The following is a 97,539-nucleotide window of genomic DNA, read 5'->3' on the forward strand; positions in this document are numbered from 1 at the left end:
CTGACCATCGTCTCGGACAAGCCCAAGGGCGGCGAGCGGGTCTACCGCATCGCCTGATCAAAAAGATCGAAAAAGAGGCCAAGCGGCGCTTGGCTTCTCAACCGAACAGCGCGTTACTACGGGTGTCGCAACGATCAACCCGAAGGAGAGACCACCATGACCAGCATCCAGATCCCCGCCACCCAAAACGACGCCTGGGGCTTTTGGGGCGCGATGGGCGAGCACGCCGAAGCCGCGTGGTCCCTGGGCGCAGTTGACGGCGAACCGGGGCGTGTAAGTGGTTGATTTTGGCGGTTTGAGGCTGCGCCTACCCGCAAGCTAAACAGAGACAGAGACGACTCTGGGCGGGGAAAACGCCTGAAAAACGCCAATTTTCGAGCCGAGCGGCAGGATGGCATCCGCAAGCCCATCGGCCGCAACCCCGCGTGGCGCGGGGATTTCAGGCAAGAAAAAGGGCCTGGAGACTATCCAGACCCTTGTGATTGGTGGAGGTGGCGGGAATCGAACCCGCGTCCGAAGGCGCTTGACGCCCAGTCCTACATGCTTAGCCCACCGTTCTATCTCGTCTTCCGGCAGTACGGCGTGCGAAACGCACCGGTCGACCAGCCTGCTTGATTTGACCCCGGCCCGACAGGCGGCAGACCGAAGGCGATCCCGTGATAGTGACGGTACATCCACGAGCACGAGCACAAGTGGGTTCCCGGCTTACGCCTTAAGCGGCGAGAGCGTAGTTGTCGTCGTTGGCAACTAAGTGTTTGCAACTGGATTAACGAGGAAAGTCGCCCCCTCGGCATGCACCAGACTGTCTCACAACCCCCGTCGAAACCAGGGCACCCCCGGAAGACGGCGATGCTACCACGCAGCGGCAGCAGCTCGGTGCAGGAGATGGTGCCCGGATGGCGCGTTTCAAGCTGGTGGTGTGTGCGGGTCGACGCCACTGTCCCGCGCGCCCTGCCCGGCCGGTGCGTCTCGGCGGGATCGCCGTCTTCGTGCTCAGGGTGTCAAAGCCGGCCGGCTGAGCAGAGCCGGCTCAGCGCAGCTGGCTGTCCTTGCTGCCACGACGGTTGTAGCCCGCGTGGGCGACCTCATCGCGGTCGCGCTCCTCCTGGCAGGCCACGCACAGGCGCACACCGGGCACGGCCTTGCGCCGTGCCGGCGGGATCGTCGCGTCGCATTCCTCGCAGCGCGCGAGGCCAGGCCCCTGCGCGAGGCGGCTGCGCGCGCGCTTGACCGCGTCGTCGACGGTCGCGTCGATCTGGTCCTGCACGGCGCCATCGCCAGCCCATCCGGTTGCCATCTTCGTATCCTCCGACGTATCGCGACACCCCGGTTACATGAGGTCGCAACGACGACGTGCAAGCGGGATATCAGGCGCGCAGGCGGCGGTCGAACAAGGCAAGCATGCGCTGCCAGGCCTCGCTCGCGGCAGCCTTGTCGTAGCGTGGCGTGGTGTCGTTGTTGAAACCATGCTGCGTTCCGTCGGGCTGGTACAGCGCGTACTTCACCCCAGCCGCATCGAGCGCCTCGCGGTAGGCCGGCCAGCTCGCATTGACGCGCTCGTCGTTCGCCGCAAGCACCACGAGCAGTTCCGCCTTGATCCGCGCAACGTCCTCGCTGGGCGGCGCCGCACCGTAGAACGGCACGGCCGCGCGCAACTGCGGCAGCCGCGTGGCAAGGCGGTTGGTGATCAGCCCGCCGTAGCAGAAGCCGGTCATCCCCAGGCGACCGTTGCCGCCCGGTTCGCGTTCGAGTACGCCGACGGCGGCGATGAAGTCGGCAAACGCCTTCGACTGGTCGAGTTGCTGGAACAGTGCGCGCGCGGCGTCCTCGTCACCCGGATAGCCACCGAGCGGAAACAGCGCATCGGGCGCAAGGGCGATATAGCCCTCCAGGGCCAGTCGGCGCGTCACGTCCTCGATATGCGGATTGAGGCCGCGGTTTTCGTGGATGACCAGCACCAGCGGCAACTTGCCTTCGGCCTTGGCCGGACGCACGAGATAGCCGCCGCCCTTGCCGTGACCGTCCGGCGAATCGAACTCGACCCGGCGTGCGGCGAGGCGTGCATCGTCGGGCCTGACTTGTTGCGCCTCGGCAAAGCGCGGGCTCAGCGCAGCGAGCAGTCCGGCCGCACCGGCGGCACAGCGCGTGGCGCCGGCGAGGAAGCCACGGCGATCGATGAAACCATGCACGTACTGGTCGAAGAGACGCAGCACTTCGGGATCGAATGCATGCGCGCTCGGGCGCGATCGGTCGGACACGGGAACCTCCACGGACGCTCGTTGGGCACCGATCTTCCCATGGCCGGCGTGGTCATGGCGGCCTTGCGAGAAGGAATCCCGGTGCAGCGCACCGGCGTGACCAGATGAACGGCGTGCCTGCGGAGCGCCGAGCGCCGAGGCCGCGTTCCACCCGCATCAGTAGTACCAGCGCGCCGTGACCTCGACTCCCGAATGCCCCTCGTTGCGCCGGTAGAGCACGCCGAGCGCAAGCAGGTGGTTGAGGTGGAACACCGGGCCGGCGACGAACTCGCCGCTGCGGCGACCGAGCACATCGGTGCGGCTCAGGCTGGCGATGCCTTCCATCCACGGCACGAAGCGATGGCGGATTTCGAAGATCATGGCATGGCCGGTGTCCTCGACGCGTTGCCCGGTCGGCCGATCGAAGCGCGCGCGCACCACGGCACCTTCGAGCGCGACCAGGGTGTCGTCACCCAGATTGAAGCGGCCGCCGATGCCGACCCGCAGGGCGCGACTGTTCTTCCAGGCCGGATTGCCGTAAGCCCCCGCATCGCCGTAGGAGCCGAACACGTGCACATGCTTGCCGAGCTCGTAGTAGGCGCCAAGCGTGTCGTTGCGAAAGCTCTCGCCGTCGATGTGCACCTGCTGGTGGCTCAGGTAGGCATAGTTGTAGTCGAGCGGATCGGCCGATGCCGTCGCCACCCAGGCCCACGCCCACACCGCCGCCAGCAACCGCCACCGAGCCTTGCGCATGTTTCGCCTCCCCGTTTCGCCGATGGTGCAATGCCAACCCGATCCGCGCAAGCCAGCGGCTTCGCAACCAGGCAGGCTGGATGAGGCCGTGGCGCTGGACCAGACGATCCACACGGATCATGCCCCCGCGATACACCTGGTGCGATCTCGGCATGCACCGGATCACTTGCGCGTGGACGACTCCAACAAGCGCAGCAGGTCTGGTCGCAGGTCACGGGCGATGAAGGCCGCGGTGATCGCGATGGCCATGGCGAGCGCTCCGGCACGACCGAACTGCACCGCATGCATCGACAGGATCAGGATCAAGGTGGCCGACACGATGTGCACGAAGACCTCGGGCTGGTCACGGCGCATGCGTTCCGCTTCGGACAAGCCGCTGGCAAGGTCGGCCCGATACTGGCGCGCCACGCCGGGTATGGCCCCCAGCACGATGACGGCGAGCGCGATCACCAGCGTCCGGTCCCAGAGCGCGCCGGCCTCGTCGCCAGCCATCAGCACGATGACCCAACCGAACAGGCCCGTGAGCAGCAGGCTGATGAAGGCGGCCACGCCGATCAGGGTCGCCCAGGTGTCGATCGATTCGGCAAGGCTGTCGTCCTCGCGGGCACCGACCATCGACACGGCCACGCCGACCATGCCGATGCAGGCCAGAGAGAAAGTGATATTGAACAGGGTGAGCAGCAGGAACTGCGTGATCGATCCACCCAGCACGAGCACGCTCAACAGTGGCACGAGGTGACGCGCGACCACCGACAACGTGTGCACGACATCCCGGCGCGGTGCCTCTGCCGGTGTCGGCGGCCCTCCAGTCGGTGACGCCATGCTGCGCCGATTCCCGCGTCTGCTCTTGCGCGCCACGCCTGCGCTCCCTCCCTTCCCTGTCCAGCATAATCGTTTCGGCACCGTCGGCGCTCCCGCCGCAACGCGCCCGAGGCGACAATGAATCTGATCCTGTTCGCCCACCCGTTTTCCTCGTACTGCCAGAAGGTCCTCATCGCGCTTTACGAGAACGCGGTGACCTTCGACTACCGATCGCTCACCGACGCCGATACCCACCGCGAGCTCGAGGCACTATGGCCGCTGAAGCGCTTCCCGCTGCTGGTCGATGATGGTCGCGTGATCATCGAAGCCAGCTGCATCATCGAACATGTCGGCCTGCATCATCCGGGACCACGGCGGTTGATTCCGACCGATCCCGCCGCGGCCATCGAAGTGCGCATGCTCGACCGCTTCTTCGACAACTATGTTTCGACGCCGCAACAGAAGATCGTGTTCGATGCGCTGCGCCCGGCCGATGCGCGCGATGCGCAAGGTGTCGCGGAAGCCCGCAGCCTGCTCGACAAAGCCTACGCCTGGCTCGATCGCCACCTCGCCGGGCGCGAATGGGCGGCCGCCGACACGTTCAGCCTGGCCGACTGTGCGGCCGCGCCATTCCTGTTCTATGCCGACTGGACGCACGCGATCGATCACGCGCTCACCAATGTCATCGCCTACCGGCAACGCCTGCTTGCGCGCCCCTCATTCGCGCGCTGCGTCGACGAAGCGCGCCCGTTCCGCAGCGCCTTCCCGCTCGGGGCGCCGGATCGCGACTGAAGTCGCTCCCTCATCAAGCCGAATCCTGCAGGCAGCGACTTCAGCCGCGATGTTCCAAGGGTGCTCTGATCGAATGATCAGAGCACCCCAAGGGCTACGCTCGAACTCCCGCATCGCCTACCAGATCCGCACGCGCTCCTCCGGCGCAATCCAGCGCGCATCCCCCGGCTTGACATCGAAGGCCTCGTACCAGGCATCGATGTTGCGCAGCGGTGCGAAAGCGCGGATCTGGCCCGGCGAATGCGTGCCGTTGACGAGTTGCTGGCGCAGCGCCTCGTCACGCCAGACGGTGCGCCAGACCTGGGCCCAGCTCATGAACAGGCGCTGCAGGCCTGTATGGCCATCGATCACTGGAGCCGGCTGGCCGGCCAGCGAGCGTCGGTACGCCTCGAGCGCCATGGTCAGGCCACCCAGGTCGCCGATGTTCTCGCCCATCGACACCTTGCCGTTGATATGCATGCCTGGCAGCGTCGGGAACGTATACGACTCGTACTGTGCGCCGAGTCTGGCGGCCTGTACCTCGAAGCGCGCCGCATCCTCGGCGGTCCACCAGTCGCGCAGCACGCCCTTGCCGTCGGACTTGCGACCCTGGTCGTCGAAACCGTGGATGATTTCGTGGCCGATCACACCACCGATCCCGCCATAGTTGACCGCGGGATCGGCCGCGGGATCGAAGAATGGCGGTTGCAGGATTGCGGCCGGAAACACGATCTCGTTCTTGACCGGACTGTAGTAGGCATTGACGGTCTGCGGCGTCATCCCCCACTCGGCCTTGTCAACCGGCTTGCCGATGCGCGCGCGGCGATAATCCCACTCGAATGCGCGCGAACGCTGCGCATTGCCGAACAGGTCGCCATTGACGACAACCAGGGCGCTGTAGTCGCGCCAGCTATCGGGATAACCGATCTTGAGTCCGAAACCGGCCAGCTTGGCGCGCGCCTCGGCCTTGGTTTCCGGCCCCATCCATTCCAGTGCATCCAGACGCGCGCCCATCGCAGCCTTCACATTGGCGACCAGCGCGTCCATCTTGGCTTTCGAGTCGGGCGGGAAATACAGCTTCACGTAGTCGCGCCCGACCGCCTCGCCCATCGCGCCTTCGACGAAGGCGACAGCGCGCTTCCAGCGTTCGCGCGGCTCGGGCTGCCCGGACAGGAACCTGTTGCGGAATTCGAACTCCGCACTGACGAAATCGCGCGAGAGCAAGGGTGCGGCACGGTCGATCGTGCTGAAGGCCTGCCACGCCTTGAGCGTGTCGAGATCGGTTTCGGCGAAGATCGCGGCGATCTTGGGGATCGCGCTGTCCTGGCGCACGATGGCGCGTTGGGCATGGTCGACGCCGGCTGCGGCGAAGAATCTCGCCCAGGCGAATCCGGGCGCCTTCGCGGCGAACCCGTCGAGCGCGAGCGGGTTGTAGGTCCTGTCACGATCGCGACTTTCGGCGCGTGTCCAGTGCGCCTCGGCGATGCGCGTCTCGAGGGCGAGGATCGCCTTGGCGTTCGCCGCCGGCTTCGGCCAGCCGCCGAGTTTCAGCATCTGCGCGATGTAGGCCTCGTAGCGCTCACGCTGCGGAGCGAAGTTCTCACGCAGGTACATCTCCCGATCGCCGAGGCCGAGGCCACCCTGGCCCAGGTACAGCGCGTAGCGGTCCGGATCGCGCGCGTCGTCACCGACCATCACGCCGAAGAAACTCGCATGGAAATTCGCCCGCGAACCCATCAACGCGGCCAGGGCATCGCGGTCACGCGCCTTGCGGATCGACTTCAGCAAAGGCCGCAGCGGCTTGGCGGCGCGGGCTTCGACGGTCTTTTCGTCCATGAAGCCGCGATAGAGTGCTGCGATCTTGGCCGCATCGCCATCGCGTGCCGGATTGCCGAGCGGATAACTCTCGAGGAGAGCGTGCACGCGCGCCTCGGAAAGATCGCGCAACTGCATGAAGGAGCCGTAGCTGGAGCGATCCGCCGGTATCACCATGCGCTTCGCCCACGTGCCGTTGACGTAACCGAAAAAATCATCCCCGGGCTTCACACTGGTGTCCATGCCGGCAGTATCGATGCCCCACGTGCCGAAACGCGAAGCCGTCACCAGACCCGCGCCGCCAGATCCGCCCGTGTCGGCAAATACCAGCTCCGACGCACAGGTCTCGTCGGCACAGCCTGCATGTTCGTGCGCGGACAGGGTTTGCGAGAAGCCGAGCGCGAACGCAACAGCGGTGAAGATCGGCAAGGTTTTCAAGGCAATGCTCCCGCAGGGTTGGGATCGGCGCCGACCGGGCGCACAGGAGCTGGCGAGCATAGCCGCTGCGGTGCGCCACCGCGTAGGCCGGAAGTCGCAGGCGCCGGCTTCTCGCTTGTGCGCAATCCGCGCGACAATCCACCGATGCACGAGGAACCCGAATTCGACGGCAAGGCTCTTGTCGCCAACCTGAGTTCGTCGCCGGGCGTCTATCGCATGCTCGGGCGCGGAGGCGAGTTGCTCTACGTCGGCAAGGCCGGCAACCTGAAGAAACGCGTCGGCAGCTATTTCCTCAAACCCGCGATGCAACCGCGCATCGCCGCGATGATCGCGCAGATCGCGGGCATCGAGGTCACACTCACGCGCACCGAGGCCGAAGCGCTGCTGCTCGAGGCACAGCTCATCAAGACGCTGCGGCCGCGCTACAACATCCTGCTGCGCGACGACAAGAGTTACCCGTACATCCACCTCACCCCAGGCGAATACCCCCGTCTCGCCTTTCACCGTGGCGCGCGTGACGGAGGCGGCCGGTATTTCGGCCCCTATCCGAGCGCGCTCGCCGTGCGCGAGACACTCAGCCTGCTGCAGAAGTTGTTCCGCATCCGCAATTGCGAGGACAGCTACTTCCGCAACCGCTCGCGCCCCTGCCTGCAGCATCAGATCGGGCGCTGCAGCGCGCCCTGCGTCGGCCTCATCGACGCCGCCGACTACCGGGCCAGCGTACAGCACGCAACGTTGTTCCTCGAAGGACGGAGCGACACGCTGATCGACGAACTGGTGGTGCAGATGGAGCACGCCAGCGCCGCGCTCGAGTTCGAGCGCGCGGCCGCGATCCGCGACCGCATTGCCCTCGTGCGCAAGATCAACGCGCGTCACTACGTGCACGGCGCCGGGCGTGACATGGACGTGCTGGCCTGCGCGATCGACAATGGCGTGGCCTGCGTCAGCGTGCTGTTCTTCCGCGATGGCAGCAGCCTCGGCTCGCGCGATTTCTTTCCGCGCCTGGCACTGGATGCCGACGAGGGTGCGATCCTCGCCTCATTCCTCGCCCAGTACTACCTCGAACGCCCGGTACCCGAGGACATCGTGCTGAGCCACGCGCCCGAGGAGATCGACCTGCTGGGCGACGCGCTGACCCGTCATGCCGGACATCGCGTCGAACTGAAGGTGAGCGTGCGCGGTGATCGTGCGCGTTTCCTCGACATGGCCATCAAGAACGCCAGCGCCGCACTCGCCGCACGCCTTGCCAGCCGACAAACCCTGCTGGCGCGCTTTGAGGCCCTGCGCGACCTGCTCGACCTGGACGAGCTGCCACAGCGCCTGGAATGCTTCGACATCAGCCACACCATGGGTGAGGCCACGGTCGCCTCATGTGTCGTGTTTGGCCCGGAAGGCCCGGAAAAATCGCAGTACCGCCGCTTCAACATCAGCGGCATCACCGGCGGTGACGACTACGCGGCGATGCGCCAGGCCCTGGAGCGACGCTACCGACGCCTGCAGGCCGGCGAGGCGCGCCTGCCCGACCTGCTTCTGATCGACGGCGGTCCCGGCCAGGTGCGCCAGGCGCTCGATGTGTTGCACGAACTCGGCGTCGAAGGTGTTCGCGTGGTCGGCGTGGCCAAGGGTGATTCACGCCGGGCCGGACACGAGAGCCTGATCCTCGGCGACAGCGGACGCGTGCTCTGGCCGGGCCCGGATTCGCCGGCCTCGCATCTGATCCAGGCCGTGCGCGACGAAGCCCACCGCTTCGCCATCAGCGGCCATCGTGCACGCCGCGAGAAGGCACGCGAAGCAAGTCCGCTGCAGGAGGTCGCCGGCATCGGCGCCAAGCGTCGCGCCGCCTTGCTGCGCCGGTTCGGCGGCCTCGCCGGCGTGACCCGCGCCGGCGTCGAGGAACTCATGCAGGTGAAAGGCATCCATCGGGAACTCGCCGAGCGCATCTATGCGGCCCTGCACGGGTAGACTTCGGACATGCGCCTGACCCTGCCAACCATCCTGACCCTGTTCCGCATCGTGTTGCTGCCGGTGATCGTGGTCGTGTTCTACCTGCCCGAGTACCACCCGGCCAGCGCACGCTGGTCGAACATCGCCGCCGCCGGCATCTTCACCGCCGCGGCGATCACCGACTGGCTCGACGGCTGGATCGCACGTCGTTTCAACATGACCTCGGCCTTCGGTGCCTTCCTCGATCCGGTCGCCGACAAGCTCATGGTCGCCACCGCCCTGCTGCTGCTCGTGCAACAGAACCCCACCCCGCTGATGGCGGTGACCAGTGCCGTCATCATCGGCCGTGAGATCAGCATTTCGGCGCTGCGCGAATGGATGGCCGAGCTCGGCCAGCGGGCCAAGGTTGGCGTCGCCTGGGTCGGCAAATGGAAGACCGCGATGCAGATCGTCGCGATCATCGTCTGCCTGCACCAGCGCGACTTTCCCGAGCTGCGCCTCTACCGCATCGGCGAAGGTCTGCTGGTCGTCGCCGCCGCGCTGACGATCTGGTCGGCCCTGGTCTACGTGCGCGCGGCCTGGCCTGCCCTGCGCGATGGGAACAGCGGCCGCATCTGAGCGCGATCCGCACGATCAGGGTTGACTCCTCCGCGCCGTTCCGTAATATGCGCGTCCCACGCGGGAATAGCTCAGTTGGTAGAGCGCAACCTTGCCAAGGTTGAGGTCGCGAGTTCGAGCCTCGTTTCCCGCTCCAGTTCGTCACGTGGTCCACGCCGTCCCGGCGACCTCGTCAAGCAAACCTCGGCTCGCCGAGGTTTTGTTTTATCTGCCGACGGCTTATCCTCGTCGGCCCACCGGCCTGGTGGCAGAGTGGTCATGCAGCGGCCTGCAAAGCCGTGTACGCCGGTTCGATTCCGACCCAGGCCTCCATCCCCTCCGTCGTTCCGGCACCCCCCGTTCGCCGTGGCGGTGCACTGCATTGACATGGCCTCCCCGCCGTTCTCCCTCTCGCCGATCGCGCATGTGCGCTCGCCGTACGCGAAGCGCATCGACGCGCCGCACCAGTCGACGGTGGTCGAAGGCACCGAGAGTGGTGGCTTGGCCGAAGCCCTCGTTGTGTTCGCCGACGGCTTTCCAGCCACCGCGTTTCGAGATCTCGCCGGTTTCGAGCGTATCTGGCTGCTGTTCGCCTTCGATCGCAGCGAGGGCTGGAAGGCCGAAGTCAAGCCGCCGCGCGGCGGACCGAAGCGCAGCGTGCTGGCGACGCGCTCGCCGCATCGGCCGAATGCGCTCGGCCTGTCTGCGGTCGAACTCGTTGCGATCGAGGACCACGCGCTGCGCGTGCGTGGTGTCGACCTGCTCGACGGCACGCCGATCCTCGACATCAAGCCCTACGTGCCGTATGCGGATGCGTTCCCCGAAGCGCGGGCCGGCTGGATCGACGATATCGACGCCACCCAGGGCCGGCATTCGGCACCAGGGCCGCGCAAGCCGCGTCGATGAGGAAGAATCTCGGCGGGAGCCCGTTCACGGGCGATGCTCTCCGGTAAAAGCATCGCCCGTGAACGGACTCCTGCGAAATACGTGAGCCTGGAGCACATGCATTGCGTGCGCCAGGCGATCCCGGGATCATGGCGTGGCATACATCACAGCGAATCCCCGTGAAGCCGATCCCCGCTGCCTCCCTTGCCCGCCACCTCGCCCTCGCGCTGTTCGCGATGCCGGCCCTGGCGGCACCCGCCTTCGCGCAACTCGTCATGGAATCGGCGCGCCCGCCGGTGCGCATCGGCTACACGGTGGTCAACACGTTCCCGCACGATCGTGATGCTTTCACCCAGGGACTGATCCATCGCGATGGTTTCCTCTACGAGAGCACCGGCCTCAACGGACGCTCCAGCCTGCGCAAGGTCGAACTCGAGACCGGCAAGGTCGTGCAGCGGGTCGAGGTCGACCAGCAGCACTTCGCCGAAGGCCTGACCGATTGGGGCAATCGGCTCGTGCAGATCACCTGGCAGACGCAGACCGGCTTCGTCTACGACTTGAAGACCTTCAAGCTCGAAAGGAGCTTCCAGTTTCCCGGCGAAGGCTGGGGCCTGGCCCGTGACCGGCACCACCTGATCCTGAGCGACGGCACGGCGACCCTGCGCTTCCTCGATCCGCAGACCTTCGCCGAAGTACGCCGCGTCGAGGTGACCTACCAGGGCAAGCCGCTGGCCCAGATCAACGAGCTCGAGATGGTCGAGGGCGAGTTGTTCGCGAATGTCTGGGGCACGGAAGTCATCGTCGTCATCGATCCGACCAGCGGGCGCGTGACCGGACAGATCGACCTGACCGGCCTGCTGCCGATGAGCGACCGCAAGCCACCGATCGACGTGCTCAACGGCATCGCCTGGGATGCGCAGCACAAGCGCCTGTTCGTCACCGGCAAGCTGTGGCCGAAGCTGTTCGAACTGCGCCTCGAACGGCCGAAGCCGTAGCCGACGCAAAAACCCCTCTCAACGTCCGACCGGAACCTCCATGGCCTCCAGCCTGCTCGCCCTGCTCGATGACATCGCCACCGTGCTCGACGACGTGGCGGTGATGACCAAGGTCGCGGCGAAGAAGACCGCCGGCGTGCTCGGTGACGATCTCGCGCTGAACGCGCAGCAGGTTTCCGGCGTCGTGTCCGAGCGCGAGCTGCCGGTGGTCTGGGCGGTGGCCAAGGGTTCGCTGATCAACAAGGCGATCCTGGTGCCGGCGGCGCTGCTGATCAGCAGTTTCCTGCCCTGGGCCGTGACGCCGCTGATGATGATCGGTGGAGCCTTCCTCTGCTACGAAGGCATCGAGAAGCTCGTGCACAAGTTCCTGCACCGGGGCGAGCAGGAGTCCGAGCATGCACGCCGCCTGCAGGCAGTCGCCGATGCCTCGGTCGACATGGTTGCGTTCGAGAAGGAACGCATCAAGGGCGCGATCCGCACCGATTTCATCCTCTCGGCCGAGATCATCGTGATCTCGCTCGGCACCGTCGCCAACGCGGACTTCGCCACGCGCTTTGGCGTGCTCGCGGCGATCGGCCTGATCATGACGGTCGGCGTCTACGGCCTCGTCGCCGGCATCGTGAAGCTCGATGATCTCGGCTTCTACCTCAGCCGCAGCGCGCGCACGGCTGCGCGCGCGATCGGCCGCGGCATCCTCGCCGCGGCGCCCTGGCTGATGAAGGCGCTGGCCGTGGTCGGCACCGCCGCGATGTTCCTCGTCGGCGGCGGCATCCTCACCCACAGCGTCGGCGCGATCCACCACGCCATCGAGGCGATCGCTCCGGCGGGCGTCCTCGGTACGCTCGTCCAGCTGGCCTGCGATGCAGGCATCGGCATGCTGGTCGGCGCTCTCGTGCTCTGCGGGGTGAGCGCCCTGCAAAAACTGCGGGGAGCGTCGTAAGCCCGGTGCGGAGAAGGCTCGTGGATTGGTCGACCCGGCCGAACGAACCGCACTCGATCGGTGCATCGAATCGATGCCGGCGCAGCGAGCGCATGCAACAGGCGCCAAGCCGACGGCAGCACGGGTGTGTCGTCGACGCGTTGCAGCGCCGACCTCGGCGCCACGCGTGCCGGTGTGGCGGCAACGTCGATGCGAACCGCGGGAGCCATTGCCGGACTCCCGCGGTGTTACTTCGCTTCGCTCAGCGCGCCGTGGCGCGGCGCGGTTCGCGCAGTTGCTTCGACAGGGTATCGATGCGCTTCACCAGGGCGTCGACATCGGTCTTCGACGGCACGCCGAGCCAGGCCAGTGCGCGACCGGTGCCCGTATCGATGCGCGCCTCGACCGTGCGACGCACCTCGGCGAAACGCTGGCGTACCGGCTGCAGGCGCGACTTGACGACGAGTTCGACATCCTTGCCGAGCGTGCGCGCGACCTTCTCGCCCTTGGCCTGCACGCGCTGACCTTCGCTGACGAAGGCATCGAATGCCGCCAGCCCCTGCCTGCGCGCAATCGCGAACGCGCCGAGACCGGCCAGCCAAACGTTGCGCACAGCATCCGCCGCGACCGGCTTGACCACGCGCGTCGCCGCCACCTTCTTCGTCTTGACCTGCTTGACCATGATGCTCTCCTCGAAACGGATGAATCGGCATATGCCGACCGCGACATCGTGGGTGATGCAGGTCGAGCTTTCACCCTATTCCCGGCTCTCAGCGCATCCTGATCTGGCCGCTTTCCTGCTTGCGGTCCCAGGCGCGCAACTCGTCGCGGATGTGGGCGATGCCCTGCCGTCCAAGCGCGTTGCGCTTTTCGTCGAGGACGATGGCATCGAGCAGCTCGGCCATGCGTTGCGCGGTCGGCAGCAGGGCGTCCCATGCGTCAAGGGCGGTCAGCGGCCCCGGCAGGACCATGAAGAAGGTCACGCCGGGCGTTTCCAGCTCACTGATGCGGGCCATGTCGAAACTGCCGGGCTTGACCAGGTTGGCCATGCTGAAGATCGGGCCCTGCTCGTGCTTGCCGGCATGCATGCGGTGAAAGATGCCACGATCGCCGAACACGAGACCGGCCTTCTCGGCCGCAACGACCAGATCCGGACCATCGATCAGGTGGCCGGCACGCGCACTGACGAACAGGGTGACGATGCGCTCGACCGGCACGTCGGGACGCACGCCGACCAGGGGCTTTGCCGGCGCCTTGGCGCGAGGCGGCACGTGTTCCTCGCTCGCTGGTTCGCCAAGCAGGTCGAGCTGTTCCCCGGCACGCGGAGAATCCTCCTCGCCGAGGTCGATGCCGCCCTCGCCGTCGAGAGTCGGCTCCACACGCTCGCCATTTCCGCGGCGTGGCGCCTGCGTGCGCCGGCCCTGTCCCGGTTTGCGTGGGCGCCCGAACAGATAGATCAGCGCCAGCACGACGAGTCCGATCACGAGCAGGACGATGCGCATCTCGTTCGTGCCGAGGGCTTGCTGCTCCATGGGATTCCTCCTGCTCAGGCCGCTCCGGCCAGTTTAGCCGCTTCGGCGAGGTCGACCTGTACGAGGCGCGACACACCCGGTTCGCGCATGGTGACGCCACAGAGCTGGCTGGCCGCTTCCATGGTGACCTTGTTGTGGGTGACGAAGATGAACTGCACGTGCTCGCTCATTTCGGTGACCATGGCAGAGAAGCGGCCGACATTGGCCTCGTCGAGCGGCGCATCGACCTCGTCGAGCAGGCAGAACGGTGCCGGATTGAGGCGGAAGATCGCAAACACCAGGGATACCGCGGTCATCGCCTTCTCGCCGCCGGAAAGCAGCGAGATCGAGGTGACGCGCTTGCCGGGGGGACGGGCCATGATCGACACCCCGGTCGAGAGCAGGTCGTCGCCGGTCAGTTCGAGGTAGGCGTGCCCGCCGCCGAACAGGCGCGGGAACAATTCCTGCACCCCGGCGTTGACGCGGTCGAAGGTTTCCTTGAAGCGCTGCCGCGTCTCGCGATCGATCTTGCGGATCGCGTTCTCCAGTGTCTCCAGTGCGGTCGTGAGGTCACCGAGCTGGGCATCGAGGTAGGTCTTGCGCTGCGACTGCTCTTCGTATTCCTGGATCGCGGCAAGGTTGACCGGTTCGAGACGACGGATCTTCTGTTCGAGATCGACCAGTTCGGCCTGCCATTGGGCGACGTCGATGTCGTCAGGCAGTTCCGCCGACAAGGCTTCGATGTCGAAGCCAGCTTCGGCGATGGCCTCGGCGAGCGCCTGCGCGCGCAGGCGGTGTTCCTGTTCGAGCAGGCGCAGGTCACCGATGCGCTGGCGCTGTTCGGTCAGGCCCTCGACGATCGCATTGCGTTCGGCCTCGAGGCGACGCAATTCACCGTCGCAATCCTCGAGCGCGCGACGCGCCTCGACAAGCTGCTTGTCGACCAGCAGGCGCTGGTTGAGGCAGGCCTGGCGCTCGGCCTCGAGTTCGGCGAGCGGGTCGCCCCCCTGTTGCAGCTGAGTCGCGATCTCGTCGCGACGGGTTTCGAGTTGGGCCTGCTGTACATGCAGGCGCTGCATGGCCTGTTCGAGCGAGGCCAGTGCGGAACGCTTCGATTCGACACCGAGCGCGGCCTGATGCTCGGCATCGCGGGCCTCGCGCAGGTTCATGCGCGCCTCCTCGCGTGCTTCGAGGCGACGCCGGCGTTCGGCATCGAGCTGCTGGCGCTGCTGTTCGAGGTCGCCCATGCGGGCGACTGCGGTATCGAGGCGGCCACGCGCCTCGCGTGCCTGTTCACGGTCGCCATCGAGCTTGGCCACCAGGCTTTCGAGTTCAGCACCGACGCGCACCAGGCGCTCCTGCGCGGTATCGAGGCGTCCACGCTGGCTCTGCAACTGGCCGCCGATTTCGGCCAGGCGTCGGTGCGTCGTGTAGACCTCGCGTTGCGCATCATCGCGCAGCTGCTCGGCTTCGAGGCGCCGCTGCCTGGAGTCGTCAAGCTCGCCGGCATGCGCCTCGATCTCCGCTTCGAGCTGGTCGATGCGCTGGCCGAGGGCGACGATCTCCTTCTCGCGCGCGAGCACGCCGACCTGGGCGCCCTGCGCGCGGGCAACCCGTGCGAAACCGCGACCCAGCCATTCGCCGTCGGCGGTGATCACCGAATCGCCATCGCCAAGACGCGCAGCAGTCTCGCGTGCGGCCTGGATCGAATCGGCCGTGCGCACGCGCGCCAGCAGGGCCATCACTGCGACGGGTCCGCGTGCATGCGCGGCCAGCGTGCCGGCAGCGTCATCGCGCGTGGCCGGTGACTTCGCGACCAGGGCGAGATCGACCTCGCGCAGCGCTGCCAGTTCGCCGGCGGCCGACAGCGGATCGTCGACGAGGACCGCGTCGAGCCAGCCTTCAAGCACGGTCTCGACCGCGCGTTCCCAGCCGGCATCGACGTCGAGCACCTCACCAAGACGGCGCGTGCCGGTGAACCCGAGGCGGTCGAGCCATTCGCGTGCAGTACCGCCATCATCCCCCAGCGCGGCATGCTGCAAGGCTTCCAGCGATGCCAGGCGGCCACGCGATTTTTCCAGTTCGCCGCGCTTGGCACTCAGCATGCCTTGCAACTGGCGCTCGCCCTCGACCAGGGCTTCGAGCGCCTGGCGTCGTTCGTCGAGGATCGCACTGGCGCCCTCCACACCTTCGCGCAGGCCGGCATGCTCGCTTTCGAGCGCTTCCAGCGCCGCCGCAAGCGCGCCGAGATCGGCGGCGGCGCGTTCGGCTTCGAGCGCCTCGCGGCGACGGTCGGCCTCGACCAGCTGGCGGTCGAGGTAGTCGAGGCGCGTGCGCTCGATCTCGGCGGCCTGCCCGGCCTGCGAACTGGCGGTGGCGTAGCCGTCCCACTGTTCCTGCCATTCGGCCAGCGCGGCTTCGGCGCCCGCGATCGCCACATTGGCGTTCTCGACGGCTTCGGCGAGTGCTTCGCGCTGCGGCGCCGAGTCGGCGAGTGCGGCGTGCAGCGTTTCGATCTGCGCAGCATCTCCGGCGATGTGCTCGGCGACTTCGGCCAGGGCACGCTCGGTTTCGCCACGCGCGCGCTCGAGCTGCTCGGCAAGCACGCGGTTGTGCTGGATCTGCTGTTCGACGCGGGCGATCTCGCCGCCCACGCGATAGACCTCGGCCTGCACGCCGTTGAGATGCTCGCTCGCGCCAGCATGGCGTTCACGACTGGTCTCGATCAGGGCTTCGCGCTGGCGCTGTTCCGCAAGTTGCTGTTCGATGCCCAGCTCGGCCTGGCGCAAGGCGCCGGACTGCGCCTCGAGTTCCTCGCGCGCGGCACGCAGCGAGACCGCCTTCGACTCGGCCTCCTTGCGCTTGTGCTGGGCCTGCAACTCCTGCCAACGCTCGGCGGCCCTGGCCTGGCGCTTCAGGTGCTCGAGCTGCTTGTCGACCTCGTCGCGCACGTCCTGCACGCGGTCGAGATTCTCGCGCGTGGCCTTGATGCGGCTTTCGGTCTCCTTGCGACGTTCCTTGTACTTGGAAATGCCGGCGGCTTCTTCCAGATGCACGCGCAGCTGCTCGGGATCCGCCTCGACGATCTGGCTGATCATGCCCTGCTCGATGATCGAATAGCTGCGCGGGCCGAGGCCGGTGCCGAGAAACAGGTCGGTGATGTCGCGGCGACGGCAGCGCGTACCGTTGAGGAAGTACTGCGACTGGCCGTCACGGCTGACCACGCGCTTGACCGAGATCTCGTTGTAATGCGCGTACTCGCCGGTGACCGTGCCGTCGGAATTGTCGAACACGAGTTCGACCGTGGCCTGGCCGACCGGTTTGCGTGCACTCGAGCCCGAGAAGATCACGTCGGTGAGCGAATCACCGCGCAGTCGGCTAGCCGCGCTCTCACCCATGACCCAGCGGATCGCGTCGATGATGTTGGACTTGCCGCAGCCGTTCGGGCCGACGACAGCCGACATGTTGGTCGGCAGATGCAGGGTGGTCGGATCGACGAAAGACTTGAATCCGGCCAGTTTGATCGTGGTCAGTCGCATGGTGTCGCAGGCTTCCTGCTCAGGGCTTGGCCGGGGTCGGCGTCTTCGTTTCCACTTTTGCCGCACTCATCAGCTCTTCGAGACGCTGATCGGCATAGCGTGCGAGCACGCTGGCGCGCACGCCCTCCCGGACCTGCTCGAACGGCGGTGGCGTGACCGGACGGATTGTGCTCACGTGCAGCACGGCGAAACCAAAATCGGCCTTGATCGGCAGGCGCGTGGTTTCCCCTGCCTTCAGTTCGGCCAAGGCCTTGCCCAGTGGCTCGGGCAACTGCGCCGGGCGCACGCCGCTGAACGCGCGCGCCTGCTTCGCCTTCGCACGCCAGGCCTCGAACACCGCCTCGAAGGGCTTGGTGGCGACGTCGGCAACGGCATTCAGCGCATCGTTCTCGTCGTCAAACAGCAACTGGGAGAAATCGTACTCGTCTGGACCGGCTGCGGCGACCTGACGGTCGTACTCGGCCTTGAGCGCGGCCTCGTCGACGGTGGCCGCCTCGCGGAACCGCGCCAGGGTGGCCTCGGCGCTGCCCTGCAGGCGATACAGCTCGACCCCTGCGAGAAAACCCGGGTCGCGCACGAAACCCTGCTTGCGCGCGGCCTGATCGAGCACGAAGTACTGGCGCAGTTCGAGCATTGCCCGTTCGCGCTGCTCCGGTACGCTGAGGTCGAGGCGACGGTCACGGGCGAGCAGTTCGAGCATGAGCTGCGGCACCGGCTCGCCGTTGATCGTCTCGACCATGGCCAGGTCGGCCGGCCATTTCGTCGTCGCCCCGCCCTGTCCGCCACAGGCGGCAAGCACGAGCACGGCGGAGGCAGCCGCGGCAACGCCGCGGATGAAGCGTGGAAACTCGGTCATCGGTTCTCCCCGGGGGCGCGCGCGTCGATCGCGAGCGCGTGGATATCGGTTTGCATCAACGCGCCCAGCGCGCCGTAGACGGCACGATGGCGCGCCAGCGGCGCCATGCCGCTGAAGGCTTCGCTGACCAGGCGCACACTGAAATGGCCACGGCCGTCGCGCGCGCCGGCGTGGCCGGCGTGACGATGGCTGTCATCGTCGACTTCGAGCAGGCTCGGCGCGAAGTGTTCGACCAGCCTCCTGCGGATCAGCTCCACGCGTGCAGTCACGGCAACACCTTGCGGAACGGACGCACACTGACCTCGCGATAGACCCCGGCTTCGACGTAGGGATCGGCCTGAGCCCAGACCTCGGCGGCGGCGAGATCGCCGAACTCGGCGACGATCAGGCTGCCGCTGAAGCCGGCCGCACCAGGATCCTCGGCATCGACGGCCGGAAACGGCCCGGCCAGCAGCAAGCGACCGGCATCACGCAGCTGCACGAGCCGGGCGAGATGCGCCGGCCGTGCCGCCAGGCGCAACGCCTGCGTGTCCGGATGGTCGAGACCGGTGATTGCGTACCACATGGCTGGTTTCGTCCACGGCGGGGCGTGCATGGTAGCCGATCGAACACGCTGGCCGCAGGCCGACCGACGCCATTCCTTGTCCCGCAGGTGCGGGACACCGCCCTCCTTCGCCGCGGTTCGCCGTCCCGGAACGACCGGATCGCGCCATCGCTGCGCTGGACTTCCCCATGCAATGCCCTTAGTCTTGCGCCGCAGCCGGCGAATGCGACCTCCGCAACGACTCGCCGCCGCGGCACCGGGGACCCCGCTGCCGCAGCCGCACCGGATCCAGGGGATCCGGGCGGTGCAGGCGAAGGATTGCCCCGGCTGACAGAATCCGACGCGATACGCGACTGCCTGTACCGTTCGACGGTACGCCCTCTCGTGGAGCGTCGGGGCCGCACACCGCGACCACGTTTCCAGATCCATCGAGTCATTGGCCGAAGGCGCACCGAAGACGCCGTGCCAGCGACGAACCGCATGGCGACAGCCCGCGAGTGACGGCCCCCGCCCGCCCGCACTGACCACGCGTATGCCCTGGGAGCCTGCGCGGCAGAAGGAATCGAGGCGAGAAGTTCGCCACACGAGGACAGTTTTTCGACGCTTCGCCGACCGGCAGTGGCTCTCCCGGCCAGGAAGCGGCGGGAAAACGGACTGCGCGAAGGACTTCGCAACCCGATTGGCTTCTTCCGCGCAGGCTCCTAGGCTGCACTTCATCACAAGTGATGTTTCGCCCGACCCACGCCGTGAGGCGTCGACCGGGCAAAGTGAACATGAATACCGCCAACCCCGAACCGCAAGCAGCGTCGCAAGAACCGGCCAGCCCGTTCCCGCCGGTGCCCCAGCAGCAGGAGATGCCGCTGGCGATCGTGCGTGGCGAGCCGGTGCTGCAGATGCCGCAGGACCTCTACATCCCGCCCGACGCGCTCGAGGTGATCCTCGACGCGTTCGAGGGACCGCTCGACCTGCTGCTGTACCTGATCCGCCGGCAGAATCTCGACATCCTCGACATCCCGGTCGCCGAGATCACCCGCCAGTACATCGACTACATCGACCTGATGCGCGACCTGCGCCTGGAACTGGCCGCCGAGTACCTGGTGATGGCCGCGATCCTCGCCGAGATCAAGTCGCGCCTGCTGCTGCCACGCCCACCCGAGAGCGAAGGCATCGAGGAAGATCCGCGCGCCGAACTGGTTCGCCGCCTGCAGGAATACGAGCGCTTCAAGAAGGCTGCCGCCGACCTTGACGCATTGCCGCGCATGGAGCGCGACACCGCACTGGCCAGTGCCTGGGTGCCGGACCGCAACATCATCCGCTTGCCACCGCCGGTCGACCTGCGCGAGCTGCTGCTCGCGCTCAAGGACGTCATGCGCCGTGCCGAACTGTTCGGCCACCACGCCATCCAGCGCGAGGCGCTGTCGGTGCGCAACCGCATGAGCGACGTGCTGCGTGCGCTCGGCGACGGCGGCTTCCACCGCTTCGAGAACCTGTTCGAACCGAGCGAAGGTCGTCGCGGCGTCGTCGTGACCTTTCTCGCCATCCTCGAACTGGCCAAGGAACAACTCATAGAGATCAGCCAGGGCGAAGCCCTCGCGCCGATCTACCTCAAGTCACTGGCCACCGCCAGCGAGCCCGAGAGCCCATGACCGATCCCGAAATGCTCAAGCGCATCGTCGAAGCCGCACTGCTCGCAGCCGGCCATCCGCTGTCCCTGGTGCAACTGCTCGCCCTGTTCGGCGAGGACGAGCAACCCTCCCACGACGACATGGCGCGCGCGCTCGCCGCCCTGCAAGCCGACTGCGAAGGCCGCGGCATCGAACTGGTCGAGGTCGCCTCGGGCTTCCGCTATCAGATCCGCACCGATGTTCACCCTTGGGTCGCGCGCCTGTGGACCGAGCGTCCAAGCCGCTATTCGCGCGCCCTGCTCGAAACCCTGGCCCTGATCGCCTACCGCCAGCCGATCACGCGCGCCGAGATCGAGCAGATTCGCGGCGTGGCCGTATCGACCCACATCGTCAAGACACTCGAGGAGCGCGACTGGATCCGCGTCGTCGGCCATCGCGATGTGCCCGGCAAGCCGGCCCTGCTCGGCACCACACGCGGCTTCCTCGACTACTTCAACCTCAAGTCGCTGGACGAATTGCCTTCGCTGAGCGAAATCCGCGACATCGAAGAGCTCGACCCGCAGCTCGCCCTCGCTCCACCCGGCGAAACCGTCGCCGCCGACGTCGACGCGCTGGCCGAGGCCGCGCGCACGGCCGGCACACACGAATCAGCCCCACCCACCGCCCCTGAAGAACACGACCCGTCCGCCGCGGAAATCGGCGAAGCATCCCCGGAGCAAACCCCATGACCTCCCCCGCACGCAACGTCCTTTCGCTCAAGCGCGCGTCCGCCGACGAGACCGGCGCGGTGCTCGAGGAGCGCCTGCACAAGGTGCTCGCCACGGCAGGACTTGGCTCGCGCCGCCTGCTCGAAACACGTATCGAAGCCGGCGAGGTCCATGTCAACGGCACGCCGGCCACGCTCGGCCTCGTGGTCAAGGCGGGTGACCGCGTCGAAATCGACGGCAAGCGCTTCGTCGTCATCACCGACAGTGCCGAACACGCCCAGGTGATCGCCTACAACAAGCCCGAAGGAGTGGTCACCACACGTGAGGACCCGGAAGGTCGTCCGACCGTGTTCGAACAACTGCCGCGCCTCAAGGGTGCGCGCTGGATCGCCGTCGGCCGCCTCGACATCAACACCACCGGCCTGCTCCTGCTGACCACCGACGGCAACCTGGCCAACGCGCTGATGCATCCGCGCTCGGAACTCGAACGCGAATACATCTGCCGCGTGCACGGCGAGGTGCCCGACGAAGTCCTCGAGCGACTGAAGAGCGGCGTCGATCTCGAGGATGGTCCGGCCCACTTCGACGAGATCGCGGTGATCAGCCGCGGCGGCAGCCATTCGTGGTTCCGCGTGGTCATCCGCGAAGGCCGCAACCGCGAAGTCCGTCGCCTCTGGGACGCCGTCGGACTGATGGTCAGCCGCCTCAAGCGCATCCGCTACGGAAACATCGAGCTGCCGCGCCTGCTCAAGCGCGAGCAAAGCGTCGAACTCGACGCCGAACAGATCAAGGGCCTGCGCGAACTGGCCGGTGCCAGTGATGCCGAAGCGCATCTGACCCTGGCTCCGGTGATCGGCCAGCGCCGTTCGGCGCAGACCGAGTTCCGCCCGGCCGGCAAGGACCAGCAGGCCTGGACGGGCACGCGTACCGAGGAGGCACGCGAGTTCAGCCAGTTCGACCGCATCCGCGACGACGGCTGGCGCGGCCCATCGGCGAACAAGGGCAACAAGGGCAAGCGCGCACGCGGCGGCGCCGGCCCGCGTCCGCGCGGCGGCAAGCAGCAACGTGCACCGCAGGCGGGCTCGCAGTACGTCGACCCCGGGCTCAACCCGGCCATCCTGCGCAGCTGGTTCCCCGATTCGCCGCAGCCCGGAAGGCGCAAGAAACGGGGTGGCAAACCGCGCCCGCAGGGCGGCGGTACCGTGTTCGGCCAGCCCTCGCCGCATGCGAACGCGAATGGCAACATCGACCACGGCAACCGCGATCCACACCGCGAAGGTGGCGCCGCCGCTGGCAGTCGCCAGCCGTGGAAGCCACGCCGCGACGACAACCGTCCGCAGCGCCAAGGTGGCGACCCACGCGATGACTCCTTCGGCAACCGCGCGCCACGCCAGCAGAATCCGGTCCATCGGGACGATTCCTTCGGCAACCGTGCACCGCGCGCCACCTCGCCCTGGGACGATTCGCGCGGCAACCGCATCAGCGGCAACGAGGGCAACCGTGGCAATGCCTGGGGCAATCGCGGCAACGCCCACGGCAACCGCGCACCAGGCAAGCCCGGCGGCGGTCGCGGCAAGCCCGGAGGCCCGCGCGGCAAGGGCGGTGGCGGCAACCGCCGTGGCGGGCCACGCCAGCCATTCTGATTCACGTGCGCCGCGTGACCGCGGCCGGGCGACCCTGCTCCGGTCGATCAGCCGTCACGCAGCGCGCACCTGCGCAACGAACTGATCCGGGCTACGATGCCGCGCCTTCCGCGGAATGCCGTCGATGCCTGAAACGATCAACTACTGGCCACTGATCGGCGTCGCCGTCGTCGTCATCGGTTTCGCCTTGCGCCGCAATCCTGTGCTGGTCGTGGTCGCGGCCGGATTGGCCAGTGGCCTGGCAGCCGGCATGAGCCTGCCGACCCTGCTCGGCACGCTCGGCAAGGCCTTCGTCGACAACCGCATGTTGCTCGCCTTCGTGCTGACCTTGCCGGCGATCGGCCTGCTCGAGCGCCACGGCCTGCGCGAACGCGCACGTGCCTGGATCAGCAGCCTGCGCGGGCTGACGTTCACGCGCTTCCTGACCAGCTATCTCGCGCTGCGCCAGTTGCTCAGCATGATTGGCCTGACCCACGTCGCCGGTCATGCGCAGACCGTGCGCCCCCTGGTTGCACCGATGGCCGAGGCCGCGGCTGAAAGCGAGCTCGGCGCGCTGTCCGATGACGAGCGCGAGCGCGTGCGCGCGAACGCCGCAGCTACCGACAATGTCGGCCTGTTCTTCGGCGAGGACGTGTTCATTGCCTTCGGCGCCGTGCTGCTGATCCAGGGCTTCTACGCCGGCCACGGCATCGAGCTCGAAACACTTGCGATCGCGTTGTGGGCGCTGCCGACCGCGATCGCGGCCTTCATCATCCACGCCGTGCGCATCCGCCTCGTGCGGCGTGCACTGGCCCGCCGCCGTGCCGGAGCCCCCGATGTTCCGGCTTGAACACCTGTACTGGCTGGTCGCCGCGTTCCTGCTCGCCAGTGCCCTTCTCAACCTGCGCGAGCGACGCTGGTCGATGGCTGCGTTCTGGCTGGTGCTGGCCACGCCATTCGTGTTCGGCGAGGCGATCCTGCGCGCGCACAGCGCCGGCCTGGCCTGGCCGGCTCAGCTGATGGGCCTCGGCGTGATCGCGCTCGGCATGCTGGCCGCACTCAATCCGCTGCGATCCGGCACCGACAATGCCGAAGCCGCGACACGCCGCGAAGCCGAATCGCGACGCATCGGCCCACGCCTGTTCTTGCCGGCGCTGGCGATCCCGGTGCTGACCGCCGCGCTCTATTTCGGCAGCCGTGCGCTGGCGGCGTACGGGATCGATCTGCTGGAAACCCGTGCGCAGAGCCTGATCGCACTCGGTCTGGCCAGCGTGCTCGCACTCCTGGCCGCGTTCGGGGTCACGCGCGCGCGCACCGGCGCCGCCATCGTCGAAGGTCGGCGCCTGCTCGACTCCCTGGGCTGGGCGATCCTGCTGCCGATGCTGCTGGCCACGTTGGGTGGCGTGTTCGCCGCAACCGGTGTGGGCACCGCGATCACACCGTTGGTCGAGGCCTTGATCCCGGTCGACAGCCGCCTCGCCTGCGTCCTCGCCTTCGCTGCCGGCATGGTCGTGTTCACCCTGATCATGGGCAATGCCTTTGCCGCATTTCCGGTGATGATGGCCGGGCTCGGCCTGCCCCTGCTCGTGCGTGGCCACGGCGCCGATCCGGCCGCGCTCGGCGCGATCGGCATGTTGACCGGATACTGCGGCACCCTGCTGACGCCGATGGCCGCGAACTTCAACATCGTCCCGGCCGTCCTGCTCGAATTGCGCAATCCCTACGGCGTGATCCGTGCCCAGGTCGGCACAGCCCTCGTGCTGATGAGCGTCAACATCCTCCTGCTCGCCACCGTGGTATTCCACTGATGCCTTGCGTGCTGGTGACCGGTTTCGAGGCCTTCGACGGCCAGGCGCTCAATCCTTCGCGGGAGATCGCACGATGCCTGGACGGCACGACGATCGCTGGCCACGCGATCGTCGGCGCGGTGCTGCCGGTGACGTTCGCCGAGGCGCCGGCCGTGCTGGCAGCGCTGGTCGAACGCCACGAGCCCGTGCTCGTGCTGGCCACAGGCCAGGCCGGCGGCAGGGCCGCGCTCACCCTCGAGCGCGTGGCGATCAACCTCGCCGATGCACGCATCGCCGACAATGCCGGCACGCAGCCGGTCGACGCGGCCGTAGTCGCCGACGCGCCAGCCGCGTACTTCAGCGACCTGCCGCTCAAGGCCATGCGCGAGGCCATGCGTACGGCCGGCGCAGCGACCGAACTGTCGCTGAGCGCTGGCAGCTTCGTGTGCAACCAGGTGTTCTATACGCTCTGCCACCTGCGCGAAACGCGCGCACCATCACTGCGCTGCGGCTTCCTGCATCTGCCGTGGCTGCCGGCCCAGGTCATCGATCAGCCCGCGCAACCCAGCATGGACCTCGACACGATGCTCGCCGGCGTGCGTGCCGCACTCGAATGCGCCTTGTCGACGCATGCCGACCTGCCCATCGGAGCAGGACCGACGCATTGAGGCCGCGTGCCGGGAGCGTACCCGAAACCGACCGCGCAGCAGGCATGCCGCCGAGACGGAACCAGACCTGCCCTGCCGACCTTCCTCAAACGGCCGCTGGCCTGCTTCAACAGCCCTGGTCGGGCGCGTCTTCCACTGTCAGTTCGAGGATCAGCTCGCCAGTGTCGGCAAAAGGCAGGCGCACGTTCACCGCGTCAGTCGAGTAATGGAAGTTGGCCTTGCTGGGCGCCTTGAGCTTGTCGCGCGCCTTCGACTCGTAGCTCTTGCCAACTGCGGCTGGCGTGGTCGCCACGGCGATGCGGCGCACGTCCTCGAGCAAGACGCAGCTCAGCAGGCGGGTCGGCTTGAACGGGCGAATGTCGAGATGGAGCGGTTCGGCGGGCCTGCTGTCGCGCACGCTGCCGTCGTCATTGAGCAGGTAGAGCACCGGCTTGTAGACCGTGTTTCCCCGCCCCTTCCCGTTGGCCCGTGCGATGACCTGCACGCGCATCGCGACATGCGCGTACTCGCCCGGCAGTTCGATCTCGCGGTAGCGACTGCGCCCTTGCGGGAAATCGCGCTCCGGCGCACCGCCGTCGATGCGCAGGCGCTTGGGATGATCGACACCGAGCATGACGACGCCCTCGTCGGGTGCATCACGCACCTCCGGCTTGCCGTCACGCGAGCCGAACAGGCGCTCCTTCCACTCGACAAAGGGGTTTGCCGCGAATACATGCAGCGGCAGGGTGAGGCAGAAAACGAAAAGGTAAAAATGGATTCTTCGTGAAATCATCGCTTCGGGCTGACGGCTGCACATGCGCCGGCGACGGCGCCATGCGCAACGGAAACTACTGAGGCTGATGGACGATAGGAACGAGTTCCTTGCCTTCCTGAAGGAAGGACTCGATCTGCAGGGTATTGGCGATGCTGCCGATCGCCCGCTTCTGCTCGTCGCTGGCGACGTCCTTGCCCTTCTTCGCACGCAACACGAGGCCAGTGATCTTCTTCGTGTCCTTGAGATCGCTCACGTAGCCGAACAACTCGGCCTTGCCAAAGGTGAAGTTGTCGATCATGAAGCGATCGTCCTGCGCCGGCGACACGATCGCGCGACCGTCCTTGATGTCGGCAGCCGACACGTTGACCGCCAGCATGCCGCCCGCGACCAAGGCGAGCAACGCAGTCTTTACAAGCTGGAGTGGACCTTTCATCGGAATCTCCGTCATTCGCCCTTGGTGGTGGTACGGATCTCGTTGATCTCGCCGCGTTCCTCGACCCAGGCCCTGAAGCCGAGGGCGACGGACATGCCTGCTATGGCGACGATATGGCCATCCTTGACGCTCTGCTTTTCGCTGCGCCTGAGCAGCAGCGTCGACATCGGCTGCCCGATTTCCTTGCGGTAGTTCAACGCGCTGCGCAGGTCCTGGCTCGTCAGCGGCGCCTCGTTGTACTCGAACTGACCATCCTTCAATGCCTCGACGGTCACATCGAATGAGTACGGGATATCGCCAGCAGGTACGGCATCGGGCCGCGTCTTGCCGCTGCCGCAAGCCGCCACGAACAGCGGCATGGCCAGCGCGAGCAGGCGGATGGAGGCACGGGGGAGATTCAGTCGCATCGAAAAGGTTCCGGCGGGAGCAGACGCAAGAGCCTACCACCTGTATCAAGTGCGCGGCAGGGTCACGCCGAGCTGGCCCATGTACTTGCCGCCGCGATCCTTGTAGCTGGTGGCGCACTCCTCGTCCGATTCGAAGAACAACATCTGCGCGACGCCCTCGTTGGCGTAGATGCGGGCTGGCAGCGGCGTGGTATTCGAAAACTCGAGGGTGACGTGCCCCTCCCATTCGGGCTCCAGCGGCGTCACGTTGACGATGATGCCGCAACGCGCATAGGTCGACTTGCCGAGGCACACGGTCAGCACCTTGCGCGGGATGCGGAAGTACTCGACGGTGCGCGCGAGGGCGAACGAATTCGGCGGGATGATGCAGACGTCGCCCCTGAAATCGACGAAATTGCCGGAATCGAAATTCTTCGGATCAACGATCGTCGAGTTGATGTTGGTGAAGATCTTGAACTCATTCGCACAGCGCACGTCATAGCCGTAGCTGGATGTGCCGTACGAGATCAGCCGGCCGCCCGAAGCGTCGAGCTTGACCTGGCCCGGCTCGAACGGCTCGATCATGCCGTGTTGCTCGGCCATGCGGCGGATCCAGTGATCGGATTTGATGCTCATGCGTCGGAAGCTCGGCGAGAATCGGGAGTGGATCGCGCGGGCACGCCGTCGGCCGACGGGGCAGACGCAGCGGAGGCGGGAAAATACCGGAAATGACCGGTCGGAGGCCAGTGGAACAGCACATCCTCGACCTGCGTGCCGGCACCGATGTTGTGCACGATCAGCGGGCGCCGGCCGTCGACGCTGCGCCGGGTGGAAACGATGCCGATATGCGGCTCGCCACGCTCCAGGCGCCAGCTGACCAGATCGCCGGCTCGATATGCCGACGCATCGCGCCCGGGCGGAAACGATTCACCATGCCGGCGCAGGAAGGTTTCCAGGTTCGGCACACGCCGGTGGTCGATGTTCGGATCGGGCTTGGTCAGGCCCCAGATGCGCGGATAGACAGCGAAGTGCGCGCGCATGTCACGATACAGCTCGGCTTGGAGATCGATGCCGATCGCGCGCCATGCGCGCACGACGACATCCGAGCAAACACCACGTTCGACCGGCACGTCACCCCCGGGGAAATCGAGGCGACGGTAGGCCGGATCGTAGAAGCGCGTCACTCCGACCTGGGCGTGGGCCGCCGCGACCACCTCGGCAACGCGCGGGTCGACTGGCGCGTCCTGTGCGCATGCCGCTCCCGCCGGTGCCAACACCAGCAGCAGCACCAACGACCCGACGAGCACGACCTGCCTCACGTGTTCTGGATGACGATCTTCGGGAACTGGATCGATTTGTTGCGCGCACGCGTGGACAAGCGTCCGGCCGCGTTGCGGGCGATCTCGCGGTAGCGCGCAGCAAGGTCGGAGTCGGGCATCGCCGCCACCGTCGGTGTGCCGCCATCGGCCTGCTCGCGGATGCGGATGTCAAGCGGCAAAGCGCCGAGCAGCGGCACTGCGTACTGTGCGGCCATGCGCGCGCCGCCGCCATCGCCGAAGATCGCTTCCTCATGGCCACACTTCGTGCATACATGGGTCGCCATGTTCTCGACGATGCCGAGGACCGGCACGTTGACCTTCTCGAACATCTTCAATGCCTTGCGCGCATCGAGCAGGGCGATGTCCTGTGGCGTCGTCACGATCACCGCTCCGGCCACCGGCACGCGCTGGCACAGGGTCAGCTGGATGTCGCCAGTACCCGGCGGCAGGTCGATGACGAGATAGTCGAGGTCGTTCCAACAGGTGTCGGTCAGCAGTTGCTGCAGCGCCTGGGTGACCATCGGTCCGCGCCAGATCATCGGCGTGTCCTCCTCGATCAGGAACCCGATCGACATGACCTGCACGCCGTGGTTGCGCTTTGGTTCGATGCTCCGTCCATCCACCGAATCGGGCTTGCCCGACAGGCCGAGCATGCGCGGCTGGCTCGGCCCGTAGATGTCGGCATCGAGGACACCGACGCTGGCTCCTTCGGCGTGCAACGCGAGCGCGAGATTGGCGCTGACCGTCGACTTGCCGACGCCCCCCTTGCCGGAAGCAACCACGATGATGTTGCGCACACCGGCCAAGGGCGCGAGGCCCTCCTGCACGCGGTGCGCGGCAACCCGGCACGACACGCTGACTGCGGCATGATCGATGGCCGGGTCGGCTTCGAGCGCAGCCTTGACCGTCGCCGCCAGCGTGCCCTGCCACGACAGCGCCGGATATCCGAGCTGGATGTCGATGGAAACGTCGCGCCCGGACACGCCAACGCCGCGCACGGCGCCCGATTCGACGAGGTTCTGACCCGCGTGCGGGTCTTCGATCGTGGCGAGGATCGCGCGGGCGCGCGCTTCGGTGGCGTCGGTCATTGCAGGGGCCGCGTGTGGTGGGCAAATATTGCCTAGTATGCGGTCGAAGCCGGGAATGGGGAATCGTCAAGAGCGCCGCTTTCGAACTTCCCATTTCCGATTCCCCATTCCCCGCTGCAACGGAACCGTTCCCCACCCGCACGGTCCAAGCCCGCATCATTCGTCCCGCCCTCGTCCAAGGACCTCACCCATGCGCATCATCCACCTTGCCTTGCCGCTGGCCGTTCTCGCCGGGCTGGCCGCATGCAACCGGGAGCAGCCTTCGGGACTGCCGGCAAGCGCACCCACGCCGGAATCGCCGGCCGCCGCTTCCGAAACTCGCCCGCCGCCGCCCCCGGTCGCAGCCGTCAAGGAAGCCGCGCCAGAATCCCCACCGCCACTCGACGAGCAGCTGGCCGCGTTCGAGGCGACCGGCTACCCGGTGTGCGACGACTACATGGAAAAGGCGCGCCAGTGCATCAACACGCGCATGGGGCCGGACGATCGCCTGGTCCACGGCCGCCAGCTCAAGGATTCGGTGCGCATCATCAACGCGAACATCAAGGCCGGCAGCGAGAACCGCATCGAACAGTCCTGCAAGCGCATGCGCATGCTCGGCATCACCACGTTCGCCAAGTACGGCTGCACCGATCTCTGAACCGCGCCATGCGCGTGCTTGCCGGCTGCGGTCGCACGCGCATGCCATAATTCGCGGCTCCCCGCCGCGGACTACCCGACGCCATGAGTTCTCCGAGGAAGATCCTCGTCAGCACGGCCCTGCCCTACGCCAACGGGCCGCTCCATATCGGCCACCTCGTCGGCTATATCCAGGGCGACATCTGGGTGCGCGCGCGCCGCATGGCCGGCGACTGCGTGCATTTCGTCTGTGCCGACGACGCTCACGGCACGCCGATCATGCTCGCTGCCGAGAGGGCCGGCATGACGCCCGAGGCCTTCATCGCTCCGGTACAGGCATCGCACGAGCGCGACTTCGCCGATTTCGGCGTCGCCTTCGACCACTATCACTCGACCCATTCGCCGGAAAACCGCGAACTCGCCGAAGCGGTCTACCTTGCCCTGTGCGAGGCTGGCGCAATCGTGAAGCGCTCGATCGAGCAACTCTACGACCCGGCGCGGCAGATGTTCCTGCCTGATCGCTACATCAAGGGCGAATGCCCGAACTGCGGCACATCCGACCAGTACGGCGACAACTGCGAGAACTGCGGCGCGACCTACGCACCGACCGAGCTGAAGAACCCTCGCTCGGTGGTCTCGGGCGCCGTGCCCGAGCTGCGTGGTTCCGAGCATCACTTCTTTCAGGTCGGCAAGTACGAGGGCCTGCTGCGTGACTGGTTCGCCGGCACGCTGACCGGTGGCCGCGCAGTCGCCCATCCCGGCGTGATCGCCAAGCTGCGCGAATGGCTCGATGCAGACGGCGGCCTGCGCGACTGGGACATCTCGCGCGATGCGCCCTACTTCGGTTTCGCCATTCCAGGTGCACCGGGCAAGTATTTCTACGTTTGGCTCGACGCGCCGCTCGGCTATCTGGCCAGCTTCAAGGCCCTGTGCGCCCGCGAGGGTTTGTCGTTCGACGAATATCTCGCCCCCGGCAGCACCGCGGAGATGCACCATTTCATCGGCAAGGACATCGTCAATTTCCACGGCTTGTTCTGGCCGGCGATGCTGCATGGCGCCGGCCTGCGCGTGCCGACCGCCCTGCATGTCAACGGTTACCTCACCGTCAACGGCGAGAAAATGTCGAAGTCGCGCGGCACCTTCATCCAGGCGCGCACCTACCTCGATGCCGGCCTCGACGCCGACCATCTGCGCTACTACTTCGCAACGAAATCCTCCGGCGGCGTGGTCGATCTCGATCTCAACCTCGAAGATTTCGCCCAGCGCGTCAATTCGGACATCGTCGGCAAGTTCGTCAACATCGCCAGTCGCTGCGCGAAACTGCTCGAGGTGCATTTCGACAACCGCCTCGCCGCAGCGTTCTGGGCGTCGGATGCCGGGACGCCACCCGCCTGGGAGTCCGCTGCCACCCACGCTCTGTCGACCGCGACGGCGGACCTGACCGCCGCGGTCACCCACTACGCAAACGACGATTTCAACAAGGCCACCAGCGCGATCATGGCGGTGGCCGACCGTGCCAATGCATACATCGCCGAAGCCGCCCCATGGGCGCTGGCGAAGGATCCGGCGCGCCGCGGCGAACTGCACGTCGTGCTGAGCACCGGCCTCAACCTGTTCCGGGCGATCGCCTGCGCGATCAAGCCGATCCTGCCGGCGACCACGGCGAAGGCCGAGGCCTTCCTCGGCCTTGCCGGTGGCTACCACGGCTTCGACGACATCGGACGGCACCTCGGCGACCATGTCGTGCGCAGCTACGAGGCATTGGCCACGCGTGTCGATACAGCGAAGATCGCCGCGATGCTCGAAGCCTCGAAGGAATCGCTCGCGCCGACCACAACCGCTGCACCGCATGGCTCAACGGTGGCGGCTCAGGCCAATGCCGCCGCGCCGGCAACTCCAGCCACTGCACGCACCGACATCTCGATCGACGACTTCGCCCGCCTCGACCTGCGCATCGGCAAGGTGCTGGAATGCGCCTTCGTCGAAGGCTCGGACAAGCTGTTGCGCTTCCGCCTCGACGCCGGCGAACTCGGCGAGCGCCAGATCTTCTCCGGCATCCGCGCTGCCTATGCCGAGCCGGACAAACTGGTCGGTCGCCACGTCGTCTTCGTCGCCAATCTGGCCCCACGCAAGATGCGCTTCGGCCTCTCCGAGGGCATGATCCTCTCGGCCGGCAACGGAGGCAGCGACCTCAGGCTGCTCGACGTCGATGCGGGCGCGGTGCCGGGAGCCACGGTCCGCTGAGGTCGAAATCGCCGCGCGCCCGCCAGATGCCAACCGATCTCGCCGACCGCCTCGACGCTCTGCTGCCGCAGACTCAATGCACCCGCTGCGGCTTTGCGGCGTGTCGCCCCTATGCCGAGGCGCTGGCGAACGGCACGGCGGACATCGACCGTTGTCCACCCGGTGGCGATGCCGGTGCGGCGGCGCTGGCCGGGCTGCTCGGGTGCGCGGCGAAGCCCGTCGATCCAGCCTTCGGCGTCGAGGCGGCGCCGGCCATCGCGGTGATCGACGAGACCGCGTGCATCGGCTGCACGAAATGCATCCAGGCCTGTCCGGTCGACGCGATCCTCGGCGCGTCCAAACGCATGCACGCGATCATCACCGCGGAGTGCACCGGCTGCGAGCTGTGCATCGCCCCGTGTCCGGTGGACTGCATCACGATGCAACCGATCTCCGCATCGCTGCTGGCGCGGAATGCCGTGCTCGCACGTGCCGCACATGCACGCCTGCGCTACGAGGCGCGGGGCAAGCGCCTGGCGCGCGATGCCACCGAGCGTGAAACGCGCCGTGCCGGCACGCGCGCGGACGAAGCGGCACCGCCGCCACCGATCACGCGCTCGGCCGTGCTCGAAGCGATCGCGCGCGGCAAGGCCCGGCGCATGGCCGGCAATGGTTCCGGGGCCGGCGGCGCATGAAACGCGAGAAGGTCATCGAGATGTTCTCGCGCCTGCGCGAACTCGATCCGCATCCGACCACCGAGCTCGAGTACACCACGCCATTCGAACTGCTGGTCGCGGTGATCCTGTCGGCCCAGGCGACCGACGTCGGCGTCAACAAGGCGACGCGGCGGCTGTACCCGGTCGCGCGCACGCCGCAGGCGATCCTCGACCTCGGCGAAGAAGGCCTGAAGCGACATATCTCGACGATCGGCCTGTTCAACGCCAAGGCAAGGAATGTCATCGCCACCTGTCGCATCCTCGTCGATGAACACGGCGGCGAGGTGCCGCACGAGCGTGCGGCGCTGGAAGCCCTGCCGGGCGTTGGCCGCAAGACCGCCAACGTCATCCTCAACACGGTGTTCGGCGAACCGACGATCGCCGTCGACACGCATATCTACCGCGTTGCCAACCGCACAGGCCTCGCCCCAGGCAAGACTGTGCGTGCCGTGGAGGACAAACTGCTGAAAGTCGTGCCGCCGGAATTCCGCCTGCACGCGCACCACTGGCTGATCCTGCACGGGCGCTACACGTGCAAGGCGCGCACTCCGGATTGCCCGCGCTGCGTGATCCGCGACCTGTGTGCATGGCGGCACAAGACACCGGCCGGCAAGGCATCGGGAATCAATCCGTAGGAGCCCGTTCACGGGCGATGCTTTGGGCGAGAAGGGCATCGCCCCCGAAGGAGCTCCCACAGGAAAAAAGAAGGCAGCCCGTGTGGGCTGCCTTGAAGGGACGACTGCGGGGATCCAGACCAGCCGTTGGAGAGACGGATACTCACCAATAGAACTGCGCACGCGCCTCGACGATGTTCGGATCGTCGTCGACGCCACGGCGAGTGCTGTTGACGTGGACATAGTTGGCAGCAAGCTTGAAGTTCGAGCGCCAGTACCAGTTCACGCCGACCGTGAGGTTGCTTTCCACGCCACCCAGCACCGGGCGGTCGTCCAGATCGGTCTTGTCGTAGCGCAGGCCGAGCTGCCACATGCCCGAAGCCGGCTCGCTGGGCAACGGTGTCGACGGCAGTCCATTCTTGTAGCCGAACTTCTCGCCGGTGAGGTTCCACACGCCCTGGACGTACCAGCTGTTGCCGGTGAAGTCCGGCGCACTCGTTGCACTGGTGCGCGATGTGGTCGAGCGCATGTATTCGCCCTGCACCTTGAACGGGCCGCCGATCCACAGGCCTTCGAGGCCATAGGTGCGCACGCGATCGGTATTGGCAAGGGTGCCGGTGTCAACGAGGCGTACGGCCGAGAGATCGGCATCCGGGCGCACGCGCCAGCGCGAGGTGTCGCCATCGGTGTCGTGGTCCATCGCCGACACGCCGAAATGCAGGACATTGCCACCGTCACGGATCGGCGCGTAGTAGAAGCGGCCGCCGAAACCCTGGCCCTGATTGAGGTTGCGGGTCAGTTCGCGGCCAAACGCGCTGACCTGATAACCCCAGGGGCCGGCGTCGCTGCCGTAGGCGACACCGAGGCGGCGCCCCACGCCGAACAGGTTGGTGACCATCGCCTTGGAGATGAAGTCGTTGTGGCGCGTACTGGTCAGCTCCTCGAGGCTGTTCGGCTGCTTGTACTGACCGATCAGCAGGTAGCTGCTGCCGAGCTTCCACTTGAGGTTGGTGTCGAGGAACTTGTCGGCCTTGGCGTCGTAGCCGATCACCCAGTCGAACGTGGTGCCCTTGCCCTTGAGCACGATTTCGGCGCGACGCAGCTCGAACTCGCTGTCCTTGCCATTGATACCGGTCGTGCCGTTGAGATCCTGCACGTCGTTGTCGTACCAGTTGGCGTCGGCCTGGACCAGGCCTTCGAGGCTCACTTCGCTGCCGAACATCACGTCAAGAGCGATATCCGCCTGGGCAGCCGGCGCGGCCAGGATCATGGCGATTGCGCTGCCGAGCAGCCGTGGGGTCAGTCGGTTCATTTGTCAGGTTTCCGTTATGAGGGAGTCGACGGCGCGCAGCCTAGGCCGGTCCTGTTACGCTCCGATTTCATTCCGGCGAAACCCTGATGACGAAAGCGTTCCACATGCATGCTGCGGGCGCACGATGCATGGACATGTGATCTGCGGCAACCTTTGCGCCCGCACGCTGTCATTGCATGGTCGCACCGCAACCCGATCGTCCCCTTGGCGTCACCCATACCCTCCGGCGATGGCCGGCAACCCGGCGGAACGTTCCGCCTCTACCCCTGGAGAAGTCCCCATGTCCAGCAAGCACGTCAAACCCGTCGGCATCGCCATCGGCACCGCCCTGCTCGGTTCGCTGTCGCTCGCCCAACTCGCCGTTGCCAGCGATGGTTTCAAGGCCAGCGACCTTGGCCGTGGCTACGTCGTGGCCATGGCCGGCGACAAGGCGAAAGAGGGCAAGTGCGGTGAAGGCAAATGCGGCGAGGGCAAATGCGGTTTCGCCAAGCTCGACGCCAACGGCGACGGCGCGATCTCGGCCGATGAATGGAATGCAGCGAAGCCCGACAAGGCCGACAAGTGGGCCAAGCTCGATGCCGATGGCGATGGCAAGGTCACCCGCGAAGAATGGGACGCCGCACACAAGGCGAAGGAAGGCAAGTGCGGCGAGGGCAAGTGCGGCGAAGGCAAGTGTGGCGGTTCGGCCGAGAAGAAGGGCTGACAGCGACATGCGCGCCGGCGCTTCGCTCGCCGGAGCCGGGCTCGGACTGCGGCGCGGCCTGATCGCCGCGCTGCAGTCTGCCCCATCGATTCCCGTCGACTTCTTCGAACTCGCCCCGGAGAACTGGATCGGCGTCGGCGGCCGCCTCGGCCGCGCGCTGCGCGCGTTCACCGAGCGCCATCGTTTCGCCTGTCACGGCCTCTCGCTCTCGCTCGGCGGCCCGGCACCGCTCGACGAAACCCTGCTCGTGCGCATCCGCCGCTTCATGGACATGCACGGCATCGCCGACTACAGCGAACACCTGTCGTGGTGCAATGACGGCGGCCATCTGTATGACCTGCTGCCGCTGCCGTTCACCGGCGAGATGGTCCACCACGTCGCCGCACGCATCCGGCGCACCCAGGACATCCTCGGCCGGCGCATCGCCGTCGAGAACTCCTCGTACTACGCGGTGCCGCACGCGGAGATGAGCGAAGCCGAATTCATCAACGCCGTGCTCGCAGAAGCCGACTGCGAGTTGCTGCTCGACGTCAACAACGTGTACGTCAACAGCATCAATCATCGCTATGACGCGCACGCCTTTATCGACGCCCTGCCCGTGGGCTGCACGGCCTGGATCCACGTTGCCGGCCACTACAACGAAGCGTCCGACCTGATCGTAGACACGCATGGCGCACCGGTGATCGATCCGGTGTGGGCGCTGCTCGAACATGCCTACGCGCGCTTCGGCAGCGTACCGACCATGGTCGAGCGCGATTTCAACCTGCCGCCGCTCGATGAACTGTTCGTCGAAGTCGGACGCATCCGTCTCCTGCAGGCCGCTTGCGCCGACGGAGCACGCCGTCGCCATGCCTGAAGCATCCGCAGACGATCCGCGCCTTGCCTTCAGCGCGCACCTGCGCGACCCCGACGGCATCGCCGCACCGGCCCATATCGAGGCACGGCGCATGGCGATCTACCGCGAACTCGTGCAGAACAACCTGATCGACCTGCTCGGCGGCAATTTTCCAGTGCTGCGCGCCCTGCACGATGACGCGCAATGGAGCGAACTCGTGCGTGCCTTCCTGCGCGATCACCGTTGCTCGACACCGCTGTTCACCGAGATCGCATGCGAGTTCATCCGATTTCTCGAAGCGCGCGCGCCGTCCGGGATCGATCCTCCGTTCTTCGTCGAACTGGCCCAGTACGAATGGAGCGAACTCGCCCTCGCCATCGACGAGGCCGACATCGACAGCGCGCCCCACGATCGCTCCGGCGATCCGGTCACCGGTATCCCGGTGCTGTCACCCTTGGCCCGGTTGCTTGCCTGGCGCTATCCGGTCCAGCACATCGGCCCGGCGTTTCGCCCGCATGATCCGCCAGCGCAGCCGACCCTGATCGTGCTCGTGCGCACGCGCGAGGGCGACGTCGGATTCCTTGAGGTCGATCCGCTGAGCGCCATGCTGTTCCAGACCCTGTCCCGCAACACTGATGCCTGCGGTGCCGATTGCGTGGACGCCGTACTCGCCTCGCTCGGGCGCAGCGAGCCCGGCCTGCGTGCGTCCGGCCTTTACATGCTGCATGAGTTCCATCGGCGCGAGATCGTGCTCGGCACGCGCTGAGCACCCTCATCGTTCACGCTTCGCGCACGCCTCGGCTATCCTCGCCGGATGACCTCACCCCGCATGCCCCGCATCGCCGATCGTTTCCGTGGTTTCCTTCCCGTTGTCGTCGATGTCGAGACCGGCGGGTTCGACGCCGAGCGCGACGCCCTGCTCGAGATCGCGATCAGCATCATCGGCATGGACGAGGCAGGCTTCGTGCATGCCGCACCTGTGATCTCGACGCATGTCATCGCCTTCCCCGGCGCGAACATCGACCCGCGCTCGCTCGAAATCACCGGCATCGATCCCGACCATCCGTTTCGCAACGCGCTCGAGGAGCGAGCCGCGCTGGAGCACGTGTTTGCGCCGGTGCGCAAGGCCATGCGCCAGGCGGAGTGCCAGCGCGCCATCCTGGTCGGCCACAACGCCAGCTTCGATCTCGGCTTTCTCAACGCCGCGGTGCGCCGTACCGGCCACAAGCGCAACCCGTTCCACCCGTTCAGCAGCTTCGACACAGTCACCCTCGCCGGCCTCGCCTATGGCCAGACCGTGCTCGGCCGCGCTGTCGCTGCCGCCGGCATCGCCTGGGACGGCAACCAGGCGCATTCGGCGGTATACGACACCGAATGCACGGCGGAACTGTTCTGTCGCATCGTCAACCGCTGGAAGCAGATGGAAGACATCGCGGTCTCGCAGGGGTTCGGTGCGGTCGTGGATGAACCGGCCACTCCCCCAGAGGCTTGATCGGGCGCGACCATGGCCGCATGCTGGCCGCATGCCGATCTATCACTACCTGCCCGCCAGCGAAGGTTGCCCCGCCTGCCGTGAGGGCATCGACCTGCTGCAGAAGATCGGCGGCGACCCCGATACGCGCTGCAGCGCCTGCGGCGGCATCCTGGTGCGGCAACTGAGCGCCGCGCAAGTCGTGTCGGGCCAGGCCCACCGGCTCAGCGAGAAACATGCCGCCCGGCACGGCTTCACACGGTACCAGCGTGCCGGCAAGGGCATCTACGAGAAGACCGCCGGACCAGGACCGGACCTGATCAAGGGCGATTGAGGCGCGCACGGCAAGCGAGCACAGCCGCGAAGGCCGTCCTCCGACGCCTGCAACATCCCTGAAATATTTCACTCATCGTTCTGCAACTTCCGCTGGCTAAAAAATGCGGCATCGCATTCAAGCCGCTACCCAAGGAGTTGCCGTGACGTTTTCGATCAAGCTCTGTGCCGCCGCCATCGGTCTTGCCACCGCCGTCGCCGTTCCTGTCGCCGAGGCAGCCGACATCACCGGTGCCGGCGCCTCGTTCGTTTTTCCTCTGATGTCGAAGTGGTCGACTGACTACAACGCCGCCACCGGGAACAAGGTCAACTACCAATCGATCGGCTCGAGCGGCGGCATCGCCCAGATCAAGGGTGGCACGGTCGATTTCGGCTCATCCGACGCGCCGCTCAAGTCCACCGATCTGGCCGCGGCAGGCCTGGTGCAGTTCCCATCGGTGATCGGCGGCGTGGTGCCGGTGGTTCACCTGCCCGGCATCGAGCCAGGCAAGCTCAAGCTGAGTGGCCCGGTGCTCGCCGACATCTTCCTCGGCAAGGTGGCGAAGTGGAATGATCCGGCGATCGGCGCGCTCAACGAGGGTGTCGCCCTGCCGGACACCAAGATCACCATCGTGCACCGTTCGGACGGCTCCGGCACGACCTTCAACTTCGTCAACTACCTGTCGAAGGTGAGTCCGGAATGGAAGTCCAGGGTCGGCGAGGGTACCTCGGTGCAATGGCCGACCGGCCTCGGCGGCAAGGGCAATGAGGGTGTCGCCGCCTACGTCAAGCAGGTCAAGAACTCGATCGGCTATGTCGAACTGTCGTACGCGTTGCAGAACAAGATGACCTACACGCAGATGCAGAACGCGGCCGGCAAGTTCGTTGCGCCGAATGCCGAGTCGTTCGCCGCCGCGGCCGCCAGTGCGGACTGGGCCAACGCCACTGACTTCAGCCTCGTCATCACCGACGCTCCGGGTGACCAGGCCTGGCCGATCACGGCAACGAACTTCATCCTCATGCACGCCCAACCAAAGGATGCGGCACGCTCGCAGGCCACCCGCGAGTTCTTCGGTTGGGCCTACGCGAACGGCAAGCAGCAGGCATCGGCACTCGACTATGTGCCGCTGCCGGACAAGCTGGTCGAGCAGATCAAGGCCTACTGGTCGGCGAAGATCAAGTAAGGCATGCGTCCGCGGACCGGCCCTGCGCCGGTCCGCGGACGCGCCGAATCCCTACCCGGAATGCAGATGCCATGACGACGCTCGTCCAACGCGCCGCCCTGCCCGCGCAGGCCCGGCGTGACGAACGCAGTGACCGCGTGTTCCGCGGCTTCCTCGCCGCGACCGCCTTCCTCGTCCTCATCGCGCTGGCCGGTGCCGCGCTGTCGATGCTGTGGGGTGGGCGCGAAGTACTGGCCGGCGAAGGCTGGCGCTTCTTCGTCTCGACCGAATGGAACCCGGTCGAGAACCGCTACGGCGCGCTGGTGCCGATCTACGGAACCCTGGTCACCGCGGTGGTCGCCATGCTCATCGCCGTACCGGTCAGTTTCGGCATCGCGCTGTACCTGACCGAGGTCGCGCCGACCTGGCTGCGCACACCGGTCGGCTCGGCCATCGAACTGCTCGCCGGCATCCCGTCGATCATCTACGGCATGTGGGGCTTGTTCGTGCTCGTGCCGGTGATGACCGAATACGTGACGCCCTGGCTCAACGACCATGTCGGCACCCTGCCCCTGGTCGGCGCCCTGTTCCAGGGACCGCCGCTTGGTATCGGCATGCTCACGGCCGGCCTGGTGCTGGCAATCATGGTGATCCCGTTCATCTCCTCGGTCATGCGCGAAGTGTTCCTGACCGTACCGACGCGGCTGAAGGAATCGGCCTATGCGCTCGGCGCGACGAAATGGGAGGTGGTCTGGGACATCGTGCTCCCGTACACGCGCTCCGCCGTCGTCGGCGGCATCTTCCTCGGCCTCGGCCGCGCGCTGGGCGAAACCATGGCGGTCGCCTTCGTGGTCGGCAACACCGTGCGCTACTCGCCCTCGCTGCTCGAACCCGGCACGACCATCGCCGCGCTGATCGCCAACGACTTCGCCGAAGCCACCGACACATATCGTTCCGCCCTGCTGCTGCTCGGCTTCGTGCTGTTCATCGTCACCTTCGTCGTCCTCGCCGCGGCGCGACTGATGCTGGCGCGGCTGGAGGGTGGGCGATGAACGCCATGGTTGAGTCGTCAGTCATGACCACGCCGGCAGTCGCCGTCGCCGAGCGACTGTATCGCCGGCGCACGTTGTTCAACCGCGTCGCCATCGTCCTGTCCTGCGCGGCTGCGCTGTTCGGCCTGTTCTTCCTCGCCTGGATCCTGTGGACGACGATCAGCAAGGGCATCGGCAGCATCAACTGGGCGCTGTTCACGAAGATCACGCCGCCGCCGATGGACGCCGACGGCGGCCTCGCCAACGCCTTCTTCGGCAGCATGCTCATGTGCGTGCTCGCGCTCGCCATAGGCACGCCGCTCGGCATCGCCGCCGGCACCTGGCTGGCCGAATACTCTGCTGCGCGCCGCATCGGCACGGTGATCCGTTTCGTCAACGACATCCTGATGTCGGCACCGTCGATCGTGCTCGGCCTGTTCGTCTACACCCTCGTCGTCGCCGAGATGGGCGGCGGGTTCTCGGCCATCGCCGGCGCGCTGGCACTCGCCTTCATCGTCTTGCCGGTGGTGGTGCGCACGACCGACGAGATGCTGCGCCTGGTACCGGCACAGATGCGCGAAGCCGCGCTCTCGCTCGGCATCCCGCAGTGGAAGGTCATCGTGCAGGTGCTCTACCGCGGCGCGTCGGCCGGCATCGTCACCGGCATCCTGCTCGCGCTCGCGCGCATCAGCGGCGAAACCGCGCCGCTGCTGTTCACCGCGTTCGGCAACCAGTACTGGAATGCGGACCTCACCGCACCGATGGCCAGCGTTCCGGTGGTCATGAACCAGTTCGCCGCCAGTCCGTACGAAACCTGGCAGACCCTGGCCTGGGCCGGTGCGCTCGTCCTCACCGCATTCGTGCTCGTTCTCAGCCTGATCGCCCGCGCCATCCTCCTCAGGAACAGGATCCATCATGACTGATCTCGCCTTCGCCATGTCGGCACCCAAGGTCGGCGCTGGCCGCACCGCGGCACAGACCACGCCGTCGAAGATGAGTGCGCGCCGGCTGGACTTCCACTATGACGGCTTCCATGCACTCAAGAACATCAATCTCGACATTGCCGACAGGCGTGTCACCGCGCTGATCGGCCCGTCCGGTTGCGGCAAGTCGACCCTGCTGCGCATCTTCAACCGCATCTATTCGATCTACCCTCGGTTCGAGGCACGCGGCGAAGTGTTGCTCGACGGCGAGAACATTCTTGATGCGAAGTACCCGCTCAACCGCCTGCGCAGCAAGGTCGGCATGGTGTTCCAGAAGCCGGTGCCGTTTCCGATGTCGATTTACGAGAACGTCGCCTACGCGATCCGTCACTTCGAAAAGCTGTCGAAAGCAGAACTCGAAACGCGCGTCGAACTCGCCTTGCGCCAGGGGGCGCTGTGGGACGAGGTCAAGGACAAGCTCAAGCAGAGTGCGCTCGGTCTCTCCGGTGGCCAGCAACAGCGCCTGTGCATCGCCCGCGCGGTCGCACTCAAGCCCGACGTGCTGCTGCTCGACGAGCCGACATCGGCGCTCGACCCGATCGCCACCGGCAAGATCGAACAACTCGTCGCCGAGCTCAAGGAGCATTTCACCATTGCGATCGTGACCCACAACATGCAGCAGGCGGCGCGCTGCTCCGACTACACCGCCTTCATGTACCTCGGCGAACTGGTCGAGTTCGGCGCGACCGAACAGTTGTTCACCAAGCCAGTGAAACAGCAGACCGAAGACTACATAACCGGCCGCTTCGGCTGAGGACTTGCACATGACCCAGGCAACCGGCGACCACATCGTGAAGCGCTACGACGAAGAACTGCTACGCCTGACCGGCGAGATCCTGCGCATGGGTGATCTCGCCGCAAAGGAACTCGAGGCCGCCATCGCCGCGGTCATCGAACGCGACAGCGACTCTGCACAACGCATCGTCGACAGCGATGCGACGATCGATGCACTCGAACGCGAGGTCAGCCACGACGTGATCCGCCTGCTCGCCCTGCGCCAGCCCATGGCGCGCGACCTGCGCGAGGTCATGGCCGCGCTGCGCATCGCCTCGGACATCGAGCGTATCGGCGACTACGCGGCCAATGTGGCAAAGCGCGCGCTCGCCCTGAACCGTGTCGACCTCGTGCGTCCGGTATTCGCCCTGCCGCGCCTGGCCGAACTGGCTGGCGAACTCGTCAACGAGGTCCTGCTCGCCTACCGCGACCGCGACGCCGACCGTGCCCTGCTCGCCTGGGCGCGCGACGAAGAGCTGGACGGCATGTACACCAGCCTGTTTCGCGAACTGCTCACCTACATGATGGAAGACCCACGCAATATCACCGCCTGCACGCACCTGCTGTTCATGGCCAAGAACATCGAGCGCATCGGCGACCATGCAACGAACATCGCCGAGAACATCCATTTCCTCGTCCACGGCACCGAAATCGCCCAGGCGCGACGCAAGGGGGATCTGTCGCATGGGGTTGTGGGGGCGTAGGACCGGCGCGGGCCGGACGGCAGGCAGCGCCGGCGCGGGCTCGAGAAGTGCGCGCAGTCGCGCTCTCAGCGCCGGTCACGCCCCGTCGTCCCCACATCGAGTCGAGTCCACGCCGCGAGCCCAGGCCAGCGCGCCCCACGCCTGACTCGAACGGTCGCCACCGCTATAGTCGCGGTTCCAACCCCTGGGCGACTCTCATCCCATGTTCCGAATCCCGAATCTCCTGCCCGCCCTGGCCGGCGTGGCGATCGGTGTCCTTGCCGGCTGCAAGCCGGCCGCCATCGCCCCCGATTCAGCCAAGGCCGCCCCCGCCGTGACCACGACGATCTCCTACCCTGCCGCCCGCCGTGTCGACCAGGTCGACGACTACCACGGCACGCGCATCGCCGATCCGTACCGCTGGCTGGAGGAACTCGACTCGGACGAGACGCGCGCCTGGATCGAGGCCCAGAATGCGCTGACCCAGCGCCATCTCGATGCGATTCCGCAGCGCGCCGCGCTGCGCCAGCGTCTCGAGCAGTTGTGGAACTACGAGCGCTACACGCCGTACGAGCGCCACGGCGACCTGTATGCGTACATGCGCAACGATGGCCTGCAGAACCAGGCGGTGCTCTACGTCACCGACAAGCCGGGCGGTGGCGAGGCGCGCGTGCTGCTCGATCCGAACACGTTGTCGAGCGACGGCACGGTGGCTTTCAAGGGTGGCGAGTTCAGTCGTGACGGCAAGCTGTTCGCCTACGGCCTTTCCTCGGGCGGCTCGGACTGGGAGCAGTGGCGCGTGCTCGACGTCGCCAGCGGCAAGCCGCTCGACGACATGCTCGACTGGGTCAAGTTTTCCGACGTCGAGTGGGCGGCCGACGGCTCCGGCTTCTACTACAGCCGCTACGACAAGCCCGAGGGCGAGCACGCGCTGAAGGCCGTCAACCAGTTCCAGAAGCTGTACTTCCATCGCGTCGGCACGTCGCAGGCTGACGATCGCCTCGTCTACGAGCGCAAGGATGAGCCCGACTGGGGCTTCGGCGCCAAGGTCACCGACGACGGCCGGCATCTTCTCATCAGCGTCTGGCGCAGCACCGAACCGAAGAACCTGCTGCTCCACCGCGACCTGCGCAGCAAGAACGCCACGGTCAGGGAATTGATCGGCGGTTGGACGGCAAGCTACGCAGTGCTCGGCAGCAAGGAAGGCACGCTCTACGTGCTGACCGACGACAACGCGCCGCGCTATCGGATTGTCGCGATCGACATCGCCAAGCCGACACGCCAGCACTGGCGCGAGGTCGTGCCCGAGGCGGCGGAAACACTCACCGACGCGAAACTGGTCGGTGGTCAGCTTGTTGCAAACTACCTCAAGGACGCGCACAGCGAAGTGCGCCGCATCGCGCTCGACGGCACGCCCCTCGGCACGGTCGAACTGCCCGGCCTCGGCACCGCGACGGGTTTCACCGGCAAGGTGGGCGACCAGGAGAGCTACTTCGGTTACACGAGCTACACCGACGTACCGTCGATCTATCGCCTCGACCTCGCCAGCGGCCGCAGCGAGCGGGTGATCGCGCCGGACTATCCACTCGACACATCCGTGTTCACCACGCGCCAGGTCTTCTACACCAGCCGCGACGGCACGCGCGTGCCGATGTTCATCAATTCGAGGAAGGGCCTGCGGCTGGACGGCAACAACCCGACCATCCTCTATGGCTATGGTGGCTTCAACATCTCGAGGACACCGGCGTTCTCCCCGGCCGTCATCGCCTGGCTGGAACGCGGCGGCGTCTACGTGGAGGCCAACCTGCGTGGTGGCGGCGAGTATGGCCGCGCCTGGCACGAGGCTGGCACGAAGCTCAACAAGCAGAACGTGTTCGACGACTTCATCGCCGCCGCCGAACACCTGATCGCCGAAAAAGTCACCTCGCCGAAGAAGCTCGCGATCCGCGGCGGCTCGAACGGCGGCCTGCTGGTGGGCGCGGTGGAACTGCAGCGCCCCGACCTGTTCGCCGCTGCGATACCGGCGGTCGGCGTGCTCGACATGCTGCGCTTCCGCGAGTTCACCATCGGCAAGGCCTGGGAATCGGACTTCGGTTCGGTCAGGAACGCTGATGAGTTCGCCGCGATCCTCAAGTACTCACCGCTGCACAACATCAAGCCCGGCATCGACTATCCGGCCACCCTGGTCACCACCGGCGACCACGACGATCGAGTGTTCCCGGCGCACAGCTTCAAGTATGCCGCCGCCCTGCAGGCGATGAATCCGCCACGCCCGGCACTGATCCGCATAGATGTGCGCGCCGGCCATGGCCAAGGCAAGCCGACCAGCAAGCAGATCGACGAGGCCGCTGACGTCTATGCCTTCATTCTCGACGCGTTCGGCATCCGCGATTGAAGACTGCCATCCCTTCTCCCTGCATGCGGGGAGAAGGGACAAGCAGATTCAAGCGCGATCACGCCACCAGCGCACAAGTCCATAGGTGCTGATCAGGATCCAGGCACACTGGATGACGAAGGCGCTTAGGTTGAAGGCGTACCACAACGAAACCAGCACAAGCACGGCACCGAGCGCGTTGACCAGCAGGTACATGGGCCGCCGCGCGTCGAGGTGACGCGTCTGCACGAGCAGATACGCCACCAGGACGAAGCCGACGCCGACCAAGCCGGCGAAGTCGTGCCAGGCGATCGTCACCGCCCCGCCCCGCGCTGGCGCAACACTTCGAACAAGGCAATGCCGGTTGCCACCGAGACATTGAGGCTCTCGACACGGCCCTTCATCGGAATATGGGCGAGATGGTCGCAGGCCTCGCGCGTGAGCCGGCGCATGCCCTCACCCTCGCCACCCATGACGATAGCCACCGGCCCGCGGAAGTCGATCGCGTGCAGCGATATCGTTGCCTCGCCGGCCAGGCCGGTCAGCCACACGCCGGCGTCCTTCAACACGCGCAGCGCACGGGCGAGGTTGGTCGCGGCGACCAGAGGCACCCGATCGGCAGCACCGGCCGAGGCGCGGCGCACGGTGGCGGTCATGCCGACCGCACGGTCCTTCGGCACGATCACCGCGGTGACGCCGGCCGCTTCGGCGCTGCGCAGGCAGGCGCCGAGGTTGTGCGGATCGGTGACGCCATCGAGGACGAGAAACAGCGCCTCGCTTCCTGCCGCCTCGATCAGCGCCGGCAGCTCGGCATCGCTGCGCGCCGGCGGTGCCTTGTAGCGCGCGGCCACGCCCTGGTGGCGGCCACCGCCGGTCATGCGATCGAGCGCGGCACGGTCGCGCGCATGCGGCTTCACACCCAGCTCGCGCGCGCGTTCGGCCAGCTCGCGCACGCGCGGGTTCTGGCTGTCGGATTCGACATACAGCTCGACGATGTTGCCGGCGTCGTAGTTCAGCGCGGCCTCGACGGAGTGGATGCCGATCAGGAGTTCGGTGCTCATGGGATGCGCGGTGACGGGGAGAGGCGCGCAGTCTCGCAGAAAACCACCCAGGGTTCAGTCAGCACACCGTCCGGGCTGCATGCGGCAACACCATGCACGCTCCAGCGAGACCGGATTGCCATGCGGCGAAAGTCGCAGGCCCATGCGGACAGCGCTCGCGTTAAAATCGCCGACGCATCGGCAACACGGCGCGATGCGCACCGGCCAGCCCCCTTCCCGCACGAAGCCCGCCATGAACAACCAGTACCGCAAACCGCTTCCCGGCACGACACTCGACTGGTTCGATGCGCGGGCCGCCGTCGACGCGATCCGGCCCGGTGCGTGGGCGGAGCTGCCGTACACGGCGCGCGTGCATGCCGAGAACATCGTGCGCAAGGCTGATCCATCGCACATCGACGCCTATCTCGGCCAGTTGATCGAGCGCAAACGTGACCTCGACTTCCCATGGTTCCCGGCGCGCGTGGTCTGCCACGACATCCTTGGCCAGACCGCCCTGGTCGACCTTGCCGGCCTGCGCGACGCCATCGCCGCCAAGGGCGGCGACCCGGCCAAGGTCAACCCGGTGGTTCCGGTGCAACTCATCGTCGACCACTCGCTCGCGGTTGAATGCGGCGGCTACGATCCGGATGCCTTCGCCAAGAATCGCGCGATCGAGGACCGCCGCAACGAGGACCGCTTCCACTTCATCGACTGGACCAAACGCGCCTTCGAGAACGTCGATGTGATCCCGCCCGGCAACGGCATCATGCACCAGATCAATCTGGAGAAAATGTCGCCGGTGATCTACGTGCAGGACGGCGTTGCCTTCCCCGACACCTGCGTCGGTACCGACAGCCACACGCCGCACGTCGACGCGCTTGGCGTCATCGCGGTCGGCGTCGGCGGCCTCGAAGCCGAGAACGTCATGCTCGGTCGGGCCTCATGGATGCGCCTGCCCGACATCGTCGGCGTCGAGCTGTCCGGCAAGCCGGCACCCGGCATCACCGCCACCGACGTCGTGCTCGCCTTGACCGAGTTCCTGCGCAAGGAGAAGGTGGTCGGCGCCTATCTGGAGTTCTTCGGCGAAGGCGCCGCCGCCCTGACCATCGGCGACCGCGCGACAATCTCGAACATGTGCCCCGAGTACGGCGCCACCGCCGCCCTGTTCTTCATCGACCGGCAGACGATTGACTACCTGCGCCTGACCGGTCGCAGCGACGAACAGGTCACCCTGGTCGAGACCTACGCCAAGATCGCCGGCCTCTGGGCCGACAGTCTGGTCGGCGCGCGCTACGAGCGCACGCTGCGCTTCGATCTCTCGACCGTCGTGCGCAACCTGGCCGGGCCGTCGAACCCTCACCGGCGCCTGCCGACCTCGGCGCTGGCCGAGCGCGGCATCGCCGACGAAGCCAAGCTCGAAGCCGGCAAGGCCGAGGAAGCGCAAGGCCTGATGCCGGATGGCGCGGTCATCATCGCCGCCATCACGAGTTGCACCAACACTTCCAACCCGCGCAACGTCATCGCCGCCGGCCTGCTTGCACGCAATGCCAATGCACATGGCCTCGTGCGCAAGCCGTGGGTGAAATCCTCACTCGCGCCAGGCTCGAAGGCCGTGCAACTCTATCTGGAAGAGGCAGGCCTGTTGCAGGAGCTCGAGAAGCTCGGTTTCGGCATCGTCGCCTTCGCCTGCACGACCTGCAATGGCATGTCTGGCGCGCTCGACCCGAAGATCCAGCAGGAAATCATCGACCGAGACCTCTACGCGACCGCAGTGCTGTCCGGCAACCGGAACTTCGATGGACGCATCCATCCGTATGCGAAGCAGGCCTTCCTTGCCTCACCGCCGCTGGTCATTGCCTACGCGATCGCCGGCAGCGTGCGCTTCGACATCGAGAAGGACGTGCTCGGCATCGACGGCGCCGGCAACGCGGTGCGCCTCAAGGACATCTGGCCGAGCGATGCCGAGATAGACGCAGTGGTGAAACAGAGCGTGAAGCCCGAGCAGTTCCGCCGTGTCTACGAACCGATGTTCGCCGCACGCGTGCAGCGCGACGCCAAGGTCGATCCGCTTTATGCCTGGCGTCCGATGAGCACCTACATCCGCCGGCCGCCGTACTGGGAAGGCGCACTCGCCGGTGAGCGCACGCTGAAGGGCATGCGGCCGCTGGCTGTTCTGCCCGACAACATCACCACCGACCACCTGTCGCCGTCGAACGCGATCCTGCGCGAGAGCGCCGCCGGTGAATACCTCGCGAAAATGGGCCTGCCGGAAGAGGACTTCAATTCATACGCCACTCATCGCGGCGACCATCTGACCGCGCAGCGTGCAACCTTCGCCAATCCACAGCTCGTCAACGAGATGGCTGTCGTCGACGGGCAGGTGAAGAAGGGTTCGCTGACCCGCCTCGAACCGGACGGCAAGGTCATGCGCATGTGGGAAGCGATCGAGACCTACATGGACCGCAAGCAGCCACTCATCATCATTGCCGGTGCCGACTACGGCCAAGGCAGCTCACGCGACTGGGCCGCAAAGGGCGTGCGCCTCGCTGGCGTGGAGGCGATCGTCGCCGAAGGCTTCGAGCGCATCCACCGCACCAACCTGATCGGAATGGGCGTGCTCCCGCTCGAGTTCAGACCGGGAGAGACCCGTCACACGCATGCGATCGATGGCAGCGAGACCTTCGACGTCATCGGCCAGCGCAAACCGCGCGCCACGCTGATCCTGGTCATCCACCGCAAGAACGGCGAACGCGTCGAGGTACCGGTCACCTGCCGCCTCGACTCAGACGAGGAAGTCTCGATCTACGAAGCCGGCGGCGTGCTACAACGCTTCGCCCAGGATTTCCTCGACTCGAACAAGGCGGCGTAGGAAGGCTCACAAGAGACGGCTGCAGGAATCGGCCGCAGGAAACGGCTTTAGCCGTGATGCTTCTTCTTTGCAGCGTTGTACAGAACGAGCATCACGGCTAAAGCCGTTTCCTACGACGGTTTCCTAAGGCGCAAACACATCGGCTGCATTCGCACACCGCCGCGACGCGTAGCACCCACCCACACCTCACCACGTTGACCAACCCAGCGCCTCGCCGACGCGATACCACATGCGGCGCAACAGCGCATCGTCGGCGTAGTGCGAGTAGTCGATGCTGGCGTTCCGGTCCGCGTCATTGACCCACTGACGCTCGAACCAGTCCGCGGCATCGGCTACCGCCGCATGTCCGCGTGGCGCCCTCAGCTCGACGCTGGTTTCGAGATTGAGATCGTCGAGGTTGCGCCGGGTGAAATTGGCCGAGCCGACGACCAACGTTGCCTCGCGCGCACCGCGATGCAGCAACAGCTTGGCATGGCATTGCTCGCCGTGCGTGTCGCACCAGCGCAAGGCGATGCCCGCGGCGACAAGTTCGCCCGCGACCTGGCGGTTCGGCACGCCGTTCTTCTTGCGGCCGAACGCGTCCTCGTTCGGATCGAGCAGCACGCGCAAGGCGACACCGCGCACATGAGCAGCCTTCAGCGCGGTGATCACGCCGCGATCAGCCAGGTAAAACACTGCGACATCGAGCGCATCGCCCGCGCCGGCCCGATCGATCGTGCCGATCAATGCACGCCGGATCGCCCCCTCGGTGAGCACGCGCAGACGCGCTTCGCCGGCGTCCGCTGCTGCCGCCGACGCCGACGGCAAGCCCTCGAGCGGCAACCCGGAAAACGCTGCGACCGCGGCCTCGCTTGCGACCAGGTCGAGTGCAGCCATGCCGGAAAAGCGCATGGCGACATTTCCATGCGCGCTACTCGCATCGTGCGGATTCGCCGAAGTCACCAGTGCTTGCCAATCGTCACCGGCATCGACGACGAGGGTCTTGCGATGGTTCGCACGGAAGTTCGCCAGCGCCAGCCAACTGCGCAGGCCAACCCTGCCAGCGCCGAGCGGATTGGGCAGCCAACCGCCGTTGACATCGTTGCCGAGCCAGCCGCAGCACAGTGCCCACGGCCCGGACCAGAGCGGATTCGATGCCCGCAGGGCCGACAGATCCGTGACGATCACCTCGGCACCGGCAGCACGCAGGCGGGCGAGTCGCAGATCCTGCAGGCCGCCGTAGACGGTATTGATCGGGTCGGTGACGATGACGATGCGCAACCCAGGCTTGGCGGCCTTGCGTGCCAGCAATGCTTCGGTCAACTCGGCGCTCAGCGGTCGCAGTGCACTGCCCCCGAAGTCGTTGAACAGGAACATGTCGAGCACGACGAGACGCTGCGCCTGCGCGATCATCGCGAAGGCCGTGTCGAAGATCGCCTGACGACTGTGGCGCATCTCCTGCGCATCCACCCAGGTCTCGTCGGCGAGGAAGGCCGTGTCCTGCGCCGGCCGCCACGGGCCTTCAATACCGATGCCTGCCGGCAGCGGCTTGAACGACTGCCACAACGCACTGGCCAGCCAGACCATGACCACCAGACCCGACCCACGCAGCCAACGACGACGAGGATTGCGCACGATGCCTCCGGCGAACGGACCCCGGTGCGAGCATGCCACGGCGCGCCGATTCGGCGGCAACGGAGAGCCGAGCCTGTGGCGCTGCCTCGACGGACCGTCGGTCCGCCCCGGCAGGGCGAGGCCCGAGATCATTGCATCTGCGGTCAGCCACGCGCCCCGATCGACGCGCACGACTGATCGAAGCAGATTCCAGCCGACACATGAGGCAGAATGCCCGAATTGGGGATACTCTGATCTTGCCCTTCGCGACCGAGGTCGCTCCCGCGAAATCAGGGCCTTGTGGGGCGGCTTCAGCCTTGCGGGGCTTGATCAGGCCTTCCCTGGCGGCCTGAGGCTTTCGCCGGATCGCTCCCCGAGTGCGCGGAACCGACTGAAGGCCTTTCGAGCGAACACTCGCCCAGGGCAACCCGCAGCCTGATCCCATCCGTAGCCAAAACCACGACATGACCCACTTGCCGCAGCTCCGCATTCCCGCCACCTATCTGCGCGGGGGCACTTCCAAAGGCGTGTTCTTCCGTCTCGACGACCTGCCCGAACGCGCGCGCGTGCCGGGGCCGGCGCGCGACGCGCTGCTGATGCGCGTGATCGGCTCGCCGGACCCATATGGCAAGCACACCGACGGCATGGGCGGAGCAACGTCGTCGACGAGCAAGTGCGTGATCATTTCACGCAGCACACGAGCGGACCACGACGTCGATTACCTGTACGGCCAGGTGTCGATCGACACCGCCTTCGTCGACTGGAGCGGCAACTGCGGCAACCTGTCGACCGCGGTCGGTCCATTCGCGATAGCCGCCGGCTTCATCGATGCGTCGCGCCTGCCGCGCAACGGCATGTTCGCCGTGCGCGTGTGGCAGGCCAACATCGGCAAGACGATCATCGTGCACGTGCCGATCGTCGATGGCGCGGTGCAGGAAACCGGCGATTTCGAGCTCGATGGCGTGACCTTCCCCGCCGCGGAGATCGTCCTCGAGTTCATCGATCCGGCTGACGAAGGCGAAGGCGACGTCGGCGGCGCCATGTTCCCGACCGGCAACCTGGTCGATCCGCTCGACGTGCCAGGCATCGGCACATTGAACGCCACCATGATCACGGCCGGCATCCCGACCGTCTTCGTCAACGCTGCCGACATCGGCTACGACGGCACCGAACTGCAACCGGCGATCAACGACGACAGGGCAGCGCTGGCCAGACTGGAGGCGATCCGTGTGGCCGGCGCACTGCGCATGGGCCTCATCGCCACACCCGAGGAAGCCACGAAGCGCCAGCACACACCGAAGATCGCCTTCGTCGCCCCGCCGAAGGATTACACATCGAGCAGCGGCAAGCGGATCACCGCCACCGACATCGACCTCAACGTGCGCGCGCTGTCGATGGGCAAGCTGCATCACGCAATGATGGGTACGGCCTCGGTGGCGATCGCCACCGCCGCAGCCATACCCGGCACCCTGGTCAACTTCGCCGCCGGCGGCGGCACGCGTGATGTCGTTCGCTTCGGCCACCCGTCCGGCACGCTGCGCGTCGGCGCCGATGTGCGACAGGTCGACGGCCAATGGACCGTGACCAAGGCGGTGATGAGCCGCAGTGCGCGCGTGCTGATGGAAGGTGCGGTGCGCGTGCCGGCGGATGCGTTCTGACCGGCGATAACAGGCTGCTGCAGGAGCCCCTTCAGGGGCGATGCATTTCTTCGTTGTGGCGGTTAGAGAAGAAGCATCGCGCCTGAATGCGCTCCTGCGGGCGCTCCTACGAAAAAGCCGCCCTTCCCTGCCCGCGCGCATCCGCGATCAGGCGGAAGTCGATCTTGCGATCCTCGAGACTGGCACGCAGCACCTGCACCCGCACCGCATCGCCGAGGCGGAATTTCATGCCGCGGCGTTCGCCGCTGAGGAGATGGCGCACCGGGTCATAGTGGTAATAGTCGTTCGGCAACTGCGTGATATGGACGAGACCGGTGATCTTCGAATCATTCAGCTCGACAAACAGGCCGAACGAGGCGACGCCCGAGACGACACCGTCGAACTCGCTGCCTACGTGCTTCTCCATCCACGCGCACTTGTAACGCTCGTCGACGTCGCGCTCGGCCTCCTGCGCGCGCCGCTCATTGTGCGAACAATGCACCGCCATCGATGTCATCTGCGTGGGCGAGTATGCGTAGCCGGAGGCCTTGCCACCGCCGATCGCATGACGGATCGCGCGGTGCACGAGCAGGTCCGGGTAGCGCCGGATCGGCGAGGTGAAATGTGCATAGGATTCCAGTGCAAGGCCGAAATGGCCGGTGTTCTCCGGCTGATACACGGCCATGCTCTGCGAGCGCAGCAACACCGATTCGATCAGGCTGGCATCCGGACGCTTGCGGATCTTATTCAGCAGCGCGGCGAAATCGGCTGGCTTGACTTCACCGGCCGGCGGCAGGTTCAGCTTGAACTCGCGCAGGAACTCGAGCAGATCGTCATACTTCGACACCGGCGGCGGCTCGTGCACGCGGTAGGGCGCAGGGATGCGCTTGCGCAGCAGGAACTTCGCCGCCTCGACGTTCGCCGCGATCATGCATTCCTCGATCAGCTTGTGCGCATCGTTGCGCGGCTCGCTGCCGAGCTGGATCACCTCGCCCGCCGCACCGAGGCGGAACTTGACTTCGCTCGATTCGAAGTCGATCGAACCGCGCTTCTGGCGTGCCTTGGCGAGCACCTTGTAGAGCTGGTGCAGGTGCTCGACATGCGGCAGCAACGCACCGAGCTCGTCGCGTGCATCGGCATCCTTCTCGCCAATCGCCTGCCACACGCGCGTATAGGTCAGGCGCGCGTGCGAGCGCATCACGGCATCGTGGAAGGTCGAGCGCGTCACCTCGCCGCTGCGGTCGATCTGCATGTCGCAAACCATGCACAAGCGATCCACGCGCGGGTTCAGCGAGCAGATGCCGTTTGACAGTGACTCCGGCAACATCGGCACCACGAACCCCGGGAAATACACCGAAGTAGCACGGCTGTAGGCCTCGTCATCAAGCGCACTGCCGATGCGCACGTAGTGGGAGACGTCGGCGATGGCGACGACGAGACGGAAGCCCTGTGCGTTCGGTTCGGCGTAGACGGCATCGTCGAAATCACGCGCATCCTCGCCGTCGATGGTCACCAGCGGCAGCTTGCGCAGGTCGATGCGCCCGGCCGCCTCGGCTTTTGACACGGCCGGCTCGACGTCGGCCGCTTCACGCAACACCGTCTCCGGCCAGGCGCTCGGCAGACCATGGCTGGCGATCGCCATCTCGACGAGGATCGATGGGGTCAGGCGCTCGCCGAGCACGGCGAGGATCTTGCCCATCGGCCCGCGATACGCGGTCGGCGGATCGCTGATTTCGGCAATCACGATCTGGCCGGCGCGCGCGCCCTGCGACTCCCCCGGAAGAATCAGCACGTCCTGGTGCACCCGACGATCATCCGGCGCGACCAGGGTCAACCCATTCTCGACGATGACTCGGCCGACCAGGCGCGGCGAACGCCTTTCGAGCACTTCGACGATCGCACCCTGGCGGCGTCCGCGGCGGTCGACGCCGACGACGCTGCCGAGCACACGGTCGCCATGCAGCACCGGACGCATCTGCGCCGGCGACAGGTACAGATCCTCACCGCCGCTGTCCGGGCGCAGGAATCCGTAACCTTCGGCGTTGGCGAGCACCACACCGGGAATGAGGTCGAGCTTCTCGGCCACGCCATAACCGCCGCGGCGGTTCTGCAGCAGTTGGCCGTCGCGCACCATCGCGGCGAGGCGCTTGCTGAGCGCTTCGACATCCTGCTCGGTGGCAAGCCCGAGCGCACGCGCAATGGCCTCGGTCTTCAGCAGTTCGGCCTGCTCGCCGAGCAGGGCGAGGATCGCCTCGCGGCTCGGGATCGGCCGCGCGTAACGCTGCGCTTCGCGCTCGGCGAACGGATCGCGCACCAGCTTGCCGCGTGCCGCCTCGTCGCTTGACTGCTTGCGCGGCTTGCCATGCACGGCGGCTTCCCGTGCAGGCGCCCACGGCTTCGGTCCACGCGTCACCTTGGCCGCTGGCGATGCACCGGATGTCCCGGCCTTGCGCGACACCGTAGGCTTGCCTTTCGCCGGCGCAAACACCGGCGGCAGCCACGGCGCGGCTTTCGCCTTCGACTTCTTCGCACCGGCCTTGGCGGCCGGCGTCGCGACCTTCCCGCGCGCGGGCGGTTTGGCCTTGCTCTTCGACGGGCGTGCGGTGTTCCTGCTGGTCTTCTTGGTCACTTTGTCCATGACTCCTTGTGGCGCGGATCGTCGATCAGCGCGCATCAACATGATTGACAGGCCTCGGGCGCGCCCAGTATCGTTCGCGCCCCGTTTGGCCCAGCCAGGCGGCATGCCCAGGTGGCGGAATTGGTAGACGCACTAGTTTCAGGTACTAGCGGGTAAAACCGTGGAGGTTCGAGTCCTCTCCTGGGCACCAACGGCTTGGACCTGCGCATGATGATCCCGCGCAGGTTCTCACGAAAACCCCGCCGACGCGCGGGGTTTTTCGTTTGCGGAGCTGTCGCCCGTCAGGCAAACGGATCGCGCAGCACGATCGTGTCGTCGCGGTCGGCGCCGGTGGCGACGAGGGCGAGGTGGCAGCCGGACAGTTCCTCGACGGCGCGCAGGTAGGCGCGGGCGGCGGCGGGAAGCCGGTTCCACTCGCGCACGCCCGATGTCTGCTCGTCCCAGCCGGGAAACTCGAGGTAGACCGGCTTGCACTCGTCCCAGCCGTCGGCGTCGAGCGGGGCAAGTTCGCGGCGCTTGCCGCGGTATTCGTAGGCGATGCAGACCTTGATTGTCGGCAGGCCGTCGAGTACGTCGAGCTTGGTGATGGCGAGGCCGTTGATCGCGTTGATCTGGGTGGCACGCTTCAGTGCAACGAGGTCGATCCAGCCGCAACGGCGCGGACGACCGGTGCTGGCGCCGAACTCGTTGCCGATCTTGCGCAGGCGCTCACCCATGTCGTCGTGCAATTCGGTCGGAAACGGACCGCTGCCGACGCGCGTCGCATAGGCCTTGCAGATGCCGAGCACATAGTCGATGTCGCAGGCACCGACACCGGTGCCGGCCAAGGCACCACCGACCGTGGTGTTCGAGGATGTCACGTAGGGATAGGTGCCATGGTCGATGTCGAGCAGGGCGCCCTGCGCACCTTCGTAGAGGATATTCTCGCCGCGCCGGCGCGCGTCGTAGAGCAAGGTCGAGACATCGTCGATCATCGGCCGCAGGTACTCACCGAAGGCAAGCGCATCGTCGAGCGTCTTCTGGAAATCGACCGCCTCGGCGTGGAGCCATTGGGTGAGCACGAAATTGTGGTAGTCGACGGCCGCGCGCAGCTTGTCGGGAAGTTCCGATGGATACATGAGATCGGCGACGCGGATGCTGCGGCGTGCGACCTTGTCCTCGTAGGCCGGACCGATGCCGCGCCCGGTGGTGCCGATCGCCTTCGTGCCGGAGGCCTTTTCGCGCGCCTGATCGACCGCGATGTGGTACGGCATGATCAGCGGCGTCGCCGGGCTGATCTTGAGGCGTGAACGCACTTCCACACCCTGCCCTTCGAGCTCGGCGATCTCGTGCTGGAGCGCGGCCGGCGAGAGCACCACGCCGTTGCCGATCAGGCAGGCCACGCCTTCGCGCAGGATCCCCGAGGGAATCAGGTGCAAGACCGTCTTCTTGCCGCCGATGACGAGGGTGTGGCCGGCGTTGTGGCCACCCTGGAAGCGTGCGACGGCGCCGACGCGCTCGGTCAGCAGGTCGACGATCTTGCCCTTGCCCTCGTCGCCCCACTGCGCGCCGAGGATCACGACTGACTTGCCCATGTGTATTGCCTGGTCGATGCGTGGAAACGGAAGGAATGCCGGGGTGGAAGTCTAAGCGATGCGCCGACTCAGCGGATGACGCGCAGCGCGACGAGGCCGACCACGATGAAGATGCCGCCGATCAGGCGCAGACGGCGTTCGTCTATCCGCTGCAACTGCTCGGCCATGCGCTTCCATGCGCCCGGCGCGGCGAACAACAACAATCCCTCGAGCACAAGCACCAGGCACAGCGCCGCGGCGAGATCGGCCGACATCACTTGCTGTCGCGCAGGTAGCGCAGGAACTCCGCTTCGGGATTCAGCATGAGCACGCCATTGCCGCCCTGCAGCGCCTCGCGATAGGCCTCGAGGCTGCGGTAGAAGGCATAGAACTCCGCGTCCTTGCCATAGGCTCCGGCGTACACCTCGGCCGCCTTGGCATCGCCTTCACCGCGGGTCTTCTGCGCATCACGGTAGGCGTCCGCACGGATCACCTGGACACGCCGATCAGCGTCGGCCTGGATGCGTTCGGCGGCCTCGTTACCTTCGGCGCGCAGCGAGTCGGCAACTTGTTTGCGCTCGGAACGCATGCGTTCGTAAACCGAGCGCAACACCGAACTTTCCTGCGGCAGATCGACGCGGCGGATGCGCACGTCAATGATCTCCATGCCGAGATTCTGCGTGGCGACATTGGCGGTGCGCACCAGGGTCTGGGTGAGATCCGTGCGCGCGCTGGAGACGACTTCCTGCAGCGTGCGGCTGTTGATCGCCGTACGCATGCCGTCGCGCACGATCGAGGCGAGGCGCGCCTGTGCGCGCACTTCCTCGCCGCCCACGGAGGTGTAGAACTTGGCCGAATCGGCGATCTTCCACTTGACCACGAAGTCGACGGTGACGTCCTTTTTCTCCGAGGTCAGGTAGTTCTCCGGCGCCGAATCGAGTGTCTGCAGGCGACGGTCGAAACGTACTGCCTGCTGGATCAGCGGCAGCTTGAAGTGCAGACCGGGCGCATAGCCCGATTCGACGATGCGGCCGAACTGGGTCAGGATCGCGGTCTGGCTCTCGTTGACCACGAACACGCTGCTGCCACCGGCCAGGATGACCACGGCGACCAGGATTCCAAGCATCGGGCGCATGTCAGCGGCCTCCCCTTGCGGATTCGGCGCGCGTCGACGGCGCGGCTTCGGGCACGACGACCTGCGGCGGCGCCGGCGGAGTTGTCGCCCCAGGTGCCGGCAGGTAGAGCACGTTCTTGCCGTCGGTCATGTCGACGACCTTGGCGTTGCGGTTGACCACCTGCTGCATGGTTTCGAGGTACAGGCGCTTGCGCGTGACTTCGGGTGCGGCACGGTACTCGGCGACGATCAGGCCGAAGCGCTGCGCGTCACCTTCGGCCTTGGCGATGCGCTCCGCCTTGTAACCTTCGGCCTCGGCGAGGATGCGTGCCGCCTCGCCGCGAGCCTCGGGGACGACACGCTTGGCATAGGCGTCAGCGATGTTGCTCGCGCGCTGGCGGTCCTCACGAGCCGAGATGGCGTCGTCGAAGGCTTCCTTCACTTCCTGCGGTGGACGCACGTTCTGGAAGTTGAGCGTGCTGACCGTGAGGCCGGCATCGTAGCGATCGAGGGTGGACTGGATCACCTGCCGGGCCTGCGCAGCAAGATCGGCCGCCGGCGCGGCGGCAGCCTCGCCCTCGGCCGGCTCGACGCGCTGATCGGGCATGATCGCGTCGAGTTTGCCGGCACCGATGACCTCGCGCACGGCGCTCTCCGCAGCCTGTTTGAGCGTGGCGTCGGGATCGCGGGTGGAGAACAGGAACTTGACCGGATCGGCAACGAGGTACTGCACCTCGAAATTGACCTGCACGATGTTCTCGTCGCGGGTCAGCATGCGCACGCTGTCGGAGGCCGAGCGCACGCTCGTCGCATCGACCACGTGCACCGTCTCGATCGGCCGCGGCCACTTGAAATTGAGCCCTGAGGGCATGACCCGCGTGATCTGGCCGAAGCGCAGCACGACACCCGCCTCGTTGGCCTTGATCGACTGGACCGAATCAAAAGCAACCCAGGCAATGGCGATGCCGACAGCGGCAAGTGCGACACCACCGAAACCGCCCTCGCCGGAACTGCCACCGCGGCTACCACCTCCACCGCCGAACAGGCGCCCAAACATCTCCTTCAGGCGCTGGACCGCGGCATCGACGTCGTTCTTCGGGCCGCCATTGTCATTGTCGCGCCAGGGATCGCGCTGTTTGCCGCCGCCGGGTTCATTCCAAGCCATTCCAGGGTTCCTGTCGAGCTGTGCGCCGCGCGAGTCGATGCAGCGAAAGGGAGGGACACGCAGTGGCGTGCTTGCCGCCCACCGGATGCCGAGATGGGCGCTGGATCAGGCCCGTGCGATCGAGTCCGGATTGTAGGTAGGGGTCGACGGGCGGGCAAGCAAGGCCTGCTCCCCCATCGGGGACCGATCCAGCCAATAAGCAGGACAGGCCCCGGATCCCGATCGGGGCGACCCGATGCCGCGCGTCGAAAACCGGCTCAACCGCGATTGGCGATCGCGGCCGCTGCCAGCGCACCGCGCAGCCATTCCCCATCACCGCCTGGCAGTCCGTACAGCGGCTCGACCAAGGCACGCGGTGCGTCGATGTCGATGTGCCAGCCTTGTTCATCGATGTGCTCGGCAGCAACCAGGCCCTGTGCGTGCAGACGTGCACGCAGGCGCCCGGCGCTGGCCGGAACCGCGAGCGTACAGCGGATGCGCTCCACCGACAGGGCCCCGGCAATTGCCGCGCGCAGACCGTCGAGGCCTGCGGCATCCCGGGCCGACACCCATGCGCGCACCGGGCCATCGCGCTCCGGCGCGTCGACCCGCGGCATGATCCCGTCGATACGATCGATCTTGTTGAACACGAGCAGTTGCGGCAGCGTGCCGGCACCGATCTCCTCGAGCACGCCGGTGACATCGGCAACGCGACTGTCGCGCTCGGGGTCGGAGGCGTCGATGACGTGCAGCAGCAGGTCGGCCTCGCGCGCCTCGGCCAGGGTCGAGCGGAACGCGGCGACCAGATCGTGCGGCAGGTCGCGGATGAACCCGACCGTATCGGCCAGCACGATCGGTCCGCAGGCGAGGCCGTCGATGCGGCGCAGGGTCGGATCGAGGGTGGCGAACAACTGGTCCGCGGCATACACGCCGGCACCGGTCAATGCGTTGAACAGGGTCGACTTGCCGGCATTGGTATAGCCGACCAGGGCAACCACCGGCAGCGCGCTGCGCTCACGGGCGCGGCGTGCCTGGTTGCGCTGCGTCTCGACCTTGTCGAGCCGCTTCTGCAATTGCTTGACGCGCTCGCCGAGCAGGCGGCGGTCGATCTCGAGCTGGGTTTCGCCGGGACCGCGCAAGCCGATGGAACCTCCACGCTGGCGTTCGAGGTGGGTCCAGCCGCGCACGAGGCGCGTCGACATGTGCTTCAACTGGGCCAGTTCGACCTGCAGCTTGCCTTCGTGCGAACGCGCACGCTGGGCAAAAATGTCGAGGATGAGGCCGGTACGGTCGACCACGCGGCATTCGGTCAGCTTTTCGAGGTTGCGCTCCTGCACCGGCGAAAGTGCGTGGTTGACGAGGATCAGGTCGGCATCGAGGGCAACGCGGTGTTGCTTGAGCTCCTCGGCCTTGCCGCTGCCGACAAAGAAGCGCGGATTCGCACGTTCGACGCGCGCGCTCAGGGTACCGACCACGGTCGCGCCGGCCGAACGCGCGAGTTCGGCGAACTCCTCGAGCAGGGCTGGATCCTGGTGTCCGGGCTCGTACGCCTGCAGCAGCAGCGCACGCTCACCCTTGCGCGAACGGTCGAACAGTGGGGTTTACTCGCTCGCTGCGGCGTCGCCGGCCGGTGCGCCGTCGGTGCCCGCAATGCGGACGTTGCGGCTCGGCACGACGGTGGAGATCGCGTGCTTGTAGACCATCTGGCTGACGGTGTTGCGCAGGAGCACGACGAACTGGTCGAACGACTCGATCGTGCCCTGCAGCTTGATCCCATTGACCAGGTAGATCGACACCGGCACACGCTCACGGCGCAGGGCATTGAGGAAGGGATCCTGCAACGATTGTCCTTTGGACATTATTCTTCTCCGGGTGTGACATCGGTGCGGACCGGGTCAAGAGACGTGACATGCAGGCCCGGCCGCAAAGGCCGGCTCATGGACGCCCCGGTCCATGCGGGCGATCTTAGCCCATGCCCGCGGCCGAGGAAACGCGCGGCGGCGCACGATTCCGGCAGGGACGCACTGTTTTTTACGATCGCGGCTGAAAAGTGGGGAATGGGGAATGGAGAATGGGAAAGCGCGCTCCTGATCTTCCCATTCCCTATTCCCTATTCCCCATTCCCGGCTTCTGAAGTGGCTTCAGCCGTGGCGTGCCATGGCAGTCCGGCCGATGAAGTCGACCACGGCCGCCTCGACGGCGGCGGCCAAGCCGGGCGCATCGGGTTCGAAGGCACGGGCGTCGTGTTCCGAGCGCAGCCAGGTGATCTGGCGCTTGGCGAGCTGGCGTGTGGCGAAGATCGCGCGATCACGGAAGGTGGCTGCGTCGGTGACGCCGTCGAGGTGCTCGATCGCCTGCCGGTAGCCAACGGCACGCATCGCCGGCAGCTCGGGCGACAGCACGCGCGAACGAAGCAGGGCGCGCACCTCGTCGAGGAAGCCGGCGGCAAGCATGGCGTCGAAACGCTGTGCGATGCGCGCGTGCAGGAGGCCGCGCCCGGACGGCAGCAGGGCGAGCTTGAGCACGCGATACGGCAGGCGCTCGTGCGCGCCCGTCTGCTGGGCCGACAGCGCTCGGCCGCTTAGCGTAATAACTTCGAGGGCACGCTGGATGCGCTGGCCATCGCCGGGGCGGATGCGCGTGGCGGCGACCGGATCGAGTCCGCGCAGACGCGCGTGCAGATACTCCCAGCCGTGCTCGCGCGCCTGGGCATCGAACTCCGCACGCAGGCCGGGATCGGCGGCCGGCAGATCGGACAGGCCACGCTCGAGCGCACGGAAGTAAAGCCCGGTACCGCCGACCAGCAGCGGCACGCGCCCGGCGGCCGTGATTGCCGCCATCTCACGCAGCGCGTCGGCACGGAATTCGGCGGCCGAATAGGGCTCGTCAGGTTCGCGGATGTCGATCAGGCGGTGCGGATGGCGTGCGCGCGTGGCTTCGTCCGGCTTGGCCGTGCCGATGTCCATGCCGCGGTAGACCAGGGCGGAATCGACACTGACCAGTTCGAATCCGCGGCGCGCGGCCAGCGCGCAGGCCAGATCCGTCTTGCCCGATGCGGTCGGCCCCATCAGGAAGATCGCGGAAGGTCGTGAGTCGGCGCGGCGCATGAGCGGATTGTAGGGGGCATGCGCCCGGCGCAAGAGCGAGACTTCCCCACCGGTCGATGCGACTCCGGCGCGGTGGCAACAGGGCACCAAGGGATGATCTGATCAATCCCACAACGGCGTCACCGTCCTGTGCGGGCGCAGATCAAGGCGCGACGGCGAAGGCAGACTGGCCGTCGGTCGAGCCGGCGCAGCGCCGTGCTGCGCCCGCACAGGACGGCCCCGGCCTTTCGATTCCCAATGGCGGGGTGGCATCCGCAAGGCCCCACTGCTATTGCGCACGCCACTCGCGCCGTCGTTGCAGCCGGGCAACTTGATCTGCGCGCCCGTCCCGGAGCCCGTTGTTTTGACAAAGCCCCCCGGCATCGGCTCAATACGCCGTCACTTCGACGCTGCGGATCAGCCGCATGAGCGACTGGGGAGTCCTCGACATCGTCCTGTACGGCACCGGCGCCGTGATCGCGCTCGTGCAGAGTGCGGTCTTTGCCCACTACCACGGCCTGTTCCGCCACGACTACCTGCGCTTCTGGTCGCTGAGCTTCCTCGCCCTGGCGATCTATCTCGCCACCGCCGGCACCTCGATCGTGCTGCAGGCCAGGTTTCCGGCAAGTCACCCCCTGCGCCTGCTGCTGTCGAGCCTGTCGCTCGGCGCGGCATACGTGCAAATAGCCTTGCTCGTGATCGGCACGCTGACCATTTGGCGCAACCGCGCACCAGCGCGCGCCAGCATCGTGCAAGCGTTGACGCTCGCCGTCGCCCTGGGTCTATTGAGTGTCTTCGCCTTCGCCTTCGACCCGTCGGCCGCGCAGGAACGCATGCTCCTGCGCGTCGGCCTGCGCTATCTGCTGACAGGCGTCGCCGGGGTCGCCCTCGGCGTGGCGATCTTGCGGCACTGGGGCTGGAACCGCTTCGGGTCGCGCCTGACCGCAATTGCCCTGATCGTCTACGGTCTCGACCTGCTGCACGTCTTCGGCGCCTATGTCGCGCAGGCATCCGGCCAACCGCCGTGGTCGTGGCTGCGGTACACATCCGTACCCGGCGCGGTCACCCAGCTCTTCATCGGCTTCGGGCTGGTCATCTGGCTGCTCGAGGACGAGCGCGAGCGCGCCGAGCGCGCGACCGACGCAGCTGCTCACCTGCGCCATTTCGATCCGTTGACGGGCTTGCCGAACCGACACAATCTGCTCCAGCACATCGACCATCAGATCAAAGCCGGCCAGAGCACTTCGCTGCTGCTGGTGCGGGTAGACAACCTCGGCACGGTCGCCGCCGCATTCGGCATGGATGGCGTCGATCTTGCCCTGACCACCGCCGCCGAACGCATCGAGGAAGTCGCACGTACCCGCGGCCTGCTGGCCGCCCGCCCCGACTCCGACCATTTCGCCCTGCATGGCACGGGTTTCGGAATCGAAGCCGGAGCCGGTCGCATCGCCGAGGAAGTGCTCGACCTGCTCTCGCGCCCATTGTTCTGGAACGGCCGGGAAATCGCGCTCGAGGCCAGCATAGGCATCGCCAGTACCCCGACCAATTCGGCGGCCGCGGATCAACTCTATTCCTGCGCGGAAAAAGCACGCGCGCGCTCGCAACGCGAGGGCGCCATGCGCTACCGCTTCTTCAGTCTCGACATCGACACTGAGATCGAACAGCGCCTGCTCCTGCAGTCCGAGCTGCGCAATGCATTCGCGCGTGGCGAGTTCATCCTCGAGTTCCAACCGATCCTTGGCGGTTGGGACCTGGAAATCTGCGGCTTCGAGGCATTGGTGCGCTGGCAGCACCCGACCTGCGGACGCCTGCTGCCCGACGCGTTCATCAACGAATTCGAGCCGCTCGGCATGATCGAGGCACTCGATGCCTGGGTGCTCGAACACGCCTGCCGGTCTGCGCTCGCCTGGCAGAAACCCGGGCGGGACCCGATACCGGTCGCGGTCAACATTTCGGCGCACAGCTTCCAGCGCCGTGACTTCCCCGATGTCCTCGCCGCACTGCTGCAGCGCATCGGCCTCGCCCCGTCCTGCCTCGAACTCGAAATCGTCGAATCGATCGCACTCGAATTGCCCGAGCGAGCAATCGTCAGCCTCGACCGCCTGCGCGACATCGGTGTGCGCGTCGTGCTCGACGACTTCGGCACAGGCTTCTCGTCACTGAAGCACTTGCGCCAGCTGCCGTTTGACGGCATCAAGATCGATCGCAGCTTCGTCGTCGACGTACTGGTCGACCCGCGCGACGCAGCGATCGTGCGCGCGATGCTCGCCCTGGCCCACAGCCTTGGCCTCGACGTCGTCGCCGAGGGCATCGAGACGGCCGCCCAGCTCGCCTGGTTCCAGTCCGCAGGCAGCGACCGCCTGCAGGGCTTCCACTTCCACCAGTCGATGGAACAGACGGCGGCCGTGGCCTTGGTCAACCAGTCATCGGCCCCGGTTGGCGCCAGCGCTCTCTGAATGCAGCCAGCACCGACGAAAACGCCCGGCAAGCCGGGCGTTTTCGCTGGTGACGCCGAGCGGATGTGCCGGATCAGTCGACGCCGAAGCTCTGCAGGCCTACCGGAAGCGTGGTGGCATGGACGACCATGACGATGTTCATGGTCGGGAAGCCGATCGAGCTCGTTGGGGTCGGTTCGGTAACCGAGCAATCCGGAGCGCGCAGGTACGACGGCGCACCGGCCGGATTGATCGATGCCGTGGCATTCGAGCCGATGAAGAACGAGTGATTCGCAGTGCCCCCATCCGGCGAGTACACCTCGACGACGAGGTCATGCGTCGTGCCGTTGAGCGAGGCGGCAATCGGAATATTGAGCAGGACGAGGCCGCCGTCCGCCACGCCGACGGTTTGCGTGGCGATCGGCGCGCCGAGATTGGCCACGGTCAACGTCGACGCGTTCGGGATCGCGTACAGGTTGAGCGTCAGCGGCTGGGTGCCACCGGAGCCCGCCGCCGCCTGCTCGACGCCAATGTCCACGCTGGCGATGGTGACGGTGCCGGTTGCCGCGAAATGGGTATCAAGGTCGAAACGGCGGTAGTAGTAATTGTCCGTATGGATGCCGCCGTCATTGCATGACACGGAGTTCTGCAGGGTGATGTCGAACGAGCCGCTCTGCGTAAGGTCGAAGGTGCCGGTCGGCATGGGAGCCTGGCTGGTGGGCACCACCTGCGCGTTGTTGCTGTGGGACAGCGTGTTTTGCGCGATCGCCGCGTCCGCAACGAGCAGGCCGAGGGCAATAGCTAGGGCGTTCTTGTACATGGGCAAAGGAACTCCGGTTCGCATGGGAGGGGGTCGTAGTCAAGCCTTCCACCACATCGCTGCCCGCCGATGAAGCGACGGGTCACGCAGGTCTGCTGTCCGTGCACGTCCATCGATGCTGTCCGCAGGCCCGGGAAGAGACTGGCGGTGGCGCATGCAACGGCCGAAGGGCCGTCGAGTCTAGCATTCGGATCGTCCAGCGAACACCCTCACCGACCGGACCGGCGCCGTATAATCAGCGCTTTGCATCCAGGTATCTGCCATGAGCAACACGATGAAGGCGCTGGTCAAGCGTGAGGCCGCCAAGGGGATCTGGATGGAACGGGTGCCGCTGCCGACGATCGGCCCGAACGACGTACTCATCAAGCTCGAGAAGACCGCGATCTGCGGCACCGACCTGCATATCTACCTGTGGGATGCCTGGTCGCAGCGCACGATCAAGCCAGGCCTCGTCATCGGTCACGAATTCGTCGGACGCGTCGTCGACAAGGGCGCCGGCGTCACCGGCTACGAGATCGGCCAGCGCGTCTCGGCCGAAGGCCACCTCGTCTGTGGTGTGTGCCGCAACTGCCGTGCCGGCAAACAACACCTGTGTCCGCACACGATCGGCATCGGCGTGAACCGCAACGGCGCCTTCGCCGAGTACATCGCGATGCCGGCGTCGAACCTTTGGCCAATCCCGGACCAGATCCCGTCCGAACTGGCCGCGTTCTTCGATCCCTACGGCAATGCCGCCCACGTCGCCCTGGAGTTCGATCTGATCGGCGAGGATGTGCTCATCACCGGCGCTGGCCCGATCGGCATCATCGCAGCCGGCATCGCCAAGCATGTCGGCGCACGCAACGTCGTCGTCACCGACGTCAACGACTACCGCCTCAAGCTCGCTGCCGACATGGGCGCGACGCGCGTGGTCAATGTCTCCAAGCAATCGCTGCGCGACGTCGTCAGGGACTTGCACATCGAAGGTTTCGACGTCGGCATGGAAATGAGCGGCAACCCGCACGCCTTCAACGACATGCTCGAGTGCATGTACCACGGCGGTCGCATGGCCCTGCTCGGCATCCTGCCCAAAGGAGCCGGCATCGACTGGGACAAGGTCATCTTCAAGGGCCTGGTCATGCACGGCATCTACGGCCGGCGCATGTACGAGACCTGGTACAAGATGACCCAGATGCTGCTGACCGGTTTCCCGCTGCAGAAAGTGCTGACCCACCAGATCCACATCGACGATTTCCAGAAGGGCTTTGACCTGATGGAAGCCGGCCAGTGCGGCAAGGTCGTCTGTTCATGGGCCTGAGCTGCGCCGTGCGTGCGGCACGACTGACGGCGATCAGAGAACGGGTTTGCCCGTGAATCGTCGTCTGCGCGACGTTCTCGAACCTGCGCTCGCCGCCCTGCCCGACGGCCCGCTGGCGGTCGCCTTCAGCGGCGGCCTCGATTCCAGCGTCCTGCTGCACGGACTCGCTGCGCTGCCCGCCGCGCGCGCGCGCGGCCTGCGTGCGATCCACGTCGACCACGGTTTGTACGTCGACAGCGACGAGTGGACTCAGCGCTGTGCGCGCATTGCCGCTGATCTCTCGATCGACTTCGCCAGCGTGCGGGTCGACGTGCCGCGTGGCAGCGGCCTCGGCCTCGAAGCAGCGGCGCGGCGCATGCGTCACACGGCTTTGCAGGATGAGTTGCGCGCGGAAGAAATCGTTGCCTTCGCCCATCACCGCGACGACCAGGCCGAAACGGTCCTGCTCAAGCTGTTGCGCGGCGCCGGCCCCGAGGGCCTTGCGGCGATGCGCCCACTGCGCCGTTTCGGCCAAGGGCTGGCCTGGCGCCCGCTGCTTTCGCTGTCACGCGCAGCCCTGCATTCCTACGCGGAACACCACCAGCTCAACTGGGTGCACGACCCGAGCAACGCCGACCCGGTGTTCGACCGCAACTACCTGCGGCTCGACGTGATGCCGCGCCTGCGCCGGCGCTGGCCAGAGGCTGATGCCAGCATCGCACAGAGCGCAACCTGGGTGCGTGCAGCTGCCGACTTCATCGAAGCCGAAGCCGCGCGCGCACTCGCACAGATCCAGGGCCTCGATCCGCATACGCTGCGCTACCGCGAGTGGCTCGCCCTGCCCGACGCCTTGCGCGATCCCGTGTTGCGCCGCTGGTTGCGCGAACTCGGTCTGCCCGAACCGACCCAGCATCAGGTCGGCGAACTGATGCGCCAGCTTGGCGAGGCCGGCGAGGACAAGTTGCCCTGCGTGCGCTGGCCTGGCAGCGAGCTGCGCCGCTACCGCGATCTCGTCCATGCACGACGGCCGATCGAAATGGTGCCGGCAACCTGGGACAAGTCCTGGGACGGGCGTCCACTCGAGCTGCCGGCCGCACTGGGCCAGCTGCAACTCGTCGATGCCGCAGGGGCTGCACTCGCGACTCCCTTGCATGAAACCCTGCGCGTGCGTTTCCGTCGAGGCGGCGAAAGCCTGCGCCTGAACGTCGGCTCCCATCACCGCGACCTGCGCGACCTGTTTCAGGAAGCCGGCATTCCACCGTGGGAGCGTGGGCGCCTGCCACTCATCCTCGACTCCCACGGCACACTGCTCGCCGTGGCCGACTTCTGGCTCGGCAGCGAGGGGCGCGCCCTGTTCGAGGCACTTGAACTCGGCGTGCGCTGGTGCCCGCACGTTGACCGGGCCGAACCGGGCAGCTAGCCTTCGCGCCATGTCACCGTCCCTGCCGTCGGAATCGAACCAGATCGCCGCCTTCGAGCAGTCGCTCGACGAACTCGAGCAACTCGTCGCGCGCATGGAACAGGGCGACATGGGGCTCGACGATTCCCTGAAGTCGTTCGAACGCGGCATCGCCCTCTTCCGCAGCTGCCAGGGCGCTCTCGAGCAGGCTGAACTGCGTGTGCAGCAGTTGCTTGATCCAGCAAGACCGGATTCGGCAGAGCCGTTCAGTCCCGATGTGCCGTAGGCCTTGGCTTTTGCAATCACCCTCGATTGCTGCCCCGGGGAGCGCGATGTGTCGGTACGCGCTCGATCACCCGCAAGGCCAGAAGCGGCCTTCCTTGGTCGCACTCTTGAAGTGAAGCATCGTTCTTCCGGCATTGTTGCCGGTTTGATGAATTGGGCGGCGGGGCGATGTGGCCGGTACCCTCGTGCGTTTCAACAAGCCGTCGTCTCCGGGATTGTCCGTGAGTGAACTGAGTCCGGAACTGATCGCGCTGTCAGCACGGGCCGATGCGGTGCTGGAACGGGTTCTGCCCGATGTGGCGCAACCGCCGCATGACCTGCACGCGGCAATGCGCTATGCAGTGCTCGGCGGCGGCAAGCGCATGCGGCCACTGCTCGCCTACGCAAGTGGCGCGGTGTTCGGCGCGACACCCGATGCCATCGATGCCTCGGCCGCAGCGGTCGAGATCATTCATGCCTATTCGCTGGTGCATGATGACCTGCCGGCGATGGATGACGATGCATTGCGTCGTGGCCGGCCGACTTGCCACATCGTACACGGCGAGGCGATGGCGATCCTCGCCGGCGACGCGCTGCAGGCGCTGGCCTTCGAGGTCCTCGCCGAAGGCACAGCGGCCATCGACGCAGCTACGCGCGTGGAGATGCTGCGCGTGCTTGCCGCAGCCTGCGGTTCGCACGGCATGGCCGGAGGCCAGGCCTTCGACCTCTCGGCAGTTGGCGTGAAGCTGGACGCGGCCGAACTCGAGCGCATGCATGTGCACAAGACCGGCGCCCTGATCCGTGCATCGGTACGCCTCGGCGCCCTCGCCGCAGGCGCCCGCGATGCCGACGTGCTCGCCGCACTCGAACGCCACGCGCACTGTGTCGGCCTCGCCTTCCAGATCCGGGACGACATTCTCGACATCGAGGGCGAAGCGACCCGCATCGGCAAGACTCCGGGCAAGGACGTCGCCAACGACAAGCCGACCTACCCGGCCATTCTCGGCCTCGACGCTTCGCACGCGACGCTTGCTGCGCTTACCGCCGAAGCCCTTGCCTGCCTCGATCGCTTTGGTGAATCGGCCAGACACCTGCGTGATCTCGCACGCTTCATTGCCTCGCGCGAGAACTGAGTCAACGCAGGGATGTTCTGATCGATCCCACAACGGCGTCACCGTCCTGTGCGGGCGCATATCAAGGCGCGACGGTGAAGCCAGACTGGCCGTCTGTCGAGCCGGCGCAACGCCGAGCTGCGCCCGCACAGGACGGCCCCAACCTTTTGATTCCCAATGACGGGGAGCGTTCGAACCTCAAGCCTGGCCCGACTCCGCAGGAGCGGAGCTACCTGCAGGATCATCGTTGCATTCACGATCGACCGCGCACTGAAGCGCCCGCTGGCGACCGCCGCCACCAGCGACGGCCGCCAGCGCATGCTGGTCACTGCACCAGGCGCAACGTCAGCGGATAGCGGTAGCGCACGCCGTTGTTGGCATTGATCGCGGCGATGATCGTCAGCACCAGCCAGCCGATGAAGACGATGATGCCGATCGGCAGGGTCAGGAAGATGCCGATGCCGAAGGTGAACACGGTCAGCACGACCAAGGCCAGCGCAACGATCAGCACGGTGATGTTGAAGTTCAGCGCCTCCTTGGCCTGATCGGCGGCGAACGGCAGGGTGTCGCGCTTGACCAGCCAGATGATGAGCGGGCCGAGCACGCCGCCGATGCCGACGATGAAGGCCGACAACGCCGACAGATGGCCGAGCAGCGCCCAAGTGCGCTCCTCGCCAACCGGCGCCACTTCGGGAACCTGTGTGGCCTGCGGAACGGATTCTTCGGTCATCGCGGGTCTCCTCGGTGCGACAGGAATGTCGCCAGGCCGACAATGCGGCCAACACCGGATCCGTTCAAGCGCAGGAAGTCACGCCCGCCGACGGCTGGCCCACCCCTCACGGCGCCCGTCCGACGCATTCAACTCCCGGCGACGGTCATGCGCCCGACCAGGATCGAGCCGGTCAAGAGGTGTGAGCGGCGGTCGACGTCGTTGCCGACCGCCTCGATGGCCTCGAACATGTCGCGCAGGTTCGAGGCGATCGTGATCTCCTCGACCGGATGGGCGATGCGGCCGTTCTCGACCCAGAAGCCCGATGCGCCGCGCGAGTAGTCACCGGTGATCAGCGACACGCCCTGCCCCATCAGCTCGGTGACGACGAGGCCGCTGCCCATGCGTTCGACCAGTGCGTCGAAACCATGCTCGCCCGGCATGACGAGGATGTTGTGCACGCCGCCGGCATTGCCGGTGCTGGTCATGCCGAGCTTGCGCGCCGAATAGCTGCCGAGGATGTAGCGCTCGAGGATTCCATCCCGGACCAGGTCGGAGTCGCGCGTGGCCACGCCTTCGGCATCGAAGACGGACGAGCCATGGCCACGGCGCAGGTGCGGACGTTCGGCGATCTGCACGAAATCCGGGAACACGCGCCGGCCGAGGTGATCGAGCAGGAAGCTGGCGCGGCGGTACAGCGCACCGCCGCTGACGGCGGAGAGGAAATGACCGATCAGGCTGCGTGCGGCTGTCGGTGCGAACAACACCGGGCACTGGCGCGTACCGATCGGGCGCGCGCCGAGGCGGGCAAGCGTGCGCTCGGCGGCCTTGCGGCCGATCGAGGCGATGGCGGGGAAGTCCCCGGCCGCGCGCACGGATTCGTACCAGTAGTCGCGCTGCATGCCGGCTTCGTCTTCCGCCAGCAGGGCCAGCGAGATCGTGTGGCGCGTGTCGCGCTCGCGCGAGATGAAACCATGGGAGGTCATGCCAACCGAGACCGACGAAGCGACCTGCACGTTGGCACCTTCAGAATTGTCGATGCGTGCATCGAAGGCCCGCCCGGCCTCCTCGCATTCCAGTGCAAGTTCGATGGCCTGGGTGGCGTCGATGTCCCATGGATGCCAGAGGTCGAGATCGGGAAATTCGCGCGCGAGCAGGGCCGGATCAGCGAGGCCGTTGCACGGATCCTCCTCGGTGTGGCGCGCGATGGCGCAGGCGTGGTCGATGGTCTTGGCGATCGAGTCGGCGCTGAGGTCGGCCGTGCTCGCCGAGCCCTTGCGCTTGCCGAAGTACACGGTGAGGGTCAGGCCGCGATCGCGCGTGCGCACGATCGACTCGACCTCGCCGAGGCGTACGCCGACGTCGAGGCCCTCGTCGACGCTGATGCCGAGATCGACTTCGCTTGCGCCCTTTGCGCGGCAGCGCTTCAGCACGTCCTCGCCGAGCGTCGCCAGGCGGTCGAGTTCGACCAGGCTGGGTTCGCGGTTGGCCATCACATCCGTCACGCCGTATCCTCCGCCACCGTTCTGTTTCCAGCAGGCGCCGCCACGCGCGGCCACCGCCGATGTCCTTCGATCCGACCGACGACGATACCTTCGACGGCCCCAGTCGCAGCCAGTTGCGCCGCGAGGCGCTGGCCGTGTTCGCCCTCGCCGAGGCGCTGGTCGCCTTGCCCGACGCCGAACTCGTGCGCATGCCGCTCGATGCCGACCTCGTCGACGAGGTGCGCCGCGCGCGCGCGGTGAGCCAGCAGATCGCGCGCAAGCGCCAAGTCCAGTTCCTCGCCAAGCAGATGCGCCGGCTCGACGAGGACGCGCTTGCGCCGCTGCGCGCCGCGCTGGCCCACGACCGCGCGCAGATGCGCCGCGCTGCCGCCGACCTGCACCACGTCGAACGCTGGCGCGATCGTCTGCTCGCCGACGGCGACGACGCCATCGGCGAATGGCTGACCCTGCACCCGAGCGCTGACCGCCAGCAACTGCGCGCGCTGGTGCGCCAGGCCAAGTTCGAAGCCGACCGCGCCAAACCGCCGCGCGCCGCGCGCGAACTGTTCCGCCTGCTGCGCGAGACGCACGCGGCGACAACGAACGACGGCGACTGAACCCACGCCCGTCGCCCTCACGCCGCCGTTCCACCGACCGTCATCGCGTCGATGCGCAGGGTCGGCTGGCCGACGCCGACCGGCACGCTCTGGCCGTCCTTGCCACAGACACCAATGCCTTCGTCGAGGGCGAGGTCGTTGCCGATCATCGACACGCGTTGCAGCACCTCGGGACCGGCGCCGATCAGGGTCGCGCCCTTGACCGGGCGCGTGACCTTGCCGTCCTCGATCAGGTAGGCCTCGCTGGCCGAGAACACGAACTTGCCGTTGGTGATGTCGACCTGGCCGCCGCCGAAGTTGACCGCGTACAGGCCGCGCTTGACCGAGCGCAGGATTTCTTCCGGGTCGCGCTCGCCAGCCAGCATGTAGGTGTTGGTCATGCGCGGCATCGGCAGGTGGGCGAACGATTCGCGGCGGCCGTTGCCGGTCGGGCGCATGCCCATCAGGCGCGCGTTGAACTTGTCCTGGATCAGGCCCTTCATGATGCCGTCCTCGACCAGCACCGTGCAGTTCGTCGGCGTGCCCTCGTCGTCGACGCTGAGCGAGCCGCGGCGACCGGCCAGCGTGCCGTCATCGACGATGGTCACGCCCGGCGCGGCCACGCGCTCGCCCATGCGTCCGCTGAAGGCCGAAGTTTCCTTGCGATGGAAGTCGCCCTCGAAACCGTGTCCGATCGCCTCGTGCAGCAGCACGCCGGGCCAGCCGGGGCCGAGTACCACGGTCATCATGCCGGCCGGCGCTTCGACCGCTTCGAGGTTGACCAGTGCCGAGCGCACGGCCTCGCGCGCGAGCTGGTGCGCGCGGCCATTGGCCAGCAGTTCCGCGTAGCCGTAACGCCCACCGCCGCCGGCGCTGCCGCTCTCGCGGCGACCGCCCTGCTCGGCGATGACCTGCACGTTGAGGCGCACCAGCGGGCGCACGTCGGCAGCCAGCGTTCCGTCGGAGCCAGCCATCAAGACTGTATCGAGCGCTGCCGACAGGCTGACGATGACCTGCTTCACGCGCGGATCCTGCGCGCGCACGTAAGCATCGACCTCGCGCAGCACGGCCACCTTGGCCTCGCTCGACAGCGAATCGATCGGGTCGAGCGCCGGATACAGCGGATTCACCGACGCAATCGCCAGCGGCCTGCCGACACCCTCGCTGCCGGCGCGCGCGATCGCCCGCGCGGAGCCGGCCGCGTCGAGCAGGGCCGGCATGACGATCTCGTCGGAATAGGCGAAGCCGGTCTTCTCGCCGGACAGCGCGCGCACGCCGACACCCTGCTCGATCGCATGGCTGCCTTCCTTGACGATGCCGTCCTCGAGGACCCAGGACTCGCTGCGCGAATGCTGGAAATAGAGGTCCGCGGCATCGACCGCCGGTCCCATCAGGCGCGCGAACACACGCTCGAAGTCGCGCGCGGACAATCCGCCGGGATGCAGCAGGCGCTGCTCGGCCTGGGCGATGAGATCGGTCATGGAACGGAGAATCCGCTGCGGGAACAAGGCCGAACAGTGGGGGCGAAGCGGCGGGGAAGCAAGCCTTTGGGGCCGGGGAACGGCATGGAGCCAGGAATGGGGAATGGGGAACGGTTGAAGCGAAAACGCGGAAGCGTGCTTCGATGCCCTGCTTTGACCATTCCCCATTCCCTATTCTCCGCTCCCAGGTTTTGTGGGAGCGGCTTCAGCCGCGATCAACGTGGCTCATTCCCCGCAGGCCCTCACCACGCCCTACAATGCACGCTTCTTCCCCAACCGCCCCGCCGCGCGTCCCGCGCCGCGGCGATCTCGAGCCTGCCGATGTCCACTGTCCCGTCGCACGACGCGCGTCCCGTTTCCTCGTTCCACGAGCTCGCGCTGGCCGAGCCGCTGCAACGCGTGCTGGCCGAGGTCGGCTACGAGGCGCCCTCGCCGATCCAGGCCGAGACGATCCCGCACCTGCTCGCCGGGCGCGACGTGCTCGGCCAGGCGCAGACCGGCACCGGCAAGACGGCGGCGTTCGCCCTGCCGATACTCAACGCGCTTGATCTCTCGCGGACCAAGCCGCAGGCGTTGGTGCTGGCGCCGACGCGCGAGCTCGCCATCCAGGTCGCCGAGGCCTTCCAGCGCTATGCGGCCCACCTGCCCGGTTTCCACGTGTTGCCGATCTACGGCGGCCAGGCCTATGGCCCGCAGCTCGCCGGCCTGCGCCGCGGTGCACACGTCGTCGTCGGCACACCCGGCCGCATCATCGACCACCTCGAACGCGGTTCGCTCGATCTCTCTCAGCTGACCACCCTGGTCCTCGACGAGGCCGACGAGATGCTGCGCATGGGCTTCATCGACGACGTCGAAGCCGTGCTCGAGAAAACCCCGCCGACACGCCGCATCGCGCTGTTCTCGGCAACCATGCCGCCTCCGATCCGGCGCATTGCGCAGAAGCACCTGCGTGAGCCGGTCGAAGTGACGATCAAGGCGAAGACGACGACCGCTGCGAACATCCGCCAGCGCTACTGGCTGGTCAGCGGCGTGCACAAGCTCGATGCGCTGACGCGCATCCTCGAGGCCGAACCGTTCGACGCAATGATCGTGTTCGCACGCACCAAGCAGGCCACCGAAGAACTCGCCGAACGCCTGCAGGCGCGCGGCCTCGCCGCCGCCGCGATCAACGGCGACATCGCCCAGCCGCAGCGCGAGCGCACGATCCAGCAGCTCAAGGACGGCAAGCTGGACATCCTCGTCGCCACCGACGTGGCCGCGCGCGGGCTCGACGTCGAGCGCATCAGCCACGTGTTCAACTACGACATTCCCTACGACACCGAGTCGTACGTGCACCGTATTGGCCGTACCGGGCGTGCCGGACGCGAGGGCGATGCAATCCTGTTCGTCACCCCGCGCGAGCGCGGCATGCTGCGCGCGATCGAGCGCGCCACGCGCCAGCCGATCGAGCCAATGGAGCTGCCCTCGGTCGAGACCGTCAACGACCGCCGCGTGGCGCGCTTCAAGGATCGCGTCGTCGCCGCGCTCGGCGCCGGCGACCTCGGCATCTACCGCTCGATCATCGAACAGGTCGAACGCGAGCACGACGTGCCGGCGATCGAGATCGCTGCTGCCCTCGCCCGCCTCGCCCAGGGCGACAAGCCGCTGTTGCTCGATCCGCCGGTACGCGCCGAACGCCGCGAGGCCGCACCGCCGGCACGCCCGCCGCGCGAAACCCGCGATACCCGGGAAACACGCGAACCACGTGCGCGCAGGGAACGCAGCTTCGACGACGCTGGCCCGCGCACCCCGTTCGATGCCGACGCCCCGCGCAAGCCGCGTGTTCCGCGCAACGAGCATGCGCAGGCCGCGCACCGCGATCCCGAGCCGGGCATGGAAACCTTCCGCGTCGAAGTCGGCCATGCCCACGGCGTCAAGCCCGGCAACATCGTCGGCGCGATCGCCAACGAAGCCGAACTCGACAGCAAGCACATCGGCCGCATCTCGATCCGCGAGGAGCACAGCCTGATCGACCTGCCCGAAGGCATGCCGCCCGAGATCCTCGCCCATCTCAAGAAGGTCTGGGTCGCCGGCCAACGCCTACGCATCAGCCGCCTCGCCGCGCACGGCAAGGGCGACGACAACTCCCCCACCCCGCGCCACCACGATCCCGCCGCGAAAGGCCCGCGTCCACCACGCAGACCGCACCGAAAGGGCTGATGCCCACGACGCCGCGTGTCGCGGGCGGGAATCGGCAATTGCGACGGAAGCCGCCGCGCAACAGCCAATCGTTCATTCTCGAGGCAACTTCAGTCACGATGCTTCCGGGGCCAGGCGACCCCTAACCGCCCACCAGCATCACCACAATCGCATCGATCTCTGCCGACGGCCGCGGCGGAGCCGGCCTCACGCCCACAGGTGGCTCGTAGTTGTTCAGCACGATGGCGAAGGCAAGCCGCTCGCCGGCCTTGCTCATCGCGTAGCCGGCGAGCGACCAGGTGTAGGCCATGCTGCCGGTCTTGGCGTAGACGCGGCCCTTGGCCTCGGTGTTGCGCATGCGCCCGATCAGCGAGCCGTCGACACCGGCTTCGGGCAGGGCGACGCGGAAGGCCTGCGACTCGGGCGCCGTGCCCTCGTGTACGAGCAGCGTGGTCAGCGCGCGCGGGGTGACGAGGTTGCGCCGCGACAAGCCGGCACCGTCCTCGATCCGCGCGCTCTCGCGCGGGATGCCGATCGATGCAAGCCAGTTGCGCATCGTGTGCAGTGCCCGCACCTCGCTGGAACGAAAGCGTGTGGATGCCGTGCCCGCGGCGCGCTCGTCGGCGGCGTCCTGCGCACCAACCAGCAACAGCAGGTTCTGCATGTAGAGGTTCTGCGAAACCTTGAGGCCACGCTCGACGATCGCCGACACGGGCGGGGACCACACGTCGGCGACGCGATGCCATTTCGTCGTGTCGGCCACGTTGTCGCGCTGCGGCCAGTAGACACTGCGCACGCGACCGTGGAAGCGCACGTCCTGGCGCAATAGCGCGGCACGCAGTTGTTCGCCGGCAGCGAGGGCTGGATCGGGCATGGCGAGTCGGAAGGTCTGCGTGCCCGAATCGCGCGCGACCGGCCCGAAGGCGCGCAGCACGACATCGCCCGGCGCGCGGAACAGGCTGATATCGGTGACTTCGCCAGCGGCGACGGTGTGCAACTGGTTGTCGAGGTCCGGTGCGGCGAACGGCGCGTCGTAGCGCACGCGCGCACGTCCGCCGACCTTCGCCGCCGGGCTGATTTCGAGGCGCACGAGGTTGTCATCGACGCTCAGCGCCGAGGCCGGCGCACCGAACCAGGTGGTGAGGTCGGCCGCTTCCCAACCACGCCCGTACAGTGGCGCGGAAAACCATGTGGCGTCGGCGACGAGGTCACCGCCGACTTCACGCACGCCACCCTTGCGCAACTCGATGGCCAGCGAGTCGGCCCAGGACACGCGCTTGTCGAAGCCGAGCGTCGGATCGCCGTAGCCGACGAGGACGAGGTCGCCTGGCATGCTGCCGTCGCGACGCGTCGGCGCGGTGGCGAACAGGCTGGTCGGCACGCGATGGGCGGCGCCGAAGCGGGCCAGGGCGAGCGAGGCGGTGAACAGCTTGGCGGTCGAGGCCGGCGTGAACAGCTTGTCGGCGTCGCGCGCGTACAGCGTCTTGCCGCTGTCGAGCGAGACGACGTGGATGCCCCAACTCGCCGCGGCGAAGCGTGGCTGGGTGACGTGCGCTTCGATGCGCTCTGCCAGCGACGGCGCTGCCGCCGGCAGCGCCGGATCGGCACTCGCCTGCGTGCCCGCAAGCAGGCACAGGATCACGACAGGCAGTCGATGCATGCTCATGCCTTGCGCTGGCGCGCAGCGCGGCGCGCTTCGCGCAAGGCAGCCAGCTTCTCGCCGATCTTCAGTTCCAGACCGCGCTCGACGGGTCGGTAGAACTCGCGCCCGGCCAGCGCGTCCGGCAGGCATTGCTGATCGAGGGCGACGCCGCCTTCGATGTCGTGGTCGTACTGGTAGCCCTGGCCGTAGCCGAGGCCCTTCATGAGCTTCGTCGGCGCATTGCGCAGGTGCATCGGCACCTCCAGCGTGCCGTTGGCCCTGACTTCGGCGCGCGCTTCGTTGAAGGCCATATAGGCCGCGTTGCTCTTCGCCGCGATGGCGAGATAGATCGCCAACTCGGCAAACGCCAGTTCCCCCTCGGGCGAGCCGAGGCGGTCGTACGTGTTCCAGGCCTCGAGCGCGAGCGTCAATGCGCGCGGATCGGCGAGGCCGACGTCCTCGATCGCCATGCGCGTCAGGCGCCGCGCGAGGTAGGCTGGATCGACGCCGCCGTCGAGCATGCGCGTGCACCAGTACAACGCGGCATCTGGATCGGATGAGCGCACCGACTTGTGCAGGGCCGAGATCTGGTCGTAGAACTGCTCGCCTCCCTTGTCGAAGCGGCGGGTGCGGTCGGCCAGCACCTGGGCCAGCGTGGCCTCGGCGATGTGTCCGTCCTCGGCCAGTTCGGCGGCGATTTCGAGCAGGGTCAGGGCGCGGCGCACATCGCCATCGGCAGCGCCGGCGATCGTTGCCAGCACTTCGTCATCGACTTCGAGGCCGAGATCGCCGAGGCCGCGCTCGGCGTCATCGAGGGCACGCCGCAGCGCGGCGGCGATGTCTGCGGCGGAGACCGCCTCGAGCACATGCACGCGGCAGCGCGAGAGCAGCGCCGAGTTCAGCTCGAACGACGGGTTCTCGGTGGTCGCGCCGACGAACAGGATCACGCCACGCTCGATGTGCGGCAGGAACGCATCCTGCTGCGTCTTGTTGAAGCGATGCACCTCGTCGACGAACAGCACCGTACGCCGGCCTTCGACGAAGCGCCGCTCGGCCTCGGCCAGCGCGGCGCGCACGTCCGGCAGGCCCGACAGCACGGCCGAGATCGCGCGGAACTCGGCATCGGCATAGCGCGCAAGCAGCAGGGCCAAGGTGGTCTTGCCGCAGCCTGGCGGCCCCCACAGCACCATCGAATGCACCTTGCCGGCCTCGATTGCACGGCGCAGCGAACGCCCCTCGCCGACCAGGCGCGACTGGCCGACGATCTCGTCAAGCGTGCGCGGACGCATGCGTTCGGCGAGCGGCTTCAGTGCTTCGGATTCAGCGAACAGCGATGCTGCGGCGGCGGTTTTGCGGGGAGCCATGCGGCGATGATACGGAAACCCGATGTGCAGAGGTGTGCTGCAGGAGCCCGTTCACAGGCGATGCTTCTGCCTTGAGGTTGTACGGAAGGAGCATCGCCCCTGCAGGGGCTCCTACGGTGCAGGGTGGTCCTTCGCGGGAACCGGTTTCACCCGTGAAACCGCTGCAACCGCAGCGCATTGGTGATCACCGACACCGACGACAGGCTCATCGCAACCGCCGCCACCATCGGGCTCGCCAGCCAGCCAAAGACCGGATACAGCACGCCGGCGGCGATCGGGATGCCCAGCGCGTTGTAGCCGAATGCAAAGGCGAGGTTCTGGTGGATGTTGCGCACCGTCGCCGCCGACAAGCGGCGCGCACGCAGGATGCCGCCGAGTTCGCCCTTGACCAGGGTGACCTGCGCGCTCTCCATGGCGATGTCGGTGCCGTCGCCCATGGCGATGCCGACGTCGGCCGCGGCCAGTGCCGGCGCATCGTTGATGCCGTCACCGGCCATCGCCACGCGCGCGCCGCGTGCGCGCAGGGCGGCGATCGCCTCGGCCTTCTGCTGCGGCGACTGCCCGGCAAGCACCTCGTCGAACGGCAGCGACGCGGCGACCGCGCGCGCCGTGGCCGGGTTGTCGCCGGTGGCCATGACCAGGCGCAGGCCTGCGGCCTTCAGTTCGGCAAGCGTCTGCGCGGCGCCGGCCTTGAGCGGATCCTGCACGGCGACCAGACCGGCCGGCTGACCATCGATGGCGAGGAAAACCACGGTCTTGCCCTCGTCGCGCAGCGTGTCGGCGCGCGCCTCGAGCGCGGCGTCGACGCGGCCGACGAAACCGGAGTTGCCGAGGGCCAGTGTGCGCCCGCCCAGGCGCGCCCGCACGCCCTCACCGCTGACCGCTTCGAAGGCTTCGACCGCGCGCGGCACCAGGTCGCGTTCGCGCGCCGCTTCGAGGATCGCGCGCGCCAATGGATGCTCGCTGGCCGCTTCGAGGCTGGCCGCATCGAGCAGCACGCCGGCTTCGTCGAAACCCGGTGCGGCGACGAGATCGGTAAGGCGTGGCCGCCCCTCGGTGATCGTGCCGGTCTTGTCGAGCACGAGGGTGTCGATCGCGGCCAAGGTCTCGATTGCCGAGGCCTCGCGGAACAGCACGCCGATCTCGGCGCCGCGGCCGCTGGCAACCATGATCGAGATCGGCGTGGCCAGGCCGAGCGCGCACGGGCAGGCGATCACCAGCACGGCGACCGCATTGGCCATTGCGTAGGCGAAGCGCGGCTCGGGTCCGAACGCGAACCAAGCGATGAAGGTGAGCAATGCCGCGACCACCACCGCCGGCACGAACCAGCGCGCGACGCGGTCGGCAATGCGCTGCAGCGGCGCACGCGAACGCTGTGCCTGGCCGACCAAGGCGACGATCTGCGCCAGCATGCTGTCGGCGCCAAGGCGGTCGGCGCGCACGACGAGGCTGCCGCTGCCGTTCAGCGTACCGCCGGTGACACGATCACCGGCCTGCTTGGCGACCGGGATCGGCTCGCCGCTCAACATCGACTCGTCGACCGCGCTGGTACCATCGACGACCACGCCATCGACCGGCATCTTCTCGCCCGGCCGCACGCGCACGCGATCGCCGACGCGCAGCGCCTCGACCGCAACTTCCTCGTCGCCCTGCCCTTCGCGCAGACGCAGCGCAGTCTTCGGCGCGAGGTCGAGCAGGCTACGGATCGCTGCCGAACTGCGCCCGCGCGCGCGCAGTTCCAGCCATTCACCGAGCAGAGCGAGGGCGACGATCACGCCGGACGCCTCGAAATACAGCGGCACACGCCCGTGCATGTCGCGCATTGCCGGCGGAAACACCTGCGGCGCAAGCAGGGCGGCGAGGCTGACCGAGTACGCCACCAGCACGCCGAGGCCAATCAGCGTGTACATGTTCGGCGCGCGGTTGCGCACGCCCTGCCAGCCGCGGCGGTGATAGTCGAGACCGAGCCAGAGCACCAGCGGCGTTGCCAGCGCGAACTCGAGCCAGCGCAGCGCGGGCAGCGCACCCGCTGACGGATGCCAGAGGCCGAGATGCGGGCCCATCGCGACGACCAGCAGCGGCAACGCGAACAGCGCGGCGATCACGAAGCGGCGACGCACGCGGCGCAGTTCGCCATCGTCAGCCATGGCCGGATCGAGAGGTTCCAGCGCCATGCCGCACTTCGGACAGGTGCCCGGCCCGACCTGGCGGACCTCGGGATCCATCGGACAGGTGTAGATCGTGCCGGCAGGCATCGGCGGCGCGGCGGCCGGTGCCGGCTGCATGCCGGCATAGCGCGCCGGGTCGGCCTCGAACTTGGTCGCGCATCCGGCACAGCAGAAGTACACCGGCCGACCTTGGTGCTCGCGGACGTGTTTGGCCGTGGCGATCTCGACCTGCATGCCGCAGACGGGATCGGTGGCCTTGGCCGGCGCTGCGCCCGCATGGCAACAGGCGTGCTTCGGCGCATGAGCGCCCGGCGCGTGCCCATGATCCTGATTCATGCCACGTCTCCTTCATCGAAGGCGCGCAGGATCGGACAATCCTGCGCGAGACCGTGGCCCGGGCAGGCGGTGACCAGTCGACCGAGCGCATCGCGCATGCGCTGCAACTCGGCCATGCGCTGCTCGATGCCGTCGAGATGCCGGCGCGCCAGCTCGCGCACGGCGGCGATGTCGTCCTGCCCGCCGATTGCGAGCAAGTCACCGATTTCGGCGAGGCTGAAGCCGAGATGCTGGGCACGCCGGATGAAGCGCAGGCGGCGCAGTTCACCCTCGCCGTATTGCCGATAGCCGCTGGGCGAACGCCCGGCGGGTGCCAGCAGACCAGCCCGCTCGTAGTAGCGCACGGTGTCGATGCCGACACCGGCATGCTCAGCCAGTCGACCGATCGGAAAGCTGGACATGGTGGAAGGCTCCCGGGCAAGGTACAGGGCGTTCAGTTTGAACCCTGGACCATGGTCCAGAGTCAAGCCCGATTCTCCCCATGACCGACCGTTCATGGCACCTCCCACGAAGGACACTCCGGGAACGGCACCACGTCCATCCGGTCCGGGCAAAGGTGCAGGCACGCACGGCCACAGGGGCAACCTACCCCCTGCAATACCGCTGCACGAGGCGCTGGGCGTGATCGCGCGCGGTGGCCTGTTGCTGTGCATCGAGGTCGTGCAGGGCGGTCGACGAAACCGGCGCCGCGCCGGGGGCGAGGGCGGCGGCTTCGCCGTAGACGGCGGCGAGGTAGGGATTGGCGGCGAACACCCAGTTGCGCCGACTGCGACCGCCGGCGTAGGCCTCGGCCAACACGCCGAGCGCGCGGCAATCACCGGCGGCGAGCGCAGCGTTCAGGAATCCGCCAGCCAGGCTGCGCCGACGCGCGACTTCGTCGAAGTTGCGCAGGACGCCGTCGTAGCCACCGATGTCCTGCAAGCCCCAGTCGACGTAGTCGAGCATGGCGTCGGTATTGCCCGCTTTGGCGGCTCGTTCGAGCAGGTTGATGCGGCTCGCGAACAGGGCGTCGTCGATGCCTGCGCAGCGGTCGCGCTCGGCACTGAGGCGTTCGAGCTCGCGCGCGATCAGGTCGAACTCGGCATCGCCGGACGGATTCTGGCCATTGCGTGCGCGGAAGCGGCGCAGCAGGCGCTCGCGGATCCGGTCATCGTGTCCCAGCATGCGAGCCCGCTGACAGCCCACGAGTTCCATCGCCAGCCGGTGCGTTGCGTCGGCGCGGCCTTGCTCGACCAGTGGTTCGAGCTGGCGGATCGCCTCCTGCGCCGGCGTGCCACGTGGCGGCAGATCGGCAGCGGGCAGACCGCGCGCAAGCGCCGGCACACCGATCTGGCCACGCACGGCTGCCAACGGCATTGGCAGATCGAGATCGTCCTCGTCCTGTCCGCGCTCCAGCGCATCGCCATCGAGTGCGACCGGCAGCGCGCGCGCATTGGGCGCTGTTTCGGGCGATCGGCTCGCGAGGATCAGCGTCGCCGCTACAATCACGGCCAGCGCCGCGACGACCAGCCACGGTCCGCGCCTTGGTCGGGCACCGCTCGCCTGTTCATTCATTTCCTGCTCACTCCCGCATGCGCGTACCGGTCCTCACCTACCACGCAGTCAATATCGCCGGCAACGACTACGCGACCAACGACCATGTCGCACTCGCCTCCGACCTGCGCACGATCAACCGGCTCGGACTGCGCGTGGTTCCTCTGCAGTGGGTCGTCGAGCAGCGCCTCGGCCTCACCACACGCGACCTCTCGGCCTGCGTGGCGTTGAGCTGCGACGACGGCTCGGATTTCGATTTCCGTGACCTCGAGTTCCGCGAACATGGGTTGCAGCGCAGTTTCTTCAATATCCTCGGCGACTTCGTCAGCGAGCATGGCGCGGCTGAGCAACCCCACCTGAACATGACCAGCTTCGTCATCGCCTCGCCCGAGGCGCGCGCGCACATCGACCGCGGCGCCCTCGACGGCCGAGGCTGGATGAGCGAGGACTGGTGGCCCGAAGCCGAGACCAGTGGGCTGATGACGATCGGCAACCACAGCTGGGACCACAACCATCCGGCAATCCCCGCGCCCGGCGTGGACGGGATGCCGCGTGGTTCGTTCCTCGACGTCGACAACGAGAAACGCGCCGACGCGGAAATCGCAGATGCCGCACGCTACATCAATGCACGCATCGCACCGCGCCGCTCGCGCCTGTTCTGCTATCCGTTCAGCCACATTCCTGCCTTCGTGCACGACGATTACCTGCCGCGCCGCGGCGCCGACATCGGCCTGCTCGCCGCCTTCGGCGACGGTGCTGTGCCGGTGACGATGGCGAGCGACATCTGGAACCTGCCACGCTACATCTGCGGCTGGCACTGGCGCGACCCGCAAGCCCTGTGCGGAATCCTCGACGCGTCCGCACAAGCCTGAGAGCGCTCAGAACGCGCCGATCGCGTGAACCTTTTCTATGAGTTCGTCGCGACGGGACGACGCGATAGGCCGATGCCAATGTGCCAGCAGGTACTGGTGCCGGGTCGGCTCGAAACCTGCAGCGATGTCGACCTCGTACGCACGCGCATCACCGCAGTAGCCGAAGTAGGCCTCGCAGCGATCCGCGAACCGCGCGAACCCGTAGCGCAGTGCATTGAACAAGGGCCCGCCGCTGGCCCGCACCTGCTCGCGCTGCTCGTCGCTCATGCGTGCGAAGCCACGGCCGTCGGTGCAGCCCCCACCAACCAGGTAGACCTCGTCGAAACGCCGGAAATGCAGGTACGACAGCGGCACGAACGAAAGCTCGGACTCACGGAAGAACGTCACCAGGTGGTGGGGGAATCCCGGGGGCGATTCGTTGAACTTGCGCTTGAATATGGAGGAAGCGAAGAACGGACCTTCCGCAACCTCGGTCACGGTGATGAAGGATTCGAGCATGCCGGAGTTCCGTCGACGAAGGACGCTCAGGATAGTCGGGCGCGCCGCCCGATCAAAGATTGTGCACGCCGTGTGGGACATGGCCGGTGGCGACATGCCGGCGCGCCGATTCGACGTTGAGCATCGAATCGTCGAAGAAGATATCGGCACCGAACGCCTCGAGGAACGGACCCTTGCTGCGTCCGCCGAGGAACAGCGCCTCGTCGATGCGTACGCCCCAGTCGCGCAAGGTCAGGATCACCCGCTTGTGCGCCGGCGCCGAGCGCGCGGTGACCAGGGCGGTGCGGATCGGCGAGCCCTCGATCGGGAATGCGGCCTGGATGCGATGCAGGGCTTCGAGGAATCCGCGGAATGGCCCGACCGCCAGCGGCTCGCCAGCGCGCTCGGTTTCATTGCGGTGGAAGGCCTCCAGGCCTTCGAGATGGGAAACGCGCTCGGAATCGTCGCCGAAGATCACGGCATCACCGTCGAAGGCGATGCGCAACTGCTCGCTCGGCAGCTCCGGCGCCTTGGACGGCAGGATCGTCGCCGCGGCAACGCCGGCGGTGAGTGCGCGGCGCACGTCGTCGACATTGGCCGAGAGAAACAGGTTGGCACCGAACGGATGCGCGTAGTTGGCGGTCGGCGCTCCATTGGTGAAGGCCGCGCGCACGATGTCGAGGCCGTAGTGCTCGATCGCGTTGAAGATGCGCAGGCCGGTGTCGGCCGAGTTGCGCGAAAGCAGGATCACCTCGACGCGCGGTGCCGACGGCGCCATCGAATTGAGGCGCAGCAGCTTCTGCACGAGCGGAAACGCAATGCCGGGCGCAAGCAGTTCATTCTCGTGGGCGATCTGGTAGCGCGCATAGGCGTCGAGCCCTTCGCGCTCGAACAGCTCATGGCTGTCGCCAAGGTCGAACAGGGCGCGCGAAGAGATCGCGACGACGAGTTTGTCGGCCACGGTGGCGGCCGCGGGATCGGGAGGCATGGACATGCCGCGACTTTAACCGAGGCGTGGCATTGCGCGGTAGGAAACGGCTTTGGCCGTGATGCTCTGGCTTTGTGGAGTTGTACGGCCAGGGCATCACGGCCAAAGCCGTTTCCCACGGCCGTTTCCTACAGCCGTTTCCTACGGACGTTTCCCACGGCCGTTTCCTACGGCCGCAATGCGGTCGGGTCGAAATCGTGGGCAAACAGGCGATCGAGGTGGATGTAGGCATTCCAGGCATCGACGCGCCCATGGCCCTGCACCGGATTCGGGATCGTCGTCGCCGGAATGCCGCCGCAGACCTGCGTGCTCGAGGTCAGCGGCACGGCGGTTTCGCGCAGCAGGGCGGCGACACGCGCCGGATCGCCACGCAGGCTTGGATCGACCGACATCAGCAGGGCGACCACGCCGGCCACATGCGGCGTGGCCATGCTGGTGCCGCTCAACGACGTGTAGGCACTGTCGCTCGACCGCGTGATCGAGCGCACGCTCGAACCAGGGGCGACGATGTCCGGCTTGACCGCGGCGAGCCCCACGACCGGGCCACGGCTCGAAAAGCCCGACATGGCATTGCCCGAGGTCATCGAACCGACCGTGAGCGAGGCCTCGTAGGTGGCTGGCGCGTCGAGGATCGAGGAGCAGGCCGACCCTGAATTGCCGGCTGCGGCAACGAAGACGATGCCACCCGCAACGAGATTCTCGATCGCCTCACGCACCTCGTTGCCGGCCGTGCAGCCCTCCGAAGCCGGGCAGCCCCAGGAGTTGCTGATGACGTCCGGCGCGCGATCCGGATCGGGATTCGCGCCACTTGCGTCGGTCGGCGCGAGGAAGAACTGCGCGCACTCGTTGTACATCGCCGGCGTGCCAGTGCCGGCATTCATGTTGCGGCAGCCGATCCACTTTGCACCGGGTGCGACACCGACCTGGTTGGAACCACCATCGTCGCCGAGAATCGTGCCGACAGTGTGACTGCCATGCCCGTCATCATCGCAGGGGGCCGGCCGATCACCGGGACAGATCGCATTGCCGCTGCCATGCACGGCATCGTGCCAATTGTACGAGTGATCGGCCGTGGTGCCGTTCCAACCGCGGTACTTCGCCTTGATCGCGTTGTGCGTCCAGCGCACACCGGTGTCCTGGTCGGCGACCACGATACCTTGCCCGGTATGGCCAGCTGCCCAGACCAGCGGCGCCCGCACGCGCTCGACGCCCCACTCGATAGCATTGACCGACAAGGGCGCCGGCACATCGACCTCGACCGGTCGCGCCAGCATGACCGGGGCGTTCGTGCGCAGCGCAGCGATGTCACTACGCGCGGCGAGCGCATCCAACTGCTCCGGTGTCAAGCGCGCCTGGATCATGTTGACGATCCAGAACGCCCGGTACTCGACACCCTCGGCATCGAGCCAGGCGCGCACGCCGGCCTGCGAAACATCGGCAGTCGCGCGCAAAGTATCGACCAACGCGCGGCGACGTTCGCGGTAGTCACCATCGGTCCGCAGCAGCGAGCGCGGCGCTTTTGCGGACAGTACGACGAGTGCATCGACCGTACCGTCACGCGCAGCCATCTCGCGCAGCCCCGCTGCGATCTCCGCGGCGAATCCGCTGCCGGTGGGCGCGAGGACGGCAGCGAGGGCGAGATGCAAGGGCAGGCGGCGCAGGCTGCGGTTTGACGCGTGCATGGAAGAGGCTCTTTGCAGATGCGGATTCAGACGACGAACTGCTCGTCGATGATACGCTGGTCGAGGTTGTGCTCTGGATCGAACAACACGGTCATGGTCTGTTCGCTCGATTCGCGCACGATGACCTCGACGACATCGCGTACCTCGTTGGAATCGGCGGTCGCGCTGACCGGGCGCTTGTAGGGATCGAGGATCTCGAAACGCACCTCGAGCCGTGCCGGCAGCACGGCCCCGCGCCAGCGCCGCGGCCGGAATGGACTGATCGGCGTCATCGCCAGCAGCCCACAGCCGAACGGCAGGATCGGGCCGTGCGCGGAGAGGTTATAAGCCGTCGAGCCGGCCGGCGTGGCGACGAGCACGCCGTCGCACATCAGTTCGTCGATCTTCACCGTGCCATCGAGTGAAACGCGGATATGCGCGGCCTGCTTGGTCTGGCGCAACAGCGAGACCTCGTTGAAGGCCAACGCCTCCACGGTCGACCCGGACTCTGAACTCGCCCGCATCACGAGCGGATGCAGGATCGTCCGCTGCGCACGCGCGAGACGTTGCGGAAGGTCGTCGGCATGCCATGGATTGAGCAGGAAGCCGACCGTGCCGAGCTTCATGCCGTACACGGGCAGGCCCCGCGCCAGGTGGCGATGCAGGGTACGCAGCATGAAGCCGTCACCGCCGAGGGCGACCACGACATCGGCCTCCTCGACAGGTGCTTCGCCGTAGCGCGCCTTCAGCGTCGCCAGCGCCTGCTGCGCCTCGGCAGCCTGGCTGGCGACGAAAGCGATGCGTTGACTCACATTGGCGCCCCCCGCTGCGATTGCACGGGGGACTCTAGCAGACCGCCCGAGTTTTGCGGCGGCACAAGCGAAATCCTGGTTGCCCTGTCACCCTGTCGGAAACACCTGCGGGCGTGATCCCCTGCTCCTGACATCAATGCGCCGCAGGAAACGCCTGCAGGCGTGATCCCCTGTTCCCGACATCAATGCGCTGTAGGAAACGCCTTCAGGCGTGATGCCCTGTTCCCGACATCAATGCGCTGTAGGAAACGCCTTCAGGCGTGATCCCCTGTTCCCGACATCAATGCGCTGTAGGAAACGCCTTCAGGCGTGATCCCCTGTTCCCGACATCAATGCGCTGTAGGAAACGCCTTCAGGCGTGATGTTTCTTCTTTGGGGGGTTGTACGGAAGGAGCATCGCGGCTGAAGCCGCTTCCTACAGCCGATTCCTACAGCCGATTCCTACAGATGCCCTGCTCCTGACATCAATGCGCCGTGGGAAACGCCTGCAGGCGTGATCCCCTGTTCCCGACATCAATGCGCCGTGGGAAACGCCTGCAGGCGTGATGCCCTGTTCCCGACATCAATGCGTTGTAGGAAACGCCTTCAGGCGTGATGCTTCTTCTTTGAGGGGTTGTACGGAAGGAGCATCGCGGCTGAAGCCGCTTCCTACAGCCGCTTCCTACAGCCGATTCCTACAGCCGCTTCCTACAGCCGCTTCCTGCGGCCGCTTCCTGCGGCCGCTTCCTACGGGCGTTTCCTGCGGCCGCTTCCTGCGGCCGCTTCCTACGGGCGTTTCCTGCGGGACGGGGCGGCACCGGTTCTGTAGGAAACGCCTTCAGGCGTGACCCCCTGTTCCCGACATCAATGCGTTGTAGGAAACGCCTTCAGGCGTGATGCTTCTTCTTTGAGGGGTTGTACGGAAGGAGCATCGCGGCTGAAGCCGCTTCCTACAGCCGCTTCCTACAGCCGCTTCCTACAGCCGCTTCCTACAGCCGCTTCCTACAGCCGCTTCCTACGGGCGGTTCCCACGGACCATCCGGCGCCGGCTTCAACCGAGCTGGGACAGGCGCCGCACGGCGACCGAAACGATCGGATAGTCGACCACGACCTGGCTGCGCATCTCGGCGAGCATGCCGAGCGTGTGCTTGAGTGCCGGATCATCACGCTCGAGCCATGCGCTGACACGCTCGTGACCGGACAGGCTGCCACTGTCGAGCACCTGCAGGGTCAGTGCGCGCTGACGCTCGTTGAGCTCGTCGCGCAGCGAGCCGCGCGCGTGTGCGTGCCAGCGCGTCTCGACCGGCAATTCCTCGATCTTCTCCATCAGCCAGCGCAGGTTGAGCGCCTCGCCGGTGGCAAAGAACACCGCGGCAACCTCGGCGACCTCACGTCCGCTGTCGCGCGCAACCTGGACGATGTCGAGCAGGGCGCCGAGTGGCGGCAGCGCGGCCAGGCGCGCGGCCAGATCGTCGGCGAACCCGAGCTCCGTCCAGTGCTGGCAGGCGGTCGCAAACGCGGCGCGGCCGCCTTCGGGCAGTACCTCGCCGAGTTTCGCCTTGAGTTCGACCATGCCCGGCAGGTAACGATCGACCGCGGCGGCGATATCCTGCACTTCGGCCGGATGGTTGAGCAGCCAGCGCGTCATGCTGCGCAGGAGCTGCCAGATCGCCAGGGTCGCATCGATCTGGGCGTTGCCGTTGATGCGCCCATCGAGCGCCTCGATGTCGGCCCACAGTGCGCGTGCGTCGAGCACCTCGCGGGCGATGTTGAACGCCTTGGCGACTGCGGCCGGCGACTGTCCGGTGTCCTCCTGCATGCGCATCATGAAGGTCGCACCCATGCGATTGACCATCGAGTTGGTCACCGCCGTGGCAATGATCTCGCGCTTCAGGCGATGGCGCTCCATGTGCTCGGCGAACCGTTCGCGCAGCGGCTCCGGGAAGTAGCGGCGCAATTCCCTGGAAAGATACGGATCCTCCGGCACGTCGGAGTCGAGCAGTTGCTGGAAGATCACGATCTTTGAATATGACAGCAGGATCGACAGCTCCGGGCGGGTCAGGCCGAGGCCGCGCGCCTTGCGCTCGGCGAACTCGGCGTCGCTCGGCAGGAACTCGATCTGGCGGTCGAGCAGGCCCTGCGATTCGAGCGTGCGGATGAAATGCTGCTTCGAACCGAGGCGCGCCACCGACATGCGCTCCATCAGGCTGATCGCATCGTTCTGGCGGTAGTTGTCGAACAGCACGAGGCGTTCGACCTCGTCGGTCATCGCACGCAACAGCTCGTTGCGCTGGGCGAGCGTGATCTCGTTGCGTTGCACGGCGTCGTTGAGCAGGATCTTGATGTTGACCTCATGATCCGAGGTGTCCACGCCGGCCGAGTTGTCGATGAAGTCGGTGTTGAGCAGAACACCGTTGAGTGCAGCCTCGATGCGGCCGCGCTGGGTCATGCCGAGATTGCCGCCCTCGCCCACGATCCGGCAGCGCAGGTCGCCACCGTTGATGCGGATGGCGTTGTTGGCCCGGTCTCCGACATCCGCGTTGGTTTCGACCACAGCCTTGACGTAGGTGCCGATGCCGCCGTTCCAGAGCAGGTCGACCGGCGCCTTGAGCACCGCCGTCATCAGCTCCGTCGGCGACATCGTCAGCGCCTCCTCGCCGATGCCGAGCGCGCGCGCGGCTTCCGCCGAGACCTGGATCGACTTGGCCGAGCGCGCATACACGCCGCCACCGGTCGAAATCAGGCTGGCGTCGTAGTCGGCCCACGACGAGCGCGGCAGCCTGAACATGCGCTCACGCTCGACGAACGAACGTGCGGCATCCGGGCTCGGATCGATGAATATGTGACGGTGATCGAATGCGGCGACGAGACGGATGTGCCTGGACAGCAGCATGCCGTTGCCGAACACGTCACCGGACATGTCACCGATGCCGACGCAAGTGAAGTCTTCGCTCTGCGAATCGCGCCCGAGCGCACGGAAGTGGCGTTTGACCGATTCCCAGGCACCCTTGGCGGTGATACCCATGCCCTTGTGGTCGTAGCCGACCGAACCACCGGAGGCGAAGGCGTCGCCGAGCCAGAAATCATGTTCGGCACTGACCGCGTTGGCGATGTCCGAGAACGTTGCCGTGCCCTTGTCGGCCGCAACCACGAGGTAGGGATCGTCAGCGTCGTGACGCACGACGCCATCGGGGTGCGCGACTTTGCCATCGACCAGATTGTCGGTGATGTCGAGCAGGCCATTGATGAACTTGCGGTAGCAGGCCACGCCCTCGGCGAGCACGGCATCGCGTTCGCCGCTTGCCGGCGGCCGCTTGACGAAGAAGCCGCCCTTCGATCCCACCGGAACGATGACAGTGTTCTTGACCATCTGCGCCTTGACCAGGCCGAGCACTTCGGTACGGAAGTCCTCACGACGGTCGGACCAGCGCAAGCCACCGCGCGCGACCGGACCAAAGCGCAGGTGCACGCCCTCTATGCGCGGCGAGTAGACGAAGATCTCGCGATACGGACGCGGCTTCGGCAGTTCGGTGAGCTGTGTCGGGTCGAACTTGTAGCTCGTGTAGTCGTGATGGTGACCATCGACGAGTTGGAAGTGATTGGTGCGCAGGGTGGCGCGGATCACCGCCATGAAGCCGCGCAGGATGCGGTCCTCGTCGATGCTGGCGACGCGCTCGAGAAGGGCACGGATCGTCGCCATGACGGTCTCGATCTGGACGTCACGCTCCTCGGCGCGACTCGCCACCACGGTGTCTATCAGTCCCGGATTGGCAGCAAGCGACGCTGCGGGCACGAGTGTGGTCAGCTCGTCCCGCAGGACACCCTGCGCCGCAGTCAGCGCGGCAGCGTCGGGCGTCGTGCGCGCGGGATCGAACTTCGCTTCGAACAGCTCGACGAGCAGGCCGGCGATGTCTGGATAGTTCGCCAGGGTCTGCTCCATGTAACTCTGCGAGAACGGTACGCCGGTCTGCAGCAGGTACTTGCAGTAGCCGCGCAGCACGCTGACCTGGCGCCAATCCAGACGCGCGCCAAGCACGAGTCGATTGAAACCGTCGTTCTCGGCCTCGCCGCGCCAGGCCTTCTCGAATGCGGTCTGGAACGGCACGCGCACGCTGTCGAGGTCGAACGAAAGGCTGATCGGCTTGACCAGGATGTCCTGGATCGTGATCGCCGAATCGCCATGGCCGGCGATTTCATAGAGGTTCTCGGTGAGCACGCTGACCCCGAGGTTCTCGAGCAGCGGGATCACCTCGGACAAGGTGATGTCACCACCAAGGCGAAATACCTTGAAGTGCAGTGCGTCGTCGTCGCGCTGCGCGCGATACAGGTTCAGGCGGATGTCGTCGGCATCGGCCAGCGCGGCGACGAGTTCGACATCGTCGGCCGCGTTCTGCGGCATGACCTTCTCGATGTAACCGGCCGGCAGGGCCCGCCCGTAGCGGCTGGACAACTTGTGACCACGTTCCTCGCCATGGCGTGCAACCAGAATCTCGCGCAAGTCGTCCTGCCAGTTGCGCACGATCCGGGCGATGCGCGCTTCGAGATCGGCCGTGTCCCAGGTCGGCTGGTCGCCGGGCTTCGGGCGCACGATCATGTGCACGCGAGCAAGTGGGGATTCGTCGAGCAGCACGGTCGAGTCGACGCGTTCGCCACGGAAACTCTGCATCAGCAACGCCTCGATGCGCTCGCGCACGTCGGTGTTGAACCGATCGCGCGGCACATAGGCGAGCACCGAGAAGAAGCGTCCGTAGCGGTCTCGGCGCACGAACAGGCGCGTGCGTGCACGCTCGCGCAGGTCGAGCACGGTCATGGCGATGTCGTAGAGCTCGTCGGTCGAGCACTGGAACAGCTCGTCACGCGGCAGGGTGTCGAGGATGTGACGCAGGGCCTTGCCGGAATGCGAGTCGCGCTTGAGCCCAGAGCGCTGCTGGATCGCCTCGAGATTGCGGCGCAACAGCGGCACTTCGCGCGGCGGCGTCATGTAGGCCGATGAGGTGAACAGGCCGAGGAAGCGGCGCTCGGTCACCGCCCGCCCGGCGCCGTCGAAGCCGAGCACGGACAGGTAGTCCATGTGTCCGGCGCGATGCACGCGCGAGCGCGCGTTGGTCTTGGTCAGGATCAGCGCGCCGACCGCGCCGGACTTGTCGAGGTCGGTCGCCGCCAGCGTCTTAAGCGAACGGGGCACGAAACCCTTCTCGTCGCCGTGCATGATGCCGAGGCCGGTGCCGGACACCGCCTTGAGCACTTCGGCCTCGCCATCCTGCTCGACACGATATTCGCGGTAGCCGAGGAAGGTGAAGTGGTCGTCAGCAACCCAGCGCAGGAACTCGCTGGCCTCGCCGATCGTGTCCTGGTCGTATGGCAAGTTGAGTGTGGACAACTCACCAGCGATGGCCAGCATCTTCGCCTTCATGGTGCCCCAGTCAGCGACCGCAGCACGCACGTCGTCCACGGCGGCGACGATATTGCGCCGGATCACCTCGAGCTCGTCGGCGTCGCCGATGCGTTCGATCTCGATGAACATGACCGACTCGGCATGGCCGCTGGCGGCCTGCTCGTCGGCGAAGGCGAGCACGTGGCCACCCGGATCGCGCTCGACGCGGAAGATCGGATGGATGATCGTGTGCGTGTCGAGCCCGGCCTGGTTGATGACCATCGACATCGAGTCGACCAGAAACGGCATGTCGTCGTTGACGATGGCGATGACGGTATGACTGCTGTCGAATCCATCCTGTGCGGACAGCGGATTGAATACGCGGATCTTCGCCGTGCCCGGCTTGCGCTGGCGCACGAACTCGAACATGTACAGGGCGATGCGTGCCCACTCGGCCGGCTCGCGGCTGCCGATATCGTCGGATGGCACGTGGCGGAAGAAGTGGCTGGCGAAAGCCTGGGTCTCGCGCTGGCGCGACGAGCCGGGCTGCGCGGAGATGTGCTTCAGGATCGATTCGAGACAGGGATCATCGCTGGCGACAACGGAGGCATTCATTGCGGACTTCGGGCTGGATTCGGTGGGCGCGGAGGATACGCCCCCCCCATTGCGGAATCCACCCGTAAATGACCGTAGGCAAAAGAAAAAAAGCCGCATGCGCTTGTCGCGACGCGGCATTGCGGGTTCCATTGACGGGCACTCTGGCGACCGCCCGCGCGAAACGCGAGAATCCGCAACCGATGCCGCGAGGAGAGCGTCGATGACGAATGCGGAAACAACGGGAGCCGCCGCACCCGAGCCGCTCGACGCCGTGCAGGCGCGCATCCTCGGCTGCCTCGTCGAGAAGCAGGCGACCACGCCCGACGTCTATCCGCTGACGCTCAATGCCATCGTCGCCGCCTGCAACCAGAAATCGAACCGTGAGCCGGTCAGCGACCACGACCCCGGCACGGTTGGCCACGCCCTGCGCGGACTCGAAGGCCGCGGCCTCGTCACCGGGAGCCTGGCTGCGCGTGCCTCGCGCTATGCGCACCGCTTCGATGCCGGCTACGGCGTCACGCCGCGCCAGCGCGCCGTGCTCGCCGTGCTGATGCTGCGCGGCGCACAGACCGCGAACGAACTGTTCCTGCGCTGCGAGCGCCTCGCCGAGTTCGGCAGTGCCGACGAAGTCCGCGAAGTGCTCGAACGCCTCGCCACCCGCGAACCGGCGCTCGCGCTGTGCATCGGCCGCGCCGCGGGCCAGCGCGAGGATCGCTGGATGCACCTCCTGTGCGGGCCGGTGGATGCCGCCGCAGCCCTGTCGTCGCACACCCCGGCACCCGCCGGCCCCACACAGAAAGGGCTCGCCGAGCGCGTCGAGCGCCTCGAATCGCTGGTCGAATCACTCCAGGCCGGGCTCGACGAGCTGCGCCGCCGTCCGCCCGGCGAAGCGCCCTGACGCCTGCGGGATCGCGGCGCGCGCACCCGGCCTGCGACCGTAGCGCCGCCCCAGCCAGAACGCGGCAACGAAGGCGACCGCCAGCGGGCCGAACCAGGCGAAGTGCTGCACCAACGCCGGATCGATGCCTGGGAAGGCATTGCGCAAGCCGATGCTGAAGAAGGCGATGTGGGTCGCCACACCGTTGCCGATCATCGCGCCGTAGTGTTCGCGCAGCCACCACATCGGGTCCTGTGCGGATTTGCGCCAGCGCAGGATGGAATCAACCAGCACGAACACGCCAACTCCGCCGAAAATCTGGAACAGGGGCGAGGCGAGGCGAATGCCGAGCACGACGATACCGATGCCGGCAACCGCGTTGATCGCAGCCAACATCCAGAACAGCCCACCAAAGTAGGCCAGGCGATCGCGGCGCCGGCGAACCGCGCACCAGGCGTTCCAGCAACCAGACCCGGTCAGCAGCAGCAGGAAGGCAAGGAACATCGCCGACGCTGGACGTCCGCGTTCGATCATGCCCAGCGTCAACGGCACGCCGCTGGCCAGCACGGCGAACATCGCACCGAAGAAGCCTTGGCCGACCCGGCGATGGAACGAGGATCCCTTGCGTGCCAATGCGGCGATCCAGAACATCGCCAAGGCAACACTGCCGGCGCCGATGTGGGTGATGAGGAACAGTCGGTAGCCCTCCACGGTGAGGCTCCTGTGGTTGTCGGGAGCGTCTACTCTCGCGCGGGCACTGTCGGCACGGTGGTGTCGACAGTCATCGATCGATGGTGCCGAAAGTCACTTTGTACGATCAATGGCTTGTCGTGGTGCTACGTGCGTCGCAAGCTAGGGATGCCCAATCCCGCAATGGCGTCATGACATCCCTAGCCACATGTCGCTCACTTGGCATTCGTCGCTGAAGTCCGTGCTGAAGTCCGTCGTCGCGCCGCCCTCGCTCGCTGCCTGTGCGGCCTGGATCGCGGTCTGGCTTGGTACGCCCGCCGTACCGAAAGGACCGGTCCCCGCGCCGATCGTGCATGTCTGCCTCGTGCTCTTCCTCGTCGTCTTCCTCGCCGAGCATTTCATCGCACGCAACCATACGCCGGCGTGCGTGGTCACGATCGGTGCAGTGCTCGCCGTACTTGCCCTACTCGCGATCGCCGGCACGCCGCATGGCCTGTCTCCGGTCTTGCTGGTCCTCATCGCCGCTATGCTCGCCGCACACTTCGATTGGAGACCGCTGTCGGCGATGCTCGGCATCCTCAACCTCGCCTTCGTCGCCGTTGCCCTGCTGGCGTGGCAGACATCATCACGCTCGGTGCTCGTCTACGTGCTTGCCTACGCCAGCTTCCAGGTGTTCGCCGCGATGGTGATGCGCGCCGCCGCGCATGCCGAACAAATGAGCGAACGCCTGCGTGCCGCCAATGCAGACCTGCTCGCCACGCGCGGCCTTCTGGCCGAGAGCGCACGCGATGCCGAACGCCTGCGCGTCGCGCGCGAACTGCACGACATCGCCGGCCACAAGCTGACCGCGCTCAAGCTCAACCTCGCCGTGCTCGTCCGCGACGAACGCCTCGCCGACCTGCCCCAGCCGCGCCTGTGCGAACGCCTCGCCGACGAACTGCTGGTCGACCTGCGCCGGCTCGTCGAACGCATGCGCGAGGACGATGGCCTGGACCTGCGCACGGCCCTGAACGCATTGGCCGCACCATTCCCGCGTCCTCGCGCCCACATCGAGATCGCCGGCGACGCGCGCGTGACCACCCTGGCGCAGGCCGAAACGGTACTGCGCGCGGTGCAGGAAGCCCTGACCAACAGCGCGCGCCATTCGCAGGCGCAGAACCTGTGGATCGTGCTGCGCCGCGAAGCAGACCGGCTGCTTCTCGACATCCGTGACGACGGCCGCGGCAGCGGCGAACCCGTGCCCGGCAACGGCCTCGCCGGCATGCGCGAACGCTTCGACGAGGCCGGCGGCGGGCTGCGCATCGAACGCCTCGACACCGGCGCCGTGCACCTGCTGGCCTGGTTGCCGGCGGCCGCATGAACGCGCCGGTCCGCATCGCCCTCGCCGACGACCAGGCACTGGTGCGCGCCGGCCTGCGCGCCCTGCTCGGCAACCTCGGCATCGAAGTCGTGGTCGAGGCCGACGACGGCGGCACCCTGCTCGATGCGCTCGCCGACACCAGCGTCGATGTCGTGCTCAGCGACATCCGCATGCCCGGCATCGACGGCATCGAGGCGCTGCGCCGCCTGCGCGAGCGCGGTGACGCCACGCCGGTGCTGCTGCTCACGACCTTCGACGACAGCGACCTGCTGCTGCGTGCGACCGCGGCCGGGGCGCAGGGCTTCCTGCTCAAGGATGCCGCACCGGAGGATCTCGGCGAGGTGATCCGCCGCGTCGCCGCTGGCGAGACCCTGCTGCAGCCGGTCAGCACGGACCCGGTGCGCGCGCGCTACCGCTTCCACGACGAAGCAGCACCAACCGACACCTTCAACACGCGCGAAGTCGCCATCCTGCGCCTGCTCGCCGGCGGCTATTCCAACCGAGAAATCGCGAAGTCACTGTTCCTCGCCGAAGGCACGGTCAAGAACTATGTTTCAACGATCCTCGACAAGCTCGGCACGCGCGACCGCACGCGTGCGGTACTCAAGGCGATCACGTTGCGTGTGATCTGAGCACGTAAAATCCGTCCCTTGTCCTGTTCCACATCGCCTTCGTCATCGGTCCTCAGAATTGGAGCAGTGGTCTCTGGCTGGCCGTGAGCAGCGCCAACTACGCCTGCAAGGTGCGGCAGCGATCGCCCTGGTCGCCTGATCCATGCGCTGCGCAAGCCGATCGCCGCCTGGCTCGACAACGACCTCGCCGCGGCGCTCAAGCGCGAAGCAGCGTCAAGCTGAGCCGAGCTGCACAGCGCGCGTGAACACGTAGACGCCGGCTGGAGGTACGTTGCGCCAGGCCATGCCGGCGCGATGCGCGACCAGACCGAGTTCGGAGAGGACCTCGCGTGAGACCGGGCTGGCCGGGCCGTAGGTGAACTGCACGAAGCGGCCTTCGGGACCAAGCACCGAGAAGGCCGAACGCAGGATCGCGCGCTGCGTGGCGCGCGACATCGACAGCAGGCCGAGGCCGCTGATGATCGCATCGACCGCGCCGCCATCGGCGTAACCCGCCTGTTTCAGCAGGGTGTCGAGTTCGCGTGCATCGCCACGCACGATGGCCACATCGGGGAAGCGCCGCTGCAGCAGTCGATGCAGTTCTTCGTTGAGCTCGATGACGAGCAGGTCCGCGGGCGCCACGCCGCGGCGCAGGAGGGCGTCGGTGAAGACGCCAGTGCCGCCGCCCAGTTCGATCACGCGGCGCGCACCAAGGGGCACCTGCGCGATCATCCGGTCCGCGAGGTAGCGGCTCGACGGCGACAGCGCGGCGATGCCGAGGGGGTTCTTGAGCCACTGGCGGAAGAAGGTCCAGACCGCCGGGTGGCGTCCGCGCGCTTCCGCCTCGACCCGCCGTGCCGGTGAATGCATGCCTCGTCCCGCTGCCATCGAGCGCCGGATCATACTCCAGCCCCGGCCATACCCGTGAAAGCCGAGCCCGCCCTTCCTGCCGGGCTGCACCGGGTTA

The 97,539-nt window shown here is 66.8% G+C and carries 86 protein-coding genes, 3 tRNA genes and 1 other RNA gene; 44 read left to right on the forward strand and 46 right to left on the reverse strand.

Annotated elements, in window-relative coordinates; translation table 11 throughout:
• The first annotated feature begins 156 nt into the window (after positions 1 to 156).
• On the forward strand, positions 157 to 285 hold the full coding sequence (locus KF907_RS14935; protein WP_291221680.1) for a hypothetical protein: 129 nt from the start codon (positions 157 to 159) through the stop codon (positions 283 to 285).
• 198 nt (positions 286 to 483) lie between these two features.
• On the opposite strand, the gene ssrA is transcribed toward KF907_RS14935, so the two are convergent.
• The 5 genes from ssrA to KF907_RS14960 form a co-directional block, all read right to left on the reverse strand.
• Positions 484 to 838: a transfer-messenger RNA gene (gene ssrA / locus KF907_RS14940) on the reverse strand.
• Positions 839 to 1,030: 192 nt separating this feature from the next.
• Positions 1,031 to 1,297, reverse strand: a complete 267-nt coding sequence (locus KF907_RS14945; RefSeq protein WP_291221682.1) for a DksA/TraR family C4-type zinc finger protein — start codon at positions 1,295 to 1,297, stop codon at positions 1,031 to 1,033.
• A 70-nt stretch (positions 1,298 to 1,367) separates the two neighbouring features.
• Positions 1,368 to 2,258 carry a dienelactone hydrolase family protein gene (locus KF907_RS14950; protein ID WP_291221684.1) on the reverse strand — a complete coding sequence of 297 codons (891 nt, stop codon included), beginning with the start codon at positions 2,256 to 2,258 and terminating at the stop codon, positions 1,368 to 1,370.
• A 156-nt stretch (positions 2,259 to 2,414) separates the two neighbouring features.
• Complete coding sequence (locus tag KF907_RS14955) at positions 2,415 to 2,990, reverse strand: hypothetical protein (protein WP_291221686.1); 576 nt, start codon at positions 2,988 to 2,990, stop codon at positions 2,415 to 2,417.
• 162 nt (positions 2,991 to 3,152) lie between these two features.
• A complete protein-coding gene (locus KF907_RS14960; RefSeq protein WP_291221688.1) occupies positions 3,153 to 3,812 on the reverse strand; it encodes a hypothetical protein in 660 nt (219 codons plus the stop codon).
• 117 nt (positions 3,813 to 3,929) lie between these two features.
• Here KF907_RS14960 and KF907_RS14965 point away from each other — a divergent pair, with 117 nt between their 5' ends.
• The gene (locus KF907_RS14965; RefSeq protein ID WP_291221689.1) at positions 3,930 to 4,583 is read left to right on the forward strand and encodes a glutathione S-transferase family protein; all 654 of its coding nucleotides are present in this window, start codon (positions 3,930 to 3,932) and stop codon (positions 4,581 to 4,583) included.
• Positions 4,584 to 4,700: 117 nt separating this feature from the next.
• Here KF907_RS14965 and KF907_RS14970 read toward each other — a convergent pair whose 3' ends face one another.
• On the reverse strand, positions 4,701 to 6,815 hold the full coding sequence (locus KF907_RS14970; protein ID WP_291221690.1) for a M13 family metallopeptidase: 2,115 nt from the start codon (positions 6,813 to 6,815) through the stop codon (positions 4,701 to 4,703).
• 144 nt (positions 6,816 to 6,959) lie between these two features.
• On the opposite strand from KF907_RS14970, the gene uvrC reads away from it, so the two are divergent.
• The 7 genes from uvrC (at position 6,960) to KF907_RS15005 (ending at position 12,176) form a co-directional block, all read left to right on the forward strand.
• Positions 6,960 to 8,777: an excinuclease ABC subunit UvrC gene (uvrC, locus tag KF907_RS14975; RefSeq protein WP_291221692.1), complete on the forward strand. Its 1,818-nt coding sequence runs from the start codon at positions 6,960 to 6,962 to the stop codon at positions 8,775 to 8,777.
• 9 nt (positions 8,778 to 8,786) lie between these two features.
• On the forward strand, positions 8,787 to 9,377 hold the full coding sequence (gene pgsA, locus KF907_RS14980) for a CDP-diacylglycerol--glycerol-3-phosphate 3-phosphatidyltransferase (RefSeq protein ID WP_291221694.1): 591 nt from the start codon (positions 8,787 to 8,789) through the stop codon (positions 9,375 to 9,377).
• 60 nt (positions 9,378 to 9,437) lie between these two features.
• Positions 9,438 to 9,513: transfer RNA gene (locus KF907_RS14985), tRNA-Gly, on the forward strand.
• A gap of 102 nt (positions 9,514 to 9,615) precedes the next feature.
• Positions 9,616 to 9,689: transfer RNA gene (locus tag KF907_RS14990), tRNA-Cys, on the forward strand.
• Positions 9,690 to 9,743: 54 nt separating this feature from the next.
• Positions 9,744 to 10,262: a tRNA (N6-threonylcarbamoyladenosine(37)-N6)-methyltransferase TrmO gene (gene tsaA / locus KF907_RS14995; RefSeq protein ID WP_291221695.1), complete on the forward strand. Its 519-nt coding sequence runs from the start codon at positions 9,744 to 9,746 to the stop codon at positions 10,260 to 10,262.
• A 215-nt stretch (positions 10,263 to 10,477) separates the two neighbouring features.
• A complete protein-coding gene (locus KF907_RS15000; protein ID WP_472843887.1) occupies positions 10,478 to 11,236 on the forward strand; it encodes a glutaminyl-peptide cyclotransferase in 759 nt (252 codons plus the stop codon).
• A 40-nt stretch (positions 11,237 to 11,276) separates the two neighbouring features.
• Positions 11,277 to 12,176, forward strand: coding sequence for a DUF808 domain-containing protein (locus KF907_RS15005; RefSeq protein WP_291221697.1), 900 nt, complete (start codon positions 11,277 to 11,279; stop codon positions 12,174 to 12,176).
• Between the two features lie 241 nt (positions 12,177 to 12,417).
• Here the strand turns inward: KF907_RS15005 and KF907_RS15010 are convergent, their stop codons facing one another.
• The 6 genes from KF907_RS15010 to KF907_RS15035 all read right to left on the reverse strand — a co-directional run bounded on the left by KF907_RS15010 (position 12,418) and on the right by KF907_RS15035 (position 18,626).
• Entirely contained in the window at positions 12,418 to 12,837 is a 420-nt protein-coding gene (locus tag KF907_RS15010; protein WP_291221699.1) for a phasin family protein, read from the reverse strand.
• 88 nt (positions 12,838 to 12,925) lie between these two features.
• Positions 12,926 to 13,687, reverse strand: a complete 762-nt coding sequence (zipA, locus tag KF907_RS15015; protein WP_291221701.1) for a cell division protein ZipA — start codon at positions 13,685 to 13,687, stop codon at positions 12,926 to 12,928.
• Between the two features lie 14 nt (positions 13,688 to 13,701).
• Complete coding sequence (gene smc / locus KF907_RS15020; protein WP_291221703.1) at positions 13,702 to 17,205, reverse strand: chromosome segregation protein SMC; 3,504 nt, start codon at positions 17,203 to 17,205, stop codon at positions 13,702 to 13,704.
• A 19-nt stretch (positions 17,206 to 17,224) separates the two neighbouring features.
• The gene (locus KF907_RS15025; RefSeq protein ID WP_291221705.1) at positions 17,225 to 18,061 is read right to left on the reverse strand and encodes a peptidyl-prolyl cis-trans isomerase; all 837 of its coding nucleotides are present in this window, start codon (positions 18,059 to 18,061) and stop codon (positions 17,225 to 17,227) included.
• Positions 18,058 to 18,330 (reverse strand): BolA family protein, encoded by a 273-nt coding sequence (locus tag KF907_RS15030; RefSeq protein ID WP_291221706.1) that lies wholly within the window; start codon positions 18,328 to 18,330, stop codon positions 18,058 to 18,060. The genes KF907_RS15025 and KF907_RS15030 overlap by 4 nt, the downstream gene beginning before the upstream one ends.
• Positions 18,327 to 18,626: a YciI family protein gene (locus KF907_RS15035; protein ID WP_291221708.1), complete on the reverse strand. Its 300-nt coding sequence runs from the start codon at positions 18,624 to 18,626 to the stop codon at positions 18,327 to 18,329. Before KF907_RS15035 ends, KF907_RS15030 begins: the two co-directional genes overlap by 4 nt.
• Positions 18,627 to 19,378: 752 nt before the next feature.
• Between KF907_RS15035 and KF907_RS15040 the strand changes: the two genes are divergently transcribed.
• The 6 genes from KF907_RS15040 (at position 19,379) to pcp (ending at position 25,014) form a co-directional block, all read left to right on the forward strand.
• Positions 19,379 to 20,251: a segregation and condensation protein A gene (locus tag KF907_RS15040; RefSeq protein WP_472843884.1), complete on the forward strand. Its 873-nt coding sequence runs from the start codon at positions 19,379 to 19,381 to the stop codon at positions 20,249 to 20,251.
• Positions 20,248 to 20,958, forward strand: a complete 711-nt coding sequence (gene scpB, locus KF907_RS15045) for an SMC-Scp complex subunit ScpB (protein WP_343214768.1) — start codon at positions 20,248 to 20,250, stop codon at positions 20,956 to 20,958. Before KF907_RS15040 ends, scpB begins: the two co-directional genes overlap by 4 nt.
• On the forward strand, positions 20,955 to 22,580 hold the full coding sequence (gene rluB / locus KF907_RS15050) for a 23S rRNA pseudouridine(2605) synthase RluB (RefSeq protein ID WP_291221711.1): 1,626 nt from the start codon (positions 20,955 to 20,957) through the stop codon (positions 22,578 to 22,580). Before scpB ends, rluB begins: the two co-directional genes overlap by 4 nt.
• 124 nt (positions 22,581 to 22,704) lie before the next feature.
• Complete coding sequence (locus KF907_RS15055; RefSeq protein ID WP_291221713.1) at positions 22,705 to 23,409, forward strand: DUF969 domain-containing protein; 705 nt, start codon at positions 22,705 to 22,707, stop codon at positions 23,407 to 23,409.
• Positions 23,396 to 24,367, forward strand: a complete 972-nt coding sequence (locus KF907_RS15060; RefSeq protein WP_291221714.1) for a 5-oxoproline transporter, DUF979 family subunit — start codon at positions 23,396 to 23,398, stop codon at positions 24,365 to 24,367. Before KF907_RS15055 ends, KF907_RS15060 begins: the two co-directional genes overlap by 14 nt.
• On the forward strand, positions 24,367 to 25,014 hold the full coding sequence (pcp, locus tag KF907_RS15065) for a pyroglutamyl-peptidase I (protein WP_291221716.1): 648 nt from the start codon (positions 24,367 to 24,369) through the stop codon (positions 25,012 to 25,014). Before KF907_RS15060 ends, pcp begins: the two co-directional genes overlap by 1 nt.
• Before the next feature lie 106 nt (positions 25,015 to 25,120).
• Here pcp and KF907_RS15070 read toward each other — a convergent pair whose 3' ends face one another.
• The 6 genes from KF907_RS15070 to apbC are packed head-to-tail and all read right to left on the reverse strand — an operon-like array spanning position 25,121 to position 28,994.
• Positions 25,121 to 25,786 carry a hypothetical protein gene (locus KF907_RS15070; RefSeq protein ID WP_291221718.1) on the reverse strand — a complete coding sequence of 222 codons (666 nt, stop codon included), beginning with the start codon at positions 25,784 to 25,786 and terminating at the stop codon, positions 25,121 to 25,123.
• Positions 25,787 to 25,841: 55 nt separating this feature from the next.
• Positions 25,842 to 26,201 (reverse strand): hypothetical protein, encoded by a 360-nt coding sequence (locus KF907_RS15075; RefSeq protein ID WP_291221720.1) that lies wholly within the window; start codon positions 26,199 to 26,201, stop codon positions 25,842 to 25,844.
• A gap of 11 nt (positions 26,202 to 26,212) precedes the next feature.
• Positions 26,213 to 26,608: a hypothetical protein gene (locus KF907_RS15080; protein WP_291221721.1), complete on the reverse strand. Its 396-nt coding sequence runs from the start codon at positions 26,606 to 26,608 to the stop codon at positions 26,213 to 26,215.
• Positions 26,609 to 26,653: 45 nt separating this feature from the next.
• Positions 26,654 to 27,223 carry a dCTP deaminase gene (gene dcd / locus KF907_RS15085; RefSeq protein ID WP_291221723.1) on the reverse strand — a complete coding sequence of 190 codons (570 nt, stop codon included), beginning with the start codon at positions 27,221 to 27,223 and terminating at the stop codon, positions 26,654 to 26,656.
• The gene (locus tag KF907_RS15090) at positions 27,220 to 27,906 is read right to left on the reverse strand and encodes a DUF1287 domain-containing protein (protein WP_291221724.1); all 687 of its coding nucleotides are present in this window, start codon (positions 27,904 to 27,906) and stop codon (positions 27,220 to 27,222) included. The genes dcd and KF907_RS15090 overlap by 4 nt, the downstream gene beginning before the upstream one ends.
• Complete coding sequence (gene apbC, locus KF907_RS15095) at positions 27,903 to 28,994, reverse strand: iron-sulfur cluster carrier protein ApbC (RefSeq protein WP_291221726.1); 1,092 nt, start codon at positions 28,992 to 28,994, stop codon at positions 27,903 to 27,905. The genes KF907_RS15090 and apbC overlap by 4 nt, the downstream gene beginning before the upstream one ends.
• 190 nt (positions 28,995 to 29,184) lie before the next feature.
• Between apbC and KF907_RS15100 the strand changes: the two genes are divergently transcribed.
• The 4 genes from KF907_RS15100 (at position 29,185) to nth (ending at position 33,183) form a co-directional block, all read left to right on the forward strand.
• On the forward strand, positions 29,185 to 29,631 hold the full coding sequence (locus KF907_RS15100) for a hypothetical protein (protein ID WP_291221728.1): 447 nt from the start codon (positions 29,185 to 29,187) through the stop codon (positions 29,629 to 29,631).
• A gap of 83 nt (positions 29,632 to 29,714) precedes the next feature.
• Positions 29,715 to 31,853 carry a methionine--tRNA ligase gene (gene metG / locus KF907_RS15105; protein WP_291221730.1) on the forward strand — a complete coding sequence of 713 codons (2,139 nt, stop codon included), beginning with the start codon at positions 29,715 to 29,717 and terminating at the stop codon, positions 31,851 to 31,853.
• Between the two features lie 26 nt (positions 31,854 to 31,879).
• Positions 31,880 to 32,527 (forward strand): RnfABCDGE type electron transport complex subunit B, encoded by a 648-nt coding sequence (locus KF907_RS15110; protein ID WP_291221732.1) that lies wholly within the window; start codon positions 31,880 to 31,882, stop codon positions 32,525 to 32,527.
• Positions 32,524 to 33,183, forward strand: a complete 660-nt coding sequence (gene nth / locus KF907_RS15115) for an endonuclease III (protein WP_291221734.1) — start codon at positions 32,524 to 32,526, stop codon at positions 33,181 to 33,183. Before KF907_RS15110 ends, nth begins: the two co-directional genes overlap by 4 nt.
• A 142-nt stretch (positions 33,184 to 33,325) precedes the next feature.
• Here the strand turns inward: nth and KF907_RS15120 are convergent, their stop codons facing one another.
• Positions 33,326 to 34,474, reverse strand: a complete 1,149-nt coding sequence (locus KF907_RS15120; RefSeq protein ID WP_291221736.1) for an OprO/OprP family phosphate-selective porin — start codon at positions 34,472 to 34,474, stop codon at positions 33,326 to 33,328.
• A 280-nt stretch (positions 34,475 to 34,754) separates the two neighbouring features.
• Here KF907_RS15120 and KF907_RS15125 point away from each other — a divergent pair, with 280 nt between their 5' ends.
• The 11 genes from KF907_RS15125 to KF907_RS15175 all read left to right on the forward strand — a co-directional run bounded on the left by KF907_RS15125 (position 34,755) and on the right by KF907_RS15175 (position 44,824).
• Positions 34,755 to 35,177 carry an EF-hand domain-containing protein gene (locus tag KF907_RS15125; protein WP_291221738.1) on the forward strand — a complete coding sequence of 141 codons (423 nt, stop codon included), beginning with the start codon at positions 34,755 to 34,757 and terminating at the stop codon, positions 35,175 to 35,177.
• Positions 35,178 to 35,184: 7 nt separating this feature from the next.
• Positions 35,185 to 36,033 (forward strand): HvfB family MNIO-type RiPP peptide maturase, encoded by an 849-nt coding sequence (locus tag KF907_RS15130; RefSeq protein ID WP_291221740.1) that lies wholly within the window; start codon positions 35,185 to 35,187, stop codon positions 36,031 to 36,033.
• Positions 36,026 to 36,778 (forward strand): HvfC family RiPP maturation protein, encoded by a 753-nt coding sequence (locus KF907_RS15135; RefSeq protein WP_291221742.1) that lies wholly within the window; start codon positions 36,026 to 36,028, stop codon positions 36,776 to 36,778. Before KF907_RS15130 ends, KF907_RS15135 begins: the two co-directional genes overlap by 8 nt.
• A 63-nt stretch (positions 36,779 to 36,841) precedes the next feature.
• Positions 36,842 to 37,504, forward strand: coding sequence for a ribonuclease T (gene rnt, locus KF907_RS15140; protein ID WP_291221744.1), 663 nt, complete (start codon positions 36,842 to 36,844; stop codon positions 37,502 to 37,504).
• A gap of 31 nt (positions 37,505 to 37,535) precedes the next feature.
• Entirely contained in the window at positions 37,536 to 37,817 is a 282-nt protein-coding gene (locus tag KF907_RS15145; RefSeq protein ID WP_291221746.1) for an FmdB family zinc ribbon protein, read from the forward strand.
• Positions 37,818 to 37,920: 103 nt separating this feature from the next.
• On the forward strand, positions 37,921 to 38,979 hold the full coding sequence (gene pstS / locus KF907_RS15150; RefSeq protein WP_343214769.1) for a phosphate ABC transporter substrate-binding protein PstS: 1,059 nt from the start codon (positions 37,921 to 37,923) through the stop codon (positions 38,977 to 38,979).
• A 71-nt stretch (positions 38,980 to 39,050) separates the two neighbouring features.
• Complete coding sequence (gene pstC / locus KF907_RS15155; RefSeq protein ID WP_291221750.1) at positions 39,051 to 40,010, forward strand: phosphate ABC transporter permease subunit PstC; 960 nt, start codon at positions 39,051 to 39,053, stop codon at positions 40,008 to 40,010.
• Positions 40,011 to 40,033: 23 nt separating this feature from the next.
• Positions 40,034 to 40,912 (forward strand): phosphate ABC transporter permease PstA, encoded by an 879-nt coding sequence (gene pstA, locus KF907_RS15160; protein ID WP_291221821.1) that lies wholly within the window; start codon positions 40,034 to 40,036, stop codon positions 40,910 to 40,912.
• On the forward strand, positions 40,905 to 41,726 hold the full coding sequence (gene pstB / locus KF907_RS15165; RefSeq protein ID WP_472843885.1) for a phosphate ABC transporter ATP-binding protein PstB: 822 nt from the start codon (positions 40,905 to 40,907) through the stop codon (positions 41,724 to 41,726). Before pstA ends, pstB begins: the two co-directional genes overlap by 8 nt.
• A 10-nt stretch (positions 41,727 to 41,736) precedes the next feature.
• The gene (gene phoU, locus KF907_RS15170) at positions 41,737 to 42,450 is read left to right on the forward strand and encodes a phosphate signaling complex protein PhoU (protein ID WP_291221752.1); all 714 of its coding nucleotides are present in this window, start codon (positions 41,737 to 41,739) and stop codon (positions 42,448 to 42,450) included.
• 202 nt (positions 42,451 to 42,652) lie between these two features.
• On the forward strand, positions 42,653 to 44,824 hold the full coding sequence (locus tag KF907_RS15175) for a prolyl oligopeptidase family serine peptidase (RefSeq protein WP_291221754.1): 2,172 nt from the start codon (positions 42,653 to 42,655) through the stop codon (positions 44,822 to 44,824).
• Between the two features lie 48 nt (positions 44,825 to 44,872).
• On the opposite strand, the gene KF907_RS15180 is transcribed toward KF907_RS15175, so the two are convergent.
• A complete protein-coding gene (locus KF907_RS15180) occupies positions 44,873 to 45,121 on the reverse strand; it encodes a CBU_0592 family membrane protein (protein ID WP_291221756.1) in 249 nt (82 codons plus the stop codon).
• Positions 45,118 to 45,864, reverse strand: coding sequence for a 23S rRNA (guanosine(2251)-2'-O)-methyltransferase RlmB (gene rlmB, locus KF907_RS15185; RefSeq protein WP_291221758.1), 747 nt, complete (start codon positions 45,862 to 45,864; stop codon positions 45,118 to 45,120). Before rlmB ends, KF907_RS15180 begins: the two co-directional genes overlap by 4 nt.
• A 232-nt stretch (positions 45,865 to 46,096) precedes the next feature.
• On the opposite strand from rlmB, the gene acnD reads away from it, so the two are divergent.
• Positions 46,097 to 48,712 carry a Fe/S-dependent 2-methylisocitrate dehydratase AcnD gene (gene acnD / locus KF907_RS15190; RefSeq protein WP_291221760.1) on the forward strand — a complete coding sequence of 872 codons (2,616 nt, stop codon included), beginning with the start codon at positions 46,097 to 46,099 and terminating at the stop codon, positions 48,710 to 48,712.
• A 186-nt stretch (positions 48,713 to 48,898) separates the two neighbouring features.
• On the opposite strand, the gene KF907_RS15195 is transcribed toward acnD, so the two are convergent.
• Positions 48,899 to 50,326, reverse strand: coding sequence for a phospholipase D-like domain-containing protein (locus tag KF907_RS15195; RefSeq protein WP_291221761.1), 1,428 nt, complete (start codon positions 50,324 to 50,326; stop codon positions 48,899 to 48,901).
• Between the two features lie 443 nt (positions 50,327 to 50,769).
• On the opposite strand from KF907_RS15195, the gene prpF reads away from it, so the two are divergent.
• The gene (gene prpF / locus KF907_RS15200) at positions 50,770 to 51,963 is read left to right on the forward strand and encodes a 2-methylaconitate cis-trans isomerase PrpF (RefSeq protein WP_291221763.1); all 1,194 of its coding nucleotides are present in this window, start codon (positions 50,770 to 50,772) and stop codon (positions 51,961 to 51,963) included.
• Between the two features lie 106 nt (positions 51,964 to 52,069).
• Here prpF and rnr read toward each other — a convergent pair whose 3' ends face one another.
• Entirely contained in the window at positions 52,070 to 54,580 is a 2,511-nt protein-coding gene (gene rnr / locus KF907_RS15205) for a ribonuclease R (RefSeq protein ID WP_472843886.1), read from the reverse strand.
• 105 nt (positions 54,581 to 54,685) lie between these two features.
• Between rnr and KF907_RS15210 the strand changes: the two genes are divergently transcribed.
• A tRNA-Leu gene (locus KF907_RS15210) sits at positions 54,686 to 54,770 on the forward strand.
• 91 nt (positions 54,771 to 54,861) lie between these two features.
• On the opposite strand, the gene KF907_RS15215 is transcribed toward KF907_RS15210, so the two are convergent.
• The 7 genes from KF907_RS15215 to miaA form a co-directional block, all read right to left on the reverse strand.
• On the reverse strand, positions 54,862 to 56,154 hold the full coding sequence (locus tag KF907_RS15215; protein ID WP_291221765.1) for an adenylosuccinate synthase: 1,293 nt from the start codon (positions 56,152 to 56,154) through the stop codon (positions 54,862 to 54,864).
• Between the two features lie 68 nt (positions 56,155 to 56,222).
• Positions 56,223 to 56,408, reverse strand: a complete 186-nt coding sequence (locus tag KF907_RS15220; protein ID WP_291221767.1) for a DUF2065 family protein — start codon at positions 56,406 to 56,408, stop codon at positions 56,223 to 56,225.
• Positions 56,408 to 57,268: a protease modulator HflC gene (gene hflC / locus KF907_RS15225; protein WP_291221768.1), complete on the reverse strand. Its 861-nt coding sequence runs from the start codon at positions 57,266 to 57,268 to the stop codon at positions 56,408 to 56,410. Before hflC ends, KF907_RS15220 begins: the two co-directional genes overlap by 1 nt.
• Position 57,269: 1 nt before the next feature.
• Positions 57,270 to 58,412 carry an FtsH protease activity modulator HflK gene (hflK, locus tag KF907_RS15230; RefSeq protein WP_291221770.1) on the reverse strand — a complete coding sequence of 381 codons (1,143 nt, stop codon included), beginning with the start codon at positions 58,410 to 58,412 and terminating at the stop codon, positions 57,270 to 57,272.
• 257 nt (positions 58,413 to 58,669) lie between these two features.
• Entirely contained in the window at positions 58,670 to 59,986 is a 1,317-nt protein-coding gene (gene hflX, locus KF907_RS15235; RefSeq protein ID WP_291221827.1) for a ribosome rescue GTPase HflX, read from the reverse strand.
• A 6-nt stretch (positions 59,987 to 59,992) separates the two neighbouring features.
• The gene (gene hfq, locus KF907_RS15240; RefSeq protein WP_291221772.1) at positions 59,993 to 60,250 is read right to left on the reverse strand and encodes an RNA chaperone Hfq; all 258 of its coding nucleotides are present in this window, start codon (positions 60,248 to 60,250) and stop codon (positions 59,993 to 59,995) included.
• A 282-nt stretch (positions 60,251 to 60,532) separates the two neighbouring features.
• Positions 60,533 to 61,498 carry a tRNA (adenosine(37)-N6)-dimethylallyltransferase MiaA gene (gene miaA, locus KF907_RS15245; RefSeq protein ID WP_291221774.1) on the reverse strand — a complete coding sequence of 322 codons (966 nt, stop codon included), beginning with the start codon at positions 61,496 to 61,498 and terminating at the stop codon, positions 60,533 to 60,535.
• A gap of 404 nt (positions 61,499 to 61,902) precedes the next feature.
• On the opposite strand from miaA, the gene KF907_RS15250 reads away from it, so the two are divergent.
• Complete coding sequence (locus KF907_RS15250; protein WP_291221776.1) at positions 61,903 to 63,933, forward strand: putative bifunctional diguanylate cyclase/phosphodiesterase; 2,031 nt, start codon at positions 61,903 to 61,905, stop codon at positions 63,931 to 63,933.
• A gap of 73 nt (positions 63,934 to 64,006) precedes the next feature.
• Here the strand turns inward: KF907_RS15250 and KF907_RS15255 are convergent, their stop codons facing one another.
• A complete protein-coding gene (locus tag KF907_RS15255) occupies positions 64,007 to 64,732 on the reverse strand; it encodes a hypothetical protein (protein ID WP_291221777.1) in 726 nt (241 codons plus the stop codon).
• A gap of 274 nt (positions 64,733 to 65,006) precedes the next feature.
• Here KF907_RS15255 and tdh point away from each other — a divergent pair, with 274 nt between their 5' ends.
• The 4 genes from tdh to KF907_RS15275 all read left to right on the forward strand — a co-directional run bounded on the left by tdh (position 65,007) and on the right by KF907_RS15275 (position 68,804).
• Complete coding sequence (gene tdh, locus KF907_RS15260; RefSeq protein WP_291221829.1) at positions 65,007 to 66,029, forward strand: L-threonine 3-dehydrogenase; 1,023 nt, start codon at positions 65,007 to 65,009, stop codon at positions 66,027 to 66,029.
• Between the two features lie 52 nt (positions 66,030 to 66,081).
• Positions 66,082 to 67,428, forward strand: a complete 1,347-nt coding sequence (tilS, locus tag KF907_RS15265) for a tRNA lysidine(34) synthetase TilS (protein ID WP_291221779.1) — start codon at positions 66,082 to 66,084, stop codon at positions 67,426 to 67,428.
• A gap of 10 nt (positions 67,429 to 67,438) precedes the next feature.
• A complete protein-coding gene (locus KF907_RS15270) occupies positions 67,439 to 67,693 on the forward strand; it encodes an exodeoxyribonuclease VII small subunit (RefSeq protein ID WP_291221781.1) in 255 nt (84 codons plus the stop codon).
• Positions 67,694 to 67,922: 229 nt separating this feature from the next.
• Complete coding sequence (locus KF907_RS15275) at positions 67,923 to 68,804, forward strand: polyprenyl synthetase family protein (protein WP_472843888.1); 882 nt, start codon at positions 67,923 to 67,925, stop codon at positions 68,802 to 68,804.
• Between the two features lie 304 nt (positions 68,805 to 69,108).
• Here KF907_RS15275 and KF907_RS15280 read toward each other — a convergent pair whose 3' ends face one another.
• Both KF907_RS15280 and pmbA read right to left on the reverse strand, forming a co-directional pair.
• Positions 69,109 to 69,513 carry a DUF4870 domain-containing protein gene (locus tag KF907_RS15280; protein WP_291221783.1) on the reverse strand — a complete coding sequence of 135 codons (405 nt, stop codon included), beginning with the start codon at positions 69,511 to 69,513 and terminating at the stop codon, positions 69,109 to 69,111.
• A 128-nt stretch (positions 69,514 to 69,641) separates the two neighbouring features.
• Complete coding sequence (gene pmbA, locus KF907_RS15285; RefSeq protein ID WP_291221833.1) at positions 69,642 to 70,985, reverse strand: metalloprotease PmbA; 1,344 nt, start codon at positions 70,983 to 70,985, stop codon at positions 69,642 to 69,644.
• A gap of 71 nt (positions 70,986 to 71,056) precedes the next feature.
• Between pmbA and yjgA the strand changes: the two genes are divergently transcribed.
• On the forward strand, positions 71,057 to 71,593 hold the full coding sequence (gene yjgA / locus KF907_RS15290) for a ribosome biogenesis factor YjgA (RefSeq protein WP_291221785.1): 537 nt from the start codon (positions 71,057 to 71,059) through the stop codon (positions 71,591 to 71,593).
• Between the two features lie 17 nt (positions 71,594 to 71,610).
• On the opposite strand, the gene tldD is transcribed toward yjgA, so the two are convergent.
• Positions 71,611 to 73,053 carry a metalloprotease TldD gene (tldD, locus tag KF907_RS15295; protein WP_291221787.1) on the reverse strand — a complete coding sequence of 481 codons (1,443 nt, stop codon included), beginning with the start codon at positions 73,051 to 73,053 and terminating at the stop codon, positions 71,611 to 71,613.
• A gap of 321 nt (positions 73,054 to 73,374) precedes the next feature.
• Here tldD and KF907_RS15300 point away from each other — a divergent pair, with 321 nt between their 5' ends.
• Complete coding sequence (locus tag KF907_RS15300; RefSeq protein ID WP_291221789.1) at positions 73,375 to 75,252, forward strand: DEAD/DEAH box helicase; 1,878 nt, start codon at positions 73,375 to 73,377, stop codon at positions 75,250 to 75,252.
• Positions 75,253 to 75,373: 121 nt separating this feature from the next.
• Here the strand turns inward: KF907_RS15300 and dacB are convergent, their stop codons facing one another.
• From dacB to KF907_RS15325, 5 genes are all read right to left on the reverse strand, one after another.
• The gene (dacB, locus tag KF907_RS15305) at positions 75,374 to 76,891 is read right to left on the reverse strand and encodes a D-alanyl-D-alanine carboxypeptidase/D-alanyl-D-alanine endopeptidase (RefSeq protein WP_291221790.1); all 1,518 of its coding nucleotides are present in this window, start codon (positions 76,889 to 76,891) and stop codon (positions 75,374 to 75,376) included.
• Positions 76,892 to 76,893: 2 nt separating this feature from the next.
• Positions 76,894 to 78,237 (reverse strand): replication-associated recombination protein A, encoded by a 1,344-nt coding sequence (locus KF907_RS15310; RefSeq protein WP_291221792.1) that lies wholly within the window; start codon positions 78,235 to 78,237, stop codon positions 76,894 to 76,896.
• A 146-nt stretch (positions 78,238 to 78,383) separates the two neighbouring features.
• The gene (locus KF907_RS15315) at positions 78,384 to 80,741 is read right to left on the reverse strand and encodes a heavy metal translocating P-type ATPase (RefSeq protein ID WP_291221794.1); all 2,358 of its coding nucleotides are present in this window, start codon (positions 80,739 to 80,741) and stop codon (positions 78,384 to 78,386) included.
• Positions 80,738 to 81,142, reverse strand: a complete 405-nt coding sequence (locus KF907_RS15320; protein ID WP_291221795.1) for a MerR family DNA-binding protein — start codon at positions 81,140 to 81,142, stop codon at positions 80,738 to 80,740. The genes KF907_RS15315 and KF907_RS15320 overlap by 4 nt, the downstream gene beginning before the upstream one ends.
• Before the next feature lie 184 nt (positions 81,143 to 81,326).
• Entirely contained in the window at positions 81,327 to 82,295 is a 969-nt protein-coding gene (locus tag KF907_RS15325; protein WP_291221797.1) for a hypothetical protein, read from the reverse strand.
• Positions 82,296 to 82,312: 17 nt separating this feature from the next.
• Here KF907_RS15325 and KF907_RS15330 point away from each other — a divergent pair, with 17 nt between their 5' ends.
• A complete protein-coding gene (locus KF907_RS15330; RefSeq protein ID WP_291221799.1) occupies positions 82,313 to 83,146 on the forward strand; it encodes a polysaccharide deacetylase family protein in 834 nt (277 codons plus the stop codon).
• A 6-nt stretch (positions 83,147 to 83,152) separates the two neighbouring features.
• Here KF907_RS15330 and KF907_RS15335 read toward each other — a convergent pair whose 3' ends face one another.
• The 5 genes from KF907_RS15335 to KF907_RS15355 all read right to left on the reverse strand — a co-directional run bounded on the left by KF907_RS15335 (position 83,153) and on the right by KF907_RS15355 (position 93,052).
• Entirely contained in the window at positions 83,153 to 83,644 is a 492-nt protein-coding gene (locus KF907_RS15335; protein ID WP_291221801.1) for a hypothetical protein, read from the reverse strand.
• A gap of 52 nt (positions 83,645 to 83,696) precedes the next feature.
• Positions 83,697 to 84,617, reverse strand: a complete 921-nt coding sequence (locus KF907_RS15340) for a 5'-nucleotidase (RefSeq protein ID WP_291221803.1) — start codon at positions 84,615 to 84,617, stop codon at positions 83,697 to 83,699.
• 161 nt (positions 84,618 to 84,778) lie between these two features.
• The gene (locus KF907_RS15345) at positions 84,779 to 86,293 is read right to left on the reverse strand and encodes a S8 family serine peptidase (protein ID WP_291221805.1); all 1,515 of its coding nucleotides are present in this window, start codon (positions 86,291 to 86,293) and stop codon (positions 84,779 to 84,781) included.
• A gap of 26 nt (positions 86,294 to 86,319) precedes the next feature.
• Positions 86,320 to 87,084: an NAD kinase gene (locus KF907_RS15350; protein WP_291221807.1), complete on the reverse strand. Its 765-nt coding sequence runs from the start codon at positions 87,082 to 87,084 to the stop codon at positions 86,320 to 86,322.
• 1,030 nt (positions 87,085 to 88,114) lie between these two features.
• Complete coding sequence (locus tag KF907_RS15355; RefSeq protein ID WP_343214770.1) at positions 88,115 to 93,052, reverse strand: NAD-glutamate dehydrogenase; 4,938 nt, start codon at positions 93,050 to 93,052, stop codon at positions 88,115 to 88,117.
• A gap of 202 nt (positions 93,053 to 93,254) precedes the next feature.
• Here KF907_RS15355 and KF907_RS15360 point away from each other — a divergent pair, with 202 nt between their 5' ends.
• A complete protein-coding gene (locus KF907_RS15360) occupies positions 93,255 to 93,932 on the forward strand; it encodes a YceH family protein (RefSeq protein ID WP_291221809.1) in 678 nt (225 codons plus the stop codon).
• Here KF907_RS15360 and KF907_RS15365 read toward each other — a convergent pair.
• On the reverse strand, positions 93,876 to 94,622 hold the full coding sequence (locus KF907_RS15365; RefSeq protein WP_291221811.1) for a hypothetical protein: 747 nt from the start codon (positions 94,620 to 94,622) through the stop codon (positions 93,876 to 93,878). The genes KF907_RS15360 and KF907_RS15365 overlap by 57 nt on opposite strands.
• A 187-nt stretch (positions 94,623 to 94,809) precedes the next feature.
• Between KF907_RS15365 and KF907_RS15370 the strand changes: the two genes are divergently transcribed.
• Both KF907_RS15370 and KF907_RS15375 read left to right on the forward strand, forming a co-directional pair.
• Positions 94,810 to 95,961 (forward strand): sensor histidine kinase, encoded by a 1,152-nt coding sequence (locus KF907_RS15370; RefSeq protein ID WP_291221813.1) that lies wholly within the window; start codon positions 94,810 to 94,812, stop codon positions 95,959 to 95,961.
• Positions 95,958 to 96,593 (forward strand): response regulator transcription factor, encoded by a 636-nt coding sequence (locus KF907_RS15375; RefSeq protein WP_291221815.1) that lies wholly within the window; start codon positions 95,958 to 95,960, stop codon positions 96,591 to 96,593. The genes KF907_RS15370 and KF907_RS15375 overlap by 4 nt, the downstream gene beginning before the upstream one ends.
• Positions 96,594 to 96,806: 213 nt before the next feature.
• Here the strand turns inward: KF907_RS15375 and KF907_RS15380 are convergent, their stop codons facing one another.
• On the reverse strand, positions 96,807 to 97,442 hold the full coding sequence (locus KF907_RS15380) for a class I SAM-dependent methyltransferase (protein WP_291221816.1): 636 nt from the start codon (positions 97,440 to 97,442) through the stop codon (positions 96,807 to 96,809).
• Between the last annotated feature and the right edge of the window lie 97 nt (positions 97,443 to 97,539).

It is taken from the genome of Dokdonella sp., from assembly GCF_019634775.1.
GTDB lineage: Bacteria > Pseudomonadota > Gammaproteobacteria > Xanthomonadales > Rhodanobacteraceae > Dokdonella.

Excerpts from the sequence above, each read along its gene's own strand:
- KF907_RS14935 (WP_291221680.1), top strand. The coding sequence starts at position 157 with ATGACCAGCATCCAGATCCCCGCCACCCAAAACGACGCCTGGGGCTTT.
- KF907_RS14945 (WP_291221682.1), bottom strand. The coding sequence starts at position 1,297 with ATGGCAACCGGATGGGCTGGCGATGGCGCCGTGCAGGACCAGATCGAC.
- KF907_RS14955 (WP_291221686.1), bottom strand. The coding sequence starts at position 2,990 with ATGCGCAAGGCTCGGTGGCGGTTGCTGGCGGCGGTGTGGGCGTGGGCC.
- KF907_RS14960 (WP_291221688.1), bottom strand. The coding sequence starts at position 3,812 with ATGGCGTCACCGACTGGAGGGCCGCCGACACCGGCAGAGGCACCGCGC.
- KF907_RS14965 (WP_291221689.1), top strand. The coding sequence starts at position 3,930 with ATGAATCTGATCCTGTTCGCCCACCCGTTTTCCTCGTACTGCCAGAAG.
- uvrC (WP_291221692.1), top strand. The coding sequence starts at position 6,960 with ATGCACGAGGAACCCGAATTCGACGGCAAGGCTCTTGTCGCCAACCTG.
- pgsA (WP_291221694.1), top strand. The coding sequence starts at position 8,787 with ATGCGCCTGACCCTGCCAACCATCCTGACCCTGTTCCGCATCGTGTTG.
- tsaA (WP_291221695.1), top strand. The coding sequence starts at position 9,744 with ATGGCCTCCCCGCCGTTCTCCCTCTCGCCGATCGCGCATGTGCGCTCG.
- KF907_RS15000 (WP_472843887.1), top strand. The coding sequence starts at position 10,478 with ATGCCGGCCCTGGCGGCACCCGCCTTCGCGCAACTCGTCATGGAATCG.
- KF907_RS15005 (WP_291221697.1), top strand. The coding sequence starts at position 11,277 with ATGGCCTCCAGCCTGCTCGCCCTGCTCGATGACATCGCCACCGTGCTC.
- KF907_RS15010 (WP_291221699.1), bottom strand. The coding sequence starts at position 12,837 with ATGGTCAAGCAGGTCAAGACGAAGAAGGTGGCGGCGACGCGCGTGGTC.
- zipA (WP_291221701.1), bottom strand. The coding sequence starts at position 13,687 with ATGGAGCAGCAAGCCCTCGGCACGAACGAGATGCGCATCGTCCTGCTC.
- smc (WP_291221703.1), bottom strand. The coding sequence starts at position 17,205 with ATGCGACTGACCACGATCAAACTGGCCGGATTCAAGTCTTTCGTCGAT.
- KF907_RS15025 (WP_291221705.1), bottom strand. The coding sequence starts at position 18,061 with ATGACCGAGTTTCCACGCTTCATCCGCGGCGTTGCCGCGGCTGCCTCC.
- KF907_RS15035 (WP_291221708.1), bottom strand. The coding sequence starts at position 18,626 with ATGTGGTACGCAATCACCGGTCTCGACCATCCGGACACGCAGGCGTTG.
- KF907_RS15040 (WP_472843884.1), top strand. The coding sequence starts at position 19,379 with ATGAATACCGCCAACCCCGAACCGCAAGCAGCGTCGCAAGAACCGGCC.
- scpB (WP_343214768.1), top strand. The coding sequence starts at position 20,248 with ATGACCGATCCCGAAATGCTCAAGCGCATCGTCGAAGCCGCACTGCTC.
- rluB (WP_291221711.1), top strand. The coding sequence starts at position 20,955 with ATGACCTCCCCCGCACGCAACGTCCTTTCGCTCAAGCGCGCGTCCGCC.
- KF907_RS15055 (WP_291221713.1), top strand. The coding sequence starts at position 22,705 with ATGCCTGAAACGATCAACTACTGGCCACTGATCGGCGTCGCCGTCGTC.
- KF907_RS15060 (WP_291221714.1), top strand. The coding sequence starts at position 23,396 with ATGTTCCGGCTTGAACACCTGTACTGGCTGGTCGCCGCGTTCCTGCTC.
- pcp (WP_291221716.1), top strand. The coding sequence starts at position 24,367 with ATGCCTTGCGTGCTGGTGACCGGTTTCGAGGCCTTCGACGGCCAGGCG.
- KF907_RS15070 (WP_291221718.1), bottom strand. The coding sequence starts at position 25,786 with ATGATTTCACGAAGAATCCATTTTTACCTTTTCGTTTTCTGCCTCACC.
- KF907_RS15075 (WP_291221720.1), bottom strand. The coding sequence starts at position 26,201 with ATGAAAGGTCCACTCCAGCTTGTAAAGACTGCGTTGCTCGCCTTGGTC.
- KF907_RS15080 (WP_291221721.1), bottom strand. The coding sequence starts at position 26,608 with ATGCGACTGAATCTCCCCCGTGCCTCCATCCGCCTGCTCGCGCTGGCC.
- dcd (WP_291221723.1), bottom strand. The coding sequence starts at position 27,223 with ATGAGCATCAAATCCGATCACTGGATCCGCCGCATGGCCGAGCAACAC.
- apbC (WP_291221726.1), bottom strand. The coding sequence starts at position 28,994 with ATGACCGACGCCACCGAAGCGCGCGCCCGCGCGATCCTCGCCACGATC.
- KF907_RS15100 (WP_291221728.1), top strand. The coding sequence starts at position 29,185 with ATGCGCATCATCCACCTTGCCTTGCCGCTGGCCGTTCTCGCCGGGCTG.
- metG (WP_291221730.1), top strand. The coding sequence starts at position 29,715 with ATGAGTTCTCCGAGGAAGATCCTCGTCAGCACGGCCCTGCCCTACGCC.
- KF907_RS15110 (WP_291221732.1), top strand. The coding sequence starts at position 31,880 with ATGCCAACCGATCTCGCCGACCGCCTCGACGCTCTGCTGCCGCAGACT.
- nth (WP_291221734.1), top strand. The coding sequence starts at position 32,524 with ATGAAACGCGAGAAGGTCATCGAGATGTTCTCGCGCCTGCGCGAACTC.
- KF907_RS15120 (WP_291221736.1), bottom strand. The coding sequence starts at position 34,474 with ATGAACCGACTGACCCCACGGCTGCTCGGCAGCGCAATCGCCATGATC.
- KF907_RS15125 (WP_291221738.1), top strand. The coding sequence starts at position 34,755 with ATGTCCAGCAAGCACGTCAAACCCGTCGGCATCGCCATCGGCACCGCC.
- KF907_RS15130 (WP_291221740.1), top strand. The coding sequence starts at position 35,185 with ATGCGCGCCGGCGCTTCGCTCGCCGGAGCCGGGCTCGGACTGCGGCGC.
- KF907_RS15135 (WP_291221742.1), top strand. The coding sequence starts at position 36,026 with ATGCCTGAAGCATCCGCAGACGATCCGCGCCTTGCCTTCAGCGCGCAC.
- rnt (WP_291221744.1), top strand. The coding sequence starts at position 36,842 with ATGCCCCGCATCGCCGATCGTTTCCGTGGTTTCCTTCCCGTTGTCGTC.
- KF907_RS15145 (WP_291221746.1), top strand. The coding sequence starts at position 37,536 with ATGCCGATCTATCACTACCTGCCCGCCAGCGAAGGTTGCCCCGCCTGC.
- pstS (WP_343214769.1), top strand. The coding sequence starts at position 37,921 with ATGCGGCATCGCATTCAAGCCGCTACCCAAGGAGTTGCCGTGACGTTT.
- pstC (WP_291221750.1), top strand. The coding sequence starts at position 39,051 with ATGACGACGCTCGTCCAACGCGCCGCCCTGCCCGCGCAGGCCCGGCGT.
- pstA (WP_291221821.1), top strand. The coding sequence starts at position 40,034 with ATGACCACGCCGGCAGTCGCCGTCGCCGAGCGACTGTATCGCCGGCGC.
- pstB (WP_472843885.1), top strand. The coding sequence starts at position 40,905 with ATGACTGATCTCGCCTTCGCCATGTCGGCACCCAAGGTCGGCGCTGGC.
- phoU (WP_291221752.1), top strand. The coding sequence starts at position 41,737 with ATGACCCAGGCAACCGGCGACCACATCGTGAAGCGCTACGACGAAGAA.
- KF907_RS15175 (WP_291221754.1), top strand. The coding sequence starts at position 42,653 with ATGTTCCGAATCCCGAATCTCCTGCCCGCCCTGGCCGGCGTGGCGATC.
- rlmB (WP_291221758.1), bottom strand. The coding sequence starts at position 45,864 with ATGAGCACCGAACTCCTGATCGGCATCCACTCCGTCGAGGCCGCGCTG.
- acnD (WP_291221760.1), top strand. The coding sequence starts at position 46,097 with ATGAACAACCAGTACCGCAAACCGCTTCCCGGCACGACACTCGACTGG.
- prpF (WP_291221763.1), top strand. The coding sequence starts at position 50,770 with ATGACCCACTTGCCGCAGCTCCGCATTCCCGCCACCTATCTGCGCGGG.
- rnr (WP_472843886.1), bottom strand. The coding sequence starts at position 54,580 with ATGGACAAAGTGACCAAGAAGACCAGCAGGAACACCGCACGCCCGTCG.
- KF907_RS15215 (WP_291221765.1), bottom strand. The coding sequence starts at position 56,154 with ATGGGCAAGTCAGTCGTGATCCTCGGCGCGCAGTGGGGCGACGAGGGC.
- KF907_RS15220 (WP_291221767.1), bottom strand. The coding sequence starts at position 56,408 with ATGTCGGCCGATCTCGCCGCGGCGCTGTGCCTGGTGCTTGTGCTCGAG.
- hflC (WP_291221768.1), bottom strand. The coding sequence starts at position 57,268 with ATGCGCCCGATGCTTGGAATCCTGGTCGCCGTGGTCATCCTGGCCGGT.
- hflK (WP_291221770.1), bottom strand. The coding sequence starts at position 58,412 with ATGGCTTGGAATGAACCCGGCGGCGGCAAACAGCGCGATCCCTGGCGC.
- hfq (WP_291221772.1), bottom strand. The coding sequence starts at position 60,250 with ATGTCCAAAGGACAATCGTTGCAGGATCCCTTCCTCAATGCCCTGCGC.
- miaA (WP_291221774.1), bottom strand. The coding sequence starts at position 61,498 with ATGCGCCGCGCCGACTCACGACCTTCCGCGATCTTCCTGATGGGGCCG.
- KF907_RS15250 (WP_291221776.1), top strand. The coding sequence starts at position 61,903 with ATGAGCGACTGGGGAGTCCTCGACATCGTCCTGTACGGCACCGGCGCC.
- KF907_RS15255 (WP_291221777.1), bottom strand. The coding sequence starts at position 64,732 with ATGTACAAGAACGCCCTAGCTATTGCCCTCGGCCTGCTCGTTGCGGAC.
- tdh (WP_291221829.1), top strand. The coding sequence starts at position 65,007 with ATGAAGGCGCTGGTCAAGCGTGAGGCCGCCAAGGGGATCTGGATGGAA.
- KF907_RS15270 (WP_291221781.1), top strand. The coding sequence starts at position 67,439 with ATGTCACCGTCCCTGCCGTCGGAATCGAACCAGATCGCCGCCTTCGAG.
- KF907_RS15280 (WP_291221783.1), bottom strand. The coding sequence starts at position 69,513 with ATGACCGAAGAATCCGTTCCGCAGGCCACACAGGTTCCCGAAGTGGCG.
- pmbA (WP_291221833.1), bottom strand. The coding sequence starts at position 70,985 with ATGGCCAACCGCGAACCCAGCCTGGTCGAACTCGACCGCCTGGCGACG.
- yjgA (WP_291221785.1), top strand. The coding sequence starts at position 71,057 with ATGTCCTTCGATCCGACCGACGACGATACCTTCGACGGCCCCAGTCGC.
- tldD (WP_291221787.1), bottom strand. The coding sequence starts at position 73,053 with ATGACCGATCTCATCGCCCAGGCCGAGCAGCGCCTGCTGCATCCCGGC.
- KF907_RS15300 (WP_291221789.1), top strand. The coding sequence starts at position 73,375 with ATGTCCACTGTCCCGTCGCACGACGCGCGTCCCGTTTCCTCGTTCCAC.
- dacB (WP_291221790.1), bottom strand. The coding sequence starts at position 76,891 with ATGCATCGACTGCCTGTCGTGATCCTGTGCCTGCTTGCGGGCACGCAG.
- KF907_RS15310 (WP_291221792.1), bottom strand. The coding sequence starts at position 78,237 with ATGGCTCCCCGCAAAACCGCCGCCGCAGCATCGCTGTTCGCTGAATCC.
- KF907_RS15315 (WP_291221794.1), bottom strand. The coding sequence starts at position 80,741 with ATGAATCAGGATCATGGGCACGCGCCGGGCGCTCATGCGCCGAAGCAC.
- KF907_RS15320 (WP_291221795.1), bottom strand. The coding sequence starts at position 81,142 with ATGTCCAGCTTTCCGATCGGTCGACTGGCTGAGCATGCCGGTGTCGGC.
- KF907_RS15325 (WP_291221797.1), bottom strand. The coding sequence starts at position 82,295 with ATGAATGAACAGGCGAGCGGTGCCCGACCAAGGCGCGGACCGTGGCTG.
- KF907_RS15330 (WP_291221799.1), top strand. The coding sequence starts at position 82,313 with ATGCGCGTACCGGTCCTCACCTACCACGCAGTCAATATCGCCGGCAAC.
- KF907_RS15335 (WP_291221801.1), bottom strand. The coding sequence starts at position 83,644 with ATGCTCGAATCCTTCATCACCGTGACCGAGGTTGCGGAAGGTCCGTTC.
- KF907_RS15340 (WP_291221803.1), bottom strand. The coding sequence starts at position 84,617 with ATGTCCATGCCTCCCGATCCCGCGGCCGCCACCGTGGCCGACAAACTC.
- KF907_RS15345 (WP_291221805.1), bottom strand. The coding sequence starts at position 86,293 with ATGCACGCGTCAAACCGCAGCCTGCGCCGCCTGCCCTTGCATCTCGCC.
- KF907_RS15355 (WP_343214770.1), bottom strand. The coding sequence starts at position 93,052 with ATGAATGCCTCCGTTGTCGCCAGCGATGATCCCTGTCTCGAATCGATC.
- KF907_RS15360 (WP_291221809.1), top strand. The coding sequence starts at position 93,255 with ATGACGAATGCGGAAACAACGGGAGCCGCCGCACCCGAGCCGCTCGAC.
- KF907_RS15370 (WP_291221813.1), top strand. The coding sequence starts at position 94,810 with ATGTCGCTCACTTGGCATTCGTCGCTGAAGTCCGTGCTGAAGTCCGTC.
- KF907_RS15375 (WP_291221815.1), top strand. The coding sequence starts at position 95,958 with ATGAACGCGCCGGTCCGCATCGCCCTCGCCGACGACCAGGCACTGGTG.
- KF907_RS15380 (WP_291221816.1), bottom strand. The coding sequence starts at position 97,442 with ATGCATTCACCGGCACGGCGGGTCGAGGCGGAAGCGCGCGGACGCCAC.